This is a genomic window from Streptomyces sp. NPDC085932 (assembly GCF_044540525.1).
GTDB lineage: Bacteria > Actinomycetota > Actinomycetes > Streptomycetales > Streptomycetaceae > Streptomyces > Streptomyces levis.
Genome location: NZ_JBITSJ010000001.1, coordinates 1382000 through 1494054 on the forward strand (window position 1 = coordinate 1382000; position 112055 = coordinate 1494054).

A 112055-nucleotide genomic window follows, 5' to 3' on the forward strand; every position below is an offset into this window, starting at 1 on the left:
GGGCCTGGCCACCGCCCTCGTCACCGGCGGGCTGCCGTCCCTGGACGCCCACGCCGACGACGTCTACCGGGCGGCCTTCCCGCGCATCGAGCGCAAGGTGGCCGCCCACTACGCCCGCTACCCGCAGGACGCCGAACGCGCCCGGCGCATCGCCGACCACCTGCTCACCCACGACGTGGTCCTGCCGAACGGCTACCGGCTCACCGTCGAGGCCTTCCAGTCCCTCGGCATCGTCCTCGGCACCGGCGACGGCACCCACCGTCTCCACCACCTGCTGGAGGACGCCTTCGTCCGCACCCCGCAGGGCCTCACCCTCTCCGACGCCTTCCAGGAGCAGGTGCAGGGCATGCTCTCCTACGCCCGCCACCCGCTGTACGCCCTGATCCACGAGGCGATCTACGGCCAGGACGCCCGGCCCACCGCCTGGTCGGCCGAGCGGGTCCGCGCCGAGTTCCCCCAGTTCGACGCCGCCAAGGCCCTCGCCGGCGACGAACCGCTGCTGTTCACCGGAGAATCGATTCACCCCTGGATGTTCGCGTGCGACCCGGCGCTGCGTCCGCTGCGCGAGACCGCCGAACTGCTCGCCGCCCGCACCGACTGGACGCCGCTGTACGACCCCGCGCGCCTCGCCGCCAACGACGTCCCGGTCGCCGCCGCCGTCTACCACGACGACATGTACGTCGACACCGCCCACTCGCTGCGCACCGCCCGAACGATCCGGGGGCTGCGCACCTGGGTCACGGACGAGTTCGAACACGACGGCGTGCGCACCGGCGGCCCCCGCGTCCTGGACCGGCTTCTGGCCCTCGCGCGTGACGAGGCGTGATGCCGGTGCCGCGGACTAACCTGCCGACATGACCGAGCCGAAGAGCACCCGACTCCAGCCCATGCCGGACGACTGGCGGCGCGCCCTCGCGGTCGTGGCCCACCCCGACGACCTCGAGTACGGCTGCTCCGCGGCGATCGCGGCCTGGACCGACGAGGGCCGTGAGATCGCCTACGTCCTCGCCACCCGCGGCGAGGCGGGCATCGACACGATCGCACCGGAGCAGTGCGGCCCGCTGCGCGAGCGGGAGCAGCGGGCGAGCGCGGCGGTGGTCGGCGTGAGCGAGGTGGAGTTCCTCGACCACAAGGACGGTGTCATCGAGTACGGCACCGCCCTGCGCCGCGACATCGCCGCCGCCATCCGCCGGCACCGGCCCGAGCTGGTCATCACGCTCAACCACCGCGACACCTGGGGCGGCGTCGCCTGGAACACCCCGGACCACGTGGCCGTCGGCCGGGCCACGCTCGACGCGGCCGGCGACGCCGGCAACCGCTGGATCTTCCCGGAGCTCACCGAACAGGGCCTCGACCCCTGGGACGGTGTGCGCTGGGTCGCCGTCGCCGGTTCCAGCACGCCCACCCACGCCGTGGACGCGACGCCCGGCATGGAGCGCGCCGTGCGCTCGTTGCTGGAACACCGTACGTACATCGAGGTGCTGACCGACGAGGACCCCGAGACGTACGTCCGCGGCTTCCTGACGCAGCACGCCGAGGCGACGGGGGAGCGGTTCGGGGGCCGGCCGGCGGTCGCGTTCGAACTGTTCGGCAGATGACCTGAGCCGGCCATGACGGGGGAGACGGGGAGACAGGGGGAGACGATGACGGGCAGCGAGGAACTGGCCGGCCGGTTCGAGGAGCACCGGGGGCGGCTCAAAGCCGTGGCGTACCGCATGCTGGGGTCGCTCAGCGAGGCGGAGGACGCCGTGCAGGAGACCTGGCTGAAGCTCAGCCGCTCCGACGCGGACGACGTCCGCAACCTCGGCGGATGGCTCACCACCGTGACCGGCCGGGTCTGCCTGGACCTGCTGCGCTCGCGTGCCGCGCGGCGCGAGGAGCCGATGGACGACGACGCGCTCGGCACGTTCGTCCCGGATCCGGTGCTCCGGCCCCTGTCCCACCTCGACCCGGCGGAAGAGGTGCTCCAGGCCGACTCGGTGGGCCTCGCGCTGCTCGTCGTCCTGGAACACCTGGCGCCCGACGAGCGGCTCGCGTTCGTGCTGCACGACATGTTCGCCGTGCCGTTCGACGACATCGCGCCCGTCGTGGAGCGCACCCCGGCCGCGACCCGGCAGCTCGCCAGCCGCGCCCGGCGCCGGGTGCGCGGTGCCACGCCCTCGACGGAACCCGGGCTCGGACGCCAGAAGGAGGTGCTCGGCGCCTTCCTGGCCGCCTCCCGGGCCGGGGACTTCGAGGCGCTGCTGGCACTGCTCCACCCGGACGTGGTGCTGCGGGCCGACTCGGGCGCGCTGGCGCGGGGCGCGGCGGTGTCCAAGGCCGTCCGGGGGGCGAAGGCGGTCGCGGAACAGGCGCTCCTGTTCGCCCGGTTCTCGCAGGCCGCGGAGCTGGTGCTGGTCAACGGCTCGGTCGGGGTGGTCAACGCGCCGGACGGACACGTGCGGTCGGTCATGGGCGTCACGATCACCGACGGCCGCATCACCGGCATGTACATCCTCGCCGACCCCGAGCGGCTGGCACGCCTGGAGGCGCCCGGGCCCGCCCACTGAGCGGACCGGCACGGCCACCGGCGCCCCAGGTGTCGTTTCGTATGCTGAACGGCATGCGAGATCACCAAGCCGCGCGAGCGGAACTGCGCGGCGACTGCGAGCGGTGCTTCGGGCTGTGCTGCGTCGCCCTGCCCTTCGCCGCCTCCGCCGACTTCGCGGTGACCAAGGACGCCGGCACGCCCTGCCGCAACCTCCGGGACGACCACCGCTGCGGCATTCACGCCGGGCTGCGGCAGAAAGGGTTCACCGGCTGCACGGTCTACGACTGCTTCGGCGCCGGGCAGCGGGTCTCGCAGGTCACCTTCGACGGGCGGGGCTGGCGGACCGGGCCGCCCGAGCACGCCCGCCGCATGTTCGACGTGTTCCCGGTCGTCCGCCAGCTGCACGAGCTGCTGTGGTACCTGACCGAGGCGCTCGCCCTGCCCGCCGCCCGCTCCCTCGGGGCCGAGCTGCGCGCGGCGCTGGAGCGGACCGAGGAACTGGCCGGCGGGACCCCCGGGGAACTCGCCGCGCTGGACGTGGGGGCGCACCGCCAAGAGGTCAACGTCCTGCTGCTGAAGACCAGTGAACTGGCCCGGGCCGGCACCAGGGGCCGCAGGAAGGACCGCCGGGGTGCGGACCTCGTCGGCGCCCGTCTCAAGGGCGCCGACCTGCGCGGCGCCACCCTGCGCGGCGCCTGCCTCATCGCCGCCGACCTCACCGGCGCGGACCTGCGCGGCGCCGACCTCATCGGAGCCGACCTGCGCGACGCGGACCTCACCGACGCCGACCTGACAGGGGCGTTCTTCCTGACCCAGCCGCAGCTCAACGCCGCGCGGGGCAGCGCCGGGACCCGGCTGCCGGAGTCAGTCACCCGCCCCGGGCACTGGACGGCGCAGGTCTGAGGCCGTTTCCCGCACCGGCGTCCGGCGCTCCGGGCGCAGCCGCAGGCCCTCCGGCATCAGCGTCAGACGTTCCGTCACACGCAGCCGGTAGGCCGGGTCCGGCCGCAGCTCGTCGCGGCGCAACAGCAGACCGAGCACCAGCGTCGCCTCGTGCAGCGCGAACTGGCGGCCGATGCAGGCCCGGGCCCCCGTCCCGAAGGGTTTGAAGGTGTGCGGGGCCCGGGACCGGACCGCCGGTGCCTCGAAGCGGTCGGGGTCGAACCGCTCGGCGTCCGCGCCCCACACTTCGGGGTCCCGGTGCAGCATCGGCGTCAGCACCAGCGCCCACGCCCCGCGCCGCATCGGGTGCTCGCCGGCCAGCACCGTGTCCGCGCGGGCCTCCCGGGCGAAGGCCGGCGCGGTGGGCCACAGCCGCAGCGACTCGTCCAGCACCCGGCGGACGTACCGCAGCCGGGCCACCTGTTCGTAGGCCGGTTCCGCCGTGCCCGCCCAGACCCGGTCGACCTCGGCGCGCGCCCGGGCCGCGACCTCGGGATGGCGGGAGAGGTAGTGCAGGGCGAAGGAGAGCGCCCCGGACGTCGTCTCGTGCCCGGCGACCAGGAAGGTGATGACCTGGCGCCGGACGTTGCGGTCCGCCAGGCGCTCCCCGGTCTCGGGATGGGCCGTCAGGAGCATCCGGTCCAGCAGATCCCCGTCCCCGCCGCCCCCGGCGCGCCGGGCCCGGACCAGCTCGTCGACGGTGTGGTTGAGATGGGCGATGTCGGCCGCGTTGCGCCGGCTCGCGCCGCGCAGCAGCAGCGGGGCCAGCGGGAAGGGCACCGTGTTGAGCCGCTGCGCGTAGGTCAGCGTGCCGACCATCGCGGTCACGAAGGGGTGCGGCCGGGAGCGTTCGAACGAGCCGAAGTCGTGCCCGAAACCGGTCCGCGCGATCGTCTCCAGCGTCAGCTTGGTCATGTCGCCCGGCACGTCCACGGTCCGCCCGGCCGCTGCCGACCGGTCCCAGTGTTCCGTCAGCCGCCGTGCCACGGACAGCATCATCGGGTGGTAGCCGGCCATGGCCTCCCGGCTGAACCCGGGGGCGAGCACGTCGTGGGCCAGCTGCCAGTTCGGCTCGTGGTTGTACGCCGTGAACAGGCCGTCCCCGGCCACGGGCCGCAGATTGGCGACGCCGAGCCCCACGTGCTTGGCGAACCGCGACTCGTCCGCGAGGTCGGCCGCGGGCCGGGCGCCCCAGACGAACACGAACTCCTTGCCGAAGGCCTTCCGCCGGAAGACCGGGCCCAGCCGGCGGGCGTAGCGCATCGAGTCCTGCAGCGGGGTGCGCCGGTTCACGCCCACCACGTCGCCGAGCAGCGGAATCCGGTGCGGGGGGTGCGGAATGCGGTCGAGTTCCGGCCAGCCCAGCTCGGCGCTGCGGAACCCCTTGGGCTGCTCCGCCCGTATCGGCGCCTCCGTCATGACGCGATCTCCCTTGATCCAGCGGCGGCTTCGCGCGTGTTGTACGTGGGTTCAATAGCGCGGTTCAGTCTGGTCCCGCTGTTGAACCGGCGTCAAGTAAAGTGCGGGCATGGCCGCGAACCAGGGCGGGCGCACGCGCCGCCGGCTCAGCACCGAGGAGCGCCGGGCGCAGCTTCTGTCGGTCGGGGCGCGGTTGTTCTCGGAGAACCCCTACGACGACGTGTGGATCGAGCAGGTCGCCGAGATCGCCGGGGTGTCGCGCGGGCTGCTGTACCACTACTTCCCGACGAAGCGGGACTTCTTCGCGGCGGTCGTCGAGCGCGAGAGCGAGCGGATGCTGCGCATGACGGCGGCGGTGCCCGGTGTCCCGGTGCGCGCGCAACTCGCGGCCGGCCTCGACACGTTCCTGGAGTACGTGCGCGCCCATGCGCACGGCTACCGGGCCTTCCATCGCGCCGACGCGGCCGGGGACCAGGCGGTGCGGCGCGTCTATCAGCGGGCCCTGGCCGCACAGGAGCGGCAGATCCTCGCCGCCCTCGCCGAGGACCCCGAGTTCGGCCCGGCCTTCGAGGAGCGGCCCGAGGTGCGGCTGGCGGTGCGCGGGTGGCTCGCGTTCACCACGTCCGTGTGCCTGGAGTGGCTGCGCGACGCGGAGTTGACTCGGGATCAGGTGCGCGAGCTGTGCGTGCGCGCGCTGCTGGGCGTCCTCACGCCCTGAAAGGACTCGTAAAGATCACGTGCCCTGGTTGGCGCACACCCCGATCTTCGGTAGGTTAGGCAAGGCTTACCTAAGGAGGTCTGGGATGGGTGACGACAGCCACAGCTGGACGGCGGCCCCCGCCGCGGCGGAGCGGGCGCGCTCGGTGCTCGCCGCGGCGTGGTCCTGCGCGGTGACCGCGGAGGGAACGCGGGAGGAGCTGGTCGGCGCGCACACGGTGGCCGAGGACGGCCGGGTGACGGTGGCCGTGCCCGAGGACAGCGCCCTGCTCGGGGCCGCGATCTGCGCGCCCCGCGGCGAGCCGTCCGCGGTGCTGGAGTTCGCCGACGTCGCCCCCGTCCCGCTGCGCAGCCGGATCCGCGCCCGGCTGTGGCTCGCCGGGTGGTTCGCCGCGGAGGAGGACCGGCTCGTGTTCACCCCCACCCGTGTGGTGCTGCGCCGGCCGTCGGGGGCCGTGGTGGTGGACCTGGACGAGTTCGCCGCGGCCGAGCCCGACCCGCTCACCACGGCCGAGGCCCGGCTGCTGACCCACCTCGCCGACTGCCACGCCGACGCGGTCGAGCGGCTCACCCGGCTCGTGGAGCCCGACAGCCTGCACGGCGCGGTCCGCGTCCAGCCGCTCGCCGTCGACCGGCACGGGCTGACCCTGCGCATCGAACGCGCCCGCGCGCACGGCGACGTGCGCCTGGCGTTCCACCGCCCCGCCGACGACGTCGCACAGCTCACCGAGCGGATGCACGTGCTGCTCAGCCAGGCGGCCGCCGCCTCCTGCCCCCGGGCGCTACAACGGCAGCGCACAGACGGCGACCGGTGAGGGGAACGGTTCTCCGGCAGGCCGCAGGGCGCCGCTGCCCTCGTCCACGTGGAAGACGGTGACGGTGGACGACTTCTGGTTCGCCGCGAACAGCAGCGTCCCCTCCGGGGAGAAGGCGATCTGACGCGGGAAGTCCCCCTCCACGGGCACGGTGTCCAGCAGCCTCAGCCGGGCACCGTCCGCCTCGATCGCGTAACGCGCGATGCTGTTGTGGCCGCGGTTGGCGAGGTACGCGTGGCGGCCGTCGCCCGTCACCAGCAGTTGCGCCGGATGGTTCTCGCCCGGGCCCGCGCCCGTGGACTGCGCCTCCCCGACGCGCAGCCGGCCGGAGGCCGGGTCGTAGGAGCAGACGGTGACCGTGTTGCCGACCTCGTCGGCGAGGTAGGCGTGACGGCCGCCGGGGTGGAACGTGAGGTGCCGCGGCCCGGCGCCGGGCCGGGTCCGGGCCCGGGCGACCTCGGTGAGTGTGCCGGCCTTCTCGTCGAGCCGGTACGTGTAGACGGTGTCCGTGCCCAGGTCGACGGCGAGCACATGACGCCCGTCCGGACTCGTGACGCACTGGTGGGCGTGCGGCCCGTCCTGCCCCGGCCCGGGCGGCGGACCGGAGTGCCGGACGAGGCCGGTGCGCTCGCCCAGGGCTCCCGAGGCGTCGATGGGATGCACGGCCACGCTGCCCGAGCCGTAGTTCGCGCTGAACAGCCAGCGGCCGCCGGGGTGCACCGACAGGTGGCAGGGCGCCGCCCCGCCGGTGCTCCGGCTGCCCAGCACCTTCCGGTCGGACAGCCGCACGGCCGTGACGGCACCGGCCTCGCGCTCGTCCACCGCGTACAGCGTGCGCCGGTCCGGGTGGAGCGCGAGGTACGACGGGTCGCCGACGCCGGTGATCGTGCCCGTGCCGGTGATCCGGCCCGTCGACGGGTCGTAGGCCGCCACGCCGATGCCCTTGCCACCGCCCTCGGCGGACGTGTAGGTGCCGAGGTAGAGAGGCCGGGGCCCGGAGGGGCGGCGGGCCGGGCCGGACGGGCTCGTGCCGGTGGCGGACGAGGCCGTGGGAGTCGTCGCGGGCGCGGGCGCGTCGTCGCAGGCCGGCAGTGCCGCCGCGGCGGCCCCGCCGGCCAGGGCGCCGACGAACCGGCGCCTGCTCCAGCCACTGTGCATGTCGTCCCTCAGGTCGTCACTCGTCCCGTCGTGGACAGCCACCTTGACGTGGATCACCGGTCGGGTGCAACAACGGCACCGGGCGTCGCCCCCGGCGCAACCCGCCCCTCGCGCCTACCAGTCGCCGTCCTCCACGGGCCGGCCCGGCGCGTCCCGCAGCGGCCGCACCTGCCCGGGCGCGGGCGGCTGCCAGGGCTCGTGGTCGTCGCCGAGCCAGTCGCCGACGGGCTTGACGGCCTGCAGCGCGTCCGGGGCCCGCAGGTCCTCGGCGTCCTGGTCGTAGTAGTCGAACCAGGGCAGGCCCGCGCGGGTGTAGGCGGCCCGGTCCACCGGGGAGGGCGGCGGTGCCTCGCCCGTGATGCGGTGCCACTCCGGCGGTGTCACCAGGTGCACGAACACCCGCCCGGCGGGCCGGCTCGACCAGTGGGTGAGCGGCCGGTCGTCCTCGTAGACCTCCTGCCGCATGGAGCCGCCGACGCCCAGGCCCATCGCGGCGGGCGCGCGGCGCGGACTCGCCGGGGCGGCACCGGCGGCCGGGGCAGCCCCGGGGGCGGGCGGGGGAGAACCGGGGGCGGGCGGCGCCGCCATGGGCATCGGGACGCCGTGACCGCCGGTCGCGGGCGGGGCCGCCACGGGCATCGGCGCGCCGAACCCACCGGGCGCGGCCATCGGCCCGCCCGGCATCGGGGCGCCGTAGGGCGGCGGCGCCGCGAACCGGGTCCGCTCCAGCCGGCGGCGCTCCACGGCGCGCCACGTCGCCAGCTCCTCGTCGTTCAGCGGGAACGCCCGCAGCTGCACGCCGCCCCACACCTCCTCGCCCGTGACCTGGCCCTCGACCGTGGCGCCCATGCCGAGCGGCACGGCCACGAACTGCCGCACCGTGCCCGTGCCGGAGTTGATGCCGTCCAGCCAGGGCTGGCGGGGCAGCACCACGTAGTTCTGCGGGTCCCGGGACAGCCCGTCGCTCCAGGGCCGGCCCGAGACCGCGCAGACCTTGCCGACGCCGACCTGCAGTGCCGCGGGTTCCGCCGTGCCCGCGAAGTTCAGCCACATCGCCTCGCGCAGGTACACCGGCAGCATCACGCCGCCGCGCGCCCGCATCGCCTCGGGAACCCGGTCCGCGTGGTCCGCCACCCGCCGGACGGGGAACTCGCCCAGGCCCGGCGGCAGCGGGTGCGTGCCCGTCTCGGGCAGGCGCAGGGTGCGGATGAACCGCACGGTCACACCGCCCGGAAGCCGCAGTGTGTTCCCGTCGATCCGCACGCTCGTGTCGGCCATCGGCCCGCCCCCTCGCCTCGGCGCCGGCCCCGTGCCGGCTTCCCTCAGCGAGAACGCCCGCCGAACCCCGCGCGGTTCCGCCACAGCTGCTCCTGAACGCCCAGGCGCTCCCTGAGCCGGGTCAGCCGCGGCATCCGGGCGCGCTGTTCCGCCGACACCCGGTCCAGCTCCTCGAACAGGCGCTTGGTGCGGTGCTCGGTGTCCATCTCGTCGAGGATCCGGTTGACCTCCGTCAGGACGGCGCCCGGCAACTGCCAGTTCCCCTTGTCGCGCTCGGCCTCCTCGCGCAGCAGCACGGCGAGCTTGTCGCGGGTGGCCGCGGCGGAGCGCAGTTCGGCGGCGAGACGTTCCTCCGCCGACTCGGCGCTCGCGCTCAGGTGGGTCGTGACCAGCACCGCGAAACTGACCACGGCGTCGGCGATCTCGGACAGCAGCTGCTCCAGCACGGCACCGGTCTCGGGCCCGAACAGCGGCTCCGGCTCGCGCTCCTTCGCGAGGTCGGTGAGGGAGCGGGCGAGCACGCGCAGGACGACCGTGCAGATCTCCAGCGTGTCGAGGCCGGTGCGCAGCACCACCCGGTGCAGCAGGCCCTCCCGCACGCGCGGGTTGAGACGCAGACTGTCCTCGGCCTGCCGCAGGGCGGCGTCCACCTCGACGATGTCGTGGTCCAGGCGCCGGGCCTCGTGCAGCCGCTCCGCCGCGCGGTCCGCGGGCGGCGCGCCGGCGGCCTCCTCGCCCATGCGGAGCATCAGCTGGCGCAGCCGGCGGGCCAGGCCCTCGATCGACTCGCCGGCCTCCTCCACCCACACCGGGGGAGCGAGCAGCAGGTTGCAGCCGAGCCCGACGACGGCGCCGATCAGCGTCTCGAGCACCCGCGCCCAGGCGGTGTCGCCGACGGTGGTGACCCCGAGGACCAGCATGGCGCTGATCGCGACCTCGGGCACGTACTCCTCCACCCGCACCAGCCGGCCCACGGCCAGCGAGGCGACGAGCAGCAGGGCCAGGCTCCACCAGGTCAGGCCCACCAGCAGGCTGAACGCGATGGCGACGAGCACGCCGGTCACCACCGCGTTCACCCGCCGGAAGCCGTTGGTGAGGGTGGCGTACAGCGTCACCTGCACGACCAGCAGGGCCGTCAGGGGAGCGGTGAGCGGTGCCTTCTCGGGACTCAGCCGGAGCGCGATGACGTAGGCGATCGTCGCCGCGAACGCCGATCGCAGCGTCTGGACGACCACGGGGTCACGGCGCTTCCGCAGGATCCTGCCGGCCTGCACCGTCCACTCACGTACCTCTCGCATCCTCGGGCTGTTCCCCTTCCTCCGGCGTCGAACGTGTCCATGAAGGACGTTAGTGCCGTCGGGTACCACGGGCGACCGAGGGAGATCACAGGAAAGATCACACGGAGGATCACGTGTGGAGCTTGTCGAGGAACGCGGCCAGGTTGCCCCGGGTCCGCGCGATCTGCTCCTCCAGGCTGAGGCTCTCCTCGAACCGGGCCCCGGACTCCGGCTCCTTCTTCCCGCGCAGGTACAGGGAGCAGGCGAGATCGGTGCACATGTAGACGCCGACCGAGTTGCCATCGCGGCCGGCCGCACCCGCCTTGGGCGCGGTCATCAGCGAGACGCCGCCGCGCGGGTGGGTGGTCAGGCACAGCGAGCACATGCTGCGGTGCAGGAACCCGCGCTGCGCGGTCTGGAACCGCATCGTCACCCCCACGAGCCTCCCGTCCCGCTCGGTCACCAGATAGCTGCGGTCGGGCGCTCCCGGGTCGCGCCACCCGAGGAAGTCGAGGTCCTCCCAGGGGCGCTCGGCGAGGTCCCGGGGCACCGTCAGCCGCTTGGCCTCTCCCTTGGAGCAGTTGACAAATGAGTTGCGGATGTCCTGCTCGGTGAGTGATCTCATGGGAGGGCTCCTGGTCGTCGTACCAAACCTAGGGGTCCTAGGTTTCCGGGACAGGGTAGGCGTCACCGACGAGGGAGAGCCAATGGATTTCCGAGCAGTCGTCCCCCCGCGCGCCCGGGCGGCGCTCCGCCATGTGGCGGCCCGCTCGGCCGGGCCCGTCGTCGACAGCCGGCTGCGCATCACACTGAACTTCCACCCGGACCGGTCCACGCCGGCCGGCCCGCTCCTCGCGGGACTGGCCCGGGACGGCGCGTACCACTCACAGTTCGTCACCGGCTCCGGCAACGGCGGCCTCACCGCCCACCCCGGCGGCGATCGCTGGCTCTGGGAGAGCAGGATCTTCGGTGGGGCGTACGACGACGGGCCCGGTCACGAACGGCCCGTGTACGGCGCCCTGAACTTCCGCGGCCAAGTGGTCGGCGCCGCGCCGCGCTTCGGCTCCGCCCACTTCCGGCTGCACGCCGCGACCCTGGACCGTGCCACGTTCTGCTACCCCGACAGCGCCGCCGAACCGGCCGACTTCGGCGTCGCGGCCGGCATGTCGCTGATCGCGCTCGCCGAGGCCGACGAGCGGGACGCCCTCGACGACTACGTCGAGGCCCATGTGCACGGCGGCGTCCGCCTCGACCGGGACGTCGAGGCGCTCGTGCTGGACGCCTGCTACCGGGGCACACCCGTCGAAGCGGCGGCCCGGCGGCTGCCCTGCCCCGTCGAGTGGCACCCCGGCTACCGCCTCACCGTGGCGGAGCTGCGCCGCCACGCGGACTACCGCGGCCCCGAGTACGCCGAACTGGGCGCCCTGATCGCCCGGGACGGCGTGGTCGACCCGCGGGCCATCGGTGACGCCGCCCGCACCGGCCGCCACGAGCTCCAGGACCTCAAGATGGTCTGGCACACCCTGGCCCGCTTCGGCGCGCCGGAAGGCGCGGGCACGGCCAGGAGCCTTGCGGGGGCTGCGCCGGACGCGGGCTGCTCCACCGCCGCGGGCCGTGGCGGCCGGACTCCCGGGATCAGCACCCCCGGCGCGTAGGCCCGGGCCACCGGTTCCGTGCGGTTGGCGGCCTGCCGGCGGGAGGACAGACGGCGCAGGTGATACGTCACGCCGTCGGCGGTCAGGCCGGTCTCGCGGGCGGCCCGGGCCGTGGTGGCAACTCCGGCCGGCAGGGCCAGGAACCGTGCGTCCGTCGCCGTCACCGGGGCCTGCCCGGGCGACGGCGACGGGCGGGCTGCGCGCTCGCCGTCCACCCCCAGCATCACCAGCAGGGCCGGAGCCTCCTCCACGGTGTCGCTGACCGGGTCCGCCGTCAGCTCCCCGTACCGCTCCGCGCCGCCGGGCGCCCGCCGGCGCACCGAGACCTGGTGGCACGAGCTATGCCGCAGCCGCAGTGCCCGGGCGATCCGCTCGACCTGCGTCGCCTCCCGCGGGCTGAACAGGTCCGGCGCGGCACGGCCGCGCAACCGGCAGCCGACCGCGCCGCGCCCGAGGGGGAGGTGGTCGGCGGCGATGCGGTGCTGCTCGGCGCCGGAGCGCGCGTCCACGTCTGCGGAGACGGTTTCCGAATGGCCCCCGGGGTGCGGGAGGCGTTCCGTACGCTGTTCCGCAAGCACACGCCGGGCGCCGACGACACGGCCGCCGGGCGGTGGCTCGACGGGCTGACGATCGCGGACGGGCGTCACACGGAGGACGTGTACGCCGCCGGCTGACCGCGGACGCGGGGGAGGGGTGGGCACACGGTGGTGGACTCCTGGGAACGGGCCCGGCACGTCCTTCGGGAGGCGGGCCTCGACCCCGGCCGCCTCGCCCGCCTCGCGCCGATGGCCGGCGGCACGTACAACACCGTCGAGGAACTGCGCCTGACCGACGGCAGTCGCTACGTGCTGAAGATCCCGCCCGACGCCGCCGTCCCCGGCCTGCGGCACGAACGCGAGCTGCTGGTGTCGGAGGCCGAGTTCTACCGCTCGGCCGCCCGCGCCGGGGTCACCGCACCCCGGCTGGTGGCCAGGGGGGACGGCTTCCTGCTGATGACGGCCTGCCCGGGCGAACCGTGGGACGCCACGCTCACCGACGCGGAGCACACCGCCCTGCGGACGGAGCTCGGACGCCAGGTGGCCCGGCTGCACCGCGAGACGGGCCCCGGCTTCGGCTACCCCTCCGGCGCCCTCGGCCCGCTCGCGCCCGACTGGCGCACCGCGTTCACCGCAATGTTCGACGCCGTACTCGACGACGCCCGGCGTTACGGGGCGGAACTGCCCCGTCCTCTCGACGCGGTCGCCCGCACCGCTGCGTCCGCGTACGGCGCCCTCGACGAGGTCACCGTCCCGTGCCTGGTCCACTTCGACCTGTGGCGCGGCAACATCCTCGTCGACCGCTCGGCCGGGCCGGCCCGCGTCGGCGGCCTGATCGACGGCGAGCGCATGTTCTGGGGTGACCCCGTGGCCGACTTCGTCTCCCTGGCGCTGCTGGGCGACATCAGGCGGGACGAGGCGTTCCTCGACGGCTACCGCGAGGCCGGCGGCCGGACCCGGTTCGACGTTCCGGCCCGCCTCCGCCTCGCCCTGTACCGCGCCTACCTGTACCTGATCATGCTGACGGAGACGGTTCCGCGCGCGGCCGGCGAGGAGCAGCGGCGGCGGGTATGGCAGGCGGTCGCGCCGGAACTGGTCGCGGCCCTGGACGAGATCCGGGCGACCGCCGGGGCCGTCGGTTAGCTCACATCGTGAAATAAGGGTTGGAGGAATGTCGCGCCGCGCCCGGCCACGACGGTATGTTGCAGGTCGGACAGGGGATGCCGGAAGGAGCCACATGGCGGGGCGGAACGGGCGCACGGTACGCGACCTCAGGCGGGCCAATCGCACGGCCGTGTTGCAGCGGCTCTACTTCGACGGCCCGCTCAGCCGCTTCGAACTCGGCCCGGCGACCGGACTGAGCTCGGGTTCGGTCAGCAACGTCGTCGCCGACCTGGTCGCCGACGGGCTGGTCGAGGAGGCAGGCAGTGTCGACTCCGACGGCGGCCGCCCCCGCACGCTGCTGCGCGTCGCGCCCGGCAGCGGGCACATGATCGGCGTCGATGTCGGCGAGACCCGCGTCCGCGTCGAACTGTTCGACCTGACCCTGACCGAGCTGGCCCGGGCCGAGCGCCCGCTGACCCCGCAGCGATACGAGGTCGAGGTCATCGTCGACCACATCCGGCACGGCATCGCCGAGGTGCTCGACGCGGCCGGACTCGCGCCCGAGCGGCTCCTGGGCGTCGGCATCGGCGTCCCCGGCATCGTCGAGCGCACCTCCGACCGCGGCGCGGTGGTGCACGGGCAGACCATCGGCTGGGACGCCGTCCCGCTGGAGGCCCTGCTGCGCACCGGCTCCCCGCTGCCCGACACCGTGCCGTACTTCATCGACAACGGCGCCAAGACCCTGGGCCAGGCCGAGATGTGGTTCGGCGCCGGCCGCGGTGCCCGCAACGCGGTCGTGGTCCTCTTCGGCTCCGGCGTCGGCGCCAGCCTCGTCACCCCCGACGCCGACCAGGGCCGGGCCGTGGAATGGGGGCACCTGACCGTGCGGGTGCGGGGCCGCCGCTGCCGGTGCGGGGCGCTGGGCTGCCTGGAGGCCTACGCGGGCGCCGAGTCACTGCTCGCCCGCTGGCGCGAGGAGGGCGGCCGGGTCCCGGACGGCACCGACGAGGAGACCGCCCTCACCGCCATGCTCGCCGCGGCCTACCCGCCCGGGGACGGCGAGCCCGACCCGGTCGCGCTGGCCCTCCTGGAGGAGACCGCCGAATACCTGGGAGCGGGTCTGTCCGACCTGATCAACCTCTTCCAGCCCGAGCGCATCCTCATCGGCGGCTGGGCGGGCCTCGCGCTCGGCTCCCGCTTCCTGCCCGCCGTGCGCCGCCACGCCCTGTCGTACGCGCTGCGCCACCCGGCCGGGAAGGTGACCGTCGGCCTCGGCCGGCTCGGGCCCGACGCGGTCACGGTCGGCGCCGCGATCCTGCCGCTCGCCGACTTCTTCGCGCGCGGTGGCCGGCGTCCCGACCCGGTACCGGAGTCCCCGCTGCCGGCCTGGCGCACGGCCCTGCAGGAACGGGCGCCGCGCTGAGGTTTCGCGGATCACCGCGGAGGTACTCGCGAGGCGCCTGACGACCGAAGGGAGCACGCCGTGACCGACCACCGCCTCGACGCACCCGGCGAGAACGGTGATCCCGTCCCGCGGGACATGCCGGACCAGCAGGCCGACGCGGGCGAGGACCCGTGGGAGGTCGCGCCGCGCTTCTCGGGCACCGGCAAGGACGACGACGCGGACGAGGACCGGGCCGGTCGGGCCGACGGATCCGACGAGCCGGCCGCTGACGTCCCCGACACCGACGAGGCGGGGACGGGCCGGCAAGGGGCACCGAGCTCGGGAACGGGACAGACCGAACACCCGGTGCCGGACGAGCCCTCCGGCTGAGAGGCCGGGCAGGGCACACACCGAGGGCCGCGGCCGACTGTGGGGGTCGGCCGCGGCCCTCGCCCGTGTTCCGGGACCGCCCGCCGGCGGTCCCGGACGGGGGAGTCACCCCACCTTGCGGCCCCGCAGCGGCTCCGTCCGCGCCCCGCCGCCCTGCTGGAGGCCCTCGAAGAACTCCCGCAGCACCTCCGTCGCCGTGCGCTCCGGTTCCCAGCCCAGTTCCGCACGGGCCCGGGAGGAGTCCATGAGGGGCAGCCGCAGCACCGCGTCGAACAGGTGCGGCGAGGCGGGCAGCAGGTGCAGGCCCCAGGCGGCCGCGATGGCCGACCGGGCCGCCGTGCGCGGCAGCCGCACCGGGCGCGCCCCGAGCATCTCGCCCAGCATCCGCGCGTCGACCGCCGGCTCCGCGGCCAGGTTGAAGGCACCCCGGACGTCCTTGCGCACCGCCAGGCGGTAGGCCCGGGCCGCGTCGTCCGTGTGCAGGGCCTGCACCCGCAGCCCCGGGACGTCGGGCAGGAAGGGCAGCAGCTCCGGGCGGGCCAGCGGCCCCGGCAGGAACTTCCCGCCGAAGATCCGGCGCTGCTCGCTCGCGGACTCCCATTTGAACAGGAACGCCGGCCGCATCCGCACCACCCGTGTGCCGGGGTGATCACGCTCGAACGTGTCCAGCGCACGCTCCAGATAGGCCTTCTCCCGGCAGTACGCGGCGTCCGGCCAGCCGTGCGTCGGCCACGACTCGTCCACCGCCTCGTCCTTGGGGCCGGGGGAGTACGCGCCGACCGACGAGGCGTGCACCAGCGCCGGCACCCCGGCCTCGGCCACCGCCTCGAACACCCGCATGCTGCCGAGCACGTTGGTGCGCCAGGTCGCCGCCGGGTCGTGCGTCGGCTGGAACGCCCAGGCCAGATGGACGACGGCGTCGGCCCCCCGGAACCGCTCCACGAGGTCCGACCGCTCGGCGGCCAGGTCGACCGCGTCCCAGTCCGTCTTCGGGGGAGACCAGTCGGGAAGGCGCCGGGCCAGACCCAGCACGGAGCCGACCTCGGGATCCTCGGAGAGGAGACGCACCACGCTCGTGCCCACGTTGCCCGTGGCACCCGTGACGACGACCCTCATGCCCGTTGCGCTGCTCACCTGTGGCTCCTCTCGGCCGCGTGATTCCGCGAGAGACCACCGAGTACCCGGGTGGGCCGGATTGCACGTGGGCAGAAGGAAGCCCCGGCCGGACGGGGGAATCACGGCCGGGGCGGCTCTGAGGTGGGCGCGAATGGCGGTCGCCTCTCGGCGAAGTGCTCCACAGGGCTTCAGCCGAACGATCGTCCCTGTGGGCGGATGGTGAGGCCCGGGGACACTGTCCCATCCGCACCCACGTGTTGTTCAACGGGGAACTACCTCTGGGTGTTCCTGGCGTGCCCCTCCCGGCGCGTGAGGTGCGTCACTGCCCTTCGCCGTCGGGCATGGTCTCCGCCCAGAGGTTCTCCGCCTGCAGCAGCAGCGTGCCGAGCACCGCCGTGTGCGCGGCACCCTCCCGGGCGTGCGCCCGCAGCCGGTCCTGCAGTTCCTCGTGGAGTTCCCGCAGCGTCTTCTCGGTCTCGTCGTCCGGCCGGCCGTGCAGGCTGCCCTCGCGCAGACTCTCCGCCTGCACCCGGCAGGCGTCGCCGATGAGCTCCAGCATCCGTGCGTACGACCGCAGGGCCCGGCCCTCGGGCGGGGCCGGTGTCCGGTTGTCGTCCACGGACACCGCCAGGGCCCGGGTCAGCGCGGTGACGTGCCCGGTGATCCGGCCGAACCGCTCGTCCTCCTCCACCGGCGGCAGGGCGGCCCCGTGCGGGACGCGGTGCAGGGCGCGCAGCGGCGCGTAGGTCAGGCGCAGGCTCTCCTGGCTCCACCGGCGCGCCGAGTGCAGGGCCTCCACACGGTGCTCGAGACCCGCCGAGGAGCCGAGCCAGCCGGCGGCGGTCTGCGCGTCCCACTCGCCCTCGCGCAGATCGGCGGCGACGGTGTGCAGCACGTCCCCGACCTCCCGGGCGAGCGCCGCCAGGTTCTCGCGGACGTCCCGCAGATGGATCGGCGGCAGGATCAGCGCGTTCACGGCCACGCCGATGACGGCGCCGAGCGCGGCCTGCCCGATCCGGTGCCCGACGCCGGACAGGCTCACGGTGCCCGCCGCGAGGGTGAACAGGGCGGTGGTCGCCGCGTAGATGCCCTGGTCGCCGAAGCGGGGCCAGTTCGCGAGCAGCATCAGGACCGGGACGGACAGGGCGAGCGCCCAGGTGGTGTCACCGGTGAGGGCCTGCGCGCCCGACGCGAGCAGGGCGCCCACGCAGATCGCGCCGAACTGGCGGGCCCCCTGGACCAGCGAGCTGTAGACGGTGGCCTGCACCAGCACCAGCGCCACCCAGGGCGCCATCAGCGCCAGCGGGTCTCCCATCCACACGCCGCCCACCAGCCAGGCGATCACGGCCGCGACGGCGGCCTTCAGCGACTGGACGACCAGATCCCGCTCCCGGCCGGGGCCCCGCCAGGCCGCTCGCATCGCGTCCCAGGCGGCCCGTGACTCCCGCCGTACGGCGTCCACCGGCTGCACGGCGCGGATGCCGTGCTCCAGGTTCCGCATCCGCCGCGGGGCGGTCGCCGCCGCCTCCGACCGCGGGCCGGTGCTCCCCGTCGTCGTGTCCTCCTTGCTCCGCCGGCGCAGGGCACCCGCCCTGCGCCGTACCCCACTCGTCACTCGCGTCATGCGCTGCGGGTATCCGGGTGGAGGGGCCTTTCACTTCCCGGTCAGGCCAGCGGGCTTCCGGCCAGGGCGGACAGCAGGTGCGCGGGATCGGCGTAGACCGCGTCCGCGCCGGACTCCTCCAGGTCCGCGCGCGGGATGCCGCCGCACAGCACACCCACGCAGCGCACCCCGGCCCTGCTGCCCGCGCGCATGTCCCACACGGTGTCACCGACGAAGACCGCCCGCTCCGCCGGCACCCCGGCCAGCTCCAGGGCGTGCTCGACCGGCTCGGGTGCGGGCTTGCCCGCGTCGACGTCGTCGGCGCTCGCCGTGGCCGTGATGGCGTCGTCCGCGTCGATCGCCCGGCGCAGCGCGCTCAGCTCCGCCCCGCCCGCCGACGTGGCCAGCACCACCGCCCAGCCGTTCCGGTGCAGCCGCCGCAGCAGCTCACCGGCCTGCGGCAGCGCGGGCAGCCGGTCGCAGTACTGCCCGTACAGCGCCTTGTGCCCGGCGCTGAGATCCGCGTCCTGGTCCGGGTCGCGGTCGTCGCCCAGCAGGTGGGCGACGAGGTCGCCGGACGGCAGGCCGACGGCCCGGTGGACGGCGTGCATCGGCACGTGGTGGCCCGCCTGCCGGAAGGCCTCCCACCAGGCGACGACATGCAGATGATTGGTGTCGACCAGAGTGCCGTCGACGTCGAACACGGCCGCGCGTTCCATATCCCGTTCCTTCCTCTCCGGCCGCGCGAGTACCACGTCAGCCGGACGGCATCCGCCGCTCACGGGACCAGGCCAGCAGTGCGTCGAGGGACCACGTCGTCACCACCCGCTCGGGCGGCACCCCGCACTCCTCGGCCCGCGCGCAGCCGTTGATCTGCCAGTCCAGCTGCCCCGGCGCGTGCGCGTCGGTGTCGATCGAGAACAGCACCCCCGCCTCCACGGCCCGGCGCAGCAGCCGCCGCGGCGGGTCGAGCCGCTCCGGCCGGCTGTTGATCTCCAGGGCGGTGCCCGCCTCCGCGAGCGCCGCGAACACCTCGTCCGCGTCGAACTCCGACTCCGGCCGCCCCCGCCCGGTCAGCAGCCGGCCCGTGCAGTGCCCGAGCACGTCCGCGTGCGGATTGCGCACGGCGGCCACCATCCGCCGGGTCATCGACCGGGCGTCCATGCGGAGCTTGGAGTGCACCGACACCACCACGACGTCGAGCCGTTCCAGCAGCTCGGGTTCCTGGTCGAGCGAGCCGTCCTCCAGGATGTCGCACTCGATGCCCGTCAGCAGCCGGAACGGCGCCCAGGTCCCGTTCAGCTCCGCCACCACGTCCAGCTGCCTCCGCAGCCGTTCGGGCGACAGGCCCCGCGCCACGGTCAGCCGCGGCGAGTGGTCGGTCAGCACCGCCCACTCGTGCCCCAGCTCCGCCGCCGCCCGGCCCATCTCCTCGATCGGGCTGCCGCCGTCGGACCAGTCGGAGTGCAGATGGCAGTCCCCGCGCAGCCGCGCCCGCAGCTCCTGCCCGCCCCGTACGGCCGGCGGCTCCTGCGCCTCGGCCTCGAGCTTCTCCAGATAACCCGGAACCTCTCCCGCCAGTGCCTCCCGGGCCACCTGCGCGGTCTTCGGGCCGACCCCCTTGAGCCGCTCCAGCGAACCGTCCGCGGCCCGGCGGCGGACCTCGTCCCCGCCCAGCTCCCTGAGCACCCGGGACGCCGTACGGAAGGCGCGCACACGGTAGGTCGGCGCCAGGGACCGCTCCAGCAGGAAGGCGATCCGGTCCAGTGCCTCAACGGGATCCATGGCCACCTCCACCTCAAGGGTTCCCCAGCACCCGGCACCCCGCACGGCCGCACGGCCGGTTTGCCCGGTACCCACCCGGGTACTGCGATGCCTCGTCCCGCCCGCTTCGACGAGGAGGCAGCCTGTCATGTCCGCCCCCAGCGCGCCCCGCGACCGGGTCGCCGTGATCACCGGCGCCGACTCCGGCATCGGCCGGGCCACCGCCGTGCACCTGGCCCGTGCCGGCCTGGACGTCGGCATCACCTGGCACAGTGACGACAAGGGCGCGCAGGAGACGGCCGAGGAGGTCCGCGCGCACGGGCGGCGGGCCGAGGTCGCCCGGATGGACCTCACCCGGCTGCCCGGCGCCGCCGACACCGTCGACGAGCTGTGCGAGCGCCTGGGCCGCATCGACGTGCTGGTCAACAACGCGGGCACCGGCACCATGACGCCCTTCCTCGACCTGGAACTGTCCCAGGTGCGCGAGGTCCTCGACGTCGACCTCGTCGGCCCGTTCCTGTGCGGCCAGAAGGCGGCGCGGCGGATGATCCGGCAGGGGGACGGCGGACGGATCGTCAACGTCACCTCCGTCCACGAGCACCAGCCGCGCGTGGGCGCCGCCCCCTACTGCGCCGCCAAGGGCGGACTCGGCCTGCTCACCCAGGTGATGGCCCTGGAACTCGCCGAGCACGGCATCACCGTCAACGCCGTCGCGCCCGGCGAGATCTCCACCCCCATGACCGGGCAGGAGGACACCGACCCGCACACCGAGAGCCGCCCCGGCGTGCCGCTCGGCCGGCCCGGCGACGCGCGCGAGGTCGCCGCCGTCATCGCCTTCCTCGCGGGTCCGGACGCCTCGTACGTCACCGGCGCCTCCTGGAGCGTCGACGGCGGCATGCTGCGGATGGGGCCGCAAGCCGGTTCCCATCTCACGAGCGACGACTGGCGACGGCCGTGAGCGGGCCGCGGTGAGACTGCGCACCAGCTCCTGCGACGAGCCCGGCTTCCGCCGCGTCCGCCACGGGCGCGGCTTCCGCTACCTCGACTGCGACGGCCGGGCGCTGACCGACCCGGAACACCTGGCCCGGATCAAGGCCCTGGTCATCCCGCCCGCCTGGCAGGACGTGTGGATCTGCCGCCGCGCCAACGGGCATCTCCAGGCCGTCGGCACCGACGACGCCGGACGCCGGCAGTACCTGTACCACGAGGAGTTCCGCGCCAAGCGGGAGCAGGCCAAGCACGAGCACGTCCGTGACGTCGCGCGCACCCTGCCGGACCTGCGCGCCCGGGTCGGCTCGGACCTCGCCGGGCGCGGCCTGAGCCGGGAGCGCGTCACCGCCTGCGCGGTACGCCTGCTCGACCTCGGCTTCTTCCGCATCGGCAGCGACCGGCACACCCGCGCCAACGGCACGTACGGCCTGACGACGATGCTGCGCGAGCACGTCACCTGCGGCCGGGGCGAGATCGCGTTCACCTACCCGGCCAAGGGCGGCATCGACCTCGTCCGGGCCCTCGTGGACGACCAGGCGCACGCCGTCGTCCGGGCCCTGCTGCGACGGCGGAAACGCGGTGAGCGGCTGCTGGCGTACTGGGAGGGGCGGGCCTGGCACGAGCTGCACGGCGCCGACCTGAACGAGGCGCTGCGCCGGCTTTCCGGGGTCGACATCACGGCCAAGGACTTCCGCACCTGGCACGCCACCGTCCTCGCGTCCGTCGCGCTCGCCGTCATCCCCGAGGCCGCCCGCGAGACGGCCGCGGCCCGGCGCCGCCAGGCCGCGCGGGCGGTGCGCGAGGTGAGCCACTACCTGGGCAACACCCCGGCCGTGTGCCGGGCCTCCTACATCGACCCGCGCGTCTTCGAGCTGTTCGAGCAGGGGCGGACCATCGCGCCCGCGCTCACGCGGCTGGGGGAGCACGGCGCCTTCGGGCGGCCGGCCACGCAGGGGGCCGTCGAGGCGGCGGTCCTGGACCTGCTCGACCGCTGACGCACGACCCGCGCTCCGGCCGGTTCCGCTCTACGCTCGATGCATGACCGAAAGCGCGAGCCCGTACATATCCCACCCGCGGATCATGGTGCTCGGGGTACAGCCGGGCACACCGCCGTTCCGGATCGTGCAGATCGACGGCCAGGTGGTCGGAGAGGCCACCGCCGTCACGGACGTCCTCGCGGCCGCGGCCGCGTTCGGCATCACGGTCCACGACATGGACGACCCGGACGTGGTCCGCTGGGTGGGCGGCGACAAGTTCACCTGGACCGTGCACTAGCCGCAGGGCCGTGGCGTAGGCTTCCCGATCGTGCCCGACTACGCACACGGCACCGGCGACCATGCGCCCGAGGAACTCGCGTCCCTCGTCGGTGCCCGCCTGGGGCTGGTCTTCTCCGCCCGCGACAGCGACTTCCTCGGCGCTTATCACCTCGCCGCCTTTCCCGGCGGGCAGATCCGGGTCCAGCCCAACAGGATCCCCGGTGACGACGGCGAGGACGATCTCCACGCGGAGGACCTCCCGGCGGACTGGGTCCTGCTGCTCACCACCACGGCGGCGGGAGGTGCTGCGCTCGCGGCCCGCCTGGACGCGATCGACGGGGTCGTCCGCATCGACGGTCCGACGTGAGGCCGGGGGAGGGCCCGTTGCGAGGCCCGGGGGTCAGCTCTTCGCCGGTGTCGTGGTGGGGCGGCGGCGGGGTTTGCGGGCGTGGACCGCGCGGCTGAGGCGGCGGCCCAGGAGCAGGTAGCCGATCAGGGCGCCCGTCGTGTTGAGGATGACGTCGTCGATGTCGAAGGCGCGGCCCGTCACCAGGGCGCCCTGGGCGAACTCCACCAGCAGCATCACGACCGCGGTCAGCAGCAGGACACGGAGGATGCCGCGCGTGCGGGGGGCGACGACGGGGACGAGGACGCCGAAGGGGACGCCCAGCAGGATGTTGCCGCCGATCTGCTTGACGGCGTCGCGCAGTTCCGGCTGGTCGAGGTAGGCCCGCAGCGAGTCGCCCGGCCGCAGGTTGGTGTGCGTCAGCGCCTCCGAGGCCGGCGACGGCTGCAGGGTCAGCCGCGCCAGCACCACGGCGAAGGCGACCATGAACGCGAACGCGCAGAGCGTCGCCAGCAGGCGGATGGGCCACGGCAGCGGGCGTCGCTCGCTCCCGGACCCCCCGGTACGGGGGCGTGAGACTGCACCGGCCATGTGTCCTCCAGACGTCAACTTCCGTGCGATGTACGGCGGTTACCCGGGGGAACGCCGACGATGCCACCGCCTCCCGGTCCCACCGTCGGATTCCCGCCTTCCCCCGGAGCACTCCTCACGACCGCTCCGGAAGGAGGCGGGGGGCGGTCAGTTCCCGTACGTGACGCGCACGTCCTTGAAGCCCAGGGAGCGCAGCAGCCCCTCCAGCATTCCGGTGGTGTTCGCCTCGGCGCGCGCGGTCAGCTCGCTCTCCTTCGCCGCGTCGCCGATGTGCCGCACCGCCAGCTGCTGCACGGCCTGTTCGCCGTTGGGATTGTCCGAGAAGAGGTCGCCGAGCCGGTCGAACAGACCGCGCTGCTTGGACACGGCGTAGGAGCGGTCGGGGTCGAGGGACGGCTTGCCCAGCCGGGCGTGGGGCAGCCGGAGCGTGGCCGACGTGCGGTCCTCGTCGACCCGCACGTCGTCCTCGCCGACCTTGCCCAGGTCGACGTAGGCGTCGACGGTGCCCGCCCCGACGTACAGGGTCCGGGTGCCGCGGATCGCGTCGGGCAGGAACTTCGCGTCCTTCTCCAGGTCCACGACGACCTGGAAGTTCCCGGAGGCGGCGTCGTAGCGGCTGATGTCCTGGATGGACTGCAGCAGCGCCGGGCCGGACCGGTCGTGGGTCTCGGTGCCGAACAGGTCCTTCAGGCCCGGGATCACGCTCAGCCGGAGCCCGGCGAAGAACACGACGAGCACCAGCACCAGCGCGGCCACCACCTTGGCCCAGCCGGGCATGCGCCTGGGGAGACGCTTGACGGGAGTCGTCATGCGACGGCCCTCCTTCCTACACACCGCATGCCCACCGCATCCCCTGCCAGACCGACGAGTTGAGGATTCGACGACCCCGGCGGAGGCACACCGGGCGCACACCGTCACGGGCGGGGCGTCACCTGCGGCTGCTCCAGCGCCGCGTCCAGCGTCGGCTGCGGCGGCAGCAGCCGGGACAGGCCGGTGATGCGCAGGACGCGCAGGGTCAGCGGGTGGGAGCAGACCAGCAGCACGGAGCCGTGCCGGTCGAGCACCCGGCTGCGGGCCCGGTACAGCAGCCGCAGGCCCGAGCAGTCGAAGAACTCGATCCGGCTGAGGTCGAGCACCACCCGGGCGGCGGGACGGCCGGTCTCCCGGTCGAGGTGCGGGGCGATCTCCGCGGCCGCGGCGAGATCGATCTCGCCGCGGAACTCCAGCACCGTGTGCCCCCGTTCCTGGCGGACGCGCAGATGCCGGGTGAGCGGTGCAGGGTCCTGCCGCACGACGAGATCGCCTCCAGCCTGCTCCGTGCGTGGGGAGGGGGCATCGGTCCTCACAACCGTTCCCCGCCCTGCAAGTTACCCTCCATCGAGTGAATTTGAGCATGTTCGATTGACATATGTCTTTGAATTACAGCCGAGTTGGCCGAGGTTCGCGCGGAGGCGTGCGCGGTCGTGAGCGCGGGCGCACCGTGAGGCGCGTGTGACGCGAGGTGTGAGCGTGCGCGCTACGACAAGGCGTGCGGGGTGGGCGGGACTCCGCGGGTCGCGTCACGCGGACCCGCGGTGCCCCTGGCCGGGCGCGGGGCATCGGCCCCGTCATCCCGCTCAGTCGTTCACCAGCACCAGCTTCCCCGTCGTGCGGCCCGTTTCGCCCTGGGCGTGGGCCTCGGCCGCCGACGTCAGCGGGAACGTGCCCGCGATGGTGGCGCGCAGCGTGCCCGCCTCCGCGAGCCGCCCGATCGCCTCCATGCCCGCGCGGTCCGCGTCCACCAGCATGCGCACGGCCCGGACGCCGAGCCGCTGCGCCTCCTGGGGGAACTCGTCCGAGCCGACCGGCAGGATCGACACCACGACGCCGCCGGGACGCAGCACGCGCAGCGAGCGCAGGGACGTGTCGCCGCCGATCGTGTCCAGCACGACGTCGACGTCCTTCACGGCCTCCGTGAAGTCCGTCTCCCGGTAGTCCACCGTCTCGTCCGCGCCGAGCTCGCGCAGGAAGTCGTGCTTGCCCGCGCTCGCCGTGCCGATCACGTACGCGCCGCGCTCCTTGGCGATCTGCACCGCCACGTGCCCGACCCCGCCCGCGGCGGCGTGGATCAGCACCCGCTGCCCGGGCTGCACGTCCGCGTGCTCGGTCAGCGCCTGCCACGCGGTGAGCGAGACCAGCGGGAGCGCGCCCGCCTGGACGTGGTCGATCCCGGCCGGCTTGCGGGCGAGGGCACGCACCGGCGCGATGACGTACTCCGCGTGCGAGCCGTGCCCGAAGGGGTACGGCAGCATCCCGAAGACCTCGTCGCCCGGCGCGAACGCCGCCACGCCGACGCCGACCGCCTCCACCACACCGGAGACGTCCCAGCCGAGGACGAAGGGCGGCTCGCCCAGGAACCCTCCGGTCGCGCGGTGCTTCCAGTCGGTCGGATTGACCCCGGCGGCCCGCACCCGGACCAGCACCTCGTTCGGACGCGGCACCGGCCGCTCGATCTCCACTGTCTTGAGGACCTCGGGACCGCCGAGGACGTCCTGGCTGATGGCTCGCATCGTGTTCTGTGTGCTCATGGTGATCCAGCGTGCCGGTTCGCACACCGTCCGCCAATGGCAAGATGGTCAACATTCGATAGGATCGTGCCATGCGGCGTGAGCGAGTGGTGGTCCTGGCCCTGGACGGCGTCTACCCCTTCGAGCTGGGCATCCCCAGCCGGATCCTCGGCGCGGCCGACGGCCGGTACGAGGTGCTGACCTGCTCGGTCGACGGCGGCCCGGTGCGCACCAACGCCGACTTCGGCGTCACCGTGGAGCACGGGCCGGAGGTCCTGGCCACGGCCGGCACGGTCGTGATCGCCCCGGTCGCACCCGACCGTCTGAGCGACGAGGTGTCCGGCGCCGTGCTGGCGGCGCTCGCCCTCATCCGCCCCGGCACCCGCATCGTCTCCATCTGCACCGGCGCCTTCGTCCTCGCCGCCGCCGGGTTCCTGGACGGGCGCCGGGCGACCACCCACTGGCAGGTCGCCGACCACTTCCGGCGCATGTTCCCGCGCGTCGACCTCGACCCGGACGTGCTCTTCGTCGACGACCACCCGTTCCTCACCTCGGCCGGAGCCGCCTCCGGCGTGGACGTCTGCCTGCATCTCGTCCGCAAGGACCACGGCAGCAGGCTGGCCAACAGTGTCGCCCGCCGCTGCGTCGTCCCGCCCTTCCGTGACGGCGGTCAGGCCCAGTACATCGAGCAGCCCGTCCCCGAGCAGGGCGCCGCGAGCACCGCCGCCACCCGGGCCTGGGCCCTGGAGCACCTCGGTGAACCGCTCACTCTGGCTGATCTCTCCGGCCATGCCCGGATGAGCCAGCGCACCTTCGCCCGCCGCTTCCACGACGAGGTGGGGCTCAGCCCCGGCCGCTGGCTCATCCAGCAGCGCGTCGCCCGGGCCCGGCACCTGCTGGAGTCCAGCGACCTGACGGTGGATCAGATCGCGGGCATGGTCGGCTTCGCGACCGGCGCCTCCCTGCGCCAGCATCTGCACGCGGCGATCGGGGTCTCGCCGCAGGCCTACCGCCGTACGTTCCAGACCGCCCGCTGAGCCCGCGCGGCGTCCACCTCAACTCGCCTGTGGGCAAAGGGCATTTGTCGACCTGTTGCCTTCTCTCGAAGCGTGACGGAACCCTCACTTCCGCCCAGGGTCGAGGTTGATCCTTTCGGGTTCTGAACCGATAAGGTTTCGATCGTCGCTGCGAGTTCACGATCGTGTCCGGTCGCTCGCAGTGCGTACTCATGAGTGCGGTCCACCCACCCCCCCCGTTCGATCGTGTTGCTCGAAGGATGCAGATGGAACTCGCCACTCCGCCACCGGCGGCGCGGGCCCCTGTCGCCTGGTACAGCTGGTGGCTGATGCCGCTGGGCCTGGGCGGCGGGACGGTTGCCGGCACGTTCATGAGTTCGGAGCGAATAACCGTGGCCGTCGCCGGAGTCGCGGCGACGGCGGCCGGCACGATGTGCGTGCGCATGCTGCTGCGTACCCGGGCACAGCTGCACCGGGCGGAGAGCTCCTTCCGCGCCGCGCAGACCGAACACACCCTGCAGTGGCAGCAGCACGTGGCGGGTCTGGAGCGGAGATCCGCCGCGGAGCGCGCCGGCCTGGAGTCCCGGCTCACCGAGCAGAACACCTCCTACGAGCGGCGCCTGGCCGAGCAGAGCAGCACGTACGAAACGCAACTCGCCGAGCAGTCCCGGGCCTACGAGGAGCGGCTGACCGAGCAGGCCGCCTCCTACGAGGCCCAGCTCGCCGACCAGGCCGAGGTCTGGCGCGAGCAACTCGCCCACCAGCTCGCGGCGGTCGCCCGGCTCGCCGACGAGCAGCTGCCCGACGCCATGGAGAAGCTCCGCTCCGGCGAGGCCATCGACGACGTGCTGCCGACGGTCAGCCAGTGCGCCAAGGTCAGCGCCGAACTCCAGGCCGAGTTGCGCAAGTTGCTGCGCACCGCCCTGATCGGCCTGGAGGCCGAGTTCGACCGGTCGACCACCGCCGAGCAGGCGGTCATCAGCATCGGCAACCGCATCCACGTGCTGACCAGCAAGCTGCGCGGCCGGCTGCACGAGATGCAGGGCGAGCACGGCAGGCTGCCCGCTGTCGCCCGCGGTCTGATGGAACTCGACCAGGAACTCGGCCCGGCCGACTCGCTCGCCGCCAGCATCGGTGTGCTCGGCGGCACGGACCGCCCCGGCCGGCAGTGGCAGGAACCGCAGCGCCTGCTCAGCGTGGTGCGCGGCGGCATCGGCCGGATCAAGGACTTTCACCGCGTCCAGGTGCGCCACCTGCCCGAACTCGGCGTCGACGGCGGCCTCGTGGACCACCTCACGCTGATCTTCGCCCACCTCCTGGACAACGCGGCCCGCTACTCGCCGCCCACCGAGCCGGTGCTCGTCTCCGGCAGGGAGGTCCCCAACGGCGTCGGCATCGAGATCCAGGACTCCGGCAAGGGCCTGAGCGAGGAGAAGAAGCGGGAGGCCGAGCACGCCCTGGCGGGCACCGCGCCCGGCGCGGGCCTCGGCGGCATCACCGAGGACGCCAGCATCGGCCTGCGCGTGGTCGGCGCCCTCGCCCACCGCTACGGCATCCGCGTCACCTTCGCTGACTCGCCCTGGCTCGGCACCTCCGTGGTCGTCGTCGTCCCGCACAAGTACTTCAGCCCGCTGCCCGCCGCGGCGAGCGTCCCGGCCGCCGCGGCCACCGCCTCCGCCCCGGCCCGGGAAAGCGCCGTCGCGTCGCCGGCCGCCCGCGCCGGGGAGACCACCCCCGGCGGGCTGCCCCGGCGCCGCAGCAGGCGCAACGAGGCGGACGCGCCGCAGCAGCCCGAGCGGACCGACCGGGGCACCGTCACCGCCGTGCCGCCGGACGCCTCCTTCTCCGGTCTCGCCGCCTTCGCCACCGCCGGCCGCGACGCGGCGGCGGCCTCCCGGACGGCCGACGACCGCGACCTCCCCGCCGGACGCGAGTCCACCGAGCACCGCACCGAAGAGAGCGACTAGTCCTCATGACGCAACAAGGAACAGACGTGAGCTGGGCGCTCCGCGATCTCGTCGAGAGCATCAAGGAGATCCGTTTCGCCCTGGTGGCCTCCAGCGACGGCAAGGCCATCACCTCCTACGGCGCCGAAGACCCCGACGACGTGGACCGCTTCGCGGCCGTGGTGGCCGGACTGCAGGCCCTGGCCCAGCCGGTCGCCGAGCAGTTCCCCAGGTTCGCCGGGCAGCTGCGCCTGGCCATGATCGAGGTCGACGGCGGGCACCTCTTCGTCGTGCGCGCCGGTGTGGAGACGTACCTCGGCGTCCTGGCGAGGGAGGGCCTCGACCAGGGTGTGCTCGGGCACCAGATGAGGGACCTGGCCCGCAGGATGGGCGAGCTCCTCGGCACCTCCGTGCGCCTGGAGGAGCACTCTGGATGAGTGCTCCCCGCAAGCCGTCCGACCCGTCCGGTCTCGAGCGCTACTACGTCCTCACCGGCGGGCGCAGCGGGCCGGGCGGTTCGGCGGCGGGCCTGGACGTGGCGACCCTGGTCGTCGCCCGCGCCGCCCCCTTACCGGGCATGCAGCACGAGCACGAGGAGATCCTCCGGCGCTGCCGCGATCCGCTGTCGGTCGCCGAACTCGGCGCCCATCTCGGGCTGCCCTTCAACATTCTCGCGGTGCTGCTGTCGGACCTGCTGGAGGCAGGTCGCGTCGAAGCCCGTAACCCCATCCCGGCGCACGGCGCCGGCCGCGGGCCCGACCTGGCGCTCCTGGAGGAGGTACTCAGTGGACTTGAAAGGCTTTGACCGCCCCGGTGAGCGGGCGGCGGCCGGGGACACCCGCTCGGTGAAGGTGATGATCGCCGGCGGCTTCGGCACCGGCAAGACCACGATGGTCCGGTCGGTGAGCGACATCAGGCCGCTCACCACCGAGGAGACCCTCACCGAGGCCAGCGCCGGCGTCGACCGGGTCATCGGGGTCGCCGACAAGACGCAGACCACCGTCAGCCTGGACTTCGGCAAGATCGGCCTCAGCGACAGCCTGGTGCTGTACCTGTTCGGCACGCCGGGGCAGGAGCGGTTCTGGTTCCTGTGGAACGGGCTGTTCAAGGGAGCGCTCGGCGCGATCGTGCTGGTGGACACCCGCCGGCTGGAGTCCAGTTTCCGGGCGATCGAGGAGATGGAGCGCCAGGAGGTGCCCTTCGTCGTCGCCCTGAACGTCTTCCCGGACTCCCGCGACCACCCGGTCGAGGAGATCCGGGACGCCCTGGACATCCCCGAGCACACCCCGGTTGTGGCCTTCGACGCCCGGGACCGGGCCTCCAGCAGGGACGTCCTCGTCGCCCTCATCCACCACCTGAAGGAACGCTCGGCCGTGGCCCTGGAGGCCTGATGAACGCTTCGCCCGACACCCCCCTCCAGCCCCCGAGCGGCTGCCCCGTCGCCCACCACGGGTCCGAGCCGGCCCGCCTGTACGGCCCGCAGGCCGCGACCGACCCGGGCGGCATCTACGAGCGGCTGCGCAAGGAACACGGCTCGGTCGCACCCGTCCTGCTCGAAGGAGACGTGCCCGCCTGGCTGGTCCTCGGCTACCGGGACAACCGGCGGGTGCTCGACAACCCCCGCCAGTTCAGCCGTGACGCCCGCATCTGGCGGGACTGGGCGGAGGGCCGGATCGAGGAGACCTCGCCGCTGATCCCGATGCTGGGCTGGCGGCCGGACTGCGTCTCCCAGGACGGCGAACCGCACCGCAGGCTGCGCGCCGCGGTCACCGACGGGCTCCAGGCCGCCGCCGCCCGGGGGGTACGGCGCCACGCGACCCACTTCGCGAACAAGCAGATCGACGCGTTCGCCGACGCCGGACGCGCCGACCTCGTGCAGGACTACGCCGAGTACCTGCCGATGCTCGTGCTCTCCCGGATCCTCGGGCTCCCCGAGGCGGAGGGACGCGACCTGGTCGAGTCCTGCGCCCGGGTCCTCAAGGGCGGCGAGGACGCGCTCGCCCACGACGCACGCATCAAGGAGATCCTCGGCCGGCTCGCCGAGCGCAAACGGACCGAACCGGGCGGCGACTTCACCACCGCCCTGCTGGCGCACCCGGCCGGCCTGGACGAGGACGAGGTGGTCAGCCATCTGCGGCTCGTCCTGATCGCCGCGCACACCACGACCAGCAACCTGCTGGCCCGGGTTTTGCAGCTGATCCTCACCGACACCACCCGGCTGACCGGGCTGATCGGCGGTCAGCTGACCGTCTCCGCCGTCGTGGAGGAGGTCATGTGGAACAGCCCGCCGCTGGCCGTGCTGCCCGGCCGGTTCGCCGCCGCGGACCTGGAGCTCGGCGGCCACCGGATCCAGGAGGGCGACCTGCTGGTGCTGGGCCTCGCCGCGGGCAACGCCGACCCGGAGATCCGGCCCGACACCGGCGTCTCCGTGCAGGGCAACCAGGCCCACCTGGCGTTCAGTTCGGGTCCGCACGAGTGCCCCGGCCAGAGCATCGGCCAGTCCGTCATCGAGATCGCCGTGGACGTCCTGCTGCACCGGCTGCCGGGACTGGCGCTCGCGGTACCCCCGGAGGAGCTCGGCTCGACCGCCTCCACGTGGGAGTCCCGGCTGGACAGCCTGCCGGTCGAGTTCCCCGTCTGACCGCGCGGCGGTGCTGCCCGGCCCTTCCCGTGGCCGGGCAGCACCGACTCACACCGTCAGCAGGTCGTCCACCGAGCCCCGTCCGGCCAGTTCGGCCGTGGCCACCGGGCCCTCCTTCGCCGCCGCGTAGCGGCCGGTGGTCAGCGCCCACTCGTAGTTGCCGCCGATCCAGTGCTGGATGGCCTCCACGCCCATCCGCACCCGGTCGCGCTCCGCCTCGTCGAGCCGGAGCTCGTCGCACATCCGCGGGACGCGCGCCTGGAGTTCGAGGTACGCGTCGAGGCGGCCGGTCGTCATCCGGTACGCCTCGTCGGTCGCCTCCTGCCAGGAGCAGCCCCGCTCCCGGCGGAGCACGGCGATGAGGTTGTGGCCGTCGCCGCGGCGCTTCTCCCGCTCGAAGGAGTGGATGTCGTTCATGAACCCGATGGTGTCCGCGGCCAGGTCGCGCATCCGCTCCATCACGGGGTGCCCCATCGCCTGCGCCGGCACCTCGAAGCCGCGGCTGCGCTCGCCCGCGTCGATGCTGTGGTGGATGCCGACCGTGCGGCGCCGGAACGCGGTGTACTCGTCGAGCCCCAGGGTGCCTTCCAGCCCTCGCGCGGCCAGGTCGACCTCCTCGCAGTGCGCGACCAGGAAGCGGCCCCACGAGGCGGCGAACCGGGTCTGCCATGTCAGGGACATGCCATGCGAGAGATGCTTCCAGACCTCCGTCCAGGCAAGGGTGATCGGACACGCCACCCGGGGCGGACTGCCGACCGGCCGCAAGGGGGTGACGATGAGCTCCCGCGCGACGTCGGCTATCGGATCGGCACGGTCCGGCCGGCCGGCGGCGAACTGGTCGTCGAAGAGGAAGGCCAGGGAGAACCAGTTCATCAGGACGACCATGTCGTCCGCCGACGCGTACGGGTAGGTGCGGGCGGCGGCCTGGGGCAGGTCCCAGGACCTGTACTCCTCGAACCCCTCCCGGCTGCGGACCAGGCGCATCTCCCACACCCAGCGCAGATGGCGGGCCCGGGCGTACTCCAGATGCTCGCTCACGGGGGTGTCGAAGGGGAGGTCGAACCGGACGTCCTGAGGCATGCGCTTCCTTTCGGGGAACGGACCGCAGAGCCCCCCGCCCCTGCGAGCGGACGGCGGCCCGCACCGCCCGCACACTCCAACTGAGCCTCACGGCACGCAAGTTGAACCGCGAAGCGGTACCAGGATGCCCGTGACAGGAACCGGTCGCTCCGCTGTCCCGCCGTGATCTTGGTTACTGCGGAAAGCGCTTGAGTCACGTACACTCCTCGTCCCTCACCGGCACCGGCTCTCCCGCCCGGCCGCCCGCCCTCCGGAGCGGTACGGCGTCACACTGGACGCGTCCGTACGACGACCGCTCAGGAGGCGCACCGACGATGACGTCCGCACCCGCACGCAGTGCCGATCAGCGCACCAAGGACACCCTGCACCGGCTGGAACACGACGTGGACGCCTGGGTCGCCACCGCCGACGGCGCGTCCGGCACGCCGTACCTGGTCCCGCTGTCGTTCCTGTGGAACGGCTCGTACCTGCTGTTCGCCACGCCCGCGTCGAGTGTCACCGGCCGGAACCTGGCGGCGACGGGCCGGGCGCGCGTGGGCATCGGCCCGACCCGGGACGTCGTCATGGTGGAAGGCGCCGTCGAGACGGTCCAGCCCGCCGACCTGACCGAGGAGGACGCCGAGCTCTTCGCCGCCAAGACCGGCTTCGACCCGCGCCGCCTCGCCACGCCGTACCTCTACTTCCGTGTGGTGCCGCGGCGGGTGCAGGCCTGGCGGGAGGCCGACGAGCTGGAGGGCCGCGAACTCATGCGCGACGGACGGTGGTTGAACACCGACTGAATCGGCCGGTCCGGGATATCCGCAAGGTACGGGGCCGCGGGGCACGACCGCCCCGCGGCCGGATCCTGCGGAGGAGACATGGCACTGGTGAAAGCGGGGGTCCTCGTGCTCGACTGCGCCGAGCCCGAGAAGCTCGCCGTGTTCTACAAGGAACTACTGGAGGCAGAGGAGTCGGACGCGACCGCCAACCGGGTGGAGATCAGGACCGCCGACGGATTCCGGATCGCGCTGCGCCGGGACGTCAACGCCACCCCGCCCAGCTGGCCGCGCCCGGAGAACTCACTCCAGGCCCACCTGGAGTTCGTGGTGGACGACCTCGACGCGGTGGAACGCCGCGTCGTCAGCCTCGGCGGCCGCCCCCTGGAGGCCAAGGACGCCTCGGGCCCCCTGGAGGAGCGCGGCTACGCCGACCCGGCCGGCCACTCCTTCACCCTGCGCCGCACCGCCCCGACGGCACCCAAGCAGGGCTGAACCGACGGGCCGGCCGTCGCCGGCGGCTTCCGGGCCGAGCGCGACGGAGGGCCGGGGGCACGGGACGGCGGGCCTGGACACGGGACCGACGAACGGCCGCGGACACGAAACGGCCCCGCCCGGCGCGCTGCCGGGCGGGGCCGTTCGGCGCCGGTGACGGCCGGGTCAGTCGCGGCCGCCCTTCTCACCGACCGGCCACGTGCCGGTCGAGCGCTCGATCGCCTTGGCGCCCGCGCGGTCCACGGCACTGCGCACCACGGCGAAGATGGCGCCCTGGATCGCGGCGGCCAGCAGCACCTCGCCCCAGCCGCGGTCCTTGTCCAGTGCGTCGGGCGCGTCGTCCTCGTGCCGGATCGCCTTCCACGTCTTGCGGAAGGCGAGCCCGGCCAGCCAGCCGCCGGACCAGCCGAGCACGAAGCCGACCGGCTGGTAGGCGAGGGACATCTTCTTCTTCTTTGCCACGGGGATCTCCTTGATGCCTGAGGGTCGTTCGAACGTGGTCAGGGGGTGTGCGCGGCCGGGATCCGCTCCTCGGCGCGGACCGGCCCGGGCGGGGTGCCGTCGCCGAACGGCCGGCCGCCCAGCTCCTCGCGGTGGTGCGGGGTCAGCCAGCCGGACAGGTCCGGCCCCAGCGGCACGACACCGGTCGGGTTGATGCCCGTGTGCACCTGGTAGTAGTGCCGCTTGATGTGGTCGAAGTCGACGGTGTCGCCGAACCCCGGCGTCTGGTAGAGGTCGCGCGCGTACCCCCACAGCACCCGGTTCTCCGTCAGCTTCCAGCGGTTGCACTTGAAGTGGCCGTGATAGACCGCGTCGAAACGGACCAGTGTGGTGAACAGCCTGATGTCCGCCTCGGTGATCGTGTCGCCGACGAGGTAGCGCTGCCGCTCCAGCCGGGCCGCGAGCAGCTCCAGCCGCCGGAACACGCCCGCGCAGGCGGCCTCGTACTCCTCCTGCCCGGTGGCGAAACCGGCGCGGTACACGCCGTTGTTGACGTCCTCGTAGACGTCCGCCATCACCTCGTCGATCTCGTCGCGCAGCCGCTGCGGGTACAGGTCCGGGGCCCCGTCCCGGTGCAGGGCCGTCCACTCGGTCGCGAGGTCGAGGGTGAGCTGCTGGTAGTCGTTGGTGACGAGCCGTCCGGTCGGGACGTCCACCAGCGCCGGTACGCTCACGCCGCCCGGGTAGTCCGTCTCCCGGCGGTCGTAGGCCTCCCTCAGATAGCGGATGCCGAGGACCGGGTCGCGTCCGTCCTCGTCCAGCGTGAAGCGCCAGCTGCGGTCGTCCTGGATCGGATCGGCGACGGCCAGCGACAGCGCGTCCTCCAGGCCGAGCAGCCGCCGGGAGACCAGCGACCGGCTCGCCCACGGGCAGGCCCGGCTGACGACCAGGCGGTAGCGGCCGGCCTCCACCGGCCAGCCGTCCCGGCCGTCCGCCGTGACCCGGTCCGCGAAGTGCGCCTTGGACCGCCTGAACCTCTTCCTCCCGTAGGCGCTGTTGCCGTCGTCGCCGTCGTCGCGGCTCATGGGGGTGACCTCCTTGCCGTACGTGTTCCCTGGTGAACGCGTTCCCCGTTTTCCGCGGACGGCACGGTGTGAGCACCGCCGACCGGGGCAATCGGCGGAGGTGACTGAACAAGCATCTGATCGGAGGACCCGCGTCACCGTCCTGGTGGCGCTCGCGGCCAACCTGGTGATCGCGGCCGCGAAGGCCGTCGGCGGCCTCGCCGCGGGATCACCCGCCCTGCTGTCGGAGGCGGCCCATTCGGTGGCCGACAGCCTGAACGAGGTGTTCCTGCTCGCGGCCCTGCGCCGCAGCCGTCGCCCCGCCGACCGGCGGCACCCGTTCGGCTACGGCAAGGAGCGGTTCTTCTGGTCGCTCCTCGCGGCGGTCGGGATCTTCGTGATGGGTGGCTGTTTCTCGTTCTTCCAGGGCATCGAGGCCCTGACGAGCGACTCGGAGGAGGACCTCGGCGGCTATGTCGCCGGCCTGATCGTGCTCGGCGTCGCCCTCCTCGCGGAGGGCGGTTCCCTGCTGCGCGCGCTGTACCAGGCGCGACGGCAGGGCGGCGCCGGTGACGGGCTGCGGGACCCGGCCCTGCGGACGGTCGTCGCGGAGGACGGCACCGCGGTGCTCGGCGTCACGCTGGCCATCGTCGGCATGGCGCTGCACATGGCCACCGGGCAGGTGGTGTGGGAGGCGGGCGCGTCGCTCGCCATCGGCACGCTGCTTGTCTACGTCGCCTACCGGCTGGGCCGGGAGGCCCGCGACCAGCTCATCGGTGAGGCGGCCGACCCCGAGGCCAGCGGCCGGATCCGGGCGCTGCTGCGGGCGCAGCCCGAGATCGACAGTGTGGAGGAGCTGTTCACGATGAAGACGGGCCTCGACTCGACCTTGGTGGCAGCCCGGGTCGATCTGGTGCCGGGGCTGGACAGCGAGCGGGTGGAGGAGGTCGCCGTCCGGATCAAGCGCTCCATCGCGAGCACGGTGCCCGAGGCCGACCAGATCTTCCTCGACGTCACGGACCGCCGGCTGGCGCGCGAGGCAGCGGAAAGCCCCGCCGCGACGGGGGAGCGCGGCGGGGCCTGACCCACGCGTGCCCGGCCGGAGCCGGTTCATGCACCCGGGCGGAGACTTTTTCCCGAGCGGTTCGTGACGGCAGCCGGCCCGGGGGCGAGGGAGCGGGGAGCCGAGGGCTCCGGCGACCGGGCCGGGCCTCACGGCGCCGCTCGTTCAGGCCGCCCGCACGCGGGGCGCGACCGGGCCGCGCCCCCCAGGTGAATCCAGCCTCAGGACTCCTCCGCCGGCTCCAGGACGAACACCGGGATCTCCCGGTCCGTCTTCTTCTGGTAGTCGGCGTACGCCGGATACGCCGCCACGGCCCGCTCCCACCACCGGGCCTTCTCCTCGCCCGTGACCTCACGGGCCGTCACGTCCCGCTTGACGGGGCCGTCCTGGAGTTCGGCACGGGGGTCGGCCTTGAGGTTGAAGTACCAGACGGGGTGCTTCGGCGCGCCGCCGAGGGAGGCCACCGCGGCGTAACGCCCCTCGTGCTCCACCCGCATCACCGGCGTCTTGCGCAGCTTCCCGCTCCGGGCACCCCGGGTCGTCAGGACCACCACCGGCATCGAAGTGCCCTGCAGTGTCGTGCCCTGCGTACCGCCGGAGCTCTCGTACAGCTCCACCTGCCGGCGCACCCATCCGGTCGGGCTCGGTTCGTACTCGCCCTCGAGAGGCATGGCATCCGTCCCATCGTCGTCACGTCCACGGCTGACTGGCTGGTGCCTACAACACACCCGCGCCCGGGAATCATCCGGCTGGGGCTGGGGCTGGGGCTGGGGCTGGGGCTGGGGCTGGGGCTGGGGCCCTCACCCCGGGGCCACCGCCATCCGCACGGCCAGCACCGTCATCACCCCGCTCGCCACCAGTGCCGTCACCAGCCGGCCCCGGGGCCCGGTCAGCGCCCGGCCCAGCAGCGCGCCGCCCCCGGCCAGCAGCACCTGCCAGCTCGCGGACGCCGCGAAGGCGGCCAGGACGAACACGGCCTGCTCGAACGGCCCGGCCGGGCCGGAGGCCTGCGCACCGAGCACGAGCGCGGCGAAGTAGATCACCGTCGTCGGGTTGAGCAGCGTGATGCCGAGCAGTCCCCAGAACGCCCGGGCCGGACTCGGGGGAGCGGAGGCCGCACGTGTGGCGAGCCGGTGCCCCCGGTACGCGCGCAGCGCGCCGGCCGCACCCCACAGCGCCAGCCCCAGCAGCACCAGCACGCAGACCCACCGCAACGGCCCGAGCACCGGCCGCAGCGCGCCGGCCAGGGCTGTTCCGCCGAGCGTCGCGGCGAGGGCGTAGAGCCCGTCGGCGGTGGCGACGCCGAGCGCGGCGCAGACCCCGGTACGCAGACAGGTGCGGGCGGTGAGGGAGACGAGGTAGGTGCCGACGGCGCCCACGGGGACGGCGATGCCGTATCCGGCGAGCAGTCCGGCGACGAGCGCGGCGGTCATGACCGCGGCGCTGTCGGTCCTCCCGGGCGGCCGGACCGCTGCTGTCGGCGCGCGGCGGGACCGGCGGCGGACAGCGGCAGGGAGGCGGCGAAGGAAGGCATGGCCGGATCCTGCACCCCGGACGGCACCGCCGACAACCGGATTTCGCTGCCGCGCCGCCCCGCCCGGCCCGGGGACCTGCCACGGCGGCCCCGGAGGCGCCCGGACCCGTCCGCCGTTCGAACGGGACGACGGCATTCCCCGGCCAACTTGCACGTCACCCCCGACATGGCCGAAGTTGACGTCGCCCCTTAGGTGCCTGGGGCATCTAATGAAGATCGGCACGACGCACACTTCGTCTGCGAGGTCTTCATGACGGAAACGACCGCACCCGTCGCCTTCCCCCAGAGCCGGACCTGCCCCTACCACCCGCCCGCCGCCTACGAACCGCTGCGCACCGAGCGCCCCCTGACCCGGATCACCCTCTTCGACGGCCGTGAGGCCTGGCTGGTCACCGGACACGCCGCGGCCCGGGCGCTGCTGGCCGACCCGCGGCTGTCCTCCGACCGCGACCGGCCCGGATTCCCCGCCACCACCGTGCGCTTCACCGGCTTCCGCAACCGCAGGACCGCCCTGCTGGGCGTCGACGACCCCGAGCACCGCGCCCAGCGCCGCATGGTCGTCGGGGACTTCACCCTCAAGCGGGCCGCCGAACTCAGGCCCCGCATCCAGCGGATCGTCGACGAGCGGCTCGACGCGATGATCGCCCAGGGTCCGCCCGCCGACCTGGTCGGCGCCTTCGCGCTGCCCGTCCCGTCCATGGTGATCTGCGCCCTGCTCGGCGTCTCGTACGGCGACCACGACTTCTTCGAGGCACAGTCGCGGCGGCTGCTGCGCGGCCCGGAGGCCGCCGACGTGCTGGACGCCCGGGACCGGCTGGAGACGTACTTCGGGGAGCTGATCGACCGCAAGCGCCGGGACCCCGGCACGGGCCTGCTGGACGACCTCGTCCAACGGCAGCTGCGCGACGGGGAGATCGACCGCGAGGGCCTGATCGCCCTGGCGCTGATCCTGCTGGTCGCCGGCCACGAGACCACCGCCAACATGATCTCCCTCGGCACCTTCACCCTGCTCCGGCACCCCGAGCGGCTCGCCGAACTGCGCGCCGACCCGGGCCTGGTGCCGGCCGCCGTCGAGGAGCTGATGCGGCTGCTGTCGATCGCGGACGGTCTGCTGCGCACGGCCGTCGAGGACATCGAGGTGGCCGGGACGACGATCCGCGCGGGCGACGGCGTCGTCTTCGCGACGTCGGTCATCAACCGCGACGAGACGGTCTACGCCGAGCCGGACACGCTCGACTGGAACCGCCCGGCCCGTCACCACGTCGCGTTCGGCTTCGGCATCCACCAGTGCCTCGGCCAGAACCTGGCCCGCGCGGAACTGGAGATCGCCCTGCGCACCCTCTTCGAGCGGCTGCCCACGCTGCGCCTGGCCGCCCCGGCCGAGGAGATCCCCTTCAAACCGGGCGACACGATCCAGGGAATGCTGGAACTCCCCGTGACCTGGTAGAGGCTTCCGGACATGCACATCGACATCGACAAGGACGTCTGCATCGGCGCGGGCCAGTGCGCGCTGACCGCCCCGGACGTGTTCACCCAGGACGACGACGGCTACAGCACCCTGCTGCCCGGCCGGGAGGACGGCGGCGACAGCCCCCTGCTGCGGGAGGCGGCCCGGGCCTGCCCGGTGAGCGCCATCACCGTCTCGCAGACGGTGGGCTGACGCTCAGGCGGCCCGCAGCAGCAGCCGGGCCGCCTCGCGCGCCTCGCTCGCGGGCTTGGCGCTGCCGGTGATGCCCGCCGTGACCATCGCACCCTCGGCCAGCAGGAACAGCTGCCCGCCCATCGCGGCGGGCAGCCCCGCCTCGGCGGCGAGGGCGTGGAGGTACTCCCTGAAGGCCCGCTTGTGCGCCCGCACCCGCTCCGCCACCGGCGCGGACGTGGCGCCCAGTTCGCCGTAGGCGTTGATCCACGCGCAGCCCCGGAAGCCGGGCTCGTCGAACCACCGGCCCAGCCAGTCGAACACGGCCAGGATCCGCTCCCGCGCCCCCTGCTGCTCCTCGACGTACGCGGCCAGCCGCCCGCGCCAGCGCGCGTCGCGCCGCTCCAGGTAGGCCTCCACCAGGCGCTCCTTCGCGGGGAACAGCTGGTAGAGCCGTTTGAGCGAGACCCCGGACGCGCTGCGCACGTCGTCCATGCCCACGGCCTGCACGCCCCGCCCGTAGAAGAGCTCCTCGGCGGCGTCCAGCGCCCGCTCCCGGGCCACCGAACTGTCCATGTACGACCACTCCTTGACGCGAGAACCAGCGTTCTCCTACCGTAGCAGCCCAGCGGAGAACGCACGTTCTCCATCTGTTCCTCCGGGAGGATCCATGACCGAGCGACCGCCCCTGCCGCCCTTCACCCGCGAGACGGCGGCACAGAAGGTGCAGGCCGCCGAGGACGCCTGGAACACCCGCGATCCCCGGCGGGTCGCCCTCGCCTACTCCGAGGACTCCGTCTGGCGCAACCGCGACACCTTCCTCACCGGCCGCGCCGAGATCGTCGCGTTCCTCACCGGCAAATGGGCGCGCGAGCGGGAGTACGCCCTGCGCAAGGACCTGTGGGCCTTCGACGGCAACCGCATCGCCGTCCGCTTCCAGTACGAGTCGCGCGACGCCGACGGACAGTGGTGGCGCTCCTACGGCAACGAGCTGTGGGAGTTCGACGAGCACGGCCTGATGACCCGGCGCGAGGCGAGCATCGACGACGTGCCGATCGAGGAGACCGACCGCCGCATCCACGGCCCGCGGCCGGACGACGAGCGGGGACGCACCCTCCCACTGCGCTGACAACCCTCCCGGCCGCGCCGACACCCTTCCCGTGCCCGCACCCTTCCCGCTGCGCCGGCACCTTTCCCTTCCCTGCACCCCTCCCGCTGCGCCGACGCCCGCCCGCTCCGACGGCACCTTCTCGCTCTTCGGCGGCCCTCCGCTCGTCGGCGCCTTCCCGCCGTGGGGTCCCGTGCGGTCACTAGGGTTGCGGGGATGACCGCACAGACCACCCGCAAGCCCTTCCTCTACGTCGTCGTCTGCGCCGCCGGCATCGCCGCCGAGGTCGGCGAGCTCATCGCCGCCGCGCAGGAGCGGGACTGGGAGGTCGGGGTCGTCGCGACACCGGTCGCCATGAACGGCTTCTTCGACACCGCCGCCGTCGAGGCCCGCACCGGCCGCCCGATCCGGTCCGCCTGGCGCACCCCGGGCGAGCCGCGCCCGTTCCCCGCACCCGACGCCGTCGTCGTCGCCCCCGCCACCTTCAACACCGTCAACAAGTGGGCGGCGGGCATCGCCGACACCCTCGCGCTCGGCACCCTCTGCGAGGCCGCGGGGCTCGGGGTGCCGATCGCCGTCCTGCCGTGCGTGGCCGACGCGCTCGCAGCCCACCCCGCCTACCGGGCCGCCCTGGAGCGGCTGGGCGGAATGGGCGTGCGCTTCGGCGAGCCGTACTCCGGAGAGCCGCAACCGGACGGCAGGCGGCCGGAGTTCGCCTGGAAGCGGGCACTGGACCTGCTCGAACGCGGCTGAGGTCAGGTGCAGCCGACGGTCGGGCCCTCCACCATGCCGCCGGTGTACAGCGCCTGCCCGCGCGGCATCCAGTAGCCCAGCTTCGAGACCACCGTCGAGCAGGCGGACGCCAGCCGTACCGTCACCCGCACGGTGGCCGGACGCCCCGGCTGCAGATCGGTGAGCGCACAGTCGACCGAGAACCCCAGCCGGTCGCGCGACGGAGCCCGGCCGACGAGCGGATTGACGCACCGCGCGTCCGACGTGCTGATCCGCACCCCGGTGCGCTCCTCGCCGATCAGCCCGAACCGCGCGCTGCCGTCGCCCTGTTCGCTGTCCCGGTACACCCGGTAGGTCAGCGCGGTCGTGGTGCCGGGGCGCAGCGTGTGCCGGTCGACCTCGACACGGTGCGTGGGCTGCTGCTTCGGCGCGGTCAGGGTGAGCGTGGCCCGCACCGTGCCGCGCAGGTCCACCCCGGACGGAGTGGACCGCACGTGCACCGAGGCGGTGACCTCGTAGGTGCCGGGGCCGGGGTACGGCTGGGAACCGGGCAGTGTCCCGGAGGCCACGGTCACGCCGTCGCGCCGCGCCGTCCAGCTGCCCGAGGTCAGACACGCGTACCGGACGGACGTCCCGGGCCGGCGGCAGGAGGCGGGGGCCGAGAGGGCCGTCATCGGGGTGCCGCTGCCCGCGCACAACTGGACCACGGCCCGCTCGCCGCCCGGGCCCCGCAGCACACCCGCGGGCGCGCACAGTGTCGCCGGACCTTCGGCCGCAGGCGCCCCGGTCGTCGCCGACTCGGTCACCGGTGCGCCGGCCGCTGCCGACTCGGCCCGGACGTCGTCGGCCGGCGGTGGGACCGGCCGGCTCCAGGCCGTGGAGACGAGCGCGGCGCAGACCGCCGCCGCCCCGGTCAGGATCCTGAGTGTCCTCCGTCGTGCCGCCACGTGTCCTCCCGCACCCGACCGACCGGCCGGGCACCGGTCACCTGCGCCGAGGATGCGCCGCGGGACGGACCGCCCCGCCGCTCCCACGCCGGTCGGTCCCCTGAGGGCAGCAACCGGCGGCCGGCCGCCGGACGGCCCCGCCTTCGAGCGCACACCAGCACGTACGGTGGCGCTGACAATCCACCCGATGGCAGGAGCAGCGACGATGCAGTACGTGAAGCTCGGTTCGACGGGCCTGGACGTGTCTCGGATCTGTCTGGGATGCATGACCTACGGCCTGCCCGACCGCGGCACGCACGAGTGGACCCTCGACGAGGAGGCCTCCCGCCCGCTGATCCGGCAGGCGGTCGAGGCGGGCATCACCTTCTTCGACACGGCCAACGTCTACTCCGACGGCACCAGCGAGGAGATCGTCGGCCGCGCCCTGCGCGACTTCGCCCGCCGCGACGAGATCGTCCTGGCGACGAAGGTGAACAACCGGATGCGCCCCGGACCGAACGGCGGAGGCCTGTCCCGCAAGGCGATCATGACCGAGCTGGACCGGAGCCTCGCCCGCCTGGGCACGGACTACGTCGACCTCTACCAGATCCACCGCTTCGACCCGCACACCCCGGTCGAGGAGACGATGGAGGCGCTGCACGACGTCGTCAAGGCGGGCAAGGTCCGTTACCTCGGGGCCAGTTCGATGTACGCCTGGCAGTTCTCCAAGATGCAGTACACCGCGCGGCTGAACGGCTGGACCCGTTTCGTCTCGATGCAGAACCACTACAACCTGCTCTACCGCGAGGAGGAGCGCGAGATGCTGCCCCTCTGCGCCGACCAGGGCGTGGGGGTCCTGCCGTGGAGCCCGCTCGCCCGCGGCCGCCTCACCCGCGACTGGGACACCACGACCGGCCGCAGCGCCACCGACACCTTCGGCAGCACCCTCTACCGGGACGGTGACCGCGCGATCGTCGAGGCCGTCACACGCATCGCCGAGGCCCGCGGCGTCCCGCGCGCCCGCGTCGCCCTGGCCTGGCTCCTCCACCAGGACACGGTGACGGCCCCGATCGTCGGCGCGTCCGAGCCGCACCACCTCACGGACGCGGTCGCGGCGGTGGAGTTGGGGCTCGACGGCAAGGAACGAGAAGAGCTGGAACGCCCCTACGCCCCGCACGCCGTCGCCGGTCACTGAGACCGCGCGTGACTAGTGGGGCCCCTGCGGCGCGAACTCCGTGCCGCAGGGCCCCGCGCCCTCGCTCTCCGGCAGCACCACCCGCGCCCCGTCCATCGCCAGGGTCCGGTAGAACGCCCCGATCCGCTCGGCCGACCGCCCCACGTAGTGACCGATGAACGACCGCCGGAACCGGTCGGCCGAGCGGTTGGGCTGCGAGCCGTGCACCAGACTGCCGTTGAAGAACAGCACGTCCCCCGGCCGCATGTCGACGGGCACGGCCGCCAGCCCGGGCGGCGGCGGGACGTACTCCCGCGCGAAGGACACGTCGGAGTCGGCGAGCTCCGGGCAGAACAGGTCCATGCGGTGCGTGCCCGGCACGACCTCGAGACCGCCGTTCTCCCGGTCGATCACGTCGCAGGCCACCCACGCCGCCACGCACGTGCCCGGCTCGACCCGCAGGTAGAAGTTGTCCTGGTGCAGCGCCTGCCCGCGGGCGCCCGGCGGCTTGAAGTAGAACATGCTCTGCGCAGCCAGCACCTCCTCACCGAGCAGCGTCTCCAGCACCGTCCGCAGCCGGGCGTCGAGCAGGACCTCGCGCGCGTGCTCGCTGATCTCGTGCGGATGCATCACGCGCGGCCACACGTGCAGCGGATCCGCGTCCGGCCCGGCGGCGCGCGGCTGGAAGTGCCCGGGCACACCTCCCGCCTCGCGCAGCGCCGCCAACTCCCCGCACAGCCGGTCGGTCTCCTCGGCCCCGAAGAGACCGCGGACCACCGTGAAGCCGTCCTCCTCGAAGCCCTCCCGGTGTCGCCGGAGCCCGGCGTGGTCCAGGATGGGAGCGCCGGTGGCGCCGTTGCCCGTGACTGCCATGAACGCACTCCTCGATCGGTGTCCCCCGGTCCTCACGCTAGGCCGCCGCGTCGCCCAGGAGGATGCCCGTGCGTGCTGACGGATTGCCCGGCACTGCTGCGCGGGAAGACGCCGGCGATCCGGCGCCGCCCCCCGGCCTGGTCGTGCTCGGCCACTACGACCAGCCCTCCGGATACACCGTCAACCGGCCCCAGGGGTCCCCGAGCTGGCTCGTCACCTGGACCACGGGAGGGCGGGGACGGCTGTGGCAGGGCGCCGCGCGGACTCCGGCCGGCCCGGGCGACCTCGTCGTGCTCGCGCCGGGCGCCCCGCACGGCTACGCGGTCGGGCCGGGTGCCCGGCACTGGCGGTTCTGGTGGGCGCACTGCCAGGCCCGCCCGGCCTGGACCGCGTGGCTGCGGCCGTACGGCACCGGCGACGGGATGTACACGGTCTTGTCGGTCCCCGCCGCACTGCACGGCCGGGTCGCGGCGGTCTTCCGGCGCATGCACGCCGACGCCCGCTGGACCGGGACCGGCGCACCGCCCGGCCCCGGCCCCGCCGGTTCCCCGGACGGTCAGGTCGCCGTCGCGCACGGCAGCGCCGCCCGCGAACTCGCCCTGTGCGCCCTGGAGGAGATCGTCCTGCTCGTCACCGCCGCCGCCCGGCCCACGGTCACGCGACCGGGTCTGGACGCCCGCGTCCGCCGCGCCGAGGAACTGATCACCGCCGATCCGGGCGCCCCGCACACCGTCCGCTCGCTCGCCGAGGACGTCGCCCTGTCACCGTCCCGCTTCGCCCACCTGTTCAGCACACAGCTCGGCCAGTCGCCGATGCGGGCCCTGCGCGAGGCCCGGCTGCGGCACGCGGCCCGGCTGCTGGAGAACACCGACCTGCCCGTGGAACGCGTCGCCGCGGCCTCCGGCTTCGCCAGCCCCTTCCACTTCAACCGGGTCTTCCGGGAGCGCTACGGGATACCGCCCGGCGCCTACCGGACCCGCCACTGAATCCGGGAACAGAGCCGAAATCCCTTTTGCTCGGCCGGTTGACATTCTGTCAAAAGGCGGCGGCCGCGCACGCAATGCACGAAACGGCTGGTTCTCTTGTTCCCTGTCGCTGACCTGTGCAAAGGTGTGCCGTGCAGGCGTGCGGACAACGCGCCATTCTTGGTATGCGCGCGGCCGACGTGCCGGCATACCCCTTGGTCCGGACTTTTATTCCGCATGTCCTCGAGAGGAATGCAGTCGTGAATGACGCAGGCCCGTCGAATTCTCCGGCCCCGGCCCGCGGGTTCGGAGCGACGGACGAGCAGCTGAGTGCCGAGCTCAGGAAGTGGACGGGGGCGACCCCGGCCCTGCACCCCGTCGGCGAGCTGCTGGACCGCCATTGGGAGGCGGGCTTCGCCTACGCCCGGCTGTGCACCGACGGCCCGCGCGCCGCCGGCATCCTCACCACCGCCGCGTTCACCCGGCTGTTCGGGGAGACGCTGCGCCGGAACGGCCCGACCTCCGCCTGGCGCCCGCACCTGCTGGTGACCGTACGGCGCATCGCGGCCGAATGGGCCGGTGACCACCGGCGCGACATGCTCCACCCCGACCTGCGGGCCGAGGACGGTCAGCGGCCCGCCGCCCGGCTGCTGCCCCCGCCGCACCGGCGTCTGCTGTCCGGGGCCTTCCCCCGGCTGCCCCAGTCCGCCCGCTGTCTGCTCTGGCACGTCGAGGTCGAGGCGGAACCGCCGGCCGCCCCGGCGAGGCTGCTCGGCCTGGACGAGGACGGCGCCCGCGTCGAACTGGAGCGGGCCCGGGACCGGCTGCGCGAGGAGTGCCTCCAACTGCACCGCGAACTCGCCCCCGACGAGGAGTGCCGGCGCTACCTCCGCCTGCTGGACGTGACGTACCGGCGGGGCGGTCACGCCATCGACCCGGATCTACGCGCGCATATCGGCAGCTGCGGGCACTGCGGCGCCGCCGCCGACCAGCTCGGCCACTTCGACCGCGGCCTGGGCACCGCCCTGGCCGAGGCGGTGCTCGGCTGGGGCGGGCGGCAGTACGCCGAGGGCCGCCCCGCCGGGAGCGCGGAGGCCTGGCCGGACAGCGGCATGCCCGCCGGCGCGACGGCCCAGGGGAGGGCCGTCGAGGCGGCCCAGGAGCTGTTCGGGACCCCGTCCGCACCGCCGCGTGCGGTCACGCCCGGTCCGGCGGGCCCTGCCCGGGAGGCCTTCCCGGACCCGGTCACCCTCGCCGGCGCGATCGGGGAGTCGTTCACCGACTCCGGCGCGACCGGAGACGGCACCTCGTCACCGGCGGCAGCCCGGAGCGGCGCCCAGGAGCAGGACCCGGACCCGGTCCTGACCCCCGCACATGCCGTGGCGCCGTCGTCCGACGACGCCACCCCCGGCCCGCGTGGCGCGGCATCGCGTGCCGCCGGATCACGCTCGGCGGGATCACGTGCCGCGGGATCACGTGCCGCGGGATCCCGTGTCGCCGCCCGCCGATCGGCCCACAAGGCGGCCCGCCGTGCCGCCCGGCGCCGCCACCTCGCCGCCGGCGTCCTGACCGTCAGCGGCCTCGTCGTCGTGCCCTTGGTGCTGTGGTCCCTCGCGAACTCCGGGGACGGCGGCCCGCCGGGCACCGGGCGCGGTGCCGAGGAGGCACCCGGTCCGGACACGGGCGAGCGGACCCGCGACCCGTCCTGGGCCGGATCCGGCGACGCCGCGAAGGGCGCCCTGCGCGGCCGGCTGCACAACGTCGGCTCCGACCGGTGCGTCGGCCTCGACGGCGGGAAGGCCGTAGAGGGCGCGGAGGCCGAACTCGCCCCGTGCTCCGCGGACTCCGGTCAGCAGTGGACGTACGAGACCGACGGCCTGCTGCGCAACGGGGCCGCTCCCGAGCTGTGCCTGGACTCGCGTCTCGGCTACTCCGTGCGGCTGGCCCCCTGCACGGGCGCCTCCCGGCCGGACCCCAGGAACGTCCGCTACGACTTCACCCTCCAGGGCGCCCTGGTGCCCCGCTGGGACCAGGACCTCGCTCTGGCCCCGGCGGCGACGGACGGTTCCGGTTCCCTGGTCCTCAAGGCCCGCGCCGATCAGGACGTGCAGCGCTGGGTGATCGACACCGCCAAGGCCGACCTGCGGATGGCGGCCGTCACCTGGGACGCCGCTCTGCCGTCCCCCCGGCCCACGCCCCCACCCGCCCCGGCACCGGCTCCGTCCGGAACGGCCACGCCCGCGCCGGCCCCCACCACCTCCGAGCCCGCCCCGAGCAGCCCGGCCCCCAGCGAACCGCCCTGCCACCGCTACGGGCACTACTGCGACGAGGACGGCGGGTACGGCTCTCCGGAGTACGGCTACCCCGGCTACGGATACGGCGGCTACGGATACGGCGGATACGGCCACGGCGGCCGTGGCGGGGGCGACGCCCGCTGAGGCGAGGGCGGATCCGCCGCCTCAGCCCTCCAGCCCTCCAGCCCTTCAGACCCCCAGGACGCGCAGGGACAGCCACAGCGCCACCACGGCCGGTACCAGCGCCGCCGGTACCGCCAGGAGCCCGAGCCGGGTGAACTCACCGAGCCCGACCCGGTGCCCGTGCTGCTGCACGATCCGCCGCCACAGCAGGGTCGCCAGCGACCCGGCGTAGGTCAGATTGGGGCCGATGTTCACGCCGAGCAGCACCGCCAGCACGGCACCGGGGCCGGACCCCGCGCTCAGCGGCAGCAGCACGAGCACCGCGGGCAGGTTGTTGATGAGGTTCGCCAGCACCGCGGCCAGGGCGGCCAGGCCCAGCAGGGCGAGCAGACCGTCACCGCCGGGCAGCACCCGCTGGAGGGCGTCGGCCAGCCCGTGGTCCACGACCGCGCGCACGACGACCCCGAGCGCGAGCACGAACGCCAGGAAGGCCGGTGCCGCGGAGCGCACCACCGTCAGCGGGGTGGCCCGCCGACGCAGCAGGGCCCGCCCGGCCAGCACCAGCGCCCCGGCCAGGGCGGCCCACGCCGGTGACACGCCCACGGCGGAGGCCACCACGAACCCGGCCAGCGTGCAGCCGACCGTGACGAGCGCGAACAGCGGCAGCGGCTCGGGCGGTCCGGCGTCGTCGTCGGGGGAGGGGAGCGGGGCGCTCAGCTCCTCGTCGAAGAACCGCCGGAACACCAGGTACTCGGCCGCGATCGCGACCAGCCAGGGCAGGGCCATCAGCGCCGCGAACCGCGTGAAGCTCAGTCCGCTCGCCGTGAAGGCCAGCAGATTGGTGAGGTTGGAGACCGGCAGCAGCAGCGAGGCGGTGTTCGACAGGTGGGCGCAGGCGTACAGGTGCGGACGGGCCCGCACGCCCATCCGCCCGGCGGTGGCGAGCACGACCGGGGTGAGCAGGACGACCGTGGCGTCCAGGCTGAGCACGGCCGTGATGAGCGAGGCCAGGACGAACACCGCCGTCAGCAGCCGGGTGGGGCGCCCGGCGGACCTGCGGGCCATCCACGCCCCGCAGGCGGTGAAGAGACCTTCGACGTCGCAGAAGTGGGCCAGCACCAGCACGGCGGCGAGGAAGCCGACCACGGGGCCGAGCCGCTGGATCTCCTCCCAGGCGTGGGCGGGCGAGATGATCCCGACGGCGACCGCGAGTGCCGCCGCCGGCACCGCCAGCACGGCTTCGGGCAGCCCTTTCGGGCGGGCCACGGCCCACAGGAGCACGGCGGCCAGCAGCGTCACGGACAGGACTTCGGCGAGCGGGGTGTGCAGGGGAGTCCTCCGGGACGCGAACAGATGGTGCCCGCCGAGGGAACCAGGTGAAGGTAAGAGAGCCGTAATGAACGCGACGGCGTCGCGGGAGCGGTCCCGTCCGGCCGGGCGCCGGCCCGGGGCCGGTCAGATGTCGTCGAGCAGCGCCAGCTCCGCCCAGATCGTCTTGCCCTCGGTGGTGTGCCTGCTGCCCCAGCGCTGGGTGAGCTGCGCCACCAGGAGCAGGCCCCGGCCGCCCTCGTCCCAGGTCTTGGCCCGCCGCAGGTGCGGCGCCGTGTGGTTGGTGTCGGAGACCTCGCAGATCAGCGTGGACGCGTCGTGGATGAGCCGGAGCCGGATGGGCGGGGCGCCGTAGCGGATGGCGTTGGTGACCAGCTCGCTGACCACCAGCTCGGCCGTGAACGTGGCCTCCAGCAGCTCCCAGCGTTCCAGCTGGTCGACGACCTGCTTGCGGATGGGGGCGACCAGCGCCGGGTCGGCGGGGATGTCCCAGGTCGCCACCTGGGAGGAGGGCAGGCCGCGGGTGCGGGCCAGCAGCAGGGCCACGTCGTCGGCGGAGCCGCCCGGCGGGAGCAGGGCGTGCAGCACGCGGTCGCAGGTCTCGTCCAGGGAGTCGGAGGGTGCCGACAGGGCCTCGCGGAGCATCCGCTGGTTCGCGTCGACGTCCCGCTCGCGGCTGGCGAGCAGTCCGTCCGTGTGGAACGCCAGGACGCTGCCTTCGCGCAGGTCCACCTCGGCGCACTCGAAGGGCAGCCCGCCGACGCCGAGCGGCGGCCCGGAGGGCAGGTCGAGCTGCCGGGCCGGACCGTCCGGCGGGACCAGCAGGGGCTGCGGGTGCCCGGCCCGGGCCAGGGTGCAGCGCCGGGAGACCGGGTCGTAGACCGCGTACAGGCAGGTCGCACCCACCTCGCCGGTGCCCGCGTCGCCGCCGCCGGACTCCTGGGAGAGCCGGACGACCAGGTCGTCGAGGTGGGTGAGCAGCTCGTCGGGGGCCAGGTCGATGTCGGCGAGGGTGCGGACGGCCGTGCGCAGCCGGCCCATGGTGGCCGAGGCCTGGATGCCGTGGCCGACGACGTCCCCGACGACCATGGCGACCCGCATCCCGGACAGCGGGATGACGTCGAACCAGTCGCCGCCCACGCCTGAGCGGGTGGCGGGCAGATAGCGGGAGGCCGCCTCCACGGCCGCCGTGCGGGGCAGGGTCCGCGGCAGCAGGCTGCGCTGGAGGGTGAGGGTGGTCTCGCGCTCGCGGGAGTAGCGGCGGGCGTTGTCGATGCAGACGGCGGCGCGGGCCGTGACCTCCTCGGCGAGCAGCACGTCGTCGTCGGTGAAGGCCTCCGGACGCCGGAAGCGGGTGAAGACGGCGACACCGAGCGTGGTGCCCCGGGCCTGCAGCGGGACGGACATCGTGGAGTGGATGCCGTACTCGCGGACCCGGCGGAAGCGGACCGGGTCCCAGGCGAGCCACCGCTCCAGGTCGGCGGAGGAGCCGGTGGCCACGACGGTGTGGCCCGCGACCAGGGAGGCGGCCTGCGGGGAGTGCTCCGGGTAGACGTCCACCTGGCCCGGTTTGGCGACGGCCTCCGGGTTGCCCGGATTGACCGACCGGTGGGCCGCCCGGCGCAGGCCGACCGGCGGCACCGGCGTTCCGGAGGGCTCACCGCCCTGCCCCGGGTCGAGCAGGTCGACGCTGACGAAGTCGGCGAGCGCCGGGACGCACACGTCCGCCAGCTCCTGGGCCGTACGGGTCACGTCGAGGGTGGTGCCGATGCGCACGCTCGCCTCGTTGACCAGCTGCAACCGCTCCCGGGACCGGTACTGGTCGGAGAAGTCGTGGGCGGTCACGCACACGCCCCGCACCCGTCCCGCTTCGTCGGTGAGCGGGGCCATCCGGGCCAGCCAGGCGTGCGGCCCCCGGTCCTCGCCGGTGGCCTTCATGTACGTCTGCATGTCCTGCCGCCGGCCCGTTGCCAGCACCCGGCGCAGGTGCTCCTCCAGGTCGCTGTTCTGCTGCCGGCTGCCGATGTCGGTGGGCCGCAGTCCCCGCACCCGGCCGGCCGGCAGCCCGAGCAGGTCCGCCATGGCGTCGTTGACGCCGTGCAGCCGCAACTCCTCGTCGAAGATCATCGTGGCGCAGGGCGACTGGGTGAGGGCCGCCCGCAGCAGCGGGTCGTCCGGGTCGTCCCGGTCCGGCATCGCGGGCGGGGCGACGGCGAGCCAGTCGGTCGTCTGCGGACCGTCGGGGGGCCGGCGGTGGGCGAGCACCCACACGGACACCGTGCGGCCGTCGCGGTGGCGCAGGCTGAGCGTGCCGCTCCAGCGGGCGTCGACGGGCGTGGGCGGCGGTTGCGCCCCGTCGGCCAGCAGCCCCGCGGCCGGGCGGCCCACGACCTCGTCGGCCGTGTGCCCCAGCAGGCGGCGGGCGCCCTCGCTCCACTGCGTGAGCGTGCCGTCGGCGGCGATGACGGCACGGGCAGCCACGCCATCGTCGAACGGCTCGTCCGGGCTCATCGTCGCCACTCCATACGGACACTCACAGTAAACAGGGAGGTCACTTGAGTTCCAGACTAGTCCGTAGACGCCCGGCGTGGACGGGTAACCCCCATGCGGCCCGGTCCCGCGCGGTGGAGCCGTGATCCGGCCGGCGTGACGGCGGGAGGGGAAGCGTCTCCCGCATCCGCGGCGGTGCCATGTGACACCTCGACAGAACGCGCCGGCCGCGATCAGTTGAGCGGGCCTCCGCGTCCTGGGGGGAGAGCCGTCGTGCCGGTCGCGCGCGGGCCGGTCCGGGCCGGGCCGGACGGTCCCGTGCGGTCAGTCCTGTCCGCACCGTTGACGGCGCGTCACATCTGCCACAACCATGGCCTGCGTCCGCATCTGGGAGCGCTCCCATGCCGAGCGCCCACCCGCACCTCCCGGAGGAGCCCAGACGTGAAACGACGCAGAACCGCCCTGCTGTCCCTGACGGCCCTGCTGGCGACCGTGCTCACCGCGCTGCCCTCCGCGCCGGCCGGGGCCGAGGAGATCGAGCAGGTCAGGAACGGCACCTTCGACACCACCACCGCGCCGTGGTGGACGACCAGCAACGTCACCGCCGGCCTGTCCGACGGCCGCCTCTGCGCCGACGTGCCCGGCGGTACCACCAACCGCTGGGACGCCGCCGTCGGCCAGAACGACATCACCCTCGTGAAGGGGGAGTCGTACCGCTTCTCCTTCCAGGCGACGGGCAGTCCCGCCGGGCACGTGGTGCGCGCGATCGTCGGCCTGTCCGTGGCGCCCTACGACACCTACCACGAGGTGACGCCGCAGCTCAGCGTCTCCGGCGACACCTACTCGTACACCTTCACCTCACCCGTGGACACCACCCAGGGCCAGGTCGGCTTCCAGCTCGGCGGCAGCGCGGACGCGTGGCGTTTCTGCATGGACGACGTGTCGCTGCTGGGCGGGGTCACGCCGGAGCCGTACGAGCCCGACACCGGGCCGCGGGTGCGCGTCAACCAGGTCGCCTACCTGCCCGCCGGACCGAAGAACGCCACGCTCGTCACCGACGCCACGACGAAGCTGCCCTGGGAACTGAAGAACTCCGCGGGGACGGTCGTCGCCCGGGGCACGACCGTGCCGCGCGGGGTCGACACCTCCTCCGGGCAGAACGTGCACTCCTTCGACTTCGGCGCCTACCGCAAGAAGGGCTCCGGCTTCACGCTCGTCGCCGACGGCGAGACCAGCCGCCCCTTCGACATCGGCGCGAGCGCCTACGAGCGGCTGCGGCTGGACTCGGCGAAGTACTACTACACGCAGCGCAGCGGCATCGCGATACGCGAGGACCTGCGCCCCGGCTACGGCCGCCCGGCCGGTCACGTCGGCGTGGCACCCAACCAGGGCGACACGTCCGTGCCCTGCCAGCCCGGCGTCTGCGACTACACGCTCGACGTCAGCGGCGGCTGGTACGACGCCGGCGACCACGGCAAGTACGTCGTCAACGGCGGCATCTCCGTCTGGGAACTGCTGAGCACCCACGAACGCGCCCTGCACGCCCGCACCGGGGACCCCGGCAAGCTCGGCGACGGCAGCCTCGCCCTCCCCGAGAGCGGCAACAAGGTGCCCGACCTCCTCGACGAGGCCCGCTGGGAGCTGGAGTTCCTGCTGAAGATGCAGGTGCCGGACGGCAAGCCGCTGGCGGGCATGGCCCACCACAAGATCCACGACGAGCAGTGGACCGGGCTGCCGCTGATGCCCCACGACGACCCGCAGAAGCGTGAGCTGCACCCGCCGTCCACGGCCGCGACCCTGAATTTGGCCGCCACGGCCGCGCAGGCGGCCCGGCTGTACCGGCCCCACGACAAGGCGTTCGCCGGGAAGACGCTGGCGGCCGCGCGCAAGGCCTGGGCGGCGGCGCTCGCCCACCCCGACCGCCTCGCCTCCGAGAGCGACGGCATCGGCGGCGGCGCCTACGCCGACACCGACGTGTCCGACGACTTCTACTGGGCGGCGGCCGAGCTGTACCTCTCCACGGGGGAGCGGCAGTTCGAGGAGTACCTGCTGAAGTCACCGGTCCACACGGCCGACCTGTTCAAGCCCATCGGCTTCGACTGGGCCCGCACCGGCGCGGCCGGCCGTCTCGACCTCGCCACGGTGCCCAGCAGGCTGCCCGGCCGGGACAAGGTGCGCCAGTCCGTGATCAAGGGCGCCGACCGGTACCTGGCCACCCTGAAGGCACACCCGTACGGCATGCCGTACGCCCCGGAGGGGGACACGTACGACTGGGGCTCCAGCCACCAGATCCTCAACAACGCCGTCGTCCTCGCCACCGCGTACGACATCACCGGCGCCTCGAAGTACCGCGACGGCGCGCTGCAGAGCATGGACTACATCCTGGGCCGCAACGCGCTCAACATCTCCTACGTCACCGGCTACGGAGAGGTCAGCGCCCAGAACCAGCACAGCCGCTGGTACGCCCGGCAGCTCGACCCGAACCAGCCCAACCCGCCGCGGGGCACCCTCGCGGGCGGGCCGAACTCGAGCATCCAGGACCCCTACGCCCAGAGCAAGCTGCAGGGCTGCGTCGGCCAGTTCTGCTACATCGACGACATCCAGTCCTGGTCGACCAACGAGCACACGATCAACTGGAACGCCGCCCTGACCCGCATGGCCTCCTTCGTGGCCGACCAGGGCTAGTCCCCGGCACACCACCGCCGATACCGGAGGCGTCCGCACGACAGGACGCCTCCGGTACCCGCGCGTAGCCTGGTGCCATGCACGCGGTGCGGGTCGACGGCATCGAGGTCGCGTACGACCGGGTGGGCCAGGGCCCGCCCCTCGTGCTCGCGCACGGCGCGACGACCGACGCCCGCCTCTTCCGCGGCCAGCTGCGCGATCTGGCCGACGAGTTCACCGTCGTCGCCTGGGACGAACCGGGCGCCGGCCGGTCCTCCGACGTACCGCCCGGCTTCGCCCTGGCCGACTACGCCCGCTGTCTGGCGGCGGTCGTGGAGGACGTGGGCCTGGGCCCGGCCCACGTCCTCGGCCTGTCCTGGGGCGGGACCGTGGTGCTGGAGCTCTACCGGCGTCATCCCGGGCTCGTCCGTACCCTGCTCCTGGTCGACACCTACGCCGGCTGGAAGGGCTCCCTGCCCGCGGCGGAGGTGCGGGCCCGGGTCGAGGGGGCCGAGCGGATGCTCGCCGTCCCGCCGGCGGAGTTCGCACCCACCGTGCCCGGCCTGTTCGCCGGGACACCGCCTGCCGAAGCCGTACGCCTGCTCTCGGTGATGTCGGCCGACACCCGGCCGGGCAGCGTGCGTACCGAGCTCGCCGTCATGGCCGAGGCCGACCTCAGCGACCTGCTGCCCGGGATCACGGTGCCGACGCTGCTGCTGTGGGGCGAACTCGACCGCCGCTCCCCGGTGGACCTCGTCGCCCGCGCGTTCCTGGCGGCGATCCCGGAGGCCACGCTGGTCGTGCTCCCCGGCGTCGGGCACCTCAGCAACATCGAGGCACCCGAGGCGTTCAACCGGACCGTCCGGGAGTTCTGTCGCGCCCGCTCCTGACGACGAGATCCCCGGGCCGTTCGTGCGCGGTCAGCGTGTGCAGCCGCGCCGGGTCGAGCGGCTCGTGCACCTCGACGTACCCACCGTGCGGCAACCGCTTGATCACCCCCGTCGCCCGGCCGTGCGCCACCAGCTCCCGGTCGCGCGCCCGCAGCCCCAGGCAGACCCGCCGGGTCACCACGAAGACCACCGCCGGCACCGCGAACATCCCGATCCGCACCGCCCACGTCACCGTGTTGATCGACAGGTGGAAGCGGGTCGCCACGATGTCGTTGCCACCGCCCGCCAGCAGGACCAGGTAGAGAGCGATCCAGGCCGCCCCGACGGCCGTGCGCACCGGGCGGTCGCGCGGCCGGTCCAGGAGGTGGTGCTCGTGCCGGTCGCCGGTGAACCGGGCCTCCAGGAAGGGGTACACCCCGATGAACACCAGCAGCAGCGGGAACACCACGACGGGGATCAGCACGCCCAACACCAGCGTGTGGCCCCACAGCGTGATCTCCCAGCCGGGCATGATCCGCACCAGCCCCTCCGCGAAGCCCAGGTACCAGTCGGGCTGGGCGCCCGTGGACACCTGGTCGGCGCGATAGGGACCGTACGACCAGACCGGGTTGATCGTCGCGACCGCCGCCATCAGCGTGAGCACCCCGAACACGAGGAAGAAGAAACCGCCCGCCTTCGCCAGGTACACGGGCAGGAACGGCGCCCCCACCACGTTGCGTTCGGTGCGCCCGGGCCCCGCGAACTGGGTGTGCTTGTGATACACGACGAGCAGGACGTGGACGACGATCAGGGCGGCCATGATCCCGGGGACGAGCAGCACGTGCAGCGCGTAGAAGCGGGCGACGATGTCGTCGCCGGGGAACTCGCCCCCGAACAGGAACATCGCCAGGTACGTCCCCACGATCGGCACCGACAGCAGCGCCCCGTGCACGAACCTCAGGCCCGTGCCCGACAGCAGGTCGTCCGGCAGCGAGTAGCCGAACAGCCCCTCGAACAGGCCCAGGAGCAGCAGCAGCCAGCCGAACAGCCAGTTCACCTCTCGGGGTTTGCGGAACGAGCCCGTGAAGAAGTGCCGCATCATGTGCGTCAGCATCCCGGCGACGAAGACCAGCGCCGCCCAGTGGTGCAGCTGCCGGATCAGCAGCCCGCCGCGCACGTCGAAGCTGATGTCCAGGGTGGAGGCGTACGCCTCCGACATGCGCACCCCGTTGAGCGGCGTGTGACTCCCGTCGTAGACCACCTCGTTCATCGACGGGTGGAAGAACAGCGTCAGATACACGCCGGTCAGCACCAGCACCACGAAGCTGTACAGGCAGATCTCGCCGAGCAGGAAGGACCAGTGGTCCGGGAACACCTTGCGCAGGTACTTCCGGCCGAGCGTGTGGATCCCGAGCCGGCCGTCGAACCAGTCGGCGACCCGCTCGCCCCGCCCCGCGCTCACGCCGCCTCCCGGGGCAGGTGGGCCAGCTTGTCCGGGTTGGCCACGACGTAGATGCCGCGCACCCGGTCGCCCTCCGGGGTGAGGTCCAGGACCAGGACGGCGAAGGGCGCGTCGCCGTCGAACAGGACCGCCGCGTCGTCGCCGTTGACGCGCCGGTAGCGCCACACGGGACGATCCGGGCCGCCCCGGCCGGAGGTGAGCAGCCGGGTCACCTTGTCCCGGCCGTGCACCGGCCGCAGGCCCGCCCGCCGGCGCTTGCCGCCGGCGTCCGTCCACGCGGTGACGTCCGGCGCGAGCACCTCCATCAGCTCGGCGATGTCCCCGCCCAGTGCCGCCCGCACGAACCGCTCCGTCGCCTCCCGCCGCACCCGCGGATGCGCCTGGTAGCGCGGCCGCCGCGCGTGCACGTGCTCCCGCGCCCGGTGCGCCAGCTGCCGCACGGCGGCGGGGGAGCGGTCGATGATCCCGGCGATCTCGGCGTGCGGATAGCCGAACACCTCGCCCAGGACGAACACCGCCCGCTCCAGCGGTGTCAGCGACTCCAGGACCACCAGCATCGCCAGTGACACCGCCTCGCCGCGCAGGGCCGGGCCGTCGGCGGTGCCGGCGTCCTCGTCGGCGACCAGCGGCTCGGGCAGCCACGGGCCGACGTACGTCTCCCGCCGGCGGCTGATCGCGGCCCGGCGGCGCAGCGCGTGGTTGACCGCCACCCGGACGAGATAGGCGCGGGGGTGGTCGACACCCGCCAGGGGGGCGCCGCCGCAGCGGGCCGTCCAGGACAGCCACGTCTCCTGCAGGACGTCCTCGGTGTCGGCGACACTGCCGAGCATGTTGTAGACGACACCGAACAGCAGCTCGCGATGGTCGACGAACACCCCGGTCGCCTCGTCGAGCGGGGCGTCGGTGCCGGGTGCGGAGATCTCGGTCATGCGTGGCCCTCCCGTATGCGCGCTCACCCCTGCGAGCCGGACAGGGCCCCGGAATGTGACATCGCACCGCCGGATGTGACCCACATCTCAGCCCCGAGATGGGCGAGACACCTGGGTGGTACCTCCCGCTACCGGGTGTGACCTGGGGCTATTTACGGGTCAGTACCCCGGGCGCTACCGTGAAGGCATGCCAGCTCTCAACGTCGAGTTCAGCGACCGCGAACTTGAGGACCTGCGGCAGATCGCCAAGGAGCGCGGTACGTCCATGAAGGCGCTGGTGCGGGAGGCGGCCGCCGCCGACATAGCCCGCCACCGGGCGCTGCAGGAGGGCGCCGAGGCCTTCCGGCGGTTCTTCGCGACCCACGCCGACGAATTCGCCGCCGCCTTCCCCGACGACGAACCGCCCGCCAAGGGCGAGGGCCGGGCCGCCTGACCGATGGCACCCGTCCTCCATATCGACGTGCCCTGGCTGCTCCAGCGCCACGAAGAGGTCCTGCCGGACCAGCCCACCATCAACGACTTCTCCGCGCTGGTCGCCGCCGTCGCCCGGCACCGCGTCGACCCGCCGCGCCTCGGGGTGGACTCCGACCCCGCCTGGCGGGCGGCCGCGCTGCTGCACACCCTCGCCGTGCTGCGGCCGCTGCCCTCGGCCAACGCCCGATTCGCCTGTGCGACGGCCGTGGCCTACATGTTCGTCAGCGGCGTCGGCATCGACCCGCCCTACGGTGCTCTCGTCGATCTGGCCCGGGACCTGATGTCCGGCACGACCGACGTCTACGGCGCGGCGGACCGGCTGCGCGCCTGGCAGATCTGAACAGAGTCGAAAACCGGTACGACCTGCGCAGAGGTGTTCCCCTTCTGACTTTCTGTCAATGGCAGGGATGTGGTCCGTGCGCCTTGTTGGCCGTGTGGGGATTGTGCAAGAGTGCACGCACGTGCGGGGGGAATGACCAAGAGTCGCACGGCATTTGTTGACCGGGTCCGATTCGCCGTCGGCGAATTCGCACCCCCCGCGCCGCGCCCAAAAAGGTACGCACCAACCGGGCTCCTTTTTCGGCGGCAGGACTTCTGTGTGCCACCTGCGCGTGGGAAGGAACCATCTCAGTGCCCACCCCCCACCCCCCTCGACCTCCGTATCCCCCGCCCGGCGGGGATCCGGGGGAATCCGACGAGAATCTCGCCACCCCGTTGAGAGGCAGCCCGGAGGGCGGGGTAGCCGCCCATTCCGTCGCGCTGCTGATGGCGCGGCACTGGCAGTCGGTGCACGACTACGCGGTCATCTGCCTCGCCTCCTCGGCCCAGGTCGCCGCGATGGTCACCGGGACCGCCTTTCACCGGACCCTCAACCGCCTCGCCTTCGGCGAGTCGGCCGTCGCGCTGCGCCCGGCCCTGCTGGTGACCGTGCGCGACACGATTCGGGAATGGTCCGGCGACGATCGAATATCGGCCGTTCTGCCCGCGTTGCAGAAGCCGGCCGGAGGGCGCGGGCTGCGCGCGGCCACGTCCCTCACGCCCGAAAACCGTGTTCTCACGGAGCGGGCATTCCAGGCGCTTCCCGCCGCCGCGCGCTGTGTGCTCTGGCACGTCGAGGTCGAGGCCGATGCCATAACCGTCCCGGCCGGTCTGCTGGGCATGGACACCGACCTCGCGTCGGCCGCCCTGGAACAGGCGCGTGACGCATTCCGTGAAGGCGTCGTACGGGCCCATCGCGAACTCGCGCCGACCCAGGACTGCCGGTTCTACAACCGCCTGCTCGACGTCCCGATCCGCCGGGGCGGAGCCCTCCTGCCGGACGTCCAGGAGCACTTGGACCAGTGCCGCTACTGCCGGGACGCGGCCGAGCAGCTGAGCCACTTCGAGGGGCCACTGGGTCCGCTGCTCGCCGAAGCGGTGCTGGGCTGGGGCGCCCGCCGCTACCTCGACTCCCGTCCGGGCCGGGCCCCGCACGGCACCCGGGGCGGTCGCGCCGGCCGGCGCGGCGGGCGGCGCGGCACGGGCGGCCACCGGCTGCTCGCCCGGATCCCGCTCCCGGCGCGCGGGGCCGACGGGACACGGATCCCGCAGGCGCTGCGGTCCTCCCGGGGACTGCTCTCGGGCGTCGGCGCGGTGTCGGCCGGTGTGCTGACGGCCGTGCTCATCCTCGGCACGACGTCCTACGACGGCGGGGAGGCCGACCCGGCCGGCTCCAACAGCGCCGGCAGAGGTGACAGCGCCACCTCCGCGACACCGCCCGGCACGGCCGGACTGCCCACGGCACCGGGGGTGACGCGGCTGCGCAACACCGGCGCCGGCCTCTGCCTCGACATCCGGGACCTGCCGAAGGAGGGCTCGGGGACGAAGCTGGCACCGTGCTCGACGGTGTGGACCCAGCAGTGGACGTACGAGAAGGACGGGTCGCTGCGCAGCGTCGCGGATCCCGGGCTGTGCCTGGATTCGCACAAGGACGCCGGCGTCGTGGTCCTCGGCACCTGCGCCGACGAGGATGCCGAGCGGGGCGACGACGTGCGCTACGACCTCACCGTGCGCGGCGAACTGCTGCCCCGCTGGGACGAGCAGCTCGCCCTCACCCCGGCCGACGACGACCCGGACGCCGACATCGTCGTCAAGGTCCGCGACCGGTCCGACGCCCAGCGCTGGCAGGCGGAGCCCGTGCCCACGGCCTCCGGTTCGCTGTCGATCGAGGAGCAGGAGAGCCCGGCGGCCCGCCAGGTGACCGGCCCGGCCGGCCGAACCGGCTGAACCGGGGCCCCTCGGGCCGGACGGGGCCGCGCGGAACTCGGGCCGCGCGGCCCCGTCGTCGTCACGCCGGGTCCTCGACGAGGTCGGCGGGCCCGACCGTGCCCGGTGTGGCGTGGCCCGACAGGGCGAGGGTCAGGTCGAGTTCGGCCAGCAGACAGCGGATGACGTGCTCGACGCCCGCCTGTCCGTCGAGGCCGAGGCCGTAGACGTACGGGCGGCCGAGCAGGACGGCGCGGGCCCCCAGGGCGAGGGCCTTGAAGACGTCGTCGCCGGTGCGCACACCGCTGTCGAAGAGGACGGTCAGCCGGTCGCCGACGGCTTCCACGACGCGCGGCAGCGCGTCCGCCGCCGCGACGGAGCCGGCCACCTGCCGCCCGCCGTGGTTGGAGACGACCACGCCGTCCATGCCGGCGTCGGCCGCGAGCCGGGCGTCGTCCGGGTGCAGCACGCCCTTGAGGACGATCGGCCCGTCCCAGTTGTCCCGCAGGAACGCCAGGTCCGGCCAGGTCTTGGCCGGGTCGGCGAACAGGCCGACGAAACGCATCACGGCCGCGTTCGGATCCTCGTGCACCGGCTTGGCCAGCCCCGCCTGGAAGGCAGGGTCGGAGAAGTAGTTGGCGGTGCCGACGCCGTGCAGGAACGGCAGGTAGGCCTGGTCGAGATCGCGGGGCCGCCAGGACAGCAGCGGTGTGTCCAGGGTGACGACGAGCACGCTGAACCCGGCCGCCTTCGCCCGGTCGAGGAAGCTGCGCGCCACCTCCGGGTCCTTCGGCCAGTACAGCTGGAACCACCGCTCGGCGTCGCCCATGGCCTCGGCGACCTGCTCCATGGGGGTACTGGACGCCGAGGACAGGATGTACGGCACGCCCTGTGCGGCGGCGGCCCGGGCCGCGGCGGACTCGGCGTCCGGGTGCATGATCGACAGCACGCCGACCGGGGCCAGCGCCAGCGGGGCCGGCAGGGCACGGCCCAGCACCTCGACCGACAGGTCCCGCTCGTGCACGTCCCGCAGCATGCGCGGCACGATCCGGCGCCGCTCCAGGGCGGCCCGGTTGGCCCGGGCGGTACTTCCGTCGCCCGCGCTGCCCGCCACGTAGCCGACCGGCCCGGGCCCGAGCCGCTGCTCGGTCAGCTCCTCAAGCCGGGTCAGATCGGTGGGCAGCCGCGGTACGGCACCCGTCATCCCGTTCAGATAGATCTCGTACTGGAAGTCCGCCCAGTGCTTGCCCACCGTACGTACCCGCCTCTCGTCGTCTTCTCGTCGAGACCGTGCCGTACGGGCGACGATACCGAGCGGTATGGACGGCCCCCGACCAGGGGCGGGGGAGATGCGGCGGGTGCAGGGCTCGTGGTCACTCCCCGTCGTCCGGGCGCCTGTCCTCCGGTCCGGCGTCCGGCCCCCGGGCCCGGACCCGCTGCACGTGTTCCAGGGAGTCGCGCAGCTCCGCCGGCCAGTCGTCCGTGTGGCGCCGGACCAGGCGCACGCACCAGGCCAGCGCGTCACTGCGGCTGCGCGCCACACCACCGGCGATCCAGGTGTCGAGGACCTGCCGCTCCGGCGCGTCCGGGACGTCCTCGGTCGGCCCGGCCGATGACGGTGATCTCCTCGCGGTCGACCGTGACCTCGGTCAGCTCCTCGAAGAAGCCGTCGGGCAGGCGGCCGGCGAACCAGCCGCGCAGGTGCTCTCGCTGCTCGTTCGTCATCGTGCAATGACGTTTACCCGGCGGGAGCATGAACGCAAGCGGTTGCAAAGTGGTCACCCGAGAGCGGAATCGGAATGTTTCAGGCCTATTAACGAACGCATCGAAATCGGCCATCTGGCCGCTTCGCACCACCGGAGACCGTGCGGTTACGGGCTTCACCCGCTTCGATTCCGTAACTTCACGCCACTGATTCAACACGCAAGGTTACTGAAACCCGTGGGGTCGATGTGTGTTTCCGCGGCGGACTCGGCAGAGTGGCGCTCGCCGACCCGGCACCGACCGAGCACGGGCCGGCACACCCTGTCATTCGAGCGGAAGGATGCACACAATGCGGACCACCGCGCGCTGGGCCACGACTGTCGGACTGACGGCCACCGCCGTCTGCGGACCCCTCACGGGGGCCGCGCTCGCCGACCCGGGTCAGGCCCCCGCCGCGCTCTACGCCCCGTCGGCCCTCGTCCTCACGGTGGGCCACGGCGAGAGCGCGATCTCCGCGACTCCGGAACGCGCGGTCACCCTGACCTGTGCCCCGCGGCCCTCGGGCACCCACCCGGCCGCCGCCGAGGCCTGCGCGGAGCTGCGCGGCGTCAGCGGCGACTTCGACGCCCTGACCGCCACCGAGGGCGTGATGTGCACCAAGCAGTACGACCCGGTGGTCGTCACCGTGGACGGCGTCTGGCAGGGCCAGCGCGTCTCCTACGAGCGCACCTTCTCCAACGACTGCATGAAGAACGCCTACGGCACGGGCGTCTTCTCCTTCTAGGAGCGGGCACCCCCATGGACCGGGATCGCGCCGTTCCCGTGAGGTACAGCGGACCGTGGCTGGGGAGCCGGGCCGCTGTCACGGGCAACCGCGATCTCGTACAAGGAGGCCGGCGGGCGGAGTGGGGCCGCCCGCCGGCCTCCGGGCCTTTCACGTCCCGGGGCTCAGGCCCGGTCGCGATGGCTCGTGTCGCACCAGGGATAGCGGCGGCTGCGCCGGCAGGTGCACAGCGCCACGCGGAAGCGGTCCGAGGAGACGACGGAGCCGTCCTCCAGCTCCACCTCCACCGGGCCCTCCATCAGCAGCGGGCCCTTGCGCTGCACGGAGACGCGGCGCGGTGCGCCGGACCGGTCAGACGGGGAATTCGGCACGGACCACCACCAGCTCTTCCTTGTCCTCGTCGGCGGACAGCAGCCCGCGCTCGCGCAGCCAGCGCTCCCGGCCGCGCAGCACCGGACCGAACGCGATCCGCTGCCGCCGGGTCACCGCGGCCTTCAGACCGGCGGCGCGCAGTTGTGCCACGGTCAGGTCCGGGCCGCTGAGCGCCGACTGCACCAGCAGCAGTACCCCGCCCGGCCGCAGCAGCGCGGGCGCCTCCCGGCAGATGCGGTCGACGACCATCCGCCCGTCGCCGCCCGCGTCCCACGCCCGGGCCGCACCGCGCGGCGCGCGGTGGCCGTGGGGAGCGGGCACGTACGGCGGATTGGCCAGAATGAGGTCGAACGTCTCTCCGCGCACGGGCCCGAAGAGGTTGCCGTGGCGGATCCGGACGCGCAGTCCCGCGAGCCGGGCGTTCAGCCGGGCCGCCAGCACGGCGCCCCAGGACACGTCCACGGCGGTGACCCGCAGGCCGCGGCGGGCGGCCTCCAGGGCCAGGGCGCCGGATCCGGTGCCCACGTCGAGTACCTCCGCGCCCGGCGGGAGCGGCTCGTCGGACAGGGCACCGGCCAGCAGCTCGGTGTCTTCCTGTGGGGCGTACACGCCCGGGAGTACCAGTGGATTCACGGGCGCCGAGTACCCCCTTGTTCAGGAGATATGGGTTGCCTCGCGGGCAAGCGGTTCACGCAGTGACGAACGTGACGCGCGCCAGTCCGCGAGCAGCCGGGCTCCGAAGCGTTCCTCGACGAACTCGGTGGCGTCGATGCCGAAGGCGACGTCCGCGGCGAGGTGCGGCTCATTCTCCAGCAGCCCGCCGATGACCTCGTGGCGCACCACCTGCTCGTGGACCGCGTCGGCCTCGACGTGCTCGTCGTAGAAGTGCTCGGCCGCGGGGCCGGCGCCGGTTCTGCGCATCGCCTCGGCGAGCCGCCGCGATCCCGGTGACGAGGTGATCTCGACGGTCGCGAAATGGCCGACCAGGGCGCCCCTGAGGGCCCGGTGCAGGCCGAACAGGGACATCATGTTCACGGTGACCAGGGCCTCGGCGGACGCCGCGTCGAGATAGCGGCCGTACGTGGTGTCCAGGCCCAGGTCCGTCATCAGGTCGGCGAACAGCCGGGCGTGCACGCGCTCGGTGCGGCCCCCGCCCCACTCGTCGAACTCCACCGCCGCCATCCCGGCCTTCGCCCGGCCCCACAGCCGCGGCAGCACCCAGGCGTGCGGGTCCGCCTCCTTGAGGTGGTACAGGGAGCGCTGCGCCGCGTACTCGCGCAGATGCCACAGCTCGCCCTCGTCGCGCAGGAAGTACGAGACGCCCGTACCCTCCACGGGCTCGACCAGCAGGGCCGCCAGCGCCTCGTCCACACTGTCGTGGACCCGGGCGTCGGTGCGCAGGGCGGACAGGAAGCGGTGCTCCATGGCCGCGCGCACCCGCAGCAGGTCGGGGTCCCACTCCCGCTCCGGGGGAACCCCCGCGAAACCCCGGTAGTGCAGTTCGTAGCAGAGGTAGAGGGCGAGCTGGAGGTCCTCGCCGTACACCGCGGCCCGGGCGACGTCCTCCATGCGGGGCAGTCGGCCCGCACCCCGCAGATACGCCGCGACGCCCCTGCTCAGCGGGCCGCGCGGCGTGGGCAGTCCTGGTTCTTCGTGCTCCATGCGAGCCGGGTACCCGGACCGGGCCCAAGGTCACCGCCGGAGCGGGAGATCCTGGTCATGGGCCCGGGCCCGATGCGGGCGGCTCAGTCCCCTTCGGCCTGCTCCTGCGCGCCGGTGTTGGGAGAGGTGGCGTCACCCGCCTCACCCCGGTGGCGCCGCTGCTCGGCGGAGTCCTGCGTCCGCGTCTCGGCGTCCTCGATCTCGCGCAGGACCTCTTCGAGGGCCGTCTCGTGCTGCTCGCCGGAGTGGTCGTGGTCGTGGGACACGGGTGTCTCCTTTCCTCGGAGGGGTGAATCGTCGGTGTGGTGGCGCATCGCCGGTGTCCGGGGCGGGTGTCGTCGGGACGCGCCGGGCAGGGCCGGCGCTCAGTGCGAGGAGGTCGCGATGCGCAGCGGCACGGGTTCGGCCGGGGCCGCCTCCGCGTTGCGCCGCGAGACCTCGGCCCACCAGGACGGTCCGTCCTCGATGTGCCGCAGCATCACACCCTCGCGGATCGCCCAGGGGCAGACGGTGAGGGACCGCAGGCCGGTCAGTTTCATCGCCGTGTGCCCGACGACCGCCCCGGCCAGGCTCTGCGCGGCCCGCGGCGCCGAGATGCCGGGCAGGCGCGCGCGGTCCGCCGCGGGCAGGGCGGCCAGCTGCTTGATCGCCTCCCGCAGGTCCTCGCGGCGCATCTCACGGTCCACGAACGGGCCGTGACGCCCGGGGGCGGCGCCGCACAGCCGGCCCAGCTGCTGGAAGGTGCGCGAGGTGGCGACCGCGGTACGCGGGCCCTCCCAGCGGATCCGTGCCGCGACGTCCCGCAGCTGGTGGCGGACCTTGCGGCGCAGGGCACGCAGCCGCTCCGGCGACGGCGGGTCCTCGTCCTCGAAGTACTCGTGGGTGAGCCGCCGCGCCCCCAGCGGCAGCGACGCCACGAAGTCCGGCAGACGGCCGCGCCCGAAGGCGACCTCCAGGGTGCCGCCGCCGATGTCGAGCAGGGCGAGCGGGCCCGAGCGCCAGCCCATCCAGCGGCGGGCCCCGAGGAACGTCAGCTCCGCCTCGACCTCCCCGGGCAGCGTGCACAGGTCCACGCCCGTGCGGCTCCGGACGGTGTGCAGCACCTCCTGCCGGTTCGGCGCGTTGCGCACCACGGCCGTGGCGAAGGCCAACGGTCCGGCCGCGCCCCACCGGGTGGCCGTCCTGCTCGCCTCCGCGACCGCGTGCACCAGCTGCTCCACGGCCTGCTCCGGGACGGGTCCCCCCGGTGGGACCTGCTCGGACAGCCGCAGGCGCCACTTGGCGGTGTGCACGGGCAGCGGTACCCCGTCCTCCGCGTCCGCGACGACCAGTCTGACCGTGTTCGATCCCACGTCCACCACGCTGATTCGCATGCGCGGTGGGTACCCATTTCCGGCCCGGACCAACGGATCGCGCCGAGGGATGGCCGAGGATGCGCCCTCGTGGTCGCGGACCGTGCGCCCCGTCATGCCATCTGCCGGCGTACCAGCTCGTGCAGCCGGCCGTTCGTGTCGGCGAGCAGACGGGCGGGCGGGCCCTGCTGGATGACCTTGCCGTTCTCCATCACCACGACCCGGTCGGCGTCCAGCACGGTCGACAGGCGGTGCGCGATGACGATCCGGGTGGCGTTGAACGCCTTGGTGCTCTCGATGACCGTGCGCTGCGTCTCGTTGTCGAGGGCGCTGGTCGCCTCGTCGAAGAACAGGATCCGCGGCCGGCGGATCAGCGCCTGGGCGATCATCAGCCGCTGGCGCTGGCCGCCGGAGACCGCCCCGCTGCCCGAGACGATGGTGTGCAGGCCCATCGGCATCCGCTTGATGTCCTCGGCGAGCCCGGCCATCTCGGCCGCCGCCATCGCCTCCTCCGGTGTGAACGGCTCGGTGCCGCAGATGACGTCCAGGATGGAGCCGGTGAACGGCTGCGCGTGCTGCAGCACCACCCCGCACTGCCGGCGCACCGCCGACTGGTCGAGGGCCGCGAGGTCCTGGCCGTCGTACAGCACGCTGCCCGCCACCGGGCGGTCGAAGCCGATCAGCAGGCGCAGCAGCGTCGACTTGCCGCAGCCGCTCGGTCCGACGATCGCGACGAACTCGCCCGGCCGCGCCTCGAACGACACGTCGTCCAGCACCAGCGGCCCGTCGTCCGCGTAACGGAAGGACACGCGCCGCGCCTCGATCGCCCCGGTCAGCGGGCCCGGCCGGGTGCTCGCCGCGCGCACCTCGGGCGTGGCGTCCAGCACCGGCCTGATCTCCTCGAACAGCGGCAGCGCCGCCACCGCCGAGACGAACGCGCCGGTCAGCTGGGTGACGGAGGTCAGCAGCATCGTCACCGAGGTGTTGAACGTGAGGAACGCCGCCGCCGACATCGAGCCCCGGGCCGGCCCCGCCAGCAGCATGAACATCAGCAGCGTGCACAGCGGCAGGTACACGGCGCCCAGCACCGCGGTGATGTTCTTGATGCGCCCGACCCGCTGCTGGAGTTCCCGGCTGCGTGCGAACTCCGACGCCCAGGCGGCGTAGGCGTAGTTCTCGGCGGCGGCCACCCGCAGCTTGGGCAGGCCGCGCAGGGTCTGGAACGCCTGGTTGTTGAGCTTGTTGGAGAGCACCACCAGCCGCCGCTGCCAGCGCACCTGCCACAGACCGAGTCCCAGGAACACCGCGGCGATGACGACGAGCATGCCGATCGCGGCCATGGCCATCGGCACGCTGAACCACAGCAGCAGCCCGAGGTTCATCGCCCCCACCGTCACCGACTGGGCGACCGTCGGCCCGACCCCGGCGAGCAGCCGGCGGATGGAGCTGATGCCCATGGCCGCGCTGGCCAGCTCGCCGGTGGAGCGTTCGGTGAAGAACTTCGTCGGCAGCCGGAGCAGCCGATCCCACACGGCCGGCTGGAGCGTGGCCTCGATACGGCCCTCCAGCCGCAGGATGGTCAGGTTCTGCAACAGCATGAAGGCCGCGGCGACCACGCTGCTGAGCATCACCGCCAGGCACACCTGCACGATCAGGTCCGTCTGCGCCTTCGGCACGAACTCGCCGAGCACCTTGCCCGTGGCGAGGGGCACCAGCGCCCCGATCGCCACCGTGACCAGGCCGCTGAGCAGCAGGGCGGTCAGATCGCCGCGCATGCCCCGCACACAGAACCGCAGCAGCCCGAGCGGACCGAGCCCGCGTTCCGGCAGTGGGCGGTAGAACATCACCGCGCGCGGCTCGAACTCGTCGGCGTTCGCCTTCTCGACCGGCGTCTCCCGCCCGGTGGAGGGGTGCACCGCCACGTACCCGCCGCGCCGCCACAGCAGCGCCACCGGCGCACCCGACAGGGCCCGCCGGCCCACCAGCGGCCCCACGTCGTCCCGCCACCAGCGGCCGTCCAGCCGCACGGCGCGGGTACGGACCCGGGAGGCCAGGGCGACCTGCTCGACCGGGTCGAGGCGGTCACCGCCGGTGCCCTTCTGCGTGGGTTCCGAGAGGCTGATCCCGGCCGCCTGCCCGACCAGCCGGCATGCCGCCCAGGTCGCGTCGGCGTCGGCCGCGGTGGTCCGCTTCGACGACCGCTTGCCGATGGAGGCGAGCAGGGTCTGATCGGCCCGGGCGCGGACCGCCTCACCGGCCTTGATGCCCTCGGCCGTGCGGTCCTCGTGGGTGCGTTCCAGCTGCTCGATCCAGCGGTCCAGCGTGGTCAGCAGCCGGTGCTGCTGGTCGACCATGGACTGCCACAGTGCCGGGTCCATCAGCAGGTCGGCCGCCGCCTCGGCGCCGTAGAGCGAGCCGTACTGGACGCTGCCGGGCGGCACCTGCATCCAGAACACGTCGTCGTCCTCCCCCACGCTCGCATACGCCCGCGCGGGGGGTCCTCCGGGCGCCGCAGCCCGTTCGCCCGCCATCGGCGCCTGGAACAGGACGGAGAGGCTGCGGCCGATGCCGAGGGCGAGCGCGTACTCCAGGGGGCTCGTCGTCGGCGGCACGTACTGCGGGGTGCCGTACTCGTCGTACGACCAGGTCGCGGTGTTCGCTGGCTGGTACAGCTCGCGCAGGCCGATGCGGTGCACCACGCAGTCCCGCAGCGGGCGGGCCACCAGGGTGTGCTGGGGTCCGGCCACCGGGCCGAGCACCAGCGAGCCCGCCTCCAGCCGGCCCAGGTGGTGCCAGTGGCCCTGCCGGCCGGCGTCGACCGCGAACAGGTCGACGGCGCCGGACGCGACCAGCCACAGCACCTGGGGGCCTTCCAGGTCCAGGCGGCTGAAGCCGGCGCAGTCGAGGCGCGAGCCCAGCTGCCCGAAGGCGCCCAGGACGAGGTCGCCGTCGTGTGCTTCGTGGACGGTCGTCATGTCACCGTTCCCTGACCAGTGCCGCGTAGGCGCCGCCGAGCGCCACCAGTTGCTCGTGCCGTCCGCGCTCCACGACCGTGCCGTGCTGCAGGACGACGATCTCGTCGCTGTCGCGCACGGTGCTCAGCCGGTGCGCGATCACCACGCACGCGCAGCCGCGCCGGCGCAGGTTGTCCATCACGACCAGTTCGGTCTCCGCGTCCAGGGCGCTGGTCACCTCGTCGAGCACCAGGATGCTGGGGCGGCGCACCAGGGCCCGCGCGATCTCCAGGCGCTGGCGCTGCCCGCCGGAGAAGTTGCGGCCGTCCTGCTCGACCCGGCTGTGGATGCCGCCGGGCCGGCGCGTGATCACGTCGTACAGGGCGGCGTCGCGCAGCGCGTCCTCCACCGCGTCGTCCGGGATCGACGGGTCCCACAGCGCCACGTTGTCGCGGACCGTGCCCTCGAAGAGGAACACGTCCTGGTCGACGAAGGAGACGGAGGCGGCCAGCGCCCCGCGCGGGATGTCCTCGATGCGCTGCCCGTCGATGCGGATCACGCCCTCCCACGGCGCGTACAGGCCGGAGATCAGCCGGGACACCGTGGACTTCCCGGAGCCCGAGCCGCCGACCAGCGCCACCTGCTGCCCGGGCCCGACGGTCAGGTCGAAGCCGGTCAGCAGCGGCTTGTCCAGCGGGCTGTAGCCGAAGGTGATGTTCTCCAGTTCGACGTGGCCCTGCAGCCGGCGCGTCGACTCACCGGCGCCGGGGCGGCCGTAGAGCGGGTCGGCCCGGAAGTTCTCCACGTCCTTCAGCCGGGCCACGTCGGCGGCGAAGTCCTGGATGCGGCCCGCGACGCCGTTCAGCCGGGTCAGCGGCGCGGTGAACCGGGTGACCAGGGCCTGGAAGGCGACCAGCAGACCGACCGAGATGTGCCCCTCGACCGCCCGCATGCCGCCGATCCACAGGATCAGCGCGCTGTTGAGCGTGGCGAGCGTCGGCGCGACCACGCCCAGCCAGGCGCTCGGCACACCGAGCCGCTGCTGCTCCTCCAGCGTGGTGGCGTGCTGTCCGGCCCACTTGCGGAAGTAGCCGTCCTCGCCGCCGGTCGCCTTCATCGTCTCGATGAGCTGAAGACCGGTGTAGGCGGTGTTGGTGAGCCGGGCCGTGTCGGCGCGCAGCTTCGCGGTGCGGGTGGCGCGCAGCCGTACGACGATCCGCATGGCCACGATGTTCAGCAGGGCCACCCCGATGCCGACGAACGTCAGCTGCGGGTCGTAGGTGTACAGCAGCACCGCGTACAGCACGACCACGATCGCGTCCACGCCCGCCGCCGCGAGGTCGCGGGAGAGGGTCTCGGCGACCGCGTCGTTGGACTGCAGGCGCTGTACCAGGTCGGCCGGGCTGCGCTGGGAGAAGAACGTCACCGGCAGCCGCAGCAGGTGGCGCAGGAACCGGGCGCTGGACAGGGTCGAGGAGATGATCCGGCCGTGCAGCAGATTGGCCTGCTGGAGCCAGGTCAGCACGACCGTGAGCAGCACGCACGCCCCCATCGACGCGAACAGCACGCCGAGCAACGAGGTCTGGCCGCCGATCAGGAACTCGTCGATGTAGGTGCGGCTGAGCGCGGGCACCGCGGCGCCCACCGCGACCAGCAGCAGGCTCGCCAGGACGGCGGCCGGCAGGGTGCCCGCGGTGCCGCGCAGCCGGGCGGGCATCGCGCCCAGGACGCCGGGCTTGCGGCCGCCCCGGGCGAAGTCCTCGCCGGGCTCCATGACCAGTACGACGCCGGTGAAGCTGCCGTCGAAGTCCTCCATGGGCACGAACCGGCGGCCCTTGCCGGGGTCGTTGATGTAGACGCCCCGGCGGCCGAAGCGGCGGCCCATGCCGTCGTAGACGACGTAGTGGTTGAACTCCCAGAACAGGATGGCCGGCGACCTCACCTCGGCGAGGGCGGCCAGGTCCATCTGCATGCCCTTGGCGGTCAGGCCGTAACTGCGGGCCGCCTTGAGCAGGTTGCTGGCGCGCGAGCCGTCGCGGGAGACGCCGCAGGCGATGCGCAGCTCCTCCAGCGGGACGTGCTTGCCGTAGTGGCCGAGCACCATCGCCAGGGAGGCGGCGCCGCACTCGACGGCCTCCATCTGCAGGACGGTGGGGGTGCGCACGGTCTTCGCTGCGGCCCCGGGCACCTTGCGCTTCGGCGGGGCGGCGCGGCGCCTGCCCCGGCTCTGCTGCGCGGGCGCGCTCACGGCAGCAGCCAGTCGACGGGACGCTGGTCGGCCAGCTTGATGGAGCCGGAGGCCGGCGTCATGGACGTCAGCCGGAACGGCGGCCCGTCCGCGGAGGACCACGCGTAACCGCTCTTCGTGGTGGAGGACCTGTCCAGCCGGACCGTCACGGCCACCGGCCTGCCCTTCTGCGTGAACTGCTCGCCCAGCTGACTGTCGCCGAGGAACGCGGCGATCTGCTGCGGCGACTGGGCCGAGCGGTCGACGGACTTCACATGGCCGCGCAGCACGCCGTACTCCTGCGTCGGCACCGACTGCACGGTCAGGTCGACGGCGGCGTCGTCGGGGATCGAGGCGGCGTTCTCGGCGGGTACGTAGACCGTGGCGTAGAGGGGGTCGCCGGTGCGGGCGACCTTCTCGACGGCGGCGACGTTCGCGCCGGTGCGGATGATCTGCCCGACGCTCGCGGCGAGCGCGGAGACCCGGCCGGCGTCGAGGGTGCGGACCACGGTCTCGCCCCGGGCGGTGCGGACCTTGAGCACGGGGGAGTTGGCCGGGAGCCGCTCGCCCTGCTCGGCCAGGACCGCGGTGACCTGGCCCGCGACGGGGCTCTGCAGGACGTAACTGCCCTGCCCGTGCGTGAGGATCGCGGGCGCGCTGACGGTGGAGGCCACCGAGCCGGTCACCGCCCACATCGAGGCGGCCGCCATGGCGACCACCGTCACGGAGAGCACGAGCCAGCCCTGCGGGCGGGCGAAACGCACCGGAAGGTCGAGCTCTTCCGGCGACTGCAGCTTGGCGAGGGCCTGTTGGCGGAACTGCAAGGAGCTTCCCTCACCCGTGGAAGAGGTTCATACGGACGTGGCGGAGACGGCCGGGCGCCCGGTCACGGTCGGGGCGCCCGGTCACGGCACCGGGTCACGGCACCCGAAGATCCCGGAACCGCCGGCTGCGGCTCCGGGAGTCGACGGCGTGAGGCCGGATCAGAGACCGGCGACCAGGTTGGTGACCGGGGCCGTGTTCAGGCCGGTGACACCCTCGACGGTGCCGACGGCGGTGTTCACCAGGCCGGAGACCGGAGCGATGCTGTCCACCGTGTCGGTGACGGTGCTCACGGCGTTCACGGACAGGCCGCCGGAGACGGCGTCGAGCTCGGCGTCGGCGATCTCGACGGTCTCGACCTGGGGGGTGGAGTTCATGATGGAACTTCCCTTCGTATGGATAACTCACAAGGGGGGAGCGGCCCCCTCTGGGGACAGATGACGGCCGCGACCGCGAGCGCCGGGCAGCCGTTTCCGAATGCCCTTCGCGGCTCCCGCGGTGCGATGGATCAAAGCACGCCGCCGGTGCGGGCTTCCAATCAACCACCCGTCCCACCTGGGAACTTGCGGCGCAGAAGCGCCTTTCCGTGCAGGCTTGCGCACGGCTCGGTGGCGACTTCTTCACATGCGCCACGGCATCGGCTCATTCCGGCTCTTGAATCGCCGGACGGTGAATCCGGCACTCCCGCCGTAAAGGCGTGACCGACGCGAAGGGCACGCGGACGACCCCGTTTTCGGTGACCGGGTTGAGCATTCGATGTGCAGATTCGCTGAAGGTGGGATTCAACTCGGCGCACACAACAGACCGTTTCCGACCGGATACGCACCGTGCCGAGATCGGGACTCGGTCTGGCCCTCGCGACTGACAGGCCGTCACCGGGCCGGGGAGCCGCTTGCAAACGGAATTGAACGCCCGGCGCGGCCCGTGCGTACCAACAGCCATCCAGGCGCCCCCAACGAGCTGCCGGACGGCGGCCCCCCACTCCGTCCCCCAGGAGGAGAGAAGTTTGAGTCACAAGCGAATTCCGAAGCGCAAGGCAGCGATAGCGGCGGGCAGCGTGGTGGCGCTCGGCGCGGCCGCGATCCTGCTGCCCAACGCCAACGCGTCGCAGGACGGTTCGGCCGACGGCGCGGCGGCCGCACCGAAGACCCTTAAGGCCGGCGACGCCTCGGACCTCGCCTCGCAGCTCGCCGGGCTCCTCGGTGACGCGTTCGGCGGCTCCTACTACGACGGTGACAACCAGCAGCTCGTCGTCAACGTCGTACCGGGCGACAACAACAACGTGATCGTGCAGGCCAAGGCGGCCGGGGCGAAGGTCCGCGAGGTCGACAACAGCTGGTCGGAGCTCCAGGACGGGGCGTCGGCGCTGAAGTCCGAGGCGACCATCGCGGGCACCTCGTGGTCGATCGACCCGCGCACCAACAAGCTGCTGGTGACGGCCGACAGCACCGTGACCGGCGCCAAGTGGGACAAGCTGGAGTCCACCGTGCGGAGCCTCGGCTCCGGCATGGCGACCCTCAAGAAGTCGGCGGGCACCTTCAAGCCGTTCGTCTCCGGCGGTGACGCCATCTTCGCGGGCGGCTCGCGCTGCTCCCTCGGCTTCAACGTCACCGCGGGCGACGGCTCCCCGGCGTTCCTGACGGCCGGTCACTGCACCCTCGGCGGCAACGAGTGGTCCGACGCGCAGGGCGGCCGGCCGATCGCCACGGTCGACCAGTCGACCTTCCCCGGGGCCGGTGACTTCGCACTCGTGAAGTACGACGACCCGGCGACCCAGGCGCCCAGCGAGGTCAACCTCGGCAACCAGACCGTCCAGATCACCGAGGCCGCTGAGGCGACCGTCGGCCAGGAGGTCTTCCGGATGGGCAGCACCACCGGGCTCGCCGACGGCCAGGTCCTCGGACTCGACGCCACGGTGAACTACCCGGAGGGCACGGTCACCGGCCTCATCCAGACCGACGTCTGTGCCGAGCCGGGCGACAGCGGCGGCTCGCTCTTCACCCAGGACGGGCTCGCGATCGGCCTGACCTCCGGCGGCAGCGGTGACTGCACCGTCGGCGGCGAGACCTTCTTCCAGCCGGTCACCACCGCGCTGGAGGCGGTCGGCGCGACCCTCGGCGGCGGCGCGGCGGACGGCGGAGCGGGCGCGGGCGGCGACGCCGGCGCCGGTGCCGGTGAGGAAGCCGGAGCCGGCGAGGAGGCCGGGGCCGGTCAGGACGCCGGTGCCGGTGAGGAAGCCGGAGCCGGTCAGGAGGCCGGTGCCGGCGAGGAAGCGGGCGCGGGTGAAGAGGCCGGTGCCGGTCAGGGTGCAGGCGCCGCGAACGGTCAGGACGCCGGCCAGGGCGTCGGGGACGACTCGGGTCTGACCGAGTCGCGCTGACCCCACCACGTCGGCAGCCGGTCCGACGCCGCCGCTCCGCTCCCGCCCCCCTTCCCGGCGGGACCGGAGCGGCCACCGGCACCCCACGCCACCGCTCGGCCACGCCCCCGGCCGACGGTGAACGGGGCCGGCCCTCCGGCGGGAGGACCGGCCCGCCGCGCTGCCCTAACCGAGTGCCCGGATCAGCAGCAGGGCGATGTCGTCCAGTCGTTCCTCGCCGTCCGTGTGGTGCCGTTCGTGGCGCACGAGGCTGTCGGCCAGCTGGTCCAGCGGCTGGTCCCCGGCGTCGGCCAGGCGGTGGCCCAGATCCGCGAGGGCCTCCTCGAAGTCCGTGCCCGGGGACTCGACCAGCCCGTCGGTGTAGAGGACGAGCAGGGAACCGGGAACGAGGGCGACCTCCGTCGTCGGGTACACCGCCCCGGCGTCGATGCCGAGCAGCGGACCCCCGGCCAGGTCGAGGACGCGCACCCGCCCGTCCGGCCGTCTCAGCAGGGGCGGGGGATGACCCGCCCGGGACATCACGGCCCGCCCGCGCGCCGGGTCGAGCCGCAGGTACAGGCAGCTCGCGAACAGGTCGGAGCCCAGCTCCAGCAGCAGCCGGTTGGTGCTGCGCATGACCTCCTCGGGCGCCTGGCCCACGGCCGTGTACGCCCGGACCGCCGTCCGCACCTGCCCCATCAGCCCGGCCGCCGTGACGTTGTGCCCCTGGACGTCCCCGATCACCGCCGCCGCCTTGCCCTGCGTGCGCACCAGGTCGTAGAAGTCGCCGCCGATGTCCATGCCCTGCGTGGCCGGCACATAGCGGCCGGCCGCCTCGATGCCCGGCAGCGACGGCAGCGAGTGCGGCAGCAGCGCCTCCTGGAGGCCGTGCGCGAGCCGGTGCTTGGCGTCGTACAGCAGGGCCCGTTCCAGCGCCTGGGCGATCAGCCCGGCCAGGCTGGTCATGATCGCCCGCTCCTCGGTCGGGAAGGGATGCGGCTCGGCGTAGGAGAGCACGCACGTCCCCACCGGCCGCCCCTGGGCGATCAGCGGCAGATAGGCCCAGGCCGCGAAGCCGTCGGGCGTGGCGAGCCGCGCCGGGTACAGGCGCTCCAGCTGCTCCTGCGACTCGAAGAACGCCGGCACGCCCGTGCGCAGCACCTGCGTGCCGGGCGTCGGCCGGGACAGCGGCAGACCGTCGAACCGTTCCACCACGTGCGCGTCCGGGTAGCCCCGGTGCCCGAGCACCCGCAGCCGGTTGGCCCGCGAACCGAGCACGACCAGGGCCTGGCTGCCCACGGCCGGTGCGATCTCGTCGGCGACCAGCTGCACCACGTCCTGCACCCCGACCGCCTCGGTCAGCGCCCCGGCCAGGTTCAGCACCTGGGAGATGGTGACCAGCCGGGACGGTGTGCCGTCGGGCGGCGGCACGGTCCGGTTCATCTCCGACACGGCCCGGGACCGGGTGATGCGCACGCTCAGGCCCGTCGTGCTCGGGTACAGCCGGAACGACAGCCACTCGCCGGGCGGGCGCAGCGCCACGAACGACGTGATGTGCTGGCTGAGCAGCGCGGCGCGGTACCGGTCCTCGTACACGGGGTCGTTGAGCCACGGCACCGACGCCCACAGCTGCGTGCCCAGCAGCCGGCTCACCGGCACGTTCAGCAGCTCGGACGCCGCCGCGTTGACGAAGCCGATCCGCCCGTGCAGGTCCAGCGACACCAACCCGTACGGCAGCCGGCTCACCATCCGGGCCGCCTCCACCGTGCCCAGCGTCCCGGCCACCCCGCCCCCCAGGGGAGCGGCGACCAGATCGGGCTCGGGGTGCGGCGGGATGCTGTGCTCGGCGGCCCGCTCCAGCCGGACCGCCAGCCGGCCGCAGGCCGCGGTGAGGTGCTCGCGCTCGTGGTCGGACAGCTCCGGCGGATGCGCGCCCGGCCAGGTCACGAAGACCGCGCCGTACACCGTGGAGTCGGTGGCGACCGGTACCGCGGCCAGGGCGAACGGATAGGGCAGCACCACGGCGATGCGCGGGTACTGGCGGGCCATCTCCTCCTCGCCGCCCACCCACACCAGCCGCCGCTCGCGCGCCGCGTCCGCCACCGGGATCGGCGCCGTCAACCCCACCCGCTCCCAGGGCGCCGCGAACGCCCGCGGCAGGCCGGCCATCACCGCCATCTCCAGCACGGGCTGGTCCGGCGCGAGCAGGTACACCGCGCCGGAGTGGGCGTGCACCTCGTCCATCATCGAGGCCAGTGCCAGGGACAGCAGCGGACGGCCGACCGGCGCCCTGGCGGCGGCCGGCGCCTGCGCCGACGACTGCCCGTCGGACACGCCGACCACCTCCTCGCACGGCCGCGCGACCGCACCCAGGACCAAATCTCCCCCCTCGCGGCCCGTCGCGCACGACGAACGGACGGCGACGGTGCTGGTTACCGTCGGTCACACATGGTGGGCCTCGCCGGGGCGCCGCGTGTACCCCGACCGCCCCGGCCCATGCCCCCGCATCGGAAGCGCGGCCGGGCGTACGGGCGCTGCGCGTGCGCCCCCGCGCACCCTGATGGCCGGTTCTTCGCACCCACGCAGGGTCACGGTCGCGAACAATGGGCACGCGCTCCACAGGACGAGGGGCGTACGGCGAGCCGAGGGGGTGGCAGTGATCCGGGTGCTGTTGGTGCACGACGAGTGTCTGGTCCGATCGGTGCTGGCGGAGTGGCTGCGGGCGGAGCCCGATCTGGCGGTGCACGACACGTCGTGGCGCGGCGCGCCGGGCCTGCTCCGGTCGGTACGGCCGGACGTGTGCGCGGCGGACCTGGAGTGCGCGGACTCCTACGGCATCCCGCCGCTGGGAGAACTGGGCCGGCCGGGCCCGGACCAGGTGCGTCCGCGATTACTCGTGCTCGCGACCGCGAGCCGACCGGGTCTGCTGAAACGTGCCGTGGAGGCGGGGGCGCTGGGTTACGTCGACAAGGAGGGGTCGCCGGAGAACCTGCTGCGCGGGATCCGCCGGGTCGCCGAGGGGGAACGTTTCGTCAACGACTCGCTCGGCTTCGGATTCCTCAAGGCGGCCGAGATGCCGCTGACCCGCAGAGAACTGAGCGTGTTATCCCTCGCGGCCGAGGGTGCCTCCATCGCGGAGATCGCCGGGAGCCTGCATCTCTCCCACGGGACGGTGCGCAACTACATGGCGGCCATCACCCGCAAGACCGGGGCCCGCAACCGCATCGACGCGATCCGCATCTCGCAGGGCCAGGGCTGGCTCTGACCGCCGCCGGGCGGGCGCGGGCGTCCAGCTGCCCACCAGGTTCCGGTAGAGCGCCGAGGTCCGCATCAGCTCCTCGTGACGGCCGTACGCCGTGTCCCGGCCGTCCATGACCAGTACCCGTCCGGCCCGCCGGGCCGAGCTGATGCGGTGGGCGACCACGACCAGGGTCCCGCCCGGCCGCCGGGCGAAGGCCCGCTCCGCGCGCTCCTCGGTCTCGGGGTCCAGGTGACAGGTGGCCTCGTCGAGCAGGGCGAGCGGGGCGGGCGACAGGTAGGCCCTGGTCAGGGCGATCAGCTGCCGCTCGCCGGCCGACAGGGACGCCGGGTCGACCCGCGCGTCGAGACCGCCCAGGCGGGCGGCCAGCGGGGTGAGGCCGACCGCCTCGGACGCGGCGAGCAGTTCCGCCTCGGGGACCGGGCCGGGCCGGAGATAGGCGAGATTCTCGGCCAGGGTGCCGCCGAAGACGTACGCCTCCTGCGGGATGAGCACCCGCCCGGCCGCGGCCTCGGGCCCGGGCACTGGATGCCCGCCGACCCGGATCGTCCCGCAGCGCGGCGTGAGCAGGCCGGCCACGAGCGCCGTGAGCGTCGACTTGCCGACCCCGCTGGGTCCCACGACGGCCAGGTGCGACCCGGACGGAACGGTGAGATCGAGCCCCCGGACCACCGGCTCACTGGCCGGACCGTAGGCAAAGGTGACACCGGCCAGCTCGACGGCGGGCACGGCGGCACCGGTGACGACGGACCGCGACCGGGGCGCGGGCGGCCGCTCGCTTGCGCGTTCACAGCCCGGCCGCGGCCCGGGTGCCTCGGCATCCGCCGGCTGCCGACGCGCCTCGGGGCTGTGGCGCTCCCCGGCTGTGGGCGGGCGGCCGGACTCCGGCGTGGGCGTCGTCCCGGCCGGGGTGGCAGAACCGGCTGTGCCTCCGGGCGGGCCCCCGTGTCCGGATCCACCACTCGTCCTCGGGCCGGGCACTGCCGTGCCGGGGGATGCAGGATCCGGCTTCGGGTTGGACGCTGCCGTGCCGGGGGATTCTCGGTCTGGTTTCGGGTCGGGCACTGCCGTGCCGGGGGATGCAGGATCCGGCTTCGGGTTGGGCGCTGCCCTGCCCGGGGGGTCAAGGTCCGGTTTCGGCGCGGGCGCTGCATTGCCGGGGGATTCAGGTTCCGGCTGCGGTCCGGGTGCCTGCCCCGGTGCGGGATCAAGGCCCGGCGTGGGGGTGTCCGGGCGGGAGAGTCTGCGCAGGACCACCGTGAGGCGGGAGCCGCTCGTGCCCAGGCCGTGGACCAGGTTGCGCAGGGCGGGGAGCAGGGACTGCGTGACGTACGCCAGGGCACCGATCAGGGCACCCGCGGTCACGCCGTGGGCGAGGAGCCAGGGGGCCGTGACGAGCAGCAGCACGATCGGCAGCTGACCGCCGACCGCCAGGGACGCCACCCGCAGCACGCCCCAGTGCGCCAGGGCGCGGGCCGCGCGCAGCTCCGCCTCGACACGCTCTCCGGTGCCGGCGGCGACCTGCGCCTCCGCGCCGGTCGCCGTGACGTCCCGCAGGCCCGGGCAGACGGTGCCCAGATGTCCTGCCAGGGCCTCGTCGGCGACCAGGAACGCCTCCTGCCGCCGCGCCAGCGGCCGCAGCGTCACCGCGAACAGCGCCACACCGGCGGCCAGCGGCGGTCCCACGACCAGCAGCAGCGGCGGGGCGAGCGCGAACAGCCCGGCCAGGGCACCCGCGGCGGTGAACACGAAGGAGCGGGAGACCATGACGAGCCCGGCGAAGGTGTCCCGGGCGATCTCCACCTGCTGGGTGACCCCCGACAGCGACCCCGGGTCACCGGTGCGCACGCCGCGGGCGACCACCCGGTGCACCAGCCGGTCCCGGAAGGGCTCGACGAGCGCGGCGACGGCGGCGTAGATCCGCGCGGTGCCGTAGGCGCCGATCAGCACCCCGGCCCCCGTCACCGCGAGCCAGACCAGTCCCGTGTCCGCCCGCCCGCGCAGGAAGCCCTCGTCCAGGGCGCGGGCGGTCCCGTAGCCGATGAGGAAGGTCTGGCCGGTCTCCAGCACGGACCAGAACGCGAGTCGTGCCAGGGCCCGCCGGCGCTCCAGCAGGAACCGCATCCCGCGCGCCGCCAGGCCACCGCCACCGCCACCGCCCCCGTCGGCCGTGCCGCCCTCCGGCCTGTGCGGATCTGCCCTGCCCTTCATGTCTCCGCTCCGCTTCCGGACTCCGCGTGCGCCGGTTCCTCCGTCTCTCCGAACACCGCCCGGTACTCCGCGGTGCGCCACAGCTCCTCGTGCGGGCCCACCGCCCGCACCCGTCCTCCGTCCAGCCAGGCCACCGCGTCGGCGCGCGCCGCGGTCGCGCTGCGGTGGGCGACCAGGAGCCGGGTCGTGCCGGGCCCCGCGCCGAGGAGGGCGTCGGCGATGCGGCGCTCCGTGACCGTGTCGAGGCTGGAGAGTGCGTCGTCGAGGATCAGCACGCGGCCGCCGTGGGCGAACGCCCGGGCGAGGCCGAGTCGTTGGGACTCGCCGCCGGAGCGCGGCGCGTCGGCGACGGGTGTGTCGTACCCGTCGGGCAGGCGGCGGACGAAGTCGTCCGCCAGGGCCGTGCGGGCCGCCGCACGGATCCCGGCGGGGGAGGGGGACGCCAGGCCGAGGCCGATCGCCTGCCCGACCGTGCCGCCCAGGAGGGCCGGACGGGCGAAGGCGTAGCCGACGGCGCGGCGCAGGTCGTCGTGGGGCAGGTCCCGCAGCGGCACCCCGTCGAGCAGGACCTCGCCCCCGTCCGGGTCCGCAAGGCGGCCGGCGAGTGCGGCCAGCAGCGACTTGCCGGTCCCGGAGCGGCCGACCACGGCCAGGGCGGTGCCGCCCGGCACGACGAGGTCCACCCCGTCGAGCACCGTGCGTCCGCCCCGCCGGGCCGTCACGCCCCGAAGCTCCAGCCGGCCGGGGCCGTCGGGCAGCCGGCGGGTGCCGAACACGGTGGCCGGTTCCGTCTCGACCTCGCCGAGGCGCCGGGCCGCCGCCCGGGCCCGGGCCAGCCCGGCGAGCCGCCCGACCAGGACGCCGACGCCCGTGGCGAGCACCGCGTACCGCGAGGCGGCGAGCACCTCGCCGGCCGAGAGCCGGTCCCGGGTGAGCAGCACACCGGCCACGGCCACGACCCCGAGGTGCAGCAGCGGAGCCACGGCGACCGCCCGGGCCGCGGCCCGCCCCTGCACCCGCCACATGTGGTGCCCGGCCCGGGACAGCTCCGGCAGCGGCCGCAGCACGCGGGCCGTCTCCCGGTCCTGCGTACCCGCCGCCCGGACGGTACGGATCCCTTCGACGGCCTCGGCCAGCGCCGCCGCGATGCGGCCCTGAGCCCGCTGGTAGTGCGCCGCGCTCTCGGCGGTGTCCCGGGCGACGGCCCGCAGCAGCAGCGTCAGCAGCGGTGCTCCGGCGAGGAAGACGGCCGCGAGCCACCAGTCGATCAGGCCGAGCGCGACGACCGCGCCGACGGGTCCGGCGAGCGCGGCCAGGAGAGCCGCACGGGCCGCGGGCGTGGTCCCGGCCTCGGCGGCGTTGCCGACCAGCCGCGCCACGAGGTCACCGGAGCCGAAGCGGTCGGCGGCGCGCGGCCCGGTGCCGAGCACGTGCCCGGTGAGCCGGCGCCGCAGCCACGCGGTCGCACGGGCGTCGGCGGTGCCGGTGAGGACCGTCTGGGCCGCGTCCAGCAGGGCCAGCGACAGCACCAGGCCGGCGCAGTACAGCACCCAGCGGGTCGCGGGGGCGTGCGCCAGCAGCAGATCGAGGGTCCGGCCCAGAGCGGCCGGAAGCAGCAGTCCGGCACCGGTCGCCGCCGTGCTCACCAGGCACAGGGCCGCACAGCGGGCCGCGCTGTGCCGGGTGGCTCCCCGCAGCAGCGCACGGGCGTGCCCGGCCGCCGGGTCGTCGTCGGCACGCGTGGTCATACGGGCCTTTCGTGAAACGGGTGGACCCCGGGCGGCCCCTCCCCGTGGGGAGGGAGCCGCCCGGAGCCGTGCGCGGACCGTCGGTCAGAGACAGAGCAGAACGCTCGCCGCGCTGATGCAGGAGATCAGGCTCACGGTGCTGGCGCCGCCGCCGTCCGTCCGCTCTTCCGTCTCGATGGTCTGCAGGTCGAGAAGTGCCATGGTGTGTCCTTTCATCGGGTGTCCGTCCGTGGTCATCCGTGGGGACGGGGTGGTGTCACGACTCCGCGGGAGCGCGGAACCGCGTCGAGGGGGCCGCCGTGCGGCGGCGGGGGGAGGAACGGCAGGTGGGCGCCGGCGGCCGGGTCCAGGGCCGCGCCGAGCGCCAGCAGGCACCCGGCCGTTCCGGTGGCGAGGTCCATGGACAGCCGCATCATCTGGTGCCCGGGAAAGGCGAGTTGGCCCTCGTACGCCATCGAGAACCAGCCCAGCCCGGCGATCTGCCCGGCCAGCCGGCCGGGGGTGGCGCCCGGCGCGGTCGTGCGGCTGAGGTGCAGGATCATTCCGGCGCGGCCCTGGAACAGCCCGGGCTGCGCGTAGAAGCGTGAGGTGGCCGCGGTGAGGACGCCGGAGCGCGCGGCGGCGAACTCCCCGGCGAGGGCGGGTGCGTGGGAGACGAGGTCGTCGAGGACCATGCCCAGACCCGCGCTGCCGTCGCCGAGGTAGGGCAGGGTCCGCCAGCCCTCGTCGACCTCCAGCGCGCCGTTGTCGCGGGTCACGCAGGACTGCAGGTCCCGGCGCAGGGCCACGGCCGCCGCCTCCAGCCAGGCGTCCTGGCCGGTCCACTCGTACTGCCGCAGCAGGAACAGCGCCGGTCCGGTCGCGCCCTTCAGCAGCCCGGCGCGCCGGCGTGCCGCGGCCGGGGGAGGCTCGGCGAGCCGGTGCACGAGGATCCGCGCGGCGTCGTCGGCCCGGTCGCGCAGTTCGCTCTCGCCCGTGGTGCGGGCCAGCTGCCCGAGGACCAGGCCCAGTCCGGCCAGTCCGCCGTGCAGGTCGGAGGAGAGGTTCTGCCAGCGTTCCGCGAGGATCGCCTCGATCAGGTCCAGGGCCCGCTGCCGGTGCCCGAGCCGGTCCAGGACCAGCGCGACGCCCGCGAGCCCGTCGTACAGCCCGAGGGGCGTGCCCACCGGGGCCGGGGCGGTGTGGGCCAGCAGCCAGCGCTCGCCCTCCTCGTACCGCTCGGCGCCGATCGCGTCCAGCGCGTACAGCACCCCGGCCGCGCCGTGCGCGATCCCCAGCCCGCCGCCGTCGGAGAACTGCGCGACGTCCCCGGGGAAGAGCCGGTCGGTCCGCTCCGGGGTCGCCGAGGCGAGGATCGCCTTGACCATCGAGTCCCGGCTGTACGGCCAGTCGCCCGGGTCCACCGGCGAGGAGGCGGCGGCCGGCGTGCGGCCGGACACCTCCCGCGTGATCTCCGCGACCGCCTCGTCGAGGAACTCCCGCGGCACCTGCGGGAACTGCTGCGCGATCACCTCCGCCAGATGCGCCGCCTTGCCGCGGTCGACCACGAACAGCGTGGTCACCGGCAGGAACAGGGCCAGTCGCAGACAGGCCAGTGCATAGCGGTCGACGTCCGCGCCCCGGCGGTCCGGCGGCGCGAAGAAACCCGGGTGGGCGACGACCTGACGGCCGTTCTCCCCGACCGGGGCTGCGGCCTCGAAGTCGATCAGGAAGACCGACTCCTCGTCGGGGGCGACCATGATGTTGAAGACGTGCAGGTCGTTGAAGACGATGCCGCGTTCGTGCACCGCCGCCACGGCCTCCTCCACCCTGCGGTGGACGCGCAGCGCCCACGCCGTGTACGAGGCGACGGCCTCCGGGTCGGGGTCCTGCGCCAGCAGCGGGTGCCGCTCCGCGAAGAAGGAGTTGAGCGGACGGCCCTCGACGAAATCCATCACCAGGAAGCGGTGGCCGCCCAGCTCGAACCAGTCGCGCACCTCCGGGACCACACCGGTGCCCGCGACCTGCTCCAGCGCCCGCCGCTCGCGCTCCAGCCGGGCGATCGCGTCGGCCCCGTCCGAGGCGAGCCCCGCGTGCGGCCGGCCCTCCTTGAGGACGACCTTGCGCCCGTCACGGGTGTCGGTGCCCGCGTACACCCCGCCGCCGTTGGAGAAGTGCAGTGCCTTCTCGATGCGGTAGGGCAGGTCGCCGACCGTGGTGGTGTTGCGCGCGTCGAGGTGCGGCTGGAGGAACGCCGGGAGCGTGACCCACTCGGGCACCTGGAAGGACGGCGACCGCCGGTCCGGGACGAGGCGTCCCTCGCCGTCCCGCACCGCCGGCACCAGCGAGCCCCGGTCGTCCACGACGAACGAGCGGGCGAACGCGCCGTACCGGACGTACAGCGGTCCCTCGCCCCAGCGCAGGTCGGTGAGGATGTACGGTCCCTCGAACCCCTCCAGCAGCGTGCCCAGCCCGCGCAGCACCTCGTGCAACTGCTCCTCGCCGTCCGGGTAGACGGTGACGAACTTGCCGCTGCCGTCGCGCGGCGCGTACTTGGTGTTGCGCAGGTGCAGCAGGTGCGGTCCCGGGACGAACTTGAAGGGGATCCGCCGTTCCACGCAGTAGTCCCACACGATCCCGGCGATCCGCTCCGCGTTCGCGCGGGTCGCCGAGGCGTGGATCTTCCAGCCCTGCGCCGGGCCCTGTGCCGGCTTCCCGTCCGGACCGAGCGGCGTCATCGTCAGCCAGTCGCCGATCCGCGCGGCCTCCCAGCCCTCGGGCACCGGTCGGCGGGCCGTCTCGTAGAGGGGCGCGGCCGTCCCCTGCCCGCCGTCCGCGAGCCGGTCCGGCGTCTCGTAGAAATGCCGGTCGGCCAGCGCGTACACCTCGTACCGCTTGTCCATGCGTCCCCCTCCGTGACGAGCACCGAGCCTTCCAGCCGGCCGAGGGGCCCGCACAGTCACGGCTGTCACGAGGTCACCGTGCGGAACGCATGCGTCAAGACATGTTCGACAGCGTTCGAGCGCACGGGTGAGTAGCGGCGCACGGAACGCTCACAGGGGCTGCGCGGGTGTCTCATTAGCGCTGTAATGGCCAACGTGGTCAGTCCGGGCGCCCGAGAACGCGGAACGCGAACGCTGCGTGCCGAAGGTGCCCTCAAAGCGGTCGCGGCCGATCAGGAGTCACCCGACCGGGTGCGCCGCGTCCTCGAACAGGCACTCGTCTTCGCCGGAGCGGCGTTCGCCGCCGTCTACACGCCCGGCGAGGACGGCGAACTGCTGTGCCTGGTCGAGTCGGCCGGGGTGCCCAGAACCCTCTACGGACTGCGCGACGCGTACCCGCGTGCCGGCTGGTCCCCGGCCGCCGTGGCCCACCGGGAAGGGCGGACGGTCTCCCTGGGCCCGGCGGAACTCGCCGCCCACGCCCAGTCCCGGCGCGTGCCGTCCCGGGACTTCCACCTGACGGCCCTGCCGTTGCGTGGCAACGGCGGCGGCTGCCTGCTGGCCGTGAGCGAGCGCCCCGACGGGTTCGGCGCCGACGACCGCGAGTGCCTGGAACTCGTCGCCGAGGCCGTCGCCTACACCGCCCCGGCCGCGCCCGCCGAGGGCGCCGACCTGCCGCCGGGCACGTTCAGCCTCGCCATGGACACCGGCCGCGTCCGGGTCGGCGACGACCTGCTGGACCTGTTCGGCCTCGACCCCGTCGACTTCGACGGCCGCGTCGAGACCCTGCTCGGCCTCACCGTGCCGGAGGACCTGCCGTCGCTGATGTCGGTGGTGGAGGCCGACCACATGTCCATCGGCGACCGGGAGCTGGAGTTCCGCGTGCTCCAGCCCACGGGCCCGCCGAAATGGCTGCGGCTGCGCGGGCGCCTGGTGCCCGGCGGCGAGGGCCGGCCCGCGCGGCTCGTGGGCACCGTGGCCGACGCCTCCACCCTGCGCTCCGACGTCACCGACGTGGCACGGGTGCAGCGCCTGGCCGCCTCGCTGGCCACCGCCGTCACCGTCCGCGACGTCGGCAAGGCCGTGGTCGCGGCCCTGCGCCGGCCGCTCAGGGCCGACCGGATCGCGCTCGCCGAGCTGGAGGGCGACCGGCTCGTCGTCACCGTCCTCGACCCGCCCGAACCCGAGGCGTGGCCCGAGCTGTGGCGCAGCGAGTGGCGCGGGGAGTGGCCCGACGCGCCCGTGCGGGCCATGCCCACCCTCGCCGCCGCGCTGCGCGAGGGCCGGGCCCGGATCTGGCCCGCCGGCAGCCCGCTGGAACACGCCCTCGGCGAGGTGGGTCCCGGCGGCCTCGCCGTCCTGCCGCTGCCCGCCGGGAACCGCATGGCCGGGGCCTGCCTGATCGGCTGGGACGCCCCGCACGACTTCGGCGCCGACGAGCGCGCCCTGCTCACCGCCTGCGCCGGCCTCGCCGGACAGGCACTGGTGCGGGCCCGGGCCTTCGACGCCGAACACGAACTCGTCGGCATGCTGCAGCGCCAGCTGCTGCCGCGCCGCCTGCCCCGGCTGCCGGGCGCGGTGGCCGTCGCCCGTTACCTGCCCAGCACGGCCGGGCTGGAACTCGGCGGCGACTGGTACGACGTCATCCCGCTGCCCGACCACCACGTCGCCCTCGTCATCGGCGACGTCCAGGGCCACAGCGCCGGCGCCGCCACGCTCATGGGCCAGATGCGCACCGCCCTGCGCGCCTACGCCGTCGAGGGCCACCCGCCGGACGTGGTGGTCGCGCACGCCAACCGGCTGCTCATGGACATGGACAGCGAACTCTTCGCCACCTGCTGCTACGTCGACCTCGACCTGGAGGAGGGGGCCGCCTGGTGCGTGCGGGCCGGGCACCTGCCGCCGGTGCTGCGCTACCCGGACGGCCGCACCGAGATCGCGGAGGCCGAGGGCGGCCCGCCCCTCGGCGTGATCACCCGGGCCGACTTCCCCATGAGCCCGCTCCGGCTGCCGCCCGGCACCCTGATCGCCCTGGCCACGGACGGCCTCGTCGAGACGCCCGACGCCGACATCGACCAGGGCATGGACCGCCTGGCCGGCCGGCTGGCCGAGGCCGCCCCCGTCGACCTGGGACTCGTCGCCGACGCCCTGCTCGGCGAGGCCCGGCGCAGCGACGACGTCGCGCTGCTCCTGATGCGCTACGACGGCATGGACACCCGCCCGCTGCGGGAGAGCTGGACGGTGTGGCGGGTCCCGCAGGCGGTCGGGCAGGCCCGCCGTTTCGTGCGGCGCACCCTGCGCTCCTGGGGCGTCACCGAGGACCACGACGCCGTGCTCGTCGTGGTCTCCGAGCTCGTCACCAACGCCCTCGTCCACACCGACGGCCGGGTCCGCATGGACCTGACCCTCATCAACAACCGCCTGCGGGTCGCCGTCGCCGACGCCTCCCCGCGCACCCCGGTCCGCCCCACCAGCATCGGCTGGGAGGCCACCGGCGGCCGCGGCATCCTCCTCGTCGAGGCCCTCTCGGTGACCTGGGGCACCCTGCCGGTCAGCGGCGGCAAGCAGGTGTGGGCGGAACTGGTGCTGGGGCGCTGAGCGCCTCAGCCCAGCCGCTTCAGCAGTTCCTGCGCCAGCGGTGCCGAAGAGGCCGGGTTCTGGCCCGTGACGAGGTTGCGGTCGGTGACCACCCGCGGGGCCCACGGCTCACCGGCCCGCACGGTGATGCCCGCCTCGGTGAGACGGTCCTGCAGCAGCCACTTCGCGCGCTCGGCGAGTCCGCCCTGGATCTCCTCGGCGTTGGTGAACGCCGCGACCTCGTACCCGGCGAAGACGTTCCGGCCGTCGGCCCCCGCCGCGGCCAGCAGCGCCGCCGGCCCGTGGCAGACCACACCGAGCGGGAGGCCCGCCTCCAGAGCCCGGGCGAGCAGCCGGCCCGACTCCGCGTTCACCGCGAGGTCCTCCATCGGGCCGTGTCCGCCGGGGTAGAAGACGGCCGCGTAGTCGTCCAGCCGGACGTCCTCCAGACGCAGGGGGCTGCGCAGCTCGGCGAAGGACTCCAGCGCCTTCGCGATCCGGTCGGCGTTCTCCTGGCCCCCGTTCACCTCGGGAGCCAGCGAAGCCCGGTCGACGGTGGGCACGACACCGCCGGGCGTGGCCACGACGACCTCGTGGCCGGCGGCCCGGAACGCCTCGTAGGGGGCGACGGCCTCCTCGGCCCAGAAGCCGGTGGGGTGCTCGGAGCCGTCGGCCAGGGTCCAGCTGTCGGCGCCGGTGACGACGAAGAGGATCTTCGACATGGTGGTGCATCTCCATGGGACGGCCGCGGTGGGACAGCGCGGCGATGGTTCGGACAGGGACGACCGTAGGCACCCCGACCCCAGGTTTTCCAATGGCGAAACCGATGGCTGCCATAGGAATCCGCATGGCAGGGGCGAGTAGGCTCGGATCACGTGAGACCCCTGGACCCCCTCGGCACGGCCGGGACACCCGCGCAACCCGACCTCAACCTCCTGCGCACCTTCCTGGCCGTCTACCGGTCCGGCTCCTTCACGGCCGCCGCGCAGCTCCTGGGCCTGTCGCAGCCCACGGTCACCACGCAGATCCGCTCCCTGGAGCGCCAGACCCGCCGTGAGCTGTTCGAACGGCTGCCGCGCGGGGTCGCCCCGACGGCCGTGGCCGACGAACTCGCGGCCCGTGTCGCGGCCCCCCTCGACGCGCTCGCCGAGGCCACCGGGCACGGCACCCGGCAGGAGGCGCGCGCCGAGCCGGTCCACCTCGCCGGGCCCGCCGAACTGCTGTCCACCCGGGCCCTGCCCGCCCTGGCCCCGCTCGTCACCGAGGGCGTACGGCTGCGCGTCGCCACGGGGCTGACCGAACCGCTGCTCGACGAGCTGCGCGCCGGACGGCACGACCTGGTGATCGCCACGACCCGGCCACGCGGCCGCACCCTGTCGGCGGTGCCGCTGACGGACGAGGAGTTCGTCCTGGTCGCCGCCCCCGTCTGGGCCGACCGCGTCGGAGCGCAGCTCGCCGCCGAGGGGCCCGCCGCGCTGCACGGCGTGCCGCTGATCGCGTACGCCGAGGACCTGCCCATCGTGCGCCGCTACTGGCGGCACGTCTTCGGCCGGCGGCTGAACTGCCGGGCCGCCGTCTCGGTCCCGGACCTGAGGGCCGTCCTGGCGCTGGTCACGGCCGGAGCCGGCTTCAGCGTCCTGCCCCGCTACCTGTGCGCCGGGGAGCTGGCGTCCGGCGCCCTGGTCCCCCTGGGCACCCCCGAGGACGCGCCGATCAACACCGGCTACCTCGTCCAGCGGCCCGGCACCTCCGCCAACCCGCACGTCGCCCTCGTCCGCGACCGTCTGCGGGAGGCCGGACGCACCTGGTGATCCCGCGCCCGGCCCGGGTACCCGGACCGCGCAAGACGGAGACAACCGCACGAGCCGAAGGAAGAGGAACGTCATGGCTCAGCACGTCCGCGACATCATGACCGGGAATCCGGTCACCGTAGAGCCGCAGACCTCCGTCGCCGAGGTGGCGCGCCTCATGCGCGACGAGGACCTCGGAGTCGTCCTGGTGACGGACGGCGACGATCTGCGCGGTGTGGTCACCGACCGCGACCTGGTGGTGCGGTGTGTCAGCCGGGGCGGCGACCCCGAGGAGATCACCGTGGCCGGGGCCTGCAGCGACGAACTGGTCACCGTCGGCCCCGACGAGGACCTCGGCCAGGCGGTGGAACTGATGCGCGAGCACTCCGTGCGCCGGATCCCGGTCGTCGATCACGGGCACCCCGTGGGCATCGTCTCCCTCGGCGATCTGGCCATGGAACGCGACCCGGAGTCGGCGCTCGGCGACATCAGCGCCGCGCGTCCCAACACCTGACCACGGCGACCGCCCGACGGCCCCGCGCACCCGCCCGTGCGCGGGGCCGTCGCACGCCGCGGTGAACAGCGCGGCGGGGCCGAGGGTTCGGGGGACGGTGCCCGGGCGCCCGCACCCGCGTTTGTCCGGTCCCTCCCCGGGGACTCGAACACCTGCGGATGCAGAAGGAAGATGATGAGTCGTGACGCCCATGGACACCCCTGAGAAGACCGCCGTCCGCCGGCCCGAGACCGGCTGGTCGACGGCACGCCGCCTGCGCGGCAAGGCCGCGCTGCGCACCTGCCTCCCCGCCGTGGAGGACCGGGCCACGCCCGGAACCACGCACTCCGGGCCGGAGTGGAACATCGTCCGGGGCGAGGACTGACCGCTCCGCGAGAACCGCTCGGTGACGCGCCGGGTAACTGCGCGCGTCGACAACCGAAAGAAGTGATGTTCACAACCGCCGGATGGCGACTAAGGTGAGCTGAATGAAGGCTCTCGTGCTGTCCGGCGGTGCAGGAACACGGCTCAGGCCGATCACTCACACGTCGGCCAAGCAACTGGTGCCCGTGGCCAACAAGGCCGTGCTGTTCTACGGGTTGGAGTCGATCGCCGACGCCGGCATCACCGACGTGGGCATGATCGTCGGGGACACGGCCGCGGAGATCGAGGAGGCGGTGGGGGACGGGTCGAGGTTCGGCCTGAAGGTCACCTACATCCCCCAGGAGCGGCCCCTCGGGCTGGCCCACGCGGTGCTGATCGCCCGCGAGTTCCTCGGCGACGACGACTTCGTGATGTACCTCGGTGACAACTTCATCGTCGGCGGCATCACCGGCCTCGTCGACGAGTTCCGCACCCACCGGCCCGACGCGCAGATCCTCCTCACACGCGTCGCCGACCCGCGTGCCTTCGGCGTCGCCGAACTCGACGCCTCCGGCCAGGTGACCGGGCTGGAGGAGAAGCCCCAGCAGCCCAAGAGCGACCTCGCCCTGGTGGGCGTCTACATGTTCACGCCCCTCATCCACGAGGCGGTCCGCGCCATCGAACCGTCGTGGCGCGGCGAACTGGAGATCACCCACGCCATCCAGCACCTCATCGACTCCGGCGCCGACGTGCGCTCCACGGTCATCAAGGGCTACTGGAAGGACACCGGCAACGTCGGCGACATGCTGGAGGTGAACCGCACGGTCCTCGAAGGCATGGAGCGCCGCATCGACGGTGACGTCGACGACGCCTCGCAGACCATCGGGCGGGTCGTCGTCGAGGAGGGCGCGCGGATCGTCAACTCCCGCATCGTCGGCCCCGCCGTCATAGGCGCGGGCACGTTCGTCAGCAACTCCTACGTCGGGCCCTTCACCTCCGTCGCGGAGAACTGCCGGATCACCGACAGCGAACTGGAGTTCTCCATCGTGCTGCGGGACTCCTCGATCCAGGGCGTCGGCCGGATCGAGTCCTCGCTGATCGGCCGGCACGTCGAGGTGACTCCGGCGCCCAGCGTCCCCAGCGCCCACAGGTTCGTCCTCGGAGACCACAGCAAGGTGCAGATCACTTCATGAGCAAGGTGCGGATCACTTCATGAACCTCCTCGTCACCGGCGCCGCCGGCTTCATCGGCTCCCGCTACGTGCGCGCACTGCTCGCCTCGGACGCCCCCGACGCGCCGCGCGTCACCGTGCTGGACAAGCTCACCTACGCCGGCACCCTGGACAACCTCGAACTCACCCACCCGCGGCTGGAGTTCGTCCAGGGCGACATCTGCGACGCCGAACTCGTCGACAAGCTCGTGGCCGAAGCCGACCAGATCGTGCACTTCGCCGCCGAGTCGCACGTGGACCGCTCGATCACCGGTGCCGCCGACTTCGTCCGCACCAACGTGCTCGGTACCCAGACGCTGCTGGACGCCGCCCTGCGCCACGGCACCGGCCCGTTCGTGCACGTCTCCACCGACGAGGTCTACGGCTCCATCGAGACCGGTTCCTGGCCGGAGACCCACCCGCTGCAGCCGAACTCCCCGTACTCGGCCTCCAAGGCCTCCTCCGACCTGCTCGCCCTGGCCTACCACCGCACCCACGGCCTGGACGTCCGCGTCACCCGGTGCTCCAACAACTACGGCCCGCACCAGTTCCCCGAGAAGGTCATCCCGCTCTTCGTCACCAACCTCCTCGACGGGCTGACGGTGCCGCTGTACGGCGAGGGCCGCAACGTCCGCGACTGGCTGCACGTCGACGACCACTGCCAGGGTGTCGACCTCGTGCGCACCAAGGGCCGGCCCGGCGAGGTCTACAACATCGGCGGCGGCACCGAGCTCACCAACAAGGAGCTCACCGGCCTGCTCCTCGACGCCTGCGGCGCGGGCTGGGACCGGGTGGAGTACGTCGAGGACCGCAAGGGCCACGACCTGCGCTACTCCGTCGACTGGTCCAAGGCCCGCGACGAACTCGGCTACCGCCCCCGCCACGACTTCACCACCGGCCTCGCCGAGACCGTCGCCTGGTACCGCGACAACCGCGCCTGGTGGGAGCCCCTGAAGCGGCGCGTCGCCCAGGAGCGGGCATGAAGTGGCTGATCACCGGCGCGGGCGGGATGCTCGGGCACGACGTCGTCGAGGAGCTCACCCGGCGCGGTGAGACGGTCGTGGCCCTGGACCGCGCCGCCCTGGACATCACACGCTCCGCGACCGTCGACGCGGCCGTCCGGGAGCACGCCCCCGACCTCGTGGTGAACTGCGCCGCCTACACGGCCGTCGACGACGCCGAGACCGACGAGGCCCGCGCCCTGGAGATCAACGGCACGGGCCCGCGCCTGCTCGCCCGGGCCTGCGCCGCGCACGGCGCCCGGCTGATCCACGTCTCCACGGACTACGTCTTCTCCGGCGAGTCCCGCACCGCCCCCTACCCGGAGGACCACCCGACGGGACCGCGCACCGCCTACGGCCGCACCAAGCTCGTCGGCGAGCAGGCGGTGCTGGAGGAACTCCCCGGGGCGAGCGCGGTCGTGCGCACGGCGTGGCTGTACGGCGCCCACGGCGGCAACTTCGTGCGGACCATGATCGACCTCGAAGCGCGCCGCGACACCCTCGACGTCGTCGACGACCAGCGCGGCCAGCCCACCTGGAGCGCGGACGTCGCCGAGCGGATCGCCGACCTCGGACCCCGGATCGGCCCCGGCGCGCACGGTGTCTTCCACGCCACGAGCTCCGGCGAGGCCAGCTGGTACGTGCTGGCCCGCGAGGTGTTCGCCCTCATCGGCGCCGACCCCGACCGGGTGCGCCCCACCAGCAGCGCGGCCTTCCCGCGGCCCGCGCCCCGCCCGGCGTACAGCGCCCTCGCGCACGACCGGTGGCAGGAGATCGGCCTGCCGCTGCCGCGCGAGTGGCGCTCCGCCCTGCACGAAGCACTGCCCCGCATCCGCAAGGAAGGTCTTCCTCGTGAAACGCCATGAGTTCCTCCGGGAACTGCACAAGGTCAGCGCCAACCGCAACTACCTGGAGATCGGCGTCAACGACGGGCGCAGCCTGACGCTGTCCCGCGTCCCCAGCATCGCGATCGACCCCGCCTTCAAGGTGGTCTCGGAGCTGAAGTGCGACGTCCACCTGGTGAAGGCCACCAGCGACGACTTCTTCGCCCGTGACAATCCGCTCCAGCACCTCAAGGGCGGCCGGCACCCGCTGCGCAACCTGCGCCGGGGCCGCAGCCCGATCGGGTACTGGCGCCGCACCACGCTCGACCTCTCCTTCATCGACGGCATGCACCTGTTCGAGTTCGCGCTGCGCGACTTCATGAACGTCGAGAAGTACTCGGACTGGTCCAGCGTGATCGTCCTCGACGACATGCTGCCGCGCAGCGTCGACGAGGCGGCCCGGGACCGGCACACCAACGCCTGGACCGGAGACGTCTTCAAGATCACCGAGGTGCTGGCGCGTTACCGCCCCGACCTGGTGACCGTCCAGGTGGACACCGCGCCCACCGGCCAGCTGGTCGTCTTCGGCGCCGACCCGAAGAACACGGTCCTGCACGACAAGTACGACGAGATCATGGCGGAGTACAAGGTCCCGGACCCGCAGAAGGTCCCGGAGGCGATCCTGGAGCGGGCCGGCGCGGTCCGCCCCGAAGCCCTCCTGGAAGCCGGTTTCTGGCGCCCGCTGGCCCAGGCCCGCAACCGCGGCCTGCCGCGCTCCGTGGGCTGGGAGCCCCTGCGCAAGGCCCTGGAGCAGGTCGGCGTCAGCCGCTGACAACACGGACGCCGGCCGCCCCGGAAGGGGGCGGCCGGCGTCGTCGTCCGTGCCCGTCAGCCGGATCGCCGGCCGCCGCGCAGCTCCTCGTAGTACGCACGGCACGCCTCGTACGACGGCAGCAGGCCCTGCCGTTCCGCCTCGGCCAGCGTCGGGGCCTGCTCGTCCTTGGGGGACAGCACCGGTGTGACGTCCTCGGGCCACTCGATGCCGAGGGCCGGGTCGAGCGGGTGGATGCCGTGTTCGCGTTCCGGGGCGTATCCCGCCGAGCACAGGTACACCACCGTGGCGTCGTCGGTCAGCGCCATGAAGGCGTGGCCCAGGCCCTCGGCCAGGAAGACCGCGGCACGCGAGTCGTCGTCCAGCCGGACGGCCTCCCACGTGCCGTAGGTGGGAGAGCCGACACGGATGTCGACCACCACGTCCAGGACGGCGCCGCGTACGCACGTGACGTACTTGGCCTGGCTCGGCGGCACATCGGCGAAGTGCACGCCGCGCAGCACACCCCGCCGGGAGACCGAGCAGTTCGCCTGGGCCAGGGACAGGTCGCGGCCCGTCGCCTCGCGGAACTCCGCGCCCCGGAACCACTCGTGGAAGCTGCCCCGGTCGTCCGGGAAGACCTTGGGCTCCAGAACCCAGGCGCCTTCTATCCCCAGTGGTCGCATTCCGTCACTTTCCTCCGGTCCTGATACGGGACAACACCGTGCGGCGCGCGGTGCCGAGCACGCGCCGCGCCCGCCGCGCCAGCCGCAGCGCCACTCCGGGCCGCGGCACCTCGACGACCCGCACCTCACCGTCCACGGCGCGCAGGGCGAACGGCAGGCCGGTGAAGCGCGGCTGCTCGCCACCCGGGGCCGGACACAGCGCGACGCGCCAGACACCGTCCGCGAGGTCATCGGCCGGCAGGTCCGCCGCCAGCACGGACCCCGTTCCGCCCGGGGCGGGGGAGAGGACGCCGGGCGCGTCGAAGAACCGGCTGGCGGAGACGAGCCGCAGCCGCGCCTCCGTCTCCCCCGGGACGTGCAGCGGAAGAGGGACCTGGAAACGGCTGCCGGAGACGGTGACGTCCGTCCGCCGCACCGCGCCCAGCCCGAGCCGCTTGCCGCGGGTGCCGAACTCCAGGGAGAGGTTGCCGTGCGGCTGCGTCCAGTACGGCAGGGCCGTGCGGTCGCCGACGACACCGGCACCCGGCGCGGGCCGGTCCTCCCGGGGCGCCGGGCCCAGCCGGCACTCCTTGGTCCAGCCGCCCAGCTTGACCCGGACCAGCGCGTCCCAGACACCGCCCGCCGGCAGGGCCGTGGGGTCGACGGTGGCGGTCGCCCGCAGCACCAGCCGCACCTCCTCGCCGTCCTCGGCCGGCACGGTCTCGCGCGTGAACTCCACCGGCTGGAAGTACTGCGCGGCGCTGGAGCGCTCCCGCAGCAGCAGATCGGCCGTGGCCTGCCCGAAACGCGCGGCGGTCTCCGAGGCCACCCACCGCACCGCCTCGGTCACGTCCTTCGGCGCGTCGGTCAGCGGCGAGGCCTCGGCGTCGGCCGGGAACACCATCGGCTCGCCCGCGGAGACGTACTCGGCCGTGAAGCCGATGCTGATCGAGCCGTCCCGCCACTCGACGTCCAGGGGGGTCGCCCGGGGAGCGACGCCCGCCTCCCATTGCGCGAACGCCACCACGTCGTCGTACCGGTCGGCGGCCGTCAGCGCGGCGACGACCTGCTGCGTCGGCTGCAGACCCGCCGCCACACCGGGCCCGAAACGCTCGACGACGACCTCGTGGATCTCGGTGAACAGCTCCCGGCGGTAGTCGTCCGGCAGCTTCAGGAACCGCCGGGCCCGCAGCCGCTCCACCATCTCCACGCGCAGCCAGCGGCGGAAGAGCCGGTCGCGCACCGGGCCGGGCTCGGTGTACCGCTCGACGACGTCGAGGGCCTCGCGCAGGTTCCTGAAGTAGCCGACGGGGTCGAAGCGTTCGAAACCGGCGTTGGACCCGTCGTCGCGCCTGAGGTGGTAGTAGCAGACGTAGTCGCTGAGCACGGAGACGTTCTCCGCGCGCAGATACGCCTCCGCGATGAAGACGTGGTCCTCCAGACGCCGTCTGCCCTCGGGGAAGCGCAGGCCGATGCGGTCGAGGAAGGCCCGCCGGATCATCTTGTGCGGGGTGAGGCTGTCGATGAGCGGGGCGTTCTCGACGGTGGCGCGGGGGTGGTTGCGGCGGAACAGCTCCACCGGCACCCCGCGGCCCTTGCCGGCCATCTTGCCCACGATCACGTCGGCGCCGTGGGCGACGCCGTAGTCGTACATCCGCTCCAGGGCCTCGTCGCCCAGGTAGTCGTCGTTGTCGACGAACATCACGAACTCGCCCCGGGAGGCCTCGATGCCGACGTTGCGGGGCTTGCCCGACCAGCCGGAGTTCTCCTGGTGGATGACCTTCATCCGGGGGTCCTCGGCGGCGAGCGCGTCGAGCCGGGCCGGGGTCCCGTCGGTCGAGCCGTCGTCGACGAAGATCACCTCGTACTCGTCGGGAGGCAGCGACTGCCGCTGCAGCGAGGAGATGCAGTCCTCGATGTAGATCCCCGGGTTGTACACGGGGACGATGACGCTGACCTTGACCGGCATCGGGTTTCCGGGCCCCTTCGGGTCGCTTGCCGTAGACGTCCTGTTGTACTGCGTGTTGCCCGATGCTAACCCGCTCGGCGAGGCCGCCCCACCTTTCGAGACCTCGCCGTGATCATCTCGCCCCACGGCAACTGAGCTGCGGTGTCTGTCTGTTCGCGGTCAAAGCGGTTCAGTCGGCGACCTCCACACCGTAGCTCCGGGCGAGGGCGTCCAGCCCTTGGTCGTACCCCTGCCCCACGGTGCGCAGGCGCCACAGCGGGCCGCGGCGGTAGAGCTCGGCGAGCAGCAGGGTGCGCTCGGTGGTCGCCGCGTCCAGAGTGGCCTGGACCAGGGGTGCGGCGCTGGGGCCCGGCCCGGAGCTGATGTGGATGGCGCCGACGTCGCCGAAGGTGGGCGAGCCGTCGATGGCGGCGGCGACCACGACCTTGTGGGCCGAGGGCGGCAGGGCGGCGAGATCGACGCCGATCGTCTGCTCGGTCGGCCCGTCGCTGTGCAGCCGCACCGTCCCGCCGGGATTCTCCGGTGCGCCGTAGAAGACGAAGTCCTCGTCGAAGCAGACCTGTTCGTCGTCGTCGACGACGAAGGCGACCACGTCGATCTCGCACGACGTCTGCTGCGCCCAGGCCGCGGTGACGGTCCAGGGGACCGCCGGCGCGGACCCGCTCGGCTGGGGCAGGTCGATGACGCCACCGCGTGGCAGGACGCGTGGTGCCGCCGGCCCGCCGCTCCGCCGGGGGAGCGGGGCGATGACCGGGGCGTCGAGCCACGCGGCGCCGTGTGTCGGGAACGCGAGGGCGGTGATCCGCTTCATCCGCCGGTCCCGCTCGCCGCCGTCCAGGAGGACGACGTCGGTGACGCTGGAGGAGAGGTTGATCGCCGCCGCCCCGCCGAGCGCGACGATCCTGGCCCGGGCCGCGACGGCTTCGGGGTGCGTACCACCGAGCACCAGCACGCGCCGGCCGGCCAGGGGACGGTCCCCGGCGACCGGGCGCGCCGGGTGCGGTGACGCGGCCGGAGCCGGCGCCGCCGGACCGGGCGGGGTGAGGGCCGCGGGAACCGGGCCGGGCCGCTCGGGGGTCGTGGCCGCGGGCGTCGGGCCGGGTGCTGCGGGGTTCGTGACGGCGGGCGTCGGGCCGGGTGGTGCGGGGTTTGCGACGGCGGGCGTCGGGCCGGGTTGCCCAGGGGCCGTGACGGCGGGAACCGGGCCGGGGCGCTCAGGTGTCGTGTCGGCGCGTGCCGGGCCCGGGTGCGCGGGGTTCGTGGTGGTGGGCGTCGCGGGCGACGGGATGGTGGCGTGCGAGCTGCGGGTGCGCTCATGCGGGGTTCCCGGTCTGACGTCCGCGAGCAGCGCGACGAACGTGGACTCGTCGAGCACCGGCACGCCCTCGGCCCGGGCGCGCCGTGCCTTGCCGGAGCCCGACGAGGCGTCGTTGGTGACCAGGGCGCTGGTGTGCCGGCTGACGGACCCCATGACGTTCAGCCCGGCTTCGACGGCCTGCCGCTCCAGCTCCGCGCGTGGCCTGCGCGTCTCACCCGTGATCGCGACCTTCATGCCCTGCACCAGGGGCCCGCCCGGCTCCGGCCGTCCCGGATTGCGGTATGCGCAGGGCGTCTTGGGCGTGCGGGGAGCGAACCGGGGATCCTGGCGGGGCGGGCAGGACACGAACGGCAGCGGCAGTTCCAGGCGCGCCGCCTCCCGCAGCGATTCACGCAGCACGCCCACCAGCACCCGGGTGTCGTCGAGCGCGTCGTGCGCCCTGACCTGATGGACACCGTAGTGGGCGGCGAGCGTGCCCAGCCGGAGATCCTCGGTCGGCGGATCGACCCGCCGGTTCAGCGCGAGCGTGCACAGACGACGAGTCACCGGCAGCGCGGTGCCGGCACGGGCGAACTCGTGGGCGAGGAAGTCGTAGTCGAACTGGGCGTTGTGCGCGACGAGCACCCGGTCCCGGAGCATCGCCGCGATCCGCGGCGCGACCTGGTCGAAGGCCGGAGCATCGCGCAGCCTCTCGGACGTCAGACCGTGGACGTGCACCGGCCCCGGATCGCAGCCGGGGTCGAGCAGCGTCGAGAACTCGTCCGTCTGCTCCCCGTCCGGGCCCAGGACCACCACGGCGAGGGACAGCACCCGGTCCCGGCGGGCGACCAGTCCGGACGTCTCCACGTCGACCACCGCCCAGTCGTGGGCGTAGTCGCGCAGGCCGGACGCATCGAAGGCGGGGGAGAGGAGAGACATGGGGGAAGGATGGAGGGATCTTCACCGGCCCTTCAACCCGGATGCCGATTCATCCGTATAAGTGGAGATCGAACGGCACCCTCTAGAGTGAGGACGTGCGACTGCTCCTGATGTCCGACACCCATCTGCCCAAGCGGGCCAAGAGCCTGCCCGGCCCCCTGCTCGACGAACTCCCGCACGCCGACGTCGTCTTCCACGCCGGGGACTGGGTCGACACGGACACCCTCGATCTGCTGGAGGCCCGCTGCCGCCGGCTCGTCGGGGTGTACGGCAACAACGACGGGGCGGAGCTGCGCGCCCGGCTTCCGGAGGTGGCCTATGCGGAGCTGGAAGGGGTGCGGTTCGGCGTGATCCACGAGACGGGCGCCCGGCAGGGCCGGGAGCAGCGGTGCGCCGCCCGTTTCCCCGACCTGGACGTGCTGGTCTTCGGCCACAGCCACATCCCCTGGGACACCGTGGCCCCGACCGGCCTGCGCCTGCTCAACCCGGGCTCCCCGACGGACCGCCGCCGTCAGCCGCACTGCACGTACATGACGGCCACGGTCGCCGACGGGCTCCTCACGGATGTGGAACTGCACCGGCTGCCGTCCCGCGCACCCCGCTGAACGGCCCGTCCGGGAGCGGCCGGGCGGGGTCAGCCCGTCGGGTCGAGAAGGATCTTGCGAACGCCGTCGGAGCGGCTCACGAAGAGTCCGTACGCGGCCGGGCCCTCGGAGAGGGCGAAGCGGTGGGAGACCACGACCTCGGGCCTGATCCGGCCGGCGCGGGTGAGGGCGATCAGGGGAGGCAGTTCGTAGTGCACGGAGCACAGCCCGATGGCGAACTCCAGTTCCTTGACCTGGGCCAGGTACATGTGGAACGGGAAGGCCTTGTTCTGGCTGACCCCGATGACGCTGACCCGGCCGGCCTGCCGCACGGCCTTGAGGGCGAGTTGGATCGTGGCGTCGGAACCCACCGCCTCCACCACGGCGTCCGGCCCACGGCCGGCTGTCATGTCCCGGATCGCCGCCCGCGTGTCGTCCCCCTCGACCGGCTCGACGCCCAGGCCGGCGGCGAAGGCGCGGCGCTCCGCGACCAGGTCCACGCCCAGCACCCGGGCCGCGCCCATGGCGAACGCGGACTGGGCGGCCATCAGGCCGACCGGGCCGAGGCCGACGACCAGGACGGTCTCACCGGGCTGGATGCGGGCACGGCGGCAGCCGTACCAGGCGGTGGGGGCGTTGTCCGTCAGGACGACGGCGGCGTCGTCGGAGATGTCCTCGGGCAAGGGCACGAGATTGACGTCGGCGCAGGGCACGGCCAGGAGTTGCGCCTGGCTGCCCGGGAGCTTCGGACTCACCCCGTAGCAGAGGTCCGTGCCCGACTCGGCGTACTCGCAGCGGGCGGTGAACCCGGCCGCGCACTGCCGGCACCGCGCACAGCCGACGGAGGCGGGCACCAGCACCCGGTCGCCGGGCTTGACCCGGGTGACCTGGCCGCCGGTGTCGACGACCACGCCGACGCACTCGTGTCCCGGTGTGTAGCCCAGTTCCGGGCTGAACCCGTGGCCGTCGTAGATGTGCAGGTCGCTGCCGCAGATGCCGGCCGCGGTCACCCGCACCACCGCGTCGGTGGGGCCGGTGACGACCGGGTCGGGGACCTCCCCGTAGCGGATGTCGTGACGGCCGTGGTAGGTCAGTGCCTTCATCGGATCTCTCCCGCCCCTCGGTTCCGTCAGTCCGCGATCTTCAGCACGAGCTTGCCGTGGTTCTCACCGCGGAACAGGCGCATCAGGGTGTCGGGGAAGTCCGCGACCGAGCCGGACACCACGTCCTCCAGGGACTTCAGCCGGCCCTCGGCCCGCCACGCGGCCATCCGCGCGATGCCCTCCGCGTAGCGGTCGGCGTAGTCGAACACCACGATGCCCGTCATCGAGGCGCGGTTCACCAGCAAGGAAAGGTAGTTGGCGGGACCTTGCGGCTTGGTGCTGTTGTACTGGGAGATCGCTCCGCAGACGACCACGCGGGCGCCGCGCGCCAGCCGCAGCAGCACGGCGTCCAGCACGTCGCCGCCGACGTTGTCGAAGTACACGTCCACCCCGTCGGGGGCGTGCTCGCGCAGCGCCTTGCGGACGTCCTCGCTCTGGTAGTCGATCGCGGCGTCGAACCCGAACTCGTCCACCACCATCCGGCACTTGGCCTCGCCACCGGCGATGCCGACGACCCGGCAGCCGAGGATCTTGGCGATCTGCCCGACGACGCTGCCGACGGCCCCGGCCGCCCCCGAGACCACGACGGTCTGCCCCGGCTCGGGACGCCCGACCTCGATCAGACCGAAGTAGGCCGTCAGGCCCGACATGCCGAGCGTGCCGAGGTAGGTCGGCAAGGGGGCCGCCGCCGGGTCGACCTTGGTCACGCCGCGCCCGTCCGACACGCAGTACTCCTGCACCCCGAACGTGCCCGAGACGTGGTCGCCGACCGCGAACCCGGAGTGCCGGGAGGCGATCACCCGGCCCACCGCGCCGGCCCGCATCACCTCACCGACCTCCACGGGGCGGATGTAGGACCTGCCCGCGTTCATCCAGCCGCGCATGGCCGGGTCGATCGACAGGTAGAGCACCTGTACCAGGAACTCCCCGTCGCCCGGCTCCCCGGCCGGCTCCTCGGTCTGCCGCCAGTCGGTGGGACGAGGCTCTCCCACGGGACGGGCGGCCAGGCGTATCCGGCGGTTGATCCTGCTCATGTGCGGCGACTCCCTCGGCGGCATACCGTCCAGTCGGTACGGCGTGAGCGTACGGGCGCCACGCCGTGCGAGGCAAGAGCCCGTCCGCCACGACTTACGGCTCGTGCCGGCGACCGTCCCGTTGTCGGGGAACTACTCCTGGTCCGGCACCGCCATCTCCCCGAGGAGCGACCAGTCGTCCTGCGGCACGTTCGCGTTCACGATGCGCGGCGTCTCGGCCAGATGCGGAGGCAACGTCCGCTGTGCCGCCTGGAAGTGCGCGGACTGCACGTGCGCTGCTCCGGCCGCGTCGTCGCGGAAGGCCTCGACCAGGACGTACTCCGACGGCTCGTCCACGCTGCGCGACCAGTCGAACCACAGGCAGCCGGGCTCGGCGCGCGTCGCCCGGGTGAAGTCGGCGGTGATCTCGGGCCAGCGGTCCGCGTGCTCGGGACGGACCCGGAACTTGGCGGTGATGAAGATCATGGGATGCCCTTCGCTGAGATGTGCTGGATGCGCTGATGTGCTGGATGTGGTGGACGTGATGCGTGCGCTGGACGCGCTGGTAGGGCGACACGATCGTACGAACCCGGCGTCCCGGCGTCCCGGCGTCCCGGCGGTGTGGCGGGGAGCGCCCGGGTGATCAGGAGGACCGGGGCGGATGCACTGCCCCCTCCGTGACGGACAGCGGCGCGCCGCTGCCGCCCCAGCGCAGCGCCACGATCTCGGCGGCCACGGACACCGCCACCTCCTCCGGCGTACGGGCCCCCAGGTCCAGCCCCACCGGTGAGCGCAGCCGCGCCAGTTCCCGCCGGGTCAGCCCGGCCTCGGTCAGCCGGGCCGCCCGGTCGTCGTGGGTACGGCGGCTGCCCATCGCCCCGATGTACGCGGCCGGCCGGCGCAGCGCCTCCGTCAGCAGCGGCACGTCGAACTTGGGGTCGTGGGTGAGCACGCAGATCACCGTGCGGTCGTCGGTGTCCGTCTCGCGCAGATAGCGGTGCGGCCACTGCGCGACCACCTCCACGCCCTCGGGGAAACGGCGGGGCGTGGCGAAGACCGGGCGGGCGTCGCAGACGGTGACCCGGTAGCCGAGGAAACCGCCGATCCGGGCGACGGCCGCCGCGTAGTCGATCGCCCCGAAGACCAGCATCCGCGGCGGAGGGGCGAACGACTGCAGGAAGACGGCGACGTCGTCCTCCCGGCGCTGCCCGTCGGGGCCGTAGTGCCGCAGAACGGTCGCGCCGAGGGCGAGCTCCCCACGCGCGTCCGCCGTCACGGCCGCGTCCAGGCCGCTCGCGCCCAGCGTGCCGAGCACCCGGTCCGGCCAGACGGCGAGCACCACCCCGCGCCGCGCGGGTCCGTCGGTGACGGTGGCCACGGTCACCGGTTCGCCCGCCGCGACGGAGTCGGCGACCGCGCCGAACGCGGGATCGCGTTCCGGCGTCACGGCCCGCACCAGGACCGTGATCTCGCCGCCGCAGGTCAGACCGACGGCGAAGGCGTCCTCGTCGCTGTAGCCGAAGGTCTCCAGCCGGGCCCCGCCGCTCGCCACCACCTCCTGCGCCAGTTCGAACACCGCGCCCTCGACGCAGCCCCCGGACACACTGCCCACGACCTCCTCGCCGGGCCCCACCGCCATCGCCGCGCCCGGGTCGCGTGGCGCGCTGCGGCTGACCTCGACGACCGTCGCGAGGCCGAACGGAAGCCCGGCCGCGTACCAGCCGCCGAGCACCGGAAGGACGTCACGCACGAGCCGCTCCTCTCCGTCGCGCACCCCGCCGGGTACCCCGGCGGCGGTTAATTCCGTTGTGGCCCGCAGGGCCGGTCTGCTGCACTGCTCGGGTCGACCACGTCATGGAGTCCCGAGGAGAGCCGGATGCGCACTGCGTTCATGTCCCCCCAGTCAGCGACAGCTCTCTCTTCGAAGGACATGACGCTTCGTGCACGTGCTCAACCTCGGGATTCTCGCCCATGTCGACGCCGGTAAGACCAGCCTGACCGAGCGGCTGCTCCATTCGGCCGGGGTGATCGACGAGATCGGCAGCGTCGACGACGGGAACACCCGCACCGACACCCTCGCGCTGGAGCGCCGGCGCGGCATCACCATCAAGTCCGCCGTCGTCTCCTTCCCGCTGGACGGCGTGACCGTCAACCTCATCGACACCCCCGGGCACCCGGATTTCATCGCCGAGGTGGAACGGGTCCTCGGCGTGCTGGACGGCGCCGTCCTCGTGATCTCCGCGGTGGAGGGCGTCCAGGCACAGACGCGGGTGCTGATGCGGACGCTGCGGCGGCTGCGCATCCCGACGCTGCTGTTCGTCAACAAGATCGACCGCGGCGGCGCACGCGATGCGGAGGTGCTGCGGGAGATCGCGGCCCGGCTGACCCCGGCGATCGTCCCGATGGGAACCGTCACCGGTCTCGGCACCCGATCGGCACGCTTCACCCCGGGACCCGGAGCCGGTGCGCCCGGCGCCCTCGACGTGCTGACCGAGCACGACGACGCCCTGCTGGCCGCGTACGTCGGCGACCGGGTCACCGACGGGCTCCTGCACCGGTCCCTCGTCGCACAGACCCGGCAGGCCCTGGTCCACCCGGTCCACTTCGGCTCCGCCGCCACGGGCGCCGGTGTGGCGGAACTGCTGTCCGGCATCGGAGAACTGCTGCCGGCGGCCGAGGGGGACGCGGACGGGCCGGTCTCCGGCACCGTGTTCAAGGTCGAGCGGGGCCCGGCGGGGGAGAAGATCGCCTACGCCCGGATGTTCTCCGGCACCCTGCGCGCCCGCGACCGGATCCCCTTCGGCGCGGACGGCGCCGAGGGCCGGGTCACCGCGATCAGCGTCTTCGGCCACGGAACCGACACCCGGGCGGACGCCGTCACCGCCGGGCGGATCGCCCGGCTGTGGGGGCTGGGCGACGTCAGGATCGGCGACGCCCTCGGCGAACCCCGCAAGGCCTACGAGCACTTCTTCGCCCCGCCCACCCTGGAGACGGTCGTCGTCCCCGGCCCGGACACACACCCGGGAGCGCTCCACCTCGCCCTGACCCAGCTCGCCGAGCAGGACCCGCTGATCGGTCTGCGCCACGACGCACGCCGGCGGGAGACCTCGGTCTCCCTCTACGGCGAGGTGCAGAAGGAGGTCATCCAGGCCACCCTCGCCGACGAGTACGGTCTCGACGTCACCTTCCGCGAGACCACCCCGCTGTGCGTCGAACGCCTCGTCGGCACCGGCCACGCCGTCGAGTTCAACAAGCGGGGGCCGAACCCGTTCCTGGCGACGGTCGGGCTGCGCGTGGAGCCCGCGCCGCCCGGTTCGGGCGTCACCTTCCGGCTGGAGGTGGAGCTCGGCTCCATGCCGTACGCCTTCTTCAAGGCCGTCGAGGACACCGTGCGCGAGACCCTCGACCAGGGCCTGTACGGGTGGCGGATCCCCGACTGCGTGGTCACCATGACGCACAGCGGCTACTCGCCCCGGCAGAGCCACGCCCACCAGGGGTTCGACAAGAGCATGTCGAGCACCGGCGCCGACTTCCGCGGCGTGACCCCGCTGGTGCTCGTCGAGGCGCTGCGGCGGGCCGGGACACGCGTGCACGAGCCCCTGCACCGCTTCCGCGTGGAGGCCCCGGCCGACACCCTGGGCGTCCTGCTGCCGGCCCTGGCCGGGCTGGGGGCGGTGCCGGAGGCGACGCGCACCCGGGACGGCCTCTGCGTCCTGGAGGGCACCGTGCCGGCGGCCCGCGTGCACGCCCTGGAGCAGCGGCTGCCGGGGCTCACCCGGGGCGAGGGCGAGCTGGAGACTTCCTTCGCCCGCCATGCTTTGGTCACTCACGGCACCGTCCCCGAGCGTCCGCGCACCGACCACAACCCCCTGGACAGGAGGGAATACCTGCTGAACGTCACGCGACGGGCCGGCGGCTGAGGCGGGCGCCGTCGACGGACGTGAACTTACTCCGGAGTCAGGGGTGTTGACGGTGTCCTGATATCACCGGACTGTAGTGGACATGCCGACTATTCGAGCGCGTCTCCTGGTCGTCCTGGCCGTCCTCTTCGGCTCGACGTCGGTGGCGGGTGCCCCGCCCGCCGCCGCCGCGCCCCCGTCCGGCTCCCTCTGGTTCGACGACCCCACCGTCACCGTGCGGGACGGCCGCTTCACCGACGTCCACGGCCGCGAGATCGTGCTGCGCGGCTACAACGTCTCCGGCGAGACCAAACTCGCCGAGAACAAGGGCCTGCCCTTCGCCTCCGTCGCCGACGCCCGCACGTCGGCCACCGCGCTGCGCGCCCTGGGCGGCGGCAACACCGTCCGCTTCCTGCTCTCGTGGGCGTACGCCGAGCCCGAGCGCGGCCGGGTCGACACGGCCTATCTGTCCGCCGCCACGGAGCAGATGAAGGCCTTCCTCGACGCGGGCCTGCGCGTCTACCCCGACTTCCACCAGGACCTCTACTCCCGCCACCTGTTCGACGCCGACAGCTGGTACACCGGCGACGGCGCCCCCCGGTGGGCGGTGGACGCCGGGAACTACCCCGACGAGTCCTGCGGCATCTGCCTGTTCTGGGGACAGAACATCACCCAGAACGAGGCCGTGAAGCGCGCCACGTACGACTTCTGGCACAACGCGCACGGCGTGCAGGACGCCTTCCTCGCCACCGCCGAGAAGACCATGGCGCATCTTCGCCGGCACCTGAGCGCCGACCAGTTCAAGGGCGTGGCCGGCTTCGACCCCTACAACGAGCCGCACGCCGGCGTGTACGACTCCGGGCAGTCCAGCCGCGCCTGGGAGAAGGACGTCCTGTGGCCGTTCTACGAGCGGTTCCGCGCCCGTATGGACACGGCCGGCTGGCGCGACAAGCCCGCCTTCGTCGAGCCGAACCTCTTCTGGAACGCCAATCTCGACTTCCAGAAGCAGGAGGGCGGCCTGCTGGACGCCGGCCCGCTCGGCCCGCGCTACGTCTTCAACACCCACTTCTACGACCAGAAGGCCATCTCCGGCGTCTTCATGTGGGGCAAGGCGGCCGACGGCCAGTACGCGGGCGACTTCCGCACGGTCCGTGACCGCGCGGCGGCCGCGCGGACGGCCGCGGTGGTCAGCGAGTTCGGGCACCCGCTGGCCGGTACGGTCTCCGACAAGGCGCCGACCGTCCTCAAGGCGATGTACCAGGCCCTCGATTCGCGGATGAAGGGCGCCGACTGGTGGTCCGACCCGGCCGCCTCCGGGCCCGTGCTCTCCGGCTCGCAGTGGCAGTGGGACATCTACAACGGCCGCCACCACGAGGCGATGAACGGCAACCCCGGCAAGGTCCTCACCGAGGGCGACGCCTGGAACGACGAGGACCTGTCCGCCGTCCGCCTGGACGACACGGGCAAGCCGGTGCTGCGCCAGGACGCCCGGTTGCTGGACCGCGTCTATCCGAGCGCCACGGCCGGCACGACCGTCGGCTTCACCTACGAGGACCGCTCCCGGGACGGTGCGACGACCCTGACCTGGAACCCGGTGCCGAGCTCCCTGCCGAACGTGCGGCGGCTGGTGGGGGCGGGCCAGTACGGGCTGCTGCTGTGGCGCTCGAACGGCGGCCCGGCGCCCACCGAGCTGCACCTGCCGGCGAGCTTCCCGGCCGCGTCCGCCACGGTCGTCTCCGACCTGGCCGCCGTCCACGCACCGCCGGCGTACACGGCGACGACCGCGGTCGGGGTGGCCGAGGAGCCCGGCGACACGGGAAGCCGCCGCCTGCTGCTCACCGCGCCGGACTCCGGGGTCCTGCACTACGCGCTGGTGACCAACGGGGCGACGGCTCCCTCGGCGGACCTGCTCGCCGCGGCCCGCTCCGAACTGTCGGCCTGGGCGGCGAGGGAGGTCAGCTAGCGGACGGGCTCGTCCAGCCGGCGGCCACCCGGCCGAGCCGGACGCGCTGCGGGTGGTCGCCGACCGGTACGGACACGACCTTCCTGCCGGTGGCGAAGTCGATGGCCGTGACCTGGTCGGTGCCGCTCTCGGAGACCACGCAGGACCTGCCGTCACCGCTGACCGTGGCCCAGTAGGGCTTGGAGGCGGTGACGAGCGGACCCTCCTGGAGGGTGGCGCGGTCGACGACCGTGGCGTAGTCGTCCATGGTCCCGGCCACGCACAGCTTCTTTCCGTCCGGACTCATGGAAAGGCCGTGGTGGCGCGAGTCGTTGACGAAGGTGGTGCGGTCGTCGCTGGTCGCCGGGTTCTTCGGCAGGGTCTTCGTACGCGTGATCCGGTCGGTGGCCAGGTCGTACTCGAAGAAGCCGTTGAAGAACGACACCTGGAAGTACAGCTTCGACTCGTCCGGCGAGAACACGGCCGGGCGCACCGCGTCGGAGAAGTCCTTCAGGCCGATCGCGTCCAGGCGCGCTCGCATGTCGATGACCTTGACCTGCCGGTACGTGGTCGCGTCGATGACGGTGATGCGGCGGTCGCCCTTCGTCCAGTCCAGCCAGGGCGCGTCGGTCTGCGTGTTCACCTCGCCGATCGACATGTTGTAGAGGTACTTGCCGTCCTTGGTGAAGATGTTCTCGTGCGGTTTGTCGCCGGTGGTGGCCTTGCCGAGCTGCTCGCCGGTGGCGATGTCCAGGACGTGCACGGCGTTGCCGGTCGAGGCCGACACCGCGACCCGTTCGCCGTCGGGGGAGACGGCCATGTGGTCGGCGCGGAAACCGGACACCGGGAAGCGCCAGTTGAGCCGCCCGGAGGCCAGGTCGATGGAGACGACGTCGGCGAAGCTGGGCCGCGACACGACCACCGACTTCCCGTCCGGCGTGGAGTACATGTCGTCCACGAACTGGTCGTGTCCCTCGCCGACGCTGTTGCGGATCGTCATGAAGGCGATCCATCTGATCGGATCGGCGTTGATCTCCGCCATCCGCTCGTCCTTGTCGGGGACGACGTTGATCCGGCCGATCCTCGCGAAGTCGCCGGTGGACTCGATGACATCGGCGGTGCCGTCCCAGTTGTTGCCCACGAACAGCACCTCGCGCAGTGCGGCGGAGGAACCCGGCTGCGCCGCGGCGGCGGTCGCGGGCAGGGCGGTGGTCAGGGCGAGGGCGGCGGTCAGGGAGCACAGGTGCCGTCGTCGGAAGACGGACATGGCTGATCCCTCCTCTGTGGTGGGGTGAGGAATCTGAACACACGTGCTTTCAGAGTCAACTTACTGCAAAGTAAGGAAGGGGTGGCCTTCTCCACAAGACCGCGTACACGACAAAATCGGTGGGCGCGAGGAACGCGCGCGAGGAAGGGAGAGTTGGTGCCGGGCAGACTCAGAGCGCCGACCGGCCGCTACGGCGGCAAGACCGCAGCGGAGCGGCAGGCCGAGCGGCGCCGGCGGTTCCTCGACGCCGCGCTCGACCTGTTCGGCGGCGCCCCCGGCTTCCGCGCCACCACCGTCGCGGCGCTCAGCGAGGCGGCCGGACTGTCGACCCGTCAGTTCTACGAGGAGTTCCGCACGCTGGAGGACGTGCTCGCCGCCCTGCACCTGGAGGTCAACGGCTGGGCGGAGGCGGCGGTGCTGGAGGCGGCCGCGGGGGCGGCGGACCTGCCGCTGGCCGAACGCGTCACCGCGATCTTCCGCGCCTACGCCGGGAGTCTCGCCGCCGATCCGCGCCGGATCCGTATCACGTTCGTCGAGATCATCGGCGTCAGCCCGCGCCTGGAGGAGCAGCGGCTCGCCCGCCGCGCCGGCTGGGTCGACCTCATCTGCGCCGAGGCCGGGGCGGCCGCCGCGCGCGGGGAGGCCGCCCCGCGCGACTACCGCCTCGCGGCGACGGGCTTCATCGGCAGCGTCAACGGCCTGCTGCACGACTGGAGCGCCGGCTGGGTGGACGCCACCCTGGACGAGGTCGTCGACGAACTGGTCCGCCAACTGCTCGGCATCCTGCGGCCCCCGGGCTGGGACCCGCGCGGCTGAGTCAGATTCGGGCGGTCCCCTACCCGCCCGCCCGCGGCCCGGGAAAGGCCCGCCGGTAGGCGCCGGGGGAGACCCCGAGGTGCTTGAGGAAGTGGTGGCGGAGGTTGTTGGCCGTGCCCAGACCGCTGAGTTCGCCGACCTTCTCGATGGGCAGGTCCGTCGACTCCAGCAGCGAACGGGCGCGCCCCAGCCGCTGGTCCAGGAGCCACTGCAGCGGTGTGGTGCCGGTGGCCGCCTGGAGGCGCCGGTAGAACGTCCGCGGGCTCATCGCGGCCCGGCGCGCCAGGTCCGCGACGGTCAGCGGCCGGTCCAGGTGGGCCCGCGCCCAGGCGAGGACGGGGGCCAGCCCCTCGTCGTCCCGGGCCGGTACCGACAGCTCGATGAACTGCGCCTGCCCGCCCGGCCGGTGGGCCGGCACCACCATGCGCCGCGCCAGCTGGTTGGCGACATGTGCGCCGAGGTCGCGCCGCACCAGGTGCAGGCACAGATCGAGGCCGGCGGTGAGCCCGGCGCTGGTGAGCACGTCACCCTCGTCCACGTACAGCACCGACGCGTCCACCTCCACCTTCGGGTAACGCTCGGCCAGTTGCGCGGTGTGCATCCAGTGGGCCGTCGCGCGCCGCCCGTCCAGCAGCCCGGCCTCGGCCAGGGCGAAGGCGCCGGTGCACAGGGACACCATCCGCGCGCCCGCCGCATGGGCCCGGCGCAGCGCGTCGATCAACTCCGGCGGCAGCGGCCTGCCCTCCTCGACGCACGGGTCGGGCACCGACGGCACGACGACCGTGTCGGCGCGGACCAACTCGTCGAGACCGTAGGGCGTGCGCAGACTCAGCCCGGGCCCCTCCGCCTCCCCGCCCCCGACCCGGCACAGCCTCACCTCGTACCAGGGATCGGCCAGATCGGGTTGCGGCTTGCCGAACACGGTGCAGGGGATGCTCAGTTCGTACAGATCCCATGAGGGGACCCCGATGTCCTCGGTGACCACGACGGCGACGGAACCGGCACTCATGCCCCGAAGCGTATGGCAGGAATTTGGTGGAGGCCGTCACCGCTGTCACTGTCCCGGGTCCTCGCGCCCTGCGAGCGTGGACGCACGTGATCACACGGCACGTACGAACACCCCTGCACACGCGAGGAGCCGCAGCATGACCGCACCACAGCAGGCCGTCACCGTCCTCGGGCTGGGCCAGATGGGCTCGGCCCTGGCCGCCGCGCTGCTGGACCGGGGACATCCGACCACGGTCTGGAACCGGACCCCCGGCAAGGCCGGGCCCCTGGCCGAGCGCGGCGCCCGCGCGGCCGCGACGCCCCGGGAGGCGATCGCCGCCTCCCCGCTGGTCATCGCCTGCGTCCTGGACCACGAGGCACTGCACACGGTCGTCGACCCCGCCGCCGACACCCTCCGGGGCAGAACCCTCGTCAACCTCACCTCCGGCTCCCCCGAGCAGGCCCGGGAAGCCGCCGCATGGGCTGCCTCCCGCGAGGCCGACTACCTCGACGGCGCCATCATGACCACCCCGCCCGGCGTGGGCGACCCGGCCATGATGGTCCTCTACAGCGGCGCCGAGAAGGTCTTCGAAACCCACCGCCCGGCCCTCGCGGCCCTCGGCGATCCCCTGCACCTCGGCGCCGACCCGGGCCTCGCCTCCCTCTACGACGCCGCCCTGCTCGGCCTGATGTGGTCCACCATGACCGGCTGGCTGCACGGCACGGCCCTGGTCGGCGCCGAGGGCACACCGGCCGCCGCGTTCACCCCCGTCGCCCTGCGCTGGCTGACGGCGGTGGCGGGCTTCCTCACCCGGTACGCGCCGCAGGTGGACGAGGGCCGCTACCCGGGCGACGACGCCACCGTCGACGTGCAGATCGCGGCCGTCGACCACCTGCTCCACGCGGCGGCGGCCCGGGGCGTCGACAACGCCCTGCCCGGCCTGCTGAAGGCCGTGATGGAGAAGGCGAGCGCCGCCGGCCACGGTCAGGACAGCTACGCCGCCCTCATCGAGGTGCTGCGTCCGGCATCCAGGACCTAACCCACCGCCGACAGGGTGCACCCGATCGCCACCGCCGACGCGAGCCCGAGCAGCAGGACGGCCAGCGACCGTGCCCGCAGTCTCCGGTACACCGCCTCGTACTCGCCCCGCAGTTCCTCCCCGCGCCGGGCCGTCCGCTCCCAGGAGGCCCGGGCGAGAGCGAGGTGCTCGGCTGCGAACCGCCGCTCCACCTCCGCCCGGTCCGCCGCCGGCAACCAGTCCAGACCGGCGGCGAACCGGGCGGCGGCGGCACGGGCCTCCGCACGCGCCGCGGCGGCGAGCAGATGGCCCGCCACCTCGTTGTGGAACGCCCGCAGATCCACCGGGGGTTCGCCCGTCGCGGTCATCGCAGCGTCAGCTCCCGTTCCGCCGCCGCGACCCGCGCGTGGTGCAGGTCGAACGCCGGGGACTCGCTGCGGATCCTGGGCAGGGTCAGGAAGTTGTGGCGGGGCGGCGGGCAGGAGGTGGCCCACTCCAGGGAGCGGCCGTAGCCCCACGGATCGTCGGCCGTGACCCGCTCGCCGTACCTGGCCGTCTTCCAGACGTTGTAGAAGAACGGCAGCATCGACATCCCGAGCAGGAACGAGAAGACGCTCGACAGTGTGTTGAGCGTCGTCAGGCCCTCCGCGGCGAGGTAGTCGGGGATCCGCCGCTGCATGCCCTGGGCGCCCAGCCAGTGCTGCACCAGGAACGTGCCGTGGAAGCCGATGAACAGCGTCCAGAACGTGATCTTGCCCAGGCGCTCGTCCAGCATCCTCCCGGTGAACTTCGGCCACCAGAAGTGGAACCCGGCGAACATCGCGAACACCACCGTTCCGAAGATCACGTAGTGGAAGTGGGCGACCACGAAGTACGAGTCCGAGACGTGGAAGTCGAGGGGCGGCGAAGCGAGCAGCACCCCCGTCAGGCCGCCGAACACGAACGTGATCAGGAAGCCGGTGGCCCAGAGCATCGGGGTCTCGAAGGAGAGCGAGCCCTTCCACATCGTGCCGATCCAGTTGAAGAACTTCACACCGGTCGGGACGGCGATGAGGAACGTCATGAAGGAGAAGAACGGCAGCAGCACACCGCCGGTGACGTACATGTGGTGGGCCCACACGGTCACGGACAGGCCCGCGATGGCGATGGTCGCGCCGATCAGGCCCGTGTAGCCGAACATCGGCTTGCGGGAGAAGACCGGGATGACCTCACTGATGATGCCGAAGAACGGCAGGGCGATGATGTACACCTCTGGATGGCCGAAGAACCAGAACAGGTGCTGCCACAGCAGTGCGCCGCCGTTGGCGGAGTCGAAGACGTGGGCGCCGAACTTGCGGTCCGCCTCCAGCGCGAACAGGGCCGCG

General features: G+C 73.5%; 102 protein-coding genes and 4 pseudogenes (2 of these 106 running past the window's edge). 52 read left to right on the forward strand and 54 right to left on the reverse strand.

What is annotated here, in order from left to right; all coding sequences use genetic code 11:
• The 4 genes in view from ACIGAQ_RS05735 to ACIGAQ_RS05750 are tightly spaced (at most 45 nt apart) and all read left to right on the forward strand, a layout consistent with a single transcriptional unit that may run on beyond the window.
• A protein-coding gene (locus ACIGAQ_RS05735; RefSeq protein WP_362282633.1) for an alpha/beta fold hydrolase crosses the window boundary here: on the forward strand, nt 1–826 show its 3' portion. Its footprint begins 476 nt before the window's first position; 826 of the gene's 1302 nt are visible here — the last part of the coding sequence; the start codon falls outside the window, past its left edge; its stop codon occupies nt 824–826.
• Between the two features lie 28 nt (nt 827–854).
• Nucleotides 855–1598, forward strand: a complete 744-nt coding sequence (locus ACIGAQ_RS05740; protein ID WP_311684628.1) for a PIG-L deacetylase family protein — start codon at nt 855–857, stop codon at nt 1596–1598.
• A 45-nt stretch (nt 1599–1643) separates the two neighbouring features.
• Nucleotides 1644–2549 (forward strand): RNA polymerase sigma factor SigJ, encoded by a 906-nt coding sequence (gene sigJ, locus ACIGAQ_RS05745; protein ID WP_399779393.1) that lies wholly within the window; start codon nt 1644–1646, stop codon nt 2547–2549.
• Nucleotides 2550–2590: 41 nt separating this feature from the next.
• Complete coding sequence (locus ACIGAQ_RS05750; RefSeq protein WP_399779395.1) at nt 2591–3433, forward strand: pentapeptide repeat-containing protein; 843 nt, start codon at nt 2591–2593, stop codon at nt 3431–3433.
• Here ACIGAQ_RS05750 and ACIGAQ_RS05755 read toward each other — a convergent pair.
• Nucleotides 3395–4891 carry a cytochrome P450 gene (locus tag ACIGAQ_RS05755; protein WP_399779397.1) on the reverse strand — a complete coding sequence of 499 codons (1497 nt, stop codon included), beginning with the start codon at nt 4889–4891 and terminating at the stop codon, nt 3395–3397. The two genes, ACIGAQ_RS05750 and ACIGAQ_RS05755, sit on opposite strands and share 39 nt — an antisense overlap.
• Before the next feature lie 109 nt (nt 4892–5000).
• Here ACIGAQ_RS05755 and ACIGAQ_RS05760 point away from each other — a divergent pair, with 109 nt between their 5' ends.
• Nucleotides 5001–5609 (forward strand): TetR/AcrR family transcriptional regulator, encoded by a 609-nt coding sequence (locus ACIGAQ_RS05760; RefSeq protein WP_311684632.1) that lies wholly within the window; start codon nt 5001–5003, stop codon nt 5607–5609.
• Nucleotides 5610–5694: 85 nt separating this feature from the next.
• Nucleotides 5695–6423 carry a DUF2470 domain-containing protein gene (locus tag ACIGAQ_RS05765; protein WP_399779399.1) on the forward strand — a complete coding sequence of 243 codons (729 nt, stop codon included), beginning with the start codon at nt 5695–5697 and terminating at the stop codon, nt 6421–6423.
• On the opposite strand, the gene ACIGAQ_RS05770 is transcribed toward ACIGAQ_RS05765, so the two are convergent.
• From ACIGAQ_RS05770 to ACIGAQ_RS05785, 4 genes are all read right to left on the reverse strand, one after another.
• Nucleotides 6391–7581, reverse strand: a complete 1191-nt coding sequence (locus ACIGAQ_RS05770; RefSeq protein ID WP_399780685.1) for a lactonase family protein — start codon at nt 7579–7581, stop codon at nt 6391–6393. The two genes, ACIGAQ_RS05765 and ACIGAQ_RS05770, sit on opposite strands and share 33 nt — an antisense overlap.
• 114 nt (nt 7582–7695) lie before the next feature.
• Nucleotides 7696–8859 carry a hypothetical protein gene (locus ACIGAQ_RS05775; protein WP_399779401.1) on the reverse strand — a complete coding sequence of 388 codons (1164 nt, stop codon included), beginning with the start codon at nt 8857–8859 and terminating at the stop codon, nt 7696–7698.
• Nucleotides 8860–8903: 44 nt separating this feature from the next.
• A complete protein-coding gene (locus tag ACIGAQ_RS05780) occupies nt 8904–10157 on the reverse strand; it encodes an aromatic acid exporter family protein (RefSeq protein ID WP_311684638.1) in 1254 nt (417 codons plus the stop codon).
• A gap of 109 nt (nt 10158–10266) precedes the next feature.
• Nucleotides 10267–10761 (reverse strand): FBP domain-containing protein, encoded by a 495-nt coding sequence (locus ACIGAQ_RS05785; protein WP_399779403.1) that lies wholly within the window; start codon nt 10759–10761, stop codon nt 10267–10269.
• Between the two features lie 82 nt (nt 10762–10843).
• On the opposite strand from ACIGAQ_RS05785, the gene ACIGAQ_RS05790 reads away from it, so the two are divergent.
• Complete coding sequence (locus ACIGAQ_RS05790; protein ID WP_399779405.1) at nt 10844–11791, forward strand: DUF3626 domain-containing protein; 948 nt, start codon at nt 10844–10846, stop codon at nt 11789–11791.
• Here ACIGAQ_RS05790 and ACIGAQ_RS05795 read toward each other — a convergent pair.
• Nucleotides 11740–12237, reverse strand: a pseudogene (locus ACIGAQ_RS05795) (diguanylate cyclase); the annotation flags it as partial. The gene ACIGAQ_RS05790 and the pseudogene ACIGAQ_RS05795 overlap by 52 nt on opposite strands.
• 36 nt (nt 12238–12273) lie before the next feature.
• On the opposite strand from ACIGAQ_RS05795, the pseudogene ACIGAQ_RS05800 reads away from it, so the two are divergent.
• The 4 genes and pseudogenes from ACIGAQ_RS05800 to ACIGAQ_RS05815 all read left to right on the forward strand — a co-directional run.
• Nucleotides 12274–12465 (forward strand): annotated as a pseudogene (locus tag ACIGAQ_RS05800) (hypothetical protein); the annotation flags it as partial.
• Nucleotides 12466–12495: 30 nt separating this feature from the next.
• A complete protein-coding gene (locus ACIGAQ_RS05805) occupies nt 12496–13470 on the forward strand; it encodes a phosphotransferase family protein (RefSeq protein ID WP_399779407.1) in 975 nt (324 codons plus the stop codon).
• Between the two features lie 94 nt (nt 13471–13564).
• A complete protein-coding gene (locus ACIGAQ_RS05810; protein ID WP_399779409.1) occupies nt 13565–14854 on the forward strand; it encodes an ROK family protein in 1290 nt (429 codons plus the stop codon).
• Nucleotides 14855–14914: 60 nt separating this feature from the next.
• Nucleotides 14915–15205 carry a hypothetical protein gene (locus ACIGAQ_RS05815; RefSeq protein WP_399779411.1) on the forward strand — a complete coding sequence of 97 codons (291 nt, stop codon included), beginning with the start codon at nt 14915–14917 and terminating at the stop codon, nt 15203–15205.
• Nucleotides 15206–15310: 105 nt separating this feature from the next.
• Here ACIGAQ_RS05815 and ACIGAQ_RS05820 read toward each other — a convergent pair whose 3' ends face one another.
• From ACIGAQ_RS05820 to ACIGAQ_RS05835, 4 genes are all read right to left on the reverse strand, one after another.
• A complete protein-coding gene (locus ACIGAQ_RS05820) occupies nt 15311–16339 on the reverse strand; it encodes an SDR family oxidoreductase (RefSeq protein ID WP_311684649.1) in 1029 nt (342 codons plus the stop codon).
• A gap of 301 nt (nt 16340–16640) precedes the next feature.
• The gene (locus ACIGAQ_RS05825; RefSeq protein WP_399780688.1) at nt 16641–17822 is read right to left on the reverse strand and encodes an aromatic acid exporter family protein; all 1182 of its coding nucleotides are present in this window, start codon (nt 17820–17822) and stop codon (nt 16641–16643) included.
• A gap of 164 nt (nt 17823–17986) precedes the next feature.
• Nucleotides 17987–18643: an HAD family hydrolase gene (locus ACIGAQ_RS05830; protein ID WP_399779413.1), complete on the reverse strand. Its 657-nt coding sequence runs from the start codon at nt 18641–18643 to the stop codon at nt 17987–17989.
• A gap of 37 nt (nt 18644–18680) precedes the next feature.
• Nucleotides 18681–19709: a PHP domain-containing protein gene (locus ACIGAQ_RS05835; RefSeq protein ID WP_399779415.1), complete on the reverse strand. Its 1029-nt coding sequence runs from the start codon at nt 19707–19709 to the stop codon at nt 18681–18683.
• Nucleotides 19710–19836: 127 nt separating this feature from the next.
• Between ACIGAQ_RS05835 and ACIGAQ_RS05840 the strand changes: the two genes are divergently transcribed.
• The 4 genes from ACIGAQ_RS05840 to ACIGAQ_RS05855 are packed head-to-tail and all read left to right on the forward strand — an operon-like array spanning nt 19837 to nt 22301.
• Nucleotides 19837–20646, forward strand: a complete 810-nt coding sequence (locus ACIGAQ_RS05840) for an SDR family oxidoreductase (protein ID WP_399779417.1) — start codon at nt 19837–19839, stop codon at nt 20644–20646.
• Nucleotides 20647–20656: 10 nt separating this feature from the next.
• The gene (locus tag ACIGAQ_RS05845) at nt 20657–21673 is read left to right on the forward strand and encodes a DNA topoisomerase IB (RefSeq protein WP_362282592.1); all 1017 of its coding nucleotides are present in this window, start codon (nt 20657–20659) and stop codon (nt 21671–21673) included.
• 43 nt (nt 21674–21716) lie between these two features.
• Nucleotides 21717–21953, forward strand: coding sequence for a hypothetical protein (locus tag ACIGAQ_RS05850; RefSeq protein WP_311684661.1), 237 nt, complete (start codon nt 21717–21719; stop codon nt 21951–21953).
• Between the two features lie 30 nt (nt 21954–21983).
• The gene (locus tag ACIGAQ_RS05855) at nt 21984–22301 is read left to right on the forward strand and encodes a hypothetical protein (RefSeq protein ID WP_311684663.1); all 318 of its coding nucleotides are present in this window, start codon (nt 21984–21986) and stop codon (nt 22299–22301) included.
• Between the two features lie 33 nt (nt 22302–22334).
• Here the strand turns inward: ACIGAQ_RS05855 and ACIGAQ_RS05860 are convergent, their stop codons facing one another.
• From ACIGAQ_RS05860 to ACIGAQ_RS05875, 4 genes are all read right to left on the reverse strand, one after another.
• A complete protein-coding gene (locus ACIGAQ_RS05860) occupies nt 22335–22871 on the reverse strand; it encodes a VanZ family protein (RefSeq protein WP_311684665.1) in 537 nt (178 codons plus the stop codon).
• Between the two features lie 147 nt (nt 22872–23018).
• Nucleotides 23019–23681 (reverse strand): DUF4230 domain-containing protein, encoded by a 663-nt coding sequence (locus ACIGAQ_RS05865; protein ID WP_311684667.1) that lies wholly within the window; start codon nt 23679–23681, stop codon nt 23019–23021.
• Between the two features lie 104 nt (nt 23682–23785).
• Complete coding sequence (locus tag ACIGAQ_RS05870) at nt 23786–24163, reverse strand: anti-sigma factor antagonist (protein WP_311684669.1); 378 nt, start codon at nt 24161–24163, stop codon at nt 23786–23788.
• A 324-nt stretch (nt 24164–24487) separates the two neighbouring features.
• Nucleotides 24488–25438: an NADP-dependent oxidoreductase gene (locus tag ACIGAQ_RS05875; RefSeq protein ID WP_399779421.1), complete on the reverse strand. Its 951-nt coding sequence runs from the start codon at nt 25436–25438 to the stop codon at nt 24488–24490.
• Between the two features lie 71 nt (nt 25439–25509).
• Between ACIGAQ_RS05875 and ACIGAQ_RS05880 the strand changes: the two genes are divergently transcribed.
• The 6 genes from ACIGAQ_RS05880 (at nt 25510) to ACIGAQ_RS05905 (ending at nt 31020) form a co-directional block, all read left to right on the forward strand.
• Nucleotides 25510–26454: a GlxA family transcriptional regulator gene (locus ACIGAQ_RS05880; RefSeq protein ID WP_399779424.1), complete on the forward strand. Its 945-nt coding sequence runs from the start codon at nt 25510–25512 to the stop codon at nt 26452–26454.
• Nucleotides 26455–26699: 245 nt separating this feature from the next.
• Nucleotides 26700–28400 (forward strand): ATP-binding protein, encoded by a 1701-nt coding sequence (locus ACIGAQ_RS05885; protein WP_399779426.1) that lies wholly within the window; start codon nt 26700–26702, stop codon nt 28398–28400.
• Between the two features lie 5 nt (nt 28401–28405).
• Nucleotides 28406–28816, forward strand: coding sequence for a roadblock/LC7 domain-containing protein (locus tag ACIGAQ_RS05890; RefSeq protein WP_311684679.1), 411 nt, complete (start codon nt 28406–28408; stop codon nt 28814–28816).
• Nucleotides 28813–29184, forward strand: a complete 372-nt coding sequence (locus ACIGAQ_RS05895; protein ID WP_311684681.1) for a DUF742 domain-containing protein — start codon at nt 28813–28815, stop codon at nt 29182–29184. The genes ACIGAQ_RS05890 and ACIGAQ_RS05895 overlap by 4 nt, the downstream gene beginning before the upstream one ends.
• The gene (locus ACIGAQ_RS05900) at nt 29165–29770 is read left to right on the forward strand and encodes a GTP-binding protein (RefSeq protein WP_399779428.1); all 606 of its coding nucleotides are present in this window, start codon (nt 29165–29167) and stop codon (nt 29768–29770) included. The genes ACIGAQ_RS05895 and ACIGAQ_RS05900 overlap by 20 nt, the downstream gene beginning before the upstream one ends.
• The gene (locus tag ACIGAQ_RS05905) at nt 29770–31020 is read left to right on the forward strand and encodes a cytochrome P450 (protein WP_399779430.1); all 1251 of its coding nucleotides are present in this window, start codon (nt 29770–29772) and stop codon (nt 31018–31020) included. The genes ACIGAQ_RS05900 and ACIGAQ_RS05905 overlap by 1 nt, the downstream gene beginning before the upstream one ends.
• 48 nt (nt 31021–31068) lie before the next feature.
• Here ACIGAQ_RS05905 and ACIGAQ_RS05910 read toward each other — a convergent pair whose 3' ends face one another.
• Nucleotides 31069–32100 (reverse strand): 7-epi-alpha-eudesmol synthase, encoded by a 1032-nt coding sequence (locus tag ACIGAQ_RS05910; RefSeq protein ID WP_399779432.1) that lies wholly within the window; start codon nt 32098–32100, stop codon nt 31069–31071.
• Nucleotides 32101–32414: 314 nt separating this feature from the next.
• Here ACIGAQ_RS05910 and ACIGAQ_RS05915 point away from each other — a divergent pair, with 314 nt between their 5' ends.
• Entirely contained in the window at nt 32415–32879 is a 465-nt protein-coding gene (locus ACIGAQ_RS05915; RefSeq protein ID WP_311684689.1) for a pyridoxamine 5'-phosphate oxidase family protein, read from the forward strand.
• Nucleotides 32880–32957: 78 nt separating this feature from the next.
• Nucleotides 32958–33350 carry a VOC family protein gene (locus ACIGAQ_RS05920; RefSeq protein WP_362282569.1) on the forward strand — a complete coding sequence of 131 codons (393 nt, stop codon included), beginning with the start codon at nt 32958–32960 and terminating at the stop codon, nt 33348–33350.
• 165 nt (nt 33351–33515) lie between these two features.
• Here the strand turns inward: ACIGAQ_RS05920 and ACIGAQ_RS05925 are convergent, their stop codons facing one another.
• Together ACIGAQ_RS05925 and ACIGAQ_RS05930 are read right to left on the reverse strand one after the other, a co-directional pair.
• On the reverse strand, nt 33516–33812 hold the full coding sequence (locus ACIGAQ_RS05925; RefSeq protein WP_311684693.1) for a DUF4235 domain-containing protein: 297 nt from the start codon (nt 33810–33812) through the stop codon (nt 33516–33518).
• 38 nt (nt 33813–33850) lie between these two features.
• Nucleotides 33851–34876, reverse strand: coding sequence for a glutathione S-transferase family protein (locus tag ACIGAQ_RS05930; RefSeq protein WP_399779435.1), 1026 nt, complete (start codon nt 34874–34876; stop codon nt 33851–33853).
• On the opposite strand from ACIGAQ_RS05930, the gene ACIGAQ_RS05935 reads away from it, so the two are divergent.
• Nucleotides 34875–35939 carry a cation diffusion facilitator family transporter gene (locus tag ACIGAQ_RS05935; protein WP_311684697.1) on the forward strand — a complete coding sequence of 355 codons (1065 nt, stop codon included), beginning with the start codon at nt 34875–34877 and terminating at the stop codon, nt 35937–35939. The two genes, ACIGAQ_RS05930 and ACIGAQ_RS05935, sit on opposite strands and share 2 nt — an antisense overlap.
• Before the next feature lie 200 nt (nt 35940–36139).
• Here ACIGAQ_RS05935 and ACIGAQ_RS05940 read toward each other — a convergent pair whose 3' ends face one another.
• Nucleotides 36140–36589, reverse strand: a complete 450-nt coding sequence (locus tag ACIGAQ_RS05940; RefSeq protein WP_362282562.1) for a nitroreductase family deazaflavin-dependent oxidoreductase — start codon at nt 36587–36589, stop codon at nt 36140–36142.
• A gap of 129 nt (nt 36590–36718) precedes the next feature.
• The gene (locus tag ACIGAQ_RS05945) at nt 36719–37351 is read right to left on the reverse strand and encodes a LysE family transporter (RefSeq protein ID WP_311684700.1); all 633 of its coding nucleotides are present in this window, start codon (nt 37349–37351) and stop codon (nt 36719–36721) included.
• A gap of 351 nt (nt 37352–37702) precedes the next feature.
• Between ACIGAQ_RS05945 and ACIGAQ_RS05950 the strand changes: the two genes are divergently transcribed.
• Both ACIGAQ_RS05950 and ACIGAQ_RS05955 read left to right on the forward strand, forming a co-directional pair.
• Complete coding sequence (locus ACIGAQ_RS05950) at nt 37703–38899, forward strand: cytochrome P450 (protein ID WP_399779438.1); 1197 nt, start codon at nt 37703–37705, stop codon at nt 38897–38899.
• A 12-nt stretch (nt 38900–38911) separates the two neighbouring features.
• Nucleotides 38912–39112 (forward strand): ferredoxin, encoded by a 201-nt coding sequence (locus ACIGAQ_RS05955; RefSeq protein WP_362282556.1) that lies wholly within the window; start codon nt 38912–38914, stop codon nt 39110–39112.
• A 3-nt stretch (nt 39113–39115) separates the two neighbouring features.
• Here ACIGAQ_RS05955 and ACIGAQ_RS05960 read toward each other — a convergent pair whose 3' ends face one another.
• On the reverse strand, nt 39116–39667 hold the full coding sequence (locus ACIGAQ_RS05960; RefSeq protein WP_399779440.1) for a TetR/AcrR family transcriptional regulator: 552 nt from the start codon (nt 39665–39667) through the stop codon (nt 39116–39118).
• Between the two features lie 94 nt (nt 39668–39761).
• Here ACIGAQ_RS05960 and ACIGAQ_RS05965 point away from each other — a divergent pair, with 94 nt between their 5' ends.
• The gene (locus ACIGAQ_RS05965; RefSeq protein ID WP_399779442.1) at nt 39762–40220 is read left to right on the forward strand and encodes a DUF1348 family protein; all 459 of its coding nucleotides are present in this window, start codon (nt 39762–39764) and stop codon (nt 40218–40220) included.
• Nucleotides 40221–40415: 195 nt separating this feature from the next.
• Complete coding sequence (locus tag ACIGAQ_RS05970; RefSeq protein ID WP_399779444.1) at nt 40416–40952, forward strand: flavoprotein; 537 nt, start codon at nt 40416–40418, stop codon at nt 40950–40952.
• Between the two features lie 2 nt (nt 40953–40954).
• Here the strand turns inward: ACIGAQ_RS05970 and ACIGAQ_RS05975 are convergent, their stop codons facing one another.
• Nucleotides 40955–41878 (reverse strand): hypothetical protein, encoded by a 924-nt coding sequence (locus ACIGAQ_RS05975; protein ID WP_399779446.1) that lies wholly within the window; start codon nt 41876–41878, stop codon nt 40955–40957.
• A 205-nt stretch (nt 41879–42083) separates the two neighbouring features.
• Between ACIGAQ_RS05975 and ACIGAQ_RS05980 the strand changes: the two genes are divergently transcribed.
• Nucleotides 42084–43052 (forward strand): aldo/keto reductase, encoded by a 969-nt coding sequence (locus ACIGAQ_RS05980; RefSeq protein WP_399780691.1) that lies wholly within the window; start codon nt 42084–42086, stop codon nt 43050–43052.
• A 12-nt stretch (nt 43053–43064) separates the two neighbouring features.
• Here ACIGAQ_RS05980 and ACIGAQ_RS05985 read toward each other — a convergent pair whose 3' ends face one another.
• Nucleotides 43065–43904, reverse strand: coding sequence for a phytanoyl-CoA dioxygenase family protein (locus ACIGAQ_RS05985; protein WP_399779448.1), 840 nt, complete (start codon nt 43902–43904; stop codon nt 43065–43067).
• A gap of 62 nt (nt 43905–43966) precedes the next feature.
• On the opposite strand from ACIGAQ_RS05985, the gene ACIGAQ_RS05990 reads away from it, so the two are divergent.
• Both ACIGAQ_RS05990 and ACIGAQ_RS05995 read left to right on the forward strand, forming a co-directional pair.
• Complete coding sequence (locus ACIGAQ_RS05990) at nt 43967–44890, forward strand: helix-turn-helix domain-containing protein (protein ID WP_399779449.1); 924 nt, start codon at nt 43967–43969, stop codon at nt 44888–44890.
• Nucleotides 44891–45129: 239 nt separating this feature from the next.
• Nucleotides 45130–47307: a ricin-type beta-trefoil lectin domain protein gene (locus ACIGAQ_RS05995; RefSeq protein WP_399779451.1), complete on the forward strand. Its 2178-nt coding sequence runs from the start codon at nt 45130–45132 to the stop codon at nt 47305–47307.
• Between the two features lie 45 nt (nt 47308–47352).
• On the opposite strand, the gene ACIGAQ_RS06000 is transcribed toward ACIGAQ_RS05995, so the two are convergent.
• Both ACIGAQ_RS06000 and ACIGAQ_RS06005 read right to left on the reverse strand, forming a co-directional pair.
• Nucleotides 47353–48615 (reverse strand): SLC13 family permease, encoded by a 1263-nt coding sequence (locus ACIGAQ_RS06000; RefSeq protein ID WP_362282707.1) that lies wholly within the window; start codon nt 48613–48615, stop codon nt 47353–47355.
• Between the two features lie 126 nt (nt 48616–48741).
• Nucleotides 48742–51126: a SpoIIE family protein phosphatase gene (locus ACIGAQ_RS06005; RefSeq protein ID WP_399779453.1), complete on the reverse strand. Its 2385-nt coding sequence runs from the start codon at nt 51124–51126 to the stop codon at nt 48742–48744.
• A gap of 420 nt (nt 51127–51546) precedes the next feature.
• Here ACIGAQ_RS06005 and ACIGAQ_RS06010 point away from each other — a divergent pair, with 420 nt between their 5' ends.
• On the forward strand, nt 51547–53790 hold the full coding sequence (locus ACIGAQ_RS06010; protein WP_399779455.1) for a glycoside hydrolase family 9 protein: 2244 nt from the start codon (nt 51547–51549) through the stop codon (nt 53788–53790).
• A 77-nt stretch (nt 53791–53867) separates the two neighbouring features.
• Nucleotides 53868–54659, forward strand: a complete 792-nt coding sequence (locus ACIGAQ_RS06015) for an alpha/beta hydrolase (protein WP_311684724.1) — start codon at nt 53868–53870, stop codon at nt 54657–54659.
• On the opposite strand, the gene ACIGAQ_RS06020 is transcribed toward ACIGAQ_RS06015, so the two are convergent.
• The gene (locus ACIGAQ_RS06020; RefSeq protein ID WP_362282526.1) at nt 54619–56100 is read right to left on the reverse strand and encodes a cytochrome bc complex cytochrome b subunit; all 1482 of its coding nucleotides are present in this window, start codon (nt 56098–56100) and stop codon (nt 54619–54621) included. The genes ACIGAQ_RS06015 and ACIGAQ_RS06020 overlap by 41 nt on opposite strands.
• Nucleotides 56097–57029: a sigma-70 family RNA polymerase sigma factor gene (locus tag ACIGAQ_RS06025; RefSeq protein ID WP_399779458.1), complete on the reverse strand. Its 933-nt coding sequence runs from the start codon at nt 57027–57029 to the stop codon at nt 56097–56099. The genes ACIGAQ_RS06020 and ACIGAQ_RS06025 overlap by 4 nt, the downstream gene beginning before the upstream one ends.
• Nucleotides 57030–57216: 187 nt before the next feature.
• Here ACIGAQ_RS06025 and ACIGAQ_RS06030 point away from each other — a divergent pair, with 187 nt between their 5' ends.
• The 3 genes from ACIGAQ_RS06030 to ACIGAQ_RS06040 all read left to right on the forward strand — a co-directional run bounded on the left by ACIGAQ_RS06030 (nt 57217) and on the right by ACIGAQ_RS06040 (nt 59768).
• On the forward strand, nt 57217–57462 hold the full coding sequence (locus ACIGAQ_RS06030; RefSeq protein WP_030845137.1) for a hypothetical protein: 246 nt from the start codon (nt 57217–57219) through the stop codon (nt 57460–57462).
• Nucleotides 57463–57465: 3 nt separating this feature from the next.
• On the forward strand, nt 57466–57843 hold the full coding sequence (locus ACIGAQ_RS06035; protein ID WP_094056766.1) for a toxin Doc: 378 nt from the start codon (nt 57466–57468) through the stop codon (nt 57841–57843).
• Nucleotides 57844–58133: 290 nt separating this feature from the next.
• On the forward strand, nt 58134–59768 hold the full coding sequence (locus ACIGAQ_RS06040; protein ID WP_399779461.1) for an RICIN domain-containing protein: 1635 nt from the start codon (nt 58134–58136) through the stop codon (nt 59766–59768).
• A 61-nt stretch (nt 59769–59829) separates the two neighbouring features.
• On the opposite strand, the gene ACIGAQ_RS06045 is transcribed toward ACIGAQ_RS06040, so the two are convergent.
• Both ACIGAQ_RS06045 and ACIGAQ_RS06050 read right to left on the reverse strand, forming a co-directional pair.
• Complete coding sequence (locus ACIGAQ_RS06045) at nt 59830–60999, reverse strand: lactate 2-monooxygenase (RefSeq protein WP_399779462.1); 1170 nt, start codon at nt 60997–60999, stop codon at nt 59830–59832.
• Between the two features lie 121 nt (nt 61000–61120).
• Nucleotides 61121–61472, reverse strand: a pseudogene (locus tag ACIGAQ_RS06050) (hypothetical protein).
• A gap of 328 nt (nt 61473–61800) precedes the next feature.
• Here ACIGAQ_RS06050 and ACIGAQ_RS06055 point away from each other — a divergent pair.
• Nucleotides 61801–62235, forward strand: a complete 435-nt coding sequence (locus ACIGAQ_RS06055; RefSeq protein WP_311684737.1) for a protease inhibitor — start codon at nt 61801–61803, stop codon at nt 62233–62235.
• A 164-nt stretch (nt 62236–62399) separates the two neighbouring features.
• Here ACIGAQ_RS06055 and ACIGAQ_RS06060 read toward each other — a convergent pair whose 3' ends face one another.
• The 9 genes from ACIGAQ_RS06060 to ACIGAQ_RS06100 form a co-directional block, all read right to left on the reverse strand.
• On the reverse strand, nt 62400–62606 hold the full coding sequence (locus ACIGAQ_RS06060) for a CDGSH iron-sulfur domain-containing protein (protein WP_311684739.1): 207 nt from the start codon (nt 62604–62606) through the stop codon (nt 62400–62402).
• Complete coding sequence (locus tag ACIGAQ_RS06065; RefSeq protein ID WP_399779465.1) at nt 62587–63240, reverse strand: HemK2/MTQ2 family protein methyltransferase; 654 nt, start codon at nt 63238–63240, stop codon at nt 62587–62589. Before ACIGAQ_RS06065 ends, ACIGAQ_RS06060 begins: the two co-directional genes overlap by 20 nt.
• A 21-nt stretch (nt 63241–63261) precedes the next feature.
• The gene (locus ACIGAQ_RS06070) at nt 63262–64269 is read right to left on the reverse strand and encodes an iron-containing redox enzyme family protein (protein WP_399779467.1); all 1008 of its coding nucleotides are present in this window, start codon (nt 64267–64269) and stop codon (nt 63262–63264) included.
• Nucleotides 64270–64352: 83 nt separating this feature from the next.
• On the reverse strand, nt 64353–64535 hold the full coding sequence (locus ACIGAQ_RS06075; RefSeq protein WP_311684745.1) for a hypothetical protein: 183 nt from the start codon (nt 64533–64535) through the stop codon (nt 64353–64355).
• 99 nt (nt 64536–64634) lie between these two features.
• Nucleotides 64635–65642: a Ppx/GppA family phosphatase gene (locus tag ACIGAQ_RS06080; protein ID WP_311684747.1), complete on the reverse strand. Its 1008-nt coding sequence runs from the start codon at nt 65640–65642 to the stop codon at nt 64635–64637.
• A gap of 92 nt (nt 65643–65734) precedes the next feature.
• Nucleotides 65735–68596, reverse strand: coding sequence for an NHLP bacteriocin export ABC transporter permease/ATPase subunit (locus ACIGAQ_RS06085; protein WP_399779469.1), 2862 nt, complete (start codon nt 68594–68596; stop codon nt 65735–65737).
• Nucleotide 68597: 1 nt separating this feature from the next.
• Entirely contained in the window at nt 68598–70823 is a 2226-nt protein-coding gene (locus ACIGAQ_RS06090) for an NHLP family bacteriocin export ABC transporter peptidase/permease/ATPase subunit (protein ID WP_399779471.1), read from the reverse strand.
• Entirely contained in the window at nt 70820–71626 is an 807-nt protein-coding gene (locus ACIGAQ_RS06095) for an HlyD family efflux transporter periplasmic adaptor subunit (protein WP_399779473.1), read from the reverse strand. The genes ACIGAQ_RS06090 and ACIGAQ_RS06095 overlap by 4 nt, the downstream gene beginning before the upstream one ends.
• A 159-nt stretch (nt 71627–71785) precedes the next feature.
• A complete protein-coding gene (locus ACIGAQ_RS06100) occupies nt 71786–72001 on the reverse strand; it encodes a type A2 lantipeptide (RefSeq protein WP_311684755.1) in 216 nt (71 codons plus the stop codon).
• 629 nt (nt 72002–72630) lie between these two features.
• On the opposite strand from ACIGAQ_RS06100, the gene ACIGAQ_RS06105 reads away from it, so the two are divergent.
• On the forward strand, nt 72631–74004 hold the full coding sequence (locus ACIGAQ_RS06105) for a S1 family peptidase (protein ID WP_399779476.1): 1374 nt from the start codon (nt 72631–72633) through the stop codon (nt 74002–74004).
• A 165-nt stretch (nt 74005–74169) separates the two neighbouring features.
• On the opposite strand, the gene ACIGAQ_RS06110 is transcribed toward ACIGAQ_RS06105, so the two are convergent.
• Entirely contained in the window at nt 74170–76317 is a 2148-nt protein-coding gene (locus tag ACIGAQ_RS06110) for a SpoIIE family protein phosphatase (protein WP_399779477.1), read from the reverse strand.
• Between the two features lie 226 nt (nt 76318–76543).
• On the opposite strand from ACIGAQ_RS06110, the pseudogene ACIGAQ_RS06115 reads away from it, so the two are divergent.
• Nucleotides 76544–77164: pseudogene (locus ACIGAQ_RS06115) on the forward strand (LuxR C-terminal-related transcriptional regulator); the annotation flags it as partial.
• Here ACIGAQ_RS06115 and ACIGAQ_RS06120 read toward each other — a convergent pair.
• From ACIGAQ_RS06120 to lanKC, 4 genes are all read right to left on the reverse strand, one after another.
• Nucleotides 77087–79453 carry an ATP-binding cassette domain-containing protein gene (locus tag ACIGAQ_RS06120; RefSeq protein WP_399779479.1) on the reverse strand — a complete coding sequence of 789 codons (2367 nt, stop codon included), beginning with the start codon at nt 79451–79453 and terminating at the stop codon, nt 77087–77089. The pseudogene ACIGAQ_RS06115 and the gene ACIGAQ_RS06120 overlap by 78 nt on opposite strands.
• A complete protein-coding gene (locus ACIGAQ_RS06125; protein WP_399779481.1) occupies nt 79450–81201 on the reverse strand; it encodes an ABC transporter ATP-binding protein in 1752 nt (583 codons plus the stop codon). Before ACIGAQ_RS06125 ends, ACIGAQ_RS06120 begins: the two co-directional genes overlap by 4 nt.
• 84 nt (nt 81202–81285) lie before the next feature.
• Nucleotides 81286–81402 (reverse strand): SapB/AmfS family lanthipeptide, encoded by a 117-nt coding sequence (locus ACIGAQ_RS06130; protein WP_094056783.1) that lies wholly within the window; start codon nt 81400–81402, stop codon nt 81286–81288.
• 32 nt (nt 81403–81434) lie between these two features.
• Nucleotides 81435–84083, reverse strand: coding sequence for a class III lanthionine synthetase LanKC (gene lanKC / locus ACIGAQ_RS06135; protein WP_399779484.1), 2649 nt, complete (start codon nt 84081–84083; stop codon nt 81435–81437).
• Between the two features lie 186 nt (nt 84084–84269).
• On the opposite strand from lanKC, the gene ACIGAQ_RS06140 reads away from it, so the two are divergent.
• The gene (locus tag ACIGAQ_RS06140) at nt 84270–86720 is read left to right on the forward strand and encodes a SpoIIE family protein phosphatase (protein WP_399779486.1); all 2451 of its coding nucleotides are present in this window, start codon (nt 84270–84272) and stop codon (nt 86718–86720) included.
• Nucleotides 86721–86725: 5 nt separating this feature from the next.
• Here the strand turns inward: ACIGAQ_RS06140 and ACIGAQ_RS06145 are convergent, their stop codons facing one another.
• Nucleotides 86726–87421: a type 1 glutamine amidotransferase domain-containing protein gene (locus tag ACIGAQ_RS06145; RefSeq protein WP_399779488.1), complete on the reverse strand. Its 696-nt coding sequence runs from the start codon at nt 87419–87421 to the stop codon at nt 86726–86728.
• Between the two features lie 153 nt (nt 87422–87574).
• On the opposite strand from ACIGAQ_RS06145, the gene ACIGAQ_RS06150 reads away from it, so the two are divergent.
• The 7 genes from ACIGAQ_RS06150 to ACIGAQ_RS06180 all read left to right on the forward strand — a co-directional run bounded on the left by ACIGAQ_RS06150 (nt 87575) and on the right by ACIGAQ_RS06180 (nt 93212).
• A complete protein-coding gene (locus tag ACIGAQ_RS06150) occupies nt 87575–88510 on the forward strand; it encodes a LysR family transcriptional regulator (RefSeq protein WP_399779490.1) in 936 nt (311 codons plus the stop codon).
• A 73-nt stretch (nt 88511–88583) separates the two neighbouring features.
• A complete protein-coding gene (locus tag ACIGAQ_RS06155; RefSeq protein ID WP_399779491.1) occupies nt 88584–89003 on the forward strand; it encodes a CBS domain-containing protein in 420 nt (139 codons plus the stop codon).
• A 190-nt stretch (nt 89004–89193) separates the two neighbouring features.
• Nucleotides 89194–89367 carry a hypothetical protein gene (locus ACIGAQ_RS06160; protein WP_311684771.1) on the forward strand — a complete coding sequence of 58 codons (174 nt, stop codon included), beginning with the start codon at nt 89194–89196 and terminating at the stop codon, nt 89365–89367.
• 103 nt (nt 89368–89470) lie between these two features.
• The gene (locus ACIGAQ_RS06165; protein ID WP_311684773.1) at nt 89471–90538 is read left to right on the forward strand and encodes a glucose-1-phosphate thymidylyltransferase; all 1068 of its coding nucleotides are present in this window, start codon (nt 89471–89473) and stop codon (nt 90536–90538) included.
• A gap of 19 nt (nt 90539–90557) precedes the next feature.
• Nucleotides 90558–91538 carry a dTDP-glucose 4,6-dehydratase gene (gene rfbB, locus ACIGAQ_RS06170; protein ID WP_362282468.1) on the forward strand — a complete coding sequence of 327 codons (981 nt, stop codon included), beginning with the start codon at nt 90558–90560 and terminating at the stop codon, nt 91536–91538.
• Nucleotides 91535–92422 (forward strand): dTDP-4-dehydrorhamnose reductase, encoded by an 888-nt coding sequence (gene rfbD, locus ACIGAQ_RS06175; protein ID WP_399779494.1) that lies wholly within the window; start codon nt 91535–91537, stop codon nt 92420–92422. The genes rfbB and rfbD overlap by 4 nt, the downstream gene beginning before the upstream one ends.
• Nucleotides 92409–93212, forward strand: coding sequence for a class I SAM-dependent methyltransferase (locus ACIGAQ_RS06180; protein ID WP_311684778.1), 804 nt, complete (start codon nt 92409–92411; stop codon nt 93210–93212). The genes rfbD and ACIGAQ_RS06180 overlap by 14 nt, the downstream gene beginning before the upstream one ends.
• 56 nt (nt 93213–93268) lie before the next feature.
• Here the strand turns inward: ACIGAQ_RS06180 and rfbC are convergent, their stop codons facing one another.
• From rfbC to ACIGAQ_RS06195, 3 genes are all read right to left on the reverse strand, one after another.
• The gene (rfbC, locus tag ACIGAQ_RS06185) at nt 93269–93877 is read right to left on the reverse strand and encodes a dTDP-4-dehydrorhamnose 3,5-epimerase (protein WP_399779497.1); all 609 of its coding nucleotides are present in this window, start codon (nt 93875–93877) and stop codon (nt 93269–93271) included.
• A gap of 4 nt (nt 93878–93881) precedes the next feature.
• Nucleotides 93882–95825, reverse strand: a complete 1944-nt coding sequence (locus ACIGAQ_RS06190) for a glycosyltransferase family 2 protein (RefSeq protein WP_399779499.1) — start codon at nt 95823–95825, stop codon at nt 93882–93884.
• 169 nt (nt 95826–95994) lie between these two features.
• Entirely contained in the window at nt 95995–98061 is a 2067-nt protein-coding gene (locus tag ACIGAQ_RS06195) for a DEDDh family exonuclease (protein ID WP_399779501.1), read from the reverse strand.
• Between the two features lie 95 nt (nt 98062–98156).
• On the opposite strand from ACIGAQ_RS06195, the gene ACIGAQ_RS06200 reads away from it, so the two are divergent.
• Nucleotides 98157–98666: a metallophosphoesterase gene (locus ACIGAQ_RS06200; protein WP_311684784.1), complete on the forward strand. Its 510-nt coding sequence runs from the start codon at nt 98157–98159 to the stop codon at nt 98664–98666.
• Nucleotides 98667–98695: 29 nt separating this feature from the next.
• On the opposite strand, the gene ACIGAQ_RS06205 is transcribed toward ACIGAQ_RS06200, so the two are convergent.
• The 4 genes from ACIGAQ_RS06205 to ACIGAQ_RS06220 form a co-directional block, all read right to left on the reverse strand.
• A complete protein-coding gene (locus tag ACIGAQ_RS06205) occupies nt 98696–99748 on the reverse strand; it encodes an alcohol dehydrogenase catalytic domain-containing protein (protein WP_399779503.1) in 1053 nt (350 codons plus the stop codon).
• Between the two features lie 26 nt (nt 99749–99774).
• The gene (locus ACIGAQ_RS06210; protein ID WP_311684788.1) at nt 99775–100782 is read right to left on the reverse strand and encodes an NADP-dependent oxidoreductase; all 1008 of its coding nucleotides are present in this window, start codon (nt 100780–100782) and stop codon (nt 99775–99777) included.
• 132 nt (nt 100783–100914) lie between these two features.
• A complete protein-coding gene (locus ACIGAQ_RS06215) occupies nt 100915–101247 on the reverse strand; it encodes a putative quinol monooxygenase (protein WP_311684789.1) in 333 nt (110 codons plus the stop codon).
• Between the two features lie 157 nt (nt 101248–101404).
• Nucleotides 101405–102511 carry an XdhC family protein gene (locus ACIGAQ_RS06220; RefSeq protein WP_399779505.1) on the reverse strand — a complete coding sequence of 369 codons (1107 nt, stop codon included), beginning with the start codon at nt 102509–102511 and terminating at the stop codon, nt 101405–101407.
• 190 nt (nt 102512–102701) lie between these two features.
• On the opposite strand from ACIGAQ_RS06220, the gene ACIGAQ_RS06225 reads away from it, so the two are divergent.
• Together ACIGAQ_RS06225 and ACIGAQ_RS06230 are read left to right on the forward strand one after the other, a co-directional pair.
• Nucleotides 102702–104681, forward strand: a complete 1980-nt coding sequence (locus ACIGAQ_RS06225; RefSeq protein ID WP_399779507.1) for a GTP-binding protein — start codon at nt 102702–102704, stop codon at nt 104679–104681.
• A gap of 82 nt (nt 104682–104763) precedes the next feature.
• Complete coding sequence (locus ACIGAQ_RS06230) at nt 104764–106623, forward strand: cellulase family glycosylhydrolase (protein WP_399779509.1); 1860 nt, start codon at nt 104764–104766, stop codon at nt 106621–106623.
• Here the strand turns inward: ACIGAQ_RS06230 and ACIGAQ_RS06235 are convergent.
• Nucleotides 106616–107869 (reverse strand): YncE family protein, encoded by a 1254-nt coding sequence (locus tag ACIGAQ_RS06235; RefSeq protein WP_399779510.1) that lies wholly within the window; start codon nt 107867–107869, stop codon nt 106616–106618. The two genes, ACIGAQ_RS06230 and ACIGAQ_RS06235, sit on opposite strands and share 8 nt — an antisense overlap.
• 156 nt (nt 107870–108025) lie before the next feature.
• On the opposite strand from ACIGAQ_RS06235, the gene ACIGAQ_RS06240 reads away from it, so the two are divergent.
• Nucleotides 108026–108685 (forward strand): TetR/AcrR family transcriptional regulator, encoded by a 660-nt coding sequence (locus ACIGAQ_RS06240; RefSeq protein WP_399779512.1) that lies wholly within the window; start codon nt 108026–108028, stop codon nt 108683–108685.
• Nucleotides 108686–108704: 19 nt separating this feature from the next.
• On the opposite strand, the gene ACIGAQ_RS06245 is transcribed toward ACIGAQ_RS06240, so the two are convergent.
• On the reverse strand, nt 108705–109694 hold the full coding sequence (locus ACIGAQ_RS06245; protein ID WP_311684796.1) for a helix-turn-helix domain-containing protein: 990 nt from the start codon (nt 109692–109694) through the stop codon (nt 108705–108707).
• 136 nt (nt 109695–109830) lie between these two features.
• Between ACIGAQ_RS06245 and ACIGAQ_RS06250 the strand changes: the two genes are divergently transcribed.
• A complete protein-coding gene (locus tag ACIGAQ_RS06250) occupies nt 109831–110712 on the forward strand; it encodes an NAD(P)-dependent oxidoreductase (RefSeq protein WP_399779514.1) in 882 nt (293 codons plus the stop codon).
• Here ACIGAQ_RS06250 and ACIGAQ_RS06255 read toward each other — a convergent pair.
• Entirely contained in the window at nt 110709–111059 is a 351-nt protein-coding gene (locus tag ACIGAQ_RS06255) for a hypothetical protein (protein WP_399779516.1), read from the reverse strand. The two genes, ACIGAQ_RS06250 and ACIGAQ_RS06255, sit on opposite strands and share 4 nt — an antisense overlap.
• Nucleotides 111056–112055: the 3' portion of a cytochrome c oxidase subunit I gene (gene ctaD, locus ACIGAQ_RS06260; protein WP_399779518.1), read on the reverse strand. 608 nt of this gene lie beyond the right edge of the window; the window shows 1000 of its 1608 coding nt (coding positions 609–1608); the start codon falls outside the window, past its right edge — the gene reads right to left on this strand; it ends in the stop codon at nt 111056–111058. The genes ACIGAQ_RS06255 and ctaD overlap by 4 nt, the downstream gene beginning before the upstream one ends.

Bases quoted from the DNA above. Each gene is read 5' to 3' on its own strand.
- ACIGAQ_RS05740 (WP_311684628.1), top strand. From the start codon at position 855: ATGACCGAGCCGAAGAGCACCCGACTCCAGCCCATGCCGGACGACTGG.
- sigJ (WP_399779393.1), top strand. From the start codon at position 1,644: ATGACGGGCAGCGAGGAACTGGCCGGCCGGTTCGAGGAGCACCGGGGG.
- ACIGAQ_RS05750 (WP_399779395.1), top strand. From the start codon at position 2,591: ATGCTGAACGGCATGCGAGATCACCAAGCCGCGCGAGCGGAACTGCGC.
- ACIGAQ_RS05755 (WP_399779397.1), bottom strand. From the start codon at position 4,891: ATGACGGAGGCGCCGATACGGGCGGAGCAGCCCAAGGGGTTCCGCAGC.
- ACIGAQ_RS05760 (WP_311684632.1), top strand. From the start codon at position 5,001: ATGGCCGCGAACCAGGGCGGGCGCACGCGCCGCCGGCTCAGCACCGAG.
- ACIGAQ_RS05765 (WP_399779399.1), top strand. From the start codon at position 5,695: ATGGGTGACGACAGCCACAGCTGGACGGCGGCCCCCGCCGCGGCGGAG.
- ACIGAQ_RS05770 (WP_399780685.1), bottom strand. From the start codon at position 7,581: ATGCACAGTGGCTGGAGCAGGCGCCGGTTCGTCGGCGCCCTGGCCGGC.
- ACIGAQ_RS05775 (WP_399779401.1), bottom strand. From the start codon at position 8,859: ATGGCCGACACGAGCGTGCGGATCGACGGGAACACACTGCGGCTTCCG.
- ACIGAQ_RS05780 (WP_311684638.1), bottom strand. From the start codon at position 10,157: ATGCGAGAGGTACGTGAGTGGACGGTGCAGGCCGGCAGGATCCTGCGG.
- ACIGAQ_RS05785 (WP_399779403.1), bottom strand. From the start codon at position 10,761: ATGAGATCACTCACCGAGCAGGACATCCGCAACTCATTTGTCAACTGC.
- ACIGAQ_RS05790 (WP_399779405.1), top strand. From the start codon at position 10,844: ATGGATTTCCGAGCAGTCGTCCCCCCGCGCGCCCGGGCGGCGCTCCGC.
- ACIGAQ_RS05810 (WP_399779409.1), top strand. From the start codon at position 13,565: ATGGCGGGGCGGAACGGGCGCACGGTACGCGACCTCAGGCGGGCCAAT.
- ACIGAQ_RS05825 (WP_399780688.1), bottom strand. From the start codon at position 17,822: ATGCGGAACCTGGAGCACGGCATCCGCGCCGTGCAGCCGGTGGACGCC.
- ACIGAQ_RS05830 (WP_399779413.1), bottom strand. From the start codon at position 18,643: ATGGAACGCGCGGCCGTGTTCGACGTCGACGGCACTCTGGTCGACACC.
- ACIGAQ_RS05835 (WP_399779415.1), bottom strand. From the start codon at position 19,709: ATGGATCCCGTTGAGGCACTGGACCGGATCGCCTTCCTGCTGGAGCGG.
- ACIGAQ_RS05840 (WP_399779417.1), top strand. From the start codon at position 19,837: ATGTCCGCCCCCAGCGCGCCCCGCGACCGGGTCGCCGTGATCACCGGC.
- ACIGAQ_RS05850 (WP_311684661.1), top strand. From the start codon at position 21,717: ATGACCGAAAGCGCGAGCCCGTACATATCCCACCCGCGGATCATGGTG.
- ACIGAQ_RS05860 (WP_311684665.1), bottom strand. From the start codon at position 22,871: ATGGCCGGTGCAGTCTCACGCCCCCGTACCGGGGGGTCCGGGAGCGAG.
- ACIGAQ_RS05865 (WP_311684667.1), bottom strand. From the start codon at position 23,681: ATGACGACTCCCGTCAAGCGTCTCCCCAGGCGCATGCCCGGCTGGGCC.
- ACIGAQ_RS05875 (WP_399779421.1), bottom strand. From the start codon at position 25,438: ATGAGCACACAGAACACGATGCGAGCCATCAGCCAGGACGTCCTCGGC.
- ACIGAQ_RS05880 (WP_399779424.1), top strand. From the start codon at position 25,510: ATGCGGCGTGAGCGAGTGGTGGTCCTGGCCCTGGACGGCGTCTACCCC.
- ACIGAQ_RS05885 (WP_399779426.1), top strand. From the start codon at position 26,700: ATGGAACTCGCCACTCCGCCACCGGCGGCGCGGGCCCCTGTCGCCTGG.
- ACIGAQ_RS05890 (WP_311684679.1), top strand. From the start codon at position 28,406: ATGACGCAACAAGGAACAGACGTGAGCTGGGCGCTCCGCGATCTCGTC.
- ACIGAQ_RS05895 (WP_311684681.1), top strand. From the start codon at position 28,813: ATGAGTGCTCCCCGCAAGCCGTCCGACCCGTCCGGTCTCGAGCGCTAC.
- ACIGAQ_RS05905 (WP_399779430.1), top strand. From the start codon at position 29,770: ATGAACGCTTCGCCCGACACCCCCCTCCAGCCCCCGAGCGGCTGCCCC.
- ACIGAQ_RS05910 (WP_399779432.1), bottom strand. From the start codon at position 32,100: ATGCCTCAGGACGTCCGGTTCGACCTCCCCTTCGACACCCCCGTGAGC.
- ACIGAQ_RS05915 (WP_311684689.1), top strand. From the start codon at position 32,415: ATGACGTCCGCACCCGCACGCAGTGCCGATCAGCGCACCAAGGACACC.
- ACIGAQ_RS05920 (WP_362282569.1), top strand. From the start codon at position 32,958: ATGGCACTGGTGAAAGCGGGGGTCCTCGTGCTCGACTGCGCCGAGCCC.
- ACIGAQ_RS05935 (WP_311684697.1), top strand. From the start codon at position 34,875: ATGGGGGTGACCTCCTTGCCGTACGTGTTCCCTGGTGAACGCGTTCCC.
- ACIGAQ_RS05930 (WP_399779435.1), bottom strand. From the start codon at position 34,876: ATGAGCCGCGACGACGGCGACGACGGCAACAGCGCCTACGGGAGGAAG.
- ACIGAQ_RS05940 (WP_362282562.1), bottom strand. From the start codon at position 36,589: ATGCCTCTCGAGGGCGAGTACGAACCGAGCCCGACCGGATGGGTGCGC.
- ACIGAQ_RS05945 (WP_311684700.1), bottom strand. From the start codon at position 37,351: ATGACCGCCGCGCTCGTCGCCGGACTGCTCGCCGGATACGGCATCGCC.
- ACIGAQ_RS05950 (WP_399779438.1), top strand. From the start codon at position 37,703: ATGACGGAAACGACCGCACCCGTCGCCTTCCCCCAGAGCCGGACCTGC.
- ACIGAQ_RS05955 (WP_362282556.1), top strand. From the start codon at position 38,912: ATGCACATCGACATCGACAAGGACGTCTGCATCGGCGCGGGCCAGTGC.
- ACIGAQ_RS05960 (WP_399779440.1), bottom strand. From the start codon at position 39,667: ATGGACAGTTCGGTGGCCCGGGAGCGGGCGCTGGACGCCGCCGAGGAG.
- ACIGAQ_RS05965 (WP_399779442.1), top strand. From the start codon at position 39,762: ATGACCGAGCGACCGCCCCTGCCGCCCTTCACCCGCGAGACGGCGGCA.
- ACIGAQ_RS05970 (WP_399779444.1), top strand. From the start codon at position 40,416: ATGACCGCACAGACCACCCGCAAGCCCTTCCTCTACGTCGTCGTCTGC.
- ACIGAQ_RS05980 (WP_399780691.1), top strand. From the start codon at position 42,084: ATGCAGTACGTGAAGCTCGGTTCGACGGGCCTGGACGTGTCTCGGATC.
- ACIGAQ_RS05985 (WP_399779448.1), bottom strand. From the start codon at position 43,904: ATGGCAGTCACGGGCAACGGCGCCACCGGCGCTCCCATCCTGGACCAC.
- ACIGAQ_RS05990 (WP_399779449.1), top strand. From the start codon at position 43,967: ATGCCCGTGCGTGCTGACGGATTGCCCGGCACTGCTGCGCGGGAAGAC.
- ACIGAQ_RS06005 (WP_399779453.1), bottom strand. From the start codon at position 51,126: ATGAGCCCGGACGAGCCGTTCGACGATGGCGTGGCTGCCCGTGCCGTC.
- ACIGAQ_RS06015 (WP_311684724.1), top strand. From the start codon at position 53,868: ATGCACGCGGTGCGGGTCGACGGCATCGAGGTCGCGTACGACCGGGTG.
- ACIGAQ_RS06025 (WP_399779458.1), bottom strand. From the start codon at position 57,029: ATGACCGAGATCTCCGCACCCGGCACCGACGCCCCGCTCGACGAGGCG.
- ACIGAQ_RS06030 (WP_030845137.1), top strand. From the start codon at position 57,217: ATGCCAGCTCTCAACGTCGAGTTCAGCGACCGCGAACTTGAGGACCTG.
- ACIGAQ_RS06035 (WP_094056766.1), top strand. From the start codon at position 57,466: ATGGCACCCGTCCTCCATATCGACGTGCCCTGGCTGCTCCAGCGCCAC.
- ACIGAQ_RS06055 (WP_311684737.1), top strand. From the start codon at position 61,801: ATGCGGACCACCGCGCGCTGGGCCACGACTGTCGGACTGACGGCCACC.
- ACIGAQ_RS06070 (WP_399779467.1), bottom strand. From the start codon at position 64,269: ATGGAGCACGAAGAACCAGGACTGCCCACGCCGCGCGGCCCGCTGAGC.
- ACIGAQ_RS06080 (WP_311684747.1), bottom strand. From the start codon at position 65,642: ATGCGAATCAGCGTGGTGGACGTGGGATCGAACACGGTCAGACTGGTC.
- ACIGAQ_RS06085 (WP_399779469.1), bottom strand. From the start codon at position 68,596: ATGACGACCGTCCACGAAGCACACGACGGCGACCTCGTCCTGGGCGCC.
- ACIGAQ_RS06100 (WP_311684755.1), bottom strand. From the start codon at position 72,001: ATGAACTCCACCCCCCAGGTCGAGACCGTCGAGATCGCCGACGCCGAG.
- ACIGAQ_RS06120 (WP_399779479.1), bottom strand. From the start codon at position 79,453: ATGAAGGGCAGGGCAGATCCGCACAGGCCGGAGGGCGGCACGGCCGAC.
- ACIGAQ_RS06125 (WP_399779481.1), bottom strand. From the start codon at position 81,201: ATGACCACGCGTGCCGACGACGACCCGGCGGCCGGGCACGCCCGTGCG.
- ACIGAQ_RS06130 (WP_094056783.1), bottom strand. From the start codon at position 81,402: ATGGCACTTCTCGACCTGCAGACCATCGAGACGGAAGAGCGGACGGAC.
- lanKC (WP_399779484.1), bottom strand. From the start codon at position 84,083: ATGGACAAGCGGTACGAGGTGTACGCGCTGGCCGACCGGCATTTCTAC.
- ACIGAQ_RS06140 (WP_399779486.1), top strand. From the start codon at position 84,270: ATGGCCAACGTGGTCAGTCCGGGCGCCCGAGAACGCGGAACGCGAACG.
- ACIGAQ_RS06145 (WP_399779488.1), bottom strand. From the start codon at position 87,421: ATGTCGAAGATCCTCTTCGTCGTCACCGGCGCCGACAGCTGGACCCTG.
- ACIGAQ_RS06155 (WP_399779491.1), top strand. From the start codon at position 88,584: ATGGCTCAGCACGTCCGCGACATCATGACCGGGAATCCGGTCACCGTA.
- ACIGAQ_RS06160 (WP_311684771.1), top strand. From the start codon at position 89,194: ATGGACACCCCTGAGAAGACCGCCGTCCGCCGGCCCGAGACCGGCTGG.
- ACIGAQ_RS06165 (WP_311684773.1), top strand. From the start codon at position 89,471: ATGAAGGCTCTCGTGCTGTCCGGCGGTGCAGGAACACGGCTCAGGCCG.
- rfbB (WP_362282468.1), top strand. From the start codon at position 90,558: ATGAACCTCCTCGTCACCGGCGCCGCCGGCTTCATCGGCTCCCGCTAC.
- rfbD (WP_399779494.1), top strand. From the start codon at position 91,535: ATGAAGTGGCTGATCACCGGCGCGGGCGGGATGCTCGGGCACGACGTC.
- rfbC (WP_399779497.1), bottom strand. From the start codon at position 93,877: ATGCGACCACTGGGGATAGAAGGCGCCTGGGTTCTGGAGCCCAAGGTC.
- ACIGAQ_RS06190 (WP_399779499.1), bottom strand. From the start codon at position 95,825: ATGCCGGTCAAGGTCAGCGTCATCGTCCCCGTGTACAACCCGGGGATC.
- ACIGAQ_RS06195 (WP_399779501.1), bottom strand. From the start codon at position 98,061: ATGTCTCTCCTCTCCCCCGCCTTCGATGCGTCCGGCCTGCGCGACTAC.
- ACIGAQ_RS06205 (WP_399779503.1), bottom strand. From the start codon at position 99,748: ATGAAGGCACTGACCTACCACGGCCGTCACGACATCCGCTACGGGGAG.
- ACIGAQ_RS06210 (WP_311684788.1), bottom strand. From the start codon at position 100,782: ATGAGCAGGATCAACCGCCGGATACGCCTGGCCGCCCGTCCCGTGGGA.
- ACIGAQ_RS06215 (WP_311684789.1), bottom strand. From the start codon at position 101,247: ATGATCTTCATCACCGCCAAGTTCCGGGTCCGTCCCGAGCACGCGGAC.
- ACIGAQ_RS06230 (WP_399779509.1), top strand. From the start codon at position 104,764: ATGCCGACTATTCGAGCGCGTCTCCTGGTCGTCCTGGCCGTCCTCTTC.
- ACIGAQ_RS06235 (WP_399779510.1), bottom strand. From the start codon at position 107,869: ATGTCCGTCTTCCGACGACGGCACCTGTGCTCCCTGACCGCCGCCCTC.
- ACIGAQ_RS06245 (WP_311684796.1), bottom strand. From the start codon at position 109,694: ATGAGTGCCGGTTCCGTCGCCGTCGTGGTCACCGAGGACATCGGGGTC.
- ACIGAQ_RS06250 (WP_399779514.1), top strand. From the start codon at position 109,831: ATGACCGCACCACAGCAGGCCGTCACCGTCCTCGGGCTGGGCCAGATG.
- ACIGAQ_RS06255 (WP_399779516.1), bottom strand. From the start codon at position 111,059: ATGACCGCGACGGGCGAACCCCCGGTGGATCTGCGGGCGTTCCACAAC.